A 115,343-nucleotide genomic window follows, 5' to 3' on the forward strand; every position below is an offset into this window, starting at 1 on the left:
AGCGCACTTTGACGGCTTTACCGATACGATACTTGCCGTCCTTGATCTGGCGAATCCCGAGCGTCCAGAAATCGTCAGCCGCTGCTGGCTGCCTGGAATGAATCGCGCAGAAGGCGAGACGCCGACGTGGAGCGCGGGGCAACGATTCGCTTGCCACCACGCCATCGTGCATGGAAATCTGGCCTATGGCACCTGGCGCGACGGAGGGTTCACGATTCACGACATCGCCGACCCGGCCAGGCCCCGGTTGCTTTCCTACCGCGAAGGAAAGGGGCACACACATACTGCACTACCCATCCCCGGCCGAGGTCTTGCCTTTGTATGCGACGAAGCCACCACGACCTTTTGTGCAAATGGCCTCGCTCATATCAGGAGCTTCGATGTCTCGAGGCCGGAAAACCCGATCGAGCTCGGACTGTTCCCGGTTCCATCGGAGGAGAATTTCTGCAAGAAAGGCGGCGGCTTCGGACCACATAATTTTCATGAAAACCGCCCCGATAGCTTTCAGAGCGAGACGCTGCTCTTTGCGACTTACCACAACGCTGGCGTCCGGGTGTACGACACCAGTGACGCTACTGCGCCGAAAGAAATCGCGTATTTCGTGCCGCGGCCGCCTGAACGCATTGTCGATATCCGTCCGGGCGCGAGCGCCGTCACTCAGTCCACCGATGTCTACGTCGACAAAAATGGAATCATGTATGTGACGGATCCCAATGCCGGTTTGAACATCCTGCAATACGAGGGTTGACACCCGAATCGCGGTGCGCCGTTTTGAGTGGCGCACCGCAATTCGCCGTCTTTCAGACGCGAGCGACATTCTCGCAGACTACTAACGGCGACAGCCGCGGTTGAGACGACGGGCGATCCAGGAATCTTCAAATCGGGGCGCGAGTTTGTGGCATGCTCGGGTTAGAGGCCCGGCAAAGCGGTTGCGGCAGCAAGCTTGACCCACCAGGAACAAGGCAGCGTGATCTCTACTTGAGAACGCTGCTCGCTCACCGAGCCAGAAGCGTTCAACCTGCTCGATCAGGCGCGGAGTCTGCGCTATTCCCCCGATGTTCCCCATCGGCTGCTTGCCGCTACTATTGAACCTGCACGGCAGCAACAGTCCGCAATAAGCACACGAAGCTGGAACAACGACCGCACTGACACGATTTACATTGCAGTCGTTGATTCGCTACACAACGGGCGCGCAGATGCTATCAGGCTGCGGCGTCTATCACCGATTTCGGTATCGACACGCCAAAATATTTGGTCCAGATAGCATTCAACGTTCCATCCTTAAGGTTCTTTCCAATCCAGTTGTTGAGCCAGACTTTGAGCTCAGGGTTGCCTTTGCGCATGGCAATGGCGAGCCGATCGTCGCTCAACTCGAACTTGTACTCGTAATTCATCGCCGGACTGGATTGCTTGATGGTTAACGCATCCGCGAGTGCCGCAGCAGCGAGTGACTGCTGGCCGGACAGCACAGCGGTGCGCGTCGTGGCCTCGTCCAAATAACGAACGATCTGAACGTCCGGGACGTTATTGTTCTTGACCTGTGCCGTCAAGTTGAGGTCAGCTGTGGAACCACGCTCAACGGCGACCGTTTTGCCCTTGAGGTCCTGGATACTCTTGAGGTTTTCTTTCGCTGGCGCGACCAGCAGCGTCGGTTGGTTCGCGTACGGGCGGGTAAGGTCAATGATTTTTTCGCGATCCGGGGTCACGGCAACGGAAGCGATCACGATATCGACCTTGTTTGTCAGCAGGAACGAAATTCGATTCGGGCCTGTCAACGACACTATATTTAATTTCACGCCGAGATCATGGGCGATCAATGTCGCGATTTCGAAATCTGTTCCGATCCTCTGCGATTCCTTGTTCAACATGCCATAGGGCGGGTGGGTGAAGTCGACACCTACGGTGATGCTTCCCCGGTCTTTGATGTCCTTGAGGGCGTCCGCCTTTGCCGAATTCAGGTTCAATGCCAGCGACATTGTGAGGGCCAAGCCCAGAACTGCTTTATGAAGCTTCATTTCTAATCCTCGATGGATGACAGTGAACCGACATTAATTAAAATAGAGGATCAAGCTATAAGTCGAGCAATGGATCAAGCGGCCGCGGTGCCGGCCTCCACCGGTCACACGTCTTGCAGCGATCACAGACCGCTGCCAATGAACTGCCTCAGTTCAGGCGTTTGAGGATGACTCAGTATGTCTGCGCTGCCTGCTTCGCAGACCACGCCGTTGCTCATAAAAATCAATTGCCTGGCGACCGATCTGGCGAAAGCCATTTCGTGCGTGACGAGAACCATGGTCATGCCGTCAGCGGCCAGTTTTTCAATCACGCGCAACACTTCGGCAGTCAACTCGGGATCAAGGGCCGAGGTCACTTCATCGAACAGCATCACCTTGGGCTCCATCGCCAGCGAGCGCGCGATCGCGACCCGCTGCTGCTGGCCGCCAGAAAGCTGTTGCGGATAAGCGTTAGCTTTGTCCGAGAGCCCGACTTGATCCAGCACGCGGGCAGCCAATTCGTCCGCATCGTTCTTCGACATGCGTTTGGCTTTGCGCGGCGCCAGAGTGATGTTTTGCAAGACCGTGAGATGTGGGAACAGGTTGTAACTCTGAAACACAATCCCGACATCCCGACGCAAACCGCGCAGGTCCATCGTCGGCTCATGCAGCGAGCGGCCGCACACGTATAACTCGCCCTGATTGACTTTCTCGAGGCCATTGATACAGCGTAGCGCGGTGCTCTTGCCCGACCCGGACCGGCCGATCAAGGCCACCACATCGCCTCTTCCCACTTCAAACGATACGCCCTTCAGCACTTCCGTTGCGCCGTATTGCTTGCGAACGCCTTCAAACCTCACCATTGATTCCACCGCAGCATCCCTCCGATTTGGGGCCGAACTCAAACTTTTCTCATCGCGCGCTCGAGTCTCAGGCTAAGTCTTGATAGCGGATAGCACATCAGGAAATAAATGGCTGCCGCCAGAGTGAAGATCACAAATGGCTCGAACGTCGTGTTATTCACCACTCGCGCGGAATAAGTCAGTTCGGCCATGCCGATGACGACGGCATATGACGTATTCTTGATGAGGCCGACCACGAAGCCGACGGTAGGCGGGATCGCAATTGTCACTGCCTGTGGCAAGATCACGTAGACCATGCGCTGAACATAGGTCAATGCCAGCGACTCCGCCGCTTCTGATTGCGTCAACGCCACCGAATTAATCGAGCCCTTCCACATTTCGCCAAGATAGGCCGATGCGTTGATGACCAGCGCCGACGAAGCAGCGAGAACCGTCGAGACATCCACGCCAAAAATGCTGATACCGAAATAGACCATGAACATGGTCACCGGAAGCGGAATGCCCTGATTGAACTGCACATAGATGCCTGAGATCGACCTGACCCACCGACGTTTGGAAACCCGTGCCAGCGCGATGGGCAGGCCAACGATAAAGCCACCGACCGTCCCAATCACCGACAAGAGGATTGACCAGCCGGTACCTTCGAGGATGTAGCCGATCTGGCTCGCCGATAAATGAAAGAACATAAGTCCTCAACGCTGATGGTTCATGGCGCGGAGCCGCGGAAACAAGATCGAGGCGCCAGCGAGCAGGAATAGGCGTAGCGCCGAAACGAGAACCAGGTAAATGACAGCAACGACCAGGTAAGCTTCGAAGCCGCGGTAGGTGAAGGACTGAATGACATCGGCGACACCAGTCAACTCATCCGCCGAGATCTGCGACATGATCGAGGTCGCGAGCATCATCAGGATGAACTGGCTAACCAAGGCCGGATAAACCCGCTCCACAGCTTGCGGAAGCTCGACGTACCAGATCGTCTGCCGCTTTGTTAAAGCCAGGCAGGACGCCGCCTCCAATTGACCTGTCGGGATAGCTTCGAATCCGGCGCGCATTATCTCGGCGGCATAGGCGCTAACATTGATCGCGAGCGCAATCACAGCGGCGGCCAACGCCGGAATCGGTAAGTGAAGCGCTGAAAGGCCGAAGAACAACCAGAACACCTGGATCACCAACGGTGTGTTGCGGATTACTTCGATATATGCCCCGACAGACCGGACCAGCCACGGGCGACCGTAGATGCGCCCCAGCGCACATAACGTTCCAACAACAAAGCCCGGGATGATCGAGAGCATCGTCATGCGCAGCGTGAGCCACATTCCGCGCAGCAAATCGGGCCAATACTGCGAAAGGAAACTGAAGTCGAAGTTGTAGGTCATAAAAACACCGAAGCGAGGCCACTTCCCACGCCAGGCGCGTTCGGATTAGTGCGCGTCATTGGCGGTTTCCATTTCGAAAAGCACACTATCAAGGTATACAAAAAAATAGTTATACAGAGTTCGTGGCCGCTGCCGAGGATTTCACTTCACTGCGCGACTTCGTAGGGATTGCTGATTCCGCATGCGTCGAACCAGGTATGGCCAGGCTTGTGGCTAGAACTGCCTGCGGACTTATCCCAAGCACCCGTCGGTCTTGCCACACGGCTTGTGACAAAGTATTGTTAGCCGAAATTCGCCGGTCTAATATGTTTGAGAGCTAACTTCGATTTGCGGGATGTATCAATGATAGAACTGCGTCAGTTGCGGCAATTTGTGGCAGTTGCCGAGGAAATGCACTTCCGGCGAGCGGCGCAGCGCCTGCACATGACGCAACCTCCGTTGACGCAAGCGATGCGTAATCTCGAGGAGCAGCTAGGCGCCTCACTATTCGATCGAACCACGAGGCGTGTTGCGCTGACCTCTGCAGGACAAGCGTTGCTTGATCACGCACGCCGCCTTTTGCAGATGTCCGACCAATTACCCACGATAGTTGAAGCCGCCGCGCAGGGCATTTCTGGGCGGCTTCGGCTAGCCTTTGCTTCAACGGTTGCTTATGGGCGAGTTCCAGGCTGGATCAGCAAGTTCCGGCATATCAATAGCGACGTTAAGTTGGAGCTGCGCGAAGCGACAATTGACGTACAGATGGCGGCGCTGGAAGCGGAGGAGTTTGACGCTGGTTTCATACTGCATGCTGTCGGGGCAGTTCCGATGGGCTTTTCAGCTTTATCTTTACTCATAGAGCCTTTTTTTGTCGCGCTGCCCGTCAGTCACCCTGCCGCAACCAAGAAGACGGTGACGTTCACGGACGTCGCATCCGACTCTATAGTCACTTTCCCCAGAAACGCGGGGCCGTCCTTATTCGATGCGCTGCTGTCTTACTACCACACGAACGGCAGTTCGCCACATATAGCGCAGGAGGCGATCGAGATGCAGACAATCGTTAGTCTCGTAGCCGCTGGAATGGGCATAGCCTGGGTTCCTTACGTTTTCGCCCGCTTCGCGAGGCCCGGGATCGTGTATAGGCAAGTAGACGGTATGGCCGATCTGATTGAAACCAGTTTGATATGGAAAGATCGTGCTTCGCCATTATTGGAACGTTTCGTGGCGCATATTGCGGGCTCCCCTAACTTCGTCCATCCGAGCTTCGATCCCGTTGACTAGGGATACAGCAGGCTGTGGCCATTCAGCCCTTCAGGTTGCTACCTCAGTCCTCAGTCGTCGCGGAAAAGTTAACGGGGGCGCGAGATTTCGCTCATTCGCATTACAGGCGCAAGCGTAGGCGGGTAACGCATCTGCTTGCCCCGCCCGGTGTTAGCTGTATCAGCTCTCCACTGGCTCCCGCATCATCTGACGGGGTTCAAATAGAGAGCGTTTCAGCCGCTTGTTTATTGCATATTGAACTTCTTCAGAATATCGCCGAGCCCCAGCAAATCGACCGTGGATTCACCGCGCTCGATCGCCGCACGAATGGTGGTTTCTTTTTCTTCACGAAGCCGGCTAGCTGCAATCACTTCGTCCACGCGCGTTTCTTCCACCAGCACCAGACCGTCACGGTCGCCAATGATGACGGCGCCGGGATGCACTATCACACCGCCTACCGTAATCGGCACATTGACCTGCCCGGGCTGGTTTTTAAGGGTGCCTTTGATCGATAAGCCCATACAAAACACGGGGAATCCCATTTCGATAATCGCGTTGGCATCTCGCACGGAGCCACTGATCACCAGCCCGGCGATACCGCGCTTGATGGCGGCCAGCGTCAGGATGTCGCCCCATGGGCCGGCTTCCAGGAAGCCCTTGGCGTCGACCACCAGCACATCGCCGGGTCTCGCCTTGGTGAGCGCATAGTGCAACGCAAGGTTGTCGCTGGGGCGGCAATCAACGGTCAGCGCCCGGCCGCCGAGGCGCAGGGTCGGGTCGATGGCACGCAGCGTGCCTTCAAACGCGCCACATTGCCCCTGTGCTTCATGGATAGTCGCGGTACCCAGCGACTTAAGTATTTCGATCTGTTCCTGGGTGACGGTCATGGTGTCCTTGGCGCTTCATTGCGCGGCAGCGGTTCGTTGATGGTGGTCAAAATCAGAAAAGTCAGAATCGAGCCGATTGCCATAAAGGCGAACACATAGCTCCAGCCATAAGAGTCCAGCAGCATGCCGGTGGCCAGCGGCGCACAGGCGCCACCGAGCTGGCCACCCATGTTGACGACGGCGCCTGCCACGGGCAAGGTCTTTTTGGTGGTCACGCCCATCGGGTAAGCCATGTAGGCGGAAAAACCGATGCTCAGCAGCACGCCGGTGATAAACAGCAGCATGCCGAAGCCCAACGGATCGGCCGGCGAGTTGATCAGCGCATACATCATGCCGGCCGTGGCGAGTGCGGAGAGCATCATGCCGGGCTTGCGGCGCTTGTGCAGCCAACGGTCCGACATATAACCCCCGGCGATATTGCCGATCACGGCGCCCACCCAAGGCGCGGCTGCGACCATGCCCATGTTCATCACGGAGAATTTCTTCACGGTCAGCAAATAGGTGGGAATCCACGCCAGCAGCACATTAGAGATGCCGAGCTGAAAGCAGTAGGCGAGTGCCGCGCCCAAAATATTCCACGACTTGAAGACTTGCTTGTTGGTGCTCAACAAAGCCAGATGACGAGCCCGAATCAGGGCGTCGATTTTTGCCATCGACTTCGGCGCCCGTTCCTGCACGGCGGTGCCCGTTGCGGCGCTGCTGGTTTCGGTGATATGGCGCAGCTCGGCTGGCGAACAATGGCGGCTTTCGGAGGGATGATTGGTGACCAATAGATACCAGACCACCGAAAGAATCAGGCCCGGCACGGCGAACACATAGAAAATATCGCGCCATCCCCAGTAGGTGAGGATCACCGCACACAGCGGCGGCACGATCACAGGCCCGAATTTCACGGATGACAGAAAAATACCGGCAGCCGTGCCTTTTTCCTGCGGCGGGAACCAGTTATTGATAGTGGCCGAGATGCCGATCGGCAGCGGCCCTTCCGCGAGCCCAAGACCGAAGCGATACAGCTTTAAGGCCATGATCGATGAGGTGGTGCCGATCAGGCCCGTGAACACGGAGGTCAACACCATGGAAACGGAAAATATCCTGCGCACGCCGAATCGGCTGACGGCGAAGCCGGACGGGATTTGTGCCAGCGCATAGCCAAACAGAAACAGGCTGAGCAAGGCGCCTGCCTCGGTATTGCTCATGGCGAATTCTTTGCGGATAAACGGCAGCGCCACCCCGATATTGGCGCGATCGGCTGCCGCGATCGCATAGATCACGAATACCAGCGCGATGACCACCCATCGGAAATGGCTGCGGCGCGTGTTCAGCGCACCCGGCACTGCCGTGACAATCTCGACTTCTCTCTTCATGCGGTGTCTCCTTTATTCCCGGCGCATGCGTCGCGCCGCGACGTGATCGTCAGACCGCTTTGCGAGGCAATGCAATGCCCGCCTGCGGCACATCGGCGACCAGCACCGTTCCCGTCAGCGATTCTGTGATGAACAACTGGCGGCGCCCCGGACCACCGAACGCGACGTTCGTGACCGTCGTCCCCGTACAGGATTTGATGCGCGCAATCCACTCGCCGTTTGGCGCAAATACCAGCACATGAGCCAACGATGCATGCGCGACATACAGGTTGCCCGCTTCGTCCATCGCAAGACCATCGGGGCCACTGGTGCCGAACATCGTGCAGAAGCGCCCCACTTTTGCGGTGCCGCCATCGGGCAGCAATGGAACGCGCCAGATAGCGTTGTCGCGAGTCATCGCGACGAACAGCACGCGTTCGGCCGCATCGAGCACCAGGCCGTTCGGACTGACGCCGTTATCCAGCAGGCAGTCGAGCTTGCCCGCCGCAGAAAGACGGAACACCCGGCCGCGCGGGTCATGCAAGCCCGTCTGTCCCTGGTCGGTAAAGTAGACGTCGCCGTTCGACGCAATCGCCAGATCGTTGACGCCCTTGAACGATTCGCCGTTGCGGCTTGTCAGGAACGCAGACACGCGACCGTTGTGCGGATCGAGTTGCATCAGGCCGTTGCGGTAGTCGGCAATAAGGATGCGCCCATCCGGATGAAACTTCAGCCCGTTGGGCTCGCCGTCGTACTGCGCGACCAGCATCCATTCGCCATCGGCGTCGATCCGGAAAATGCGGCCGTACGGAATGTCCACGATATAGAGGCGCCCCTCTGCATCGAAAGCCGGTCCCTCGAGAAAGCTGTCCACCGGCAGGCCGGCCTTGTTCGCGACGGCCCATGCCGGGACCTCACCGGTGTTGCGAAACGCCGCCGGCATGCTCGAAAACACACGCGTTTCGATCAACGCCGGCGGCTCGTTCAGATAGAACATCTGCGCTCCTAAGCTGAAACCTGTTCGAGACTCAAGCCTCGCGAGCGGGGACCGAAGAAGCCGATTGTCAATACCACGACGAACATCGAGCCGGCGATCAACGCAAATACCCCCGCCACCCCCGTATGACGCAACGAAAAGCCAATCAGGAAACCCGACAGCATGGCACTCACGCGGCTTGCCGAATACACGAGTCCGATCGCACGCGCCCGCATCCGCGTCGGGAACAACTCGGCCTGATACGTGCGGTACGAGAACGTCATGCAGTTGCCCGCCAGCGTCATCAACAGCCCCATCGCGACGAGGATCGCAGGATCACGCTGCTGCGCGAAGATCACGCCAAGTATCGCGAGGGTTGCCGCCGAGCCTGCAATCAGCCACTTGCGTTCGAGCCTGTCGGCGAACAGCATCGCCACCAGCGGTCCGAGCGGACTTGCAATGGCGATGATGAACGAATACAGCAGGCTATGTGTAAATGCGACGCCTTTCTCGGCGAGCAGCGTCGGCACCCAGCTTGCAAATCCGTAATAGCCGATCGACTGGAAGAAGTTGAACACCAGTAGCATCACAGTGCGGTTGCGATAGCGTTGCGACCATGGGCCGTCTTCACTGGCGCTCGGCGTCGCAACGCGTGCAGCCGCCACGTTCGCTGTGTCGGATAAGGATGATGGCGGCGGCAACGCCCTGCCCGTCGCCTGTTCGATCCGGCGTTCGAGCCGTGCGATGATCGTCTCGGCTTCCGCTGCACGGCCTTGCTGTATCAGCCAGCGTGGACTTTCTGGCAAGCCAAGCCGGATCAGCCATACGAATACCGCGCCCGAGCAGCCGATCCACACCACCCAGCGCCAGCCATCGTGACCAAATGGCGCAATCGGGACCAACTGCCATGACAGAAACGCGATCGTCGGAATGGAGGTGTATTGAATCGCCTGTACGAAAGCGAAGGCGCGGCCACGAATACTGGCGGGCACGAATTCGGACACGTAGGCGTCGATGGTGACCAGCTCCGCGCCCACGCCAATCCCCGCCATCATGCGCCAGAACACGATCCAGACTGGATCGTGTTGCACTGACATCATCACCGCGGCGAACGTGTAGCACAGCAGCGCGCCGACGAACACCTTGCGGCGGCCGAACCGGTCCGCGATGAACGCTACGCCGATCGTGCCGATGAAAAGCCCGAGAAACAGTGCCGCGACAAACGCACCGAGCCCACCCAGATCGAATAGCGATGCCGTGGTTTTGGTGAAAATGCCTGCCTTTACGAGACCAGGGCCAATATAGGCCGTGAGAAACATGTCGTAGATTTCAAACCACCCTCCGAGCGCAAGCGCGCCGATCAGCAGCCAGACGGGACGGCTTGCGGGCAGCCGGTCGAGCCGCGCTGACATATGCCGCACAAGCTCCTCCGGTGTAAACGTCACGCGCGCCGCCGACGAAATAGGCAGCGTGGACGGTGTGCCGCCGTTGCCACCCGGCACGGCGACATTCGAATAGTCATGCATGGCCTGTCTCCTGTTTTTCTGTCCTTCTCCAGTCCGCTTGGGCCGAGGCGGCGGGCTCAACACGTACCGCGCGCGCTCGGCGGCGAGGCTTAAACCGGGCAGCCTTTCTTACGCAGCAGTGCGTTGAAGCGCTCCGGATCGGCGCTGCCCGCGCGGTTCGCCGCGCGAATGCCCTCTTCTTTGGCGGCATGAGCAAGCACCAGCGGCAGCAGCGCGTCGAGCTGATCAACGGGCACTGCAATCACACCGTCAGCGTCGCCCAGCATCAGATCACCCGCGTTCACGGCCATGCCTGCACACGCAATCGGCACGTTCACTTCACCCGGCCCCTCCTTGCTCGGTCCGCGAAACGTATGGCCGCGAGCGTACACAGGAATCACGCCTTCGGCCCATTCAGCCAGATCGCGGACGGCGCCGTCGATGACGAAACCGCCGATCTTCTTCGCCAGCGCTGACGTGCGCATCAGTCCGCCAATCAGCGCCTGAGTCAGATCGCCACCGCCGTCGACGACGATGACATCGCCCGGTTGCGCCAGTTCGATCGCCTTATGAATCATCATGTTGTCACCGGGACGCACGCGCACCGTGATCGCCGGCCCGCACATCGTCAGCGACAGCGAGTTATGGTACGCAAGCAGCCCGGTTGCGCCGATGCTGCGGCCCATGCAATCACCCGCGTGAGCGACCGGCACCTTTCGAAAAGCCTCGACCTGCGCCGCGCTCGGCACGGCCGTACGACGACCGACGAAAAATCCTGCGGGCCAGCCGGCCCGATCCTGAACATCGCTCATGCGATCACCTTTTTGTCAGAGAGAAGAACGTGGGGATTGACGCAGCTCTGAGAATCGACCGCGTCGCCACGCAGATAACGAAGGCAGGTTGCAACAGCAGAGGTCGCTACGGCGTCGAGCGCATCGGGTGTCGAGCCGCCGACATGCGGCGTCAGCACGACATTGGGAAGCGCGAGGAGCGGATCTTCCCCGCCGAGCGGTTCATGCGCGAAGGTGTCGAGTCCGGCCGCCGCCAGCTTGCCGCTTTGCAACGCCGCCACCAGTGCAGCCTCGTCGATCAGTTCGCCACGTGCAGTGTTGATCACGATGGCGCGATCCGGCAGCGCGGCGATGGCGTGCGCATCGATCATCCCGCGCGTATGCGCATTCACCGGGCAGTGGAGGCTCAACACATCAGCGCGGGCGTACAGGTCCTGCGGCGAGCGCTCGACCGTCACGTACGATTCGACGCCACCGGCGCGCAATGCGGGATCGAACACATGCACGCGCATACCGAGCGCATGGGCAATCTTCGCGACGTTCCGGCCGATCTGGCCGTAACCGACGAGGCTCAATACGCGGCCGTGCAATTGAATGCCGTCACCCGTGCGCGTCCAACGGCCCGCGCGCAACTCACTGTCGTAAAAGTTGACTTTGCGAGCCGCACTGAGCATCAGCGCAATGGTCAGTTCCGCGACCGACAACGTGTTCGTGCCAGGCGTCGTGAAGACGGGAATGCCGGCACGCGTCGCAGCGTCGACATCGATATTGGTCACGCCTACGCCATGCTTGCAAATCACCTTCAGAGTCGGACAACCCTCGATGGCCGAGGCGGAAAGATCGACAGTGCGCGAGATCACGGCGTCGATCGGCTGCGTGGTCAAGATGCGCTCGACCTCGGCTGCATCCTGCGCATTGCCGATATAGGTGACCTCGCATTGCGCATCGGACAGCGCCCGTTGGCCGGCAGCCGCGAGCCGCGGTGCCGTGACGAGAATCCGGTAAGACATCGACGTCTCCTTGAATGGTTGCACGCATTGTTAAGACCCAGACTCATAATGTCAATTTGCAAATTTTCATCTTTTCATTCCTGCGAGTTATTGATTTGCGTAGAATGCTTTCTGGCTCTGGAAATCAAGCAATGGTGATGAACCTGCAGATGCGCGACCTTCTGTACTTCGCCAAGGTCGCCGAATTGGGACATCTCGGACGCGCTTCGCAGGCGTTGCATATCACGCAGCCGGCGTTATCAAAGTGCATTGACCGTCTGGAAGAAACCTACGGCGCCGATCTGTTCGAGCGCCGCGGCCGTGGTATCCGGCTAACGGATGCGGGGCAGTTGCTGTACGAGCGCTCGCTCCTGATAGAGCGCACGCTCGACGAGACGCACCGGCAGATCTCGTCGCTCGGCAAGGGGCTAGCGGGACTCGTCCGGGTGGGCGCGGCGGCTACGGTCGCCGAATTCGTCATGCCGACGGTCTGTCGCCTGTTGCAGCAGGAAGCACCGGCGGTCGTGATCGAATTGCAGATCGGCATGAACGACGTGCTGCACGAGTCATTGCGCAAGCGTCTGCTCGACGTCGTGGTTGGGCCGCTCAGCACACACGACGAGGAACTGGTTGCGATCCCGATCAGCACGGATCAGGTCGTGGTTGCCGTGAGCGCGACACATCCCCTTGCAGGCAAGCATGCGTCGCTGGAAGACATGTGCGGTTATGGCTGGGTGTTACCGGCACAATCGGTCGCGACGCGGCAATGGCTCGAGCGGGTGTTCGCCTCGCGTGGCTTGCCACTACCACGCGCCGCCGTTATGACAAGTTCGATCGCCGCGGTGCCGCGTCTCATTGCAGAAACCGGGCTGCTCAGTTTCATCTCGCGACGCAACCTGGACGAGGGCCGCTTCACGCCGAGGCTTGTCGAAGTCTTCAATCCGGACACGACCATGACACGCAACTTTGGCGTGGTACATCGGACCGATCCGTATTTGTCGCCCGCGACGCAGCGTTTCATCCAGATCGTCCAGGCGCAAAGTGAACCGCCGCGTCACGACATTTGAATCGACCACCAATCAGAACACCCCGCCAAACCCCTCGCCGCCCATTCTGTAATTGCGGTTGGTCACATCCGGATTCCGGTTCACCAACGGCCTCGCGTATAGCGGATGACGCAAACTGCGTACTTCATGTTCAAGCGTGAAGCAATGCGTTCCACTCACAGGGTCGACGAGCTCGGCGAAACGATATTGGTGAGACTCCTCGCCATAATTCAACCCCCGATCGGCGAGCCGTTCATAAGGTCCGGAAAAATTGGCCACATAGATCTGAATGTGGTGCCCATCGTATTCCCGGCTTGCCGAGGGCGTTTCCGCGTAGACGAGTTGTTGATGCCTACCGACCGCGACCACGGCTTGCCGCGCCCCGTTGCGCTCACGTACGTCGACAGACGCATCGAAAATCTCGCGATAGAACGCAGCAATCGACGTCGCGCAGTGGACGGGCACATCGAGTTGCACATACACGATACCAAGATCGATGGCCGCCCACGGGTCGCTCGCCGCGCACGCATCGGGATCGAGGCAGTCGTAACGATTCCCCCATGGACAGATCACTTCCACGCGGTCGTCCCGTTCAGTCCATCCGAATCGGGTCTGCTCGAGCAAGGGCCCGACGGCGCGCAACCGCTCGATCAGCGACGCGCGCCTGCCCACGATCAACCCAACATGCCCGCGAAGGCACTGCGCGTCGCCGTGCGGCAAGTGAATCTGCGAACGGCCGACGTTGATCCACATGTTGGTCACACCCGTCATCAGAAAGGGATCGCGCGTCAGACCGAGGGCACTGACATAGAACGCGGTCGCGAGACGCTGGTCCGGGATCGTGAGATTGACGTGCTCGAGCAGCACCAGATTGCCGATGTCTTCACGTGCGTAGTTGGGACGCCTCATCTGTCTGCCCTCGAAGGATTGACGCGGTAGATCGAACATACACCACTCGAGCGGCCCTCACGACATCCTTCCCGCGACGCGCGCCTCCGGCAATTCGATGCGTTTGATATCGCCGAGAATGAAGATGTACGACGCCGCGCCCAGCACGGCCACCGCGCCGATGAACATGAGCCCCCAATAGAACGACCCCGTGAGCGCGACGATTGTGCCGATTACGATCGGCGTGACGATCCCGGCTATGTTGGCCGTGAAGTTGAAGATGCCGCCAGTCAGGCCCATCAGCCGCTTGGGTGCAATGTCGGGAATGATCGACCAGCCCAGACCGCCCATGCCCTGCCCAAAGAACGCGAGCGACAGTACGGCAATCACGGCAGCATCGCTCTTCACATAGATCGCCGCGACAATACTCGACGAAAGCAGCAGGCCCGTGATGATGGGCAGCTTGCGCGCCAGGTTGATGCGCCCCGTGCGCCGCAGCAGAAAATCTGACAGCCATCCCCCGAACAGCACGCCAACCGACGCGCCGAGAAACGGCAGGATCGCAAAGAAGCCGATCTTCAACCACGCCATATGACGCTCAGTCACGAGGTACGTGGGAAACCACGTGAGAAAGAACACCACGGTCGAGTTGCCCGCGAACTGACCGATCGCTGCGCCCCAGATCTCGCGGCGTCCCAGCAGGCTGCGCACGTCGTGCCACGAGAACGGCCGCTGCGCGTCGGCGGCGGTGGCAAGGCCTCCGCCCGCGCCGATATGGTCGCGCTCGGCGTCGTTCATCCTGCGTGACTCATGCGGCTCGTGATAACGCAGCCACCAGACGAGCGCAAACGCGAGCCCTACCGCGCCAACGATCACGAACATCGCACGCCAGCCGAACTCCGCGATGATCCAGAACAGCAGCGGACTGAACACCGCGAGACCGATGTACTGCCCGACCTGATAGACGCTGGTGGCGCGTGCGCGCTCGCGCTGCGGAAACCAGTGTCCGACGACGCGGCTATTCGTCGAGAAACATGGCGACTCGGCAACGCCTAGTCCGAGGCGACAAAACAGCAGCGACACCAGTCCGCCCGACAGCCCGTTAAGCATGATGAAAAGCGACCAACTCGCCACGGCAAGAAAATAAGTCTTGCGCGCGCCGAGGCGATCGAGCAGCAACCCGGCAGGTATCTGCGAGAGCGTATACGTCCACGAAAACGCAGAAAAGACGATGCCCATCACGCCCGCCGACAAACCCAGATCCTTCGTCAGACTTGGCGCCGCGATGCCGAGCACCGTGCGGTCCAGATAGTTGATGACGGTGCCGATCGCAAGCAGCGCGAGAATGGTGAAGCGCGTCCGTGAGCGGCGCGTGGACGCGAGAGACAGGTCTCCGGCAGTCGCTAATGTTGCGTCAGTTTTCATGCTTGTCTCCGATATAGAACGGGCAGACGTCTTGATGCGTCTGTTGTGGCTGCGGCCTCGATCATCAGATCGGCCGGATCTGGCGGATTGGCTACACGTTTTCCCAGTTGCCCGAACGGATGCTGCGCGCGATAGCTTCGAGCGTCGCAATCGTTTCGATCGACTCCTGTTCCGTGCTGCCCGTCCAGTGCTCGGGCCCAAGCGCAACGGCACGCGCAAAGCTCTCTGCTTCGGCTAGAAAGCCGTTGCCGCCAGCGAGCGTGATCGTTTCGCGCACCGTCGTCGCCGGTATGCCGCGACGCACATGAATTTCAGGTGGCCCGGCATCAGGCGGGCTATTGAGGAAGGTCGTCTCGAGAATGCCGTCTGTGCCCGCGATCAGCGCATGCCGATGGTAAGCCGTGTTGAAGCTGCAAGATATCTGGCCCAGCAGACCGCTCGGAAACTCGAGATTGGCGATCACCGTGAGATCGACCTGCGTTTGCGCCCACCGCGCGATCGCGTTCACGCGCGACGGCTTCTCGCCCGCGACCATGCGAACCATGTTCGTCGCGTAGCTGCCTGCATCGAGCAGCGCACCGCCGCCGCGCTCGGGATCGAGCCGGATATTCGACGGGTCGGCGAACTTGACGCCAAAGCACGCGAACACCGTTTGCACGCGGCCGATCGCGCCTTCATCCAGCAAGCGGCGCAGCGCAAGTGTCTGCTCCTGCGCGCGATACGGATACGCTTCCGCGAGGAAACGGCGATTGCGGCGGGCGGCTTCGAACATCGCAAGCGTGTCGGTCTGCGAAATCGCGATCGGCTTTTCGCATAGAACGTGTTTGCCCGCGTTCAGCGCCTTGATGACCCATTCGGCGTGCAAGGTGTTCGGCAGCGGCACATAGATGGCGTCGACATTGGGATCGTCGATCAGCGCTTCATATGAGCCATGCGCGTGCGGCACGCCCAGTTCGTTCGCAAACTGTTGGCCCTTCGCCAGATCGCGGCTCGCAACAGCGACGATATCGACAAACTCCGAAGGGCCGACGCCCGCGATAAACGAGCGCGCTATCTTCGCGGCGCCGAGTACGCCAAAACGCAAAGGTTTCATTTTGTCCATGGTTTTACGGTCAAGAAAATGGTTTATGAAGCGACGGATTCGCTATGCGTGGTGTCTGCCGTGTCTGGAAGCGCATCGAAACCGAAGAGCCGTCGCGGTGTGTCCCATTGAATCTGCCGACGCACTGCGACGTCAGGCACCATCTGTCCGAACAAGGTCAGCAGCGGCCCGTAGTCGAGACGTTCGGGCGCGCGCAGGAACGGCCAGTCGGATCCCCACACGCAGTGCTGCGGACCGAACGTGCGCAACAACGCGTGCGCATAAGGCCATGCGTCCTCGTAAGGATGCGGTACGCGCGAATACTTTTGCCAGCCGGACAACTTCACGGTGGTCCTGCCGGTGTCGGCGAGGCGCAGCAGCGCCTGGAAGCCGGCCTGCCCAACACCCGCGGCAAGGTCCGGCCGGCCGCAGTGATCCACGAGAAGTGTTGCCGGCTGCCGCGCGAGCCACGGCCCGAGACTGGTCATCTGATCGTCCGCAACCTGCAACTGCGCAACCATGTCCAGATCCGCGAGCGCGGCGAACAATGCACCGGCGCTCAACACCAGTTCGATACCTTCCATCGCCGGGTTGAACGCCACGCCGACGACGCCCGCCTGACGCAGCGCGGCCAGTTCGTCGCGGCGGATGTCGTTATCGACTACGGCAATGCCACGAAAGCGGGCTTTGTGCGTCTCCAGCGCGTCGAGCAGGCAGCGGTTGTCGGTGCGGTAGCCGCTCGTCGGCCCAACGAGCAGCGCGTGGCGCACGCCATACGCGTCCATTACGCGGATCAACTGCGCGGGCGTGCCGACTTCCTGTTGCGCGGGCCGATACGCGGTGTCGTCGCGATACGGAAAGCGGATGGGATCGAACGCATGACAATGGCAATCGATCCTGGCTTCGTCGAATACGCTCATGGCGTCTCCGTGCGGTTGGTGGTGGGTTTCAATACGTGGCCCTCCCGCCCGTCAGGTCGAACGTGAAGCCCGTCGTAAAGCTGCATGCCGGGCTCACGATCCAGCTCACCATCTTGCCCACCTCCTCGATCTGCAGAAGGCGGCCCATCGGAATCTTCGCCTTGCTCGCCTCGATGTGCTGCTCCGACATCTCGCGCATCAGTTCCGTTTCCACCATCGCGGGCGCGACGCAGTTGATCAGAACGCTGTCGCGCGCGAGTTCCTTTGCAGCGGACTTCGTGAACGCGATCACGCCCGCTTTCGCCGCCGAATACGCAGAGATGTACTGCACGCCCTCCTTGCCCGCGATCGACGCGACATTGAGGATGCGTCCGCCGCCGCGTGCGCGCATGTGCGGAACCGCGACGCGGCAGCAGTAGAACACGCTGTTCAGATCCACTGCGAGCACGCGCTGCCACATCGCGACGGGATACTCCCAGCTCGCCGCAACCGGGCCATTGATGCCCGCGTTGTTGACGAGAATGTCGACGTGGCCCAGCGCCTCGACGGTCGCCGCGAATGCGCGCTCCACGGCTTCGTACGATGAGACGTCCACGGCCTGCAGATGATCGGCTTCGAAGCCCGCATGCTGTGAGTCGAATTCGCTGACCTCGAGATCCCAGAGCGCGACGCGCGCGCCCGCCGCCTTCAGTTGTCGCGCGATACCAAGGCCGATGCCTCGTGCCGCGCCCGTGACGACCGCGACCTGGCCGTCGAGTGTGTGGTTCATGGCAAAGCTTCCCTTTTGTAATTCAGTGGATTCAATGGGTCGAAGAACGGCCGGCGGGCAGAACGATCCGCCTGATGTCGCCGACGACGAATACGTATGAGAACGCCCCGGGCAGCGTCACGGCCGGGATGAACGCGAGCGCATCGCAGGCGCCGCAATGCCCGCGACGCTGCGGTAGAAGTAAGTGATCGTCGTACCAATCGCGCGCAACGCGAGGTGCCGAAGCGCGCCCGCGTATGCACGGGAGACGATGCGTACGCGGCGGCCTGTGCGTCGAGCGCGCACGGCGGATAGGTCGGGTTCATGCTGTCTCCATGTTTTGTCGGGCGCGGTGAGGCGATCGCCCTGCGTTCATGGAGATACTAGGGAGTAATCGCCCCGTTGTCGTATGCCAAGTTTCAGCTATCCTATAACCTTTGGTTAATCACTCGACGCCGGCTTCGGAGGGATGAATGCGCTTCAAGCTGCGGCAAATGGAAGTGTTTCGCGCGGTGATGTTGACGGGCTCGATCAACGCGGCGGCGAGGATGCTATATGTCTCGCAACCAGCCGTCAGCAAGCTCGTCTCGCATACGGAAACCACGCTTGGCCTGCGTCTGTTCGAACGGTCGAAGGGCCGGCTGATTCCAACGGCTGAGGCCCAAGCGCTGTTTCGTGAGGTCGAGCAGGTCTATCAGTCGGCGTTGCGCGTCGACGAATTCGCACGGGCGCTCGCACTCGGTCCGGCAAGCCTGTTGCGTATCTCCTGCAGCCCTTCGCTGGGACCGACGATCGTCGCGCCCGCGATCGTCGAATTGAAACGCAGCATGCCAAAGCTCAGGATCGACTGGCATACGACGCTGATGTCCGACATGCCGCTAGAGGTGCTAAGCAAGGCGGTCGACATCGCGGTGACGTCGATGCCGATCGAGCACGAACATCTTGAAGTCGTGCCGTTCATGCGAGGCCGCATGGTGTGCGCGCTGCCGGCGGATCATCCCCTTGCGGCGAAGGAGCGCATCGCACTCGCCGATCTCAAGACCGAACCGATGATTCTTTTCAGGCGCGACATTCCGTTTGGCACGGTTATCGTCAGGGCGTGCCAGCAGGCCGATGTTGAACTCACCTCGGTCGTCGACGTAACCCGCGCCGATCAGGCTCTGGCGCTGGTACAAGGCGGACTGGGACTGACTATCGTCGACGAGTTCGCGGCGGGCAGCGTCGATTGCGCCGTGCGCCCGCTCGTCGAGGAACTCGAAATGATTTCGACGTTCGTGTATTCGAAATTCTCACCGCCGCCCAGAGGCGCGATGCTGTTGATGGAGGCCGTCTATCACCGCGCCGAACAATTGGGGCGGCAGGTTGGCAACTTGCGCGCTACCGGCTCCGCGAGTCGAGAATAAGCCCGGCACCGCCGGGCTAGCCGCTCGCGAATTCGCGGGACGATCAACCAGCCGCACTCACTCCGCGCCGCCACCCGCGTAATTCCTTTGCCCGCGCAGACGCTTCACAATCCGGCCAAACGTGAGCCACTGCTGCGCGATCAATCCGTCGCCATACGAACGGCCTGAACCATGCGGCACAGGCAGCTGGTCGCGGATGCCGGTCATCTCGACGGCGGGGTTCCATGAAACGGTGCGGAACATCATGTCCCACCATGGAAACAGCACGCCGAAATTGCAGCCGTAAGCCGTGCCTTCATGGCCGTAGCCCACCGCGTGGTGGCGGCGGTGAAAGATCGGGCTGACGATGATGCGCTCGAGCAGCCAGCCATACGGCAGGCGTGCATTGACGTGCTGGATGCTCTGCAGGGAGTTGCTGACCGCGACCAGCACCACGAACTGGCTCGGCTGCACGCCGACAAACAGCGAGATCGCCGCGAAGAACGCTGCCTGGATGAGGTCGTCGAGAAAGTGGTTGCGGTCGTCGGCCCACAGCGACATCTGCTGCTGGCTGTGATGCACCGCATGCAGTTCCCACCACACGCCGAAACGATGCTGCCAGCGGTGATACCAGTAGCCGGCAAAATCGAGCACGATCAGGTAGATCAGGAACGACACGACTGGCTGATCCGTCACGCCTGGCCAGAGGCTGTCGATATCGATGTTCGGTATGCCGTAGATCGATATCAGGCTCTGCCAGTGAAAGAATAGCGGTTGCAACATGAAAAAGAACGCAACGTTGATGATGCCCAGCTTTGCGATCCATGTGTAGATCACGTCCGCGCGCAGTGCCTTGCGATCCTGCCACTGTTCGATGGGACGCAGCGCTTCAAGCGGTCGTAACGCGAGATAGATAACGACGATTTCCAGCACGCCGATGATCACCCAGTACAGTGCGTCATAGGTGTCTTCGTCGTAACCCATCAAGCCGAAGCGAAAGAAGAACGGCTGCACAACGTCGACATATAACAGCGTCTGCAGCGTGGACACCATATTGTCGAGTTGTGCGGCGATTTCGTGAAACATCAGAAGCCTCGTGTTTTAGCAGTTCTGCCAGAGCTCATGTAACGGCAGGTTTCAGAGAACTTGCCCCGTCTAATCTGGATTAGGCGCCACGACCGGCGCACGGTTGTCGAAAAAGATGCCGTGCGGCGAGCGGCCCACCGCAATAGTCTCGATCAGCTTGTGAGTGGTCAGATCAATGATGCCCACATGCTTCGCGAAGCGGAATCCCACCCATAGATAGCGCTTGTCGGGCGTTAGTTCCATGTCATCGGGTCCGGGCATCAAGCCGGTAATATCGCCGGCATTGGTGAGCGTGGTGTAGTCGATGATGCTGATGGTGCTGTCGACGCGATTGGAGACCACTACATGCTTGCCGTCGACGAGGTTGCGGAAGTTGTGCGCGCCCCGGCCCGTGTGGATCTTCTTGACGATCTGCTGCTTGTGCCAGTCCACCACGGTCACATCGTCTTCGCCAGTCATGCCGACCAGCAGGTAGCGGTCGCCGGGCGTCATCCACAGACCTGCGGGTTCATTGCCCACGTGCATTTTCCAAAGCACTTTCTGGGTCGGCAGATCGATCGCTGCGAGTTCGCCGGAATCTTGCAGTGTGACGAACACAGTGCGGTTGTCGGAGGCGAACGTCATGTGGCTGGGCGTCTTCGCCAGTTCGATATGCTTGACCAGCGTCATATTCGTGCCGTCATAGCGGTAGATGTCGACGCGGTTCATGCGCAGCGCAGCTGTGACGAACCATTTGTGATCCGGAGAGAAGCCTAGTTGATACGGGTCTTCAATGCCCTCCACGGTGCGCTGCAATTTACCGGTGTGCGGGTCGACAAACATGAGGTTGTTCGACACCGAATCAGCAACGATCAGCGAGCGGCCGTCAGGCGTGATCATCAGATGGTGCGGTTCCTTGCCGGTCGGCTGTGTGCCGACAACCTTGTGCGTGGCCGCGTCGATCAGCGTCAGTTGCGCGCCAGCAGAATCGAGCACGATCACGTTATCGGCGGCATTCGCGCAATTCGCTATGGCCAGCATGCCGCATACCGACGCGGCGAGCGCTCCGATCCTTGTAATGGAAACGATAGAAAATGGCATTGGGATCGTATTCACGCGGAAAAATACATTGAGGTGGAATGTAATAAAAATGTCGGACGTTCGTCGGTCGCGGTCGCGACTGTCACCCTTCTAACGTTTGAACCGCTGCTGCCGATGACACGACAGGCGAGGTTCACATGTGCGCTACGCAGCATCTATCGTTTGTCCGAGGACTGTGGTCGCACAATCCATACTTTCAGTTTGGATGGACGCAGCCCGCATGATGACGGGAAATTCTAACCGACCCACGTCCAGGCAATATCTCCCCAATTCTGTCAGTCCGCGCGACCGCGAACACAAAAGGAACCAGTCGCTCGGGGTGGCATGAAACGCTGTACGTTTGGCATGCTTCGATGCATCCACTCGATTGAACGAGAGGCGCCCGCATCGCATACTCACCGCAAGCGAATGCCGTTGGATTGCTATTTACCATTCGGGAATACCGTGCAGTGCCAGAAGAGTCTCTGCGCTGCGTGCACAACGGTAAAGTGGGTCCGCTATTCAGCGTTCGTCGTGAAGAATATCGGTGGATGGCTGCGACGCGCCCAATTTGCTTCAAGATGACAAACATGTCATCTGAAAGACAGGGTCGCGTTAACGACGGTTGGCCAGAATGGAACCAACCCCTCCGGATCGGCGACGAGGGGCGCCACGGCGTGTCGATATTGAATGCCACAGGAAATGGCCATGTTCACCTATTCGATCCGTTATCGCGCCGGCTGCGGACGTTGGTCGGTCGCCTTCGCACAGGCCGCTTCACAGGCCGAAGCTGAAGCGATTGCAACCTGCCGTTATGGCGCTTTCCATTCCGTCAGCCGTGCCGGCCTGGTCCGAGTATAGAAAAAATGTAGTGATCCCCTACGCAGCCGCACAACTATGCGGTGCGAGCCAACCTGATGTGGACGGCAACGCCGGCGTTGAACGGCCAGGCCGTCCAAGCCCGAACCAGAGACAGTTCTACGATGAAGTTAAATAAATTCCTCCTGCTCGCGTGCGCCGCCTTCGCCTCCGTTTCCGGCGCGGCGCTTGCCGACGACAGCACGCTTGCGCCCCGTCAAGTCCCCGCGAAGACCATTCCGGTGCCGACGGAAGTCAGCCCCCAATTGCAAAAGCTCATCGCGGCGCCACTCAACCCCGCATGGAATGTCTTGTGGACGACGGGCGAGCAATGGAGAACGGCTGCCGACGCGCAGGCCGCCAAGGTCATGCAAACGCTCCCGGCCATGCGCGAGCGTCTGGACGTTACTGTGCAGGCATCGACGATCAATGGCGTGAGGGTGCACATCGTGACGCCCAAAAATATTCCGCCCGAACATCGCGACAAGGTGCTGATTCATATCCATGGCGGCTGCTACGAGCTTTACCCTGGCGAGTCGGGTACGGGAGAGGCCATCATCATGGCGGGTCTCGGACACTACAAGGTCATTTCGGTCGACTACCGCATGCCGCCCGAAGCATATTTCCCCGCAGCGCTCGACGACGTCGAGACTGTGTATAAGTCGGTGCTCCAGTCGAACGACCCGAAGAATGTGGGCGTTTTCGGGACCTCGGCCGGCGGCGCGCTCGTGCTCGAGTTGATGCTGCGTGCGAAACAGGAAGGGCTGAAAATGCCGGGTGCGATCGCACCCGGTACGCCGATGTCCGACCTGACGAAGACTGGCGACTCGTTCTACGCGAACGAAAAGGTGGACAACGTCCTGGTGTCGCCCAATGGGTTCTGTCATGCCGCGGCAGTTGTCTACGCGCACGGTCATGATCTGAAGGACCCGCTGCTCTCACCCGTCTACGGAGATATGCATGACTTTCCGCCGGCGATCCTGACCACAGGAACACGCGACTTGCTGCTCAGCAACACGGTCCGTGTACACCAGAAGCTTCAGCAGTCCGGCGTCGAGGCACAACTCGAAGTTTTCGACGGAATGTCGCACGCTCAGTACCAGATGGATGATCGCGTACCTGAGGACAAAGCGGCATTCGCGGAAATCACTCAATTCTTCGATAAGCACCTCGGCCATTGATCCTCACTCGAGAGGAGCGCTTTTGCTCCTCTCGATAGGGATTGCGAGACCGATCCCAACAGGATGCCCGTGAGATGCGGCTAACCTGCACCCACGCGCTTTCCGCGATCCGGACGAACGCCTACGGTTCGGCGCGGCTTCGCCGATCGACGAACTTGTGCAGAGCGAGTGCCCAGCCAATTAACTCCCTGTCCGTCCCCGGCTTCCCGACCAGTTGCACACCGAGCGGCAGACCGTCCTCGCTCAACGCAGTGGGCAAATGGATGCACGGCCAGCCCAGCAGGGACCATGCTTTGTTGAAGGCCGAGGCTCCAGTCGATTCGAGCCCTCTGGGAGCCGGGCCCAAAGCGCTCGACGTCAGGACGACGTCCGCATCGCCGAAGTAATCCGCCCAACGTGAACGCTGCGTGTGTTGCCACGCCTTCATCTCGCGATAAGTCTGCGCCGGCATCGCCAGTCCTTGGTCGATAGCCTCGCGCAACGGCCGGCTCAGTTGCGCTGCGTGCTCCGAGGCCACCGGTAAGAGGCTGCGCGCCAGTTCGTAACGCATGATCACCGAATGCGCTTCGAGAAATCTGGCTGGGTCGGTTAGTTCTGGGAGCAGTTCGACCGTCGACAGATCGCGAAGCGCACGCCTCGCATCTTCGAGAGCAGCCTGGGCAGCGTGTTCCAGCACATGACCGGGATTGCCCGGCAAAAAACCGATCTTTACCGTCCGCATATGTTCAGTCGAGTACAGCGGAGGTGGGGCATCGGAGAGCAGGACTTCCGCGACCCGCGCCACGTCGGCCACATCGGCGCAGTACCAGCCGATCACATCCAGCGACTCGCACATTATTTTCATACCGTCGCGGCCGAGCGCCCCGAAACTCGGTTTGAAGCCGACGACACCGCAAAACGCCGCCGGCCGGATCATCGATCCGCCAGTTTGCGTGCCCAATGCCATTGGCACCATGCCTGCGGCTACGGCGGCAGCTGAGCCGCTCGATGAGCCTCCCGGCGTATGTTGGCGGTTTGCCGGATTGCGCGTGGGTCCCGGCGTCACATAAGCGAATTCGGCCGTCACGGTCTTGCCGACCGGTACCGCTCCGGCTCGCCGTAGCAAGGCGACGCAGGATGCATCGAATTGGGACGGCGAGGTGTTGCAGGCCTCGGAACCGCATCGGGTCGGCATGCCGGCCACGTCGATGATGTCCTTCACGCCGAATGGAACACCCGCCAGCGGACCGGATGCGGTCGGCGCAGACGCGCCAATGAGGTCGCTCGCAGACGCGAGGTGCGACCATGCGTACAACTCCTGTTCCCGCCGTGCAATGACCGAAAGCGCATGGCGCGCTGCATCGAGTGAATCGTCTAGCCCCGTTTGCACTCGCCGGGAGATCTCGACGACGGAATAGGCATCTGTTGCTATTTTCATTGCGGGATCGTCAGTAGTTGGCCGCGCCGCACTTTCTTCAGCTCCGCCCTGCCGCGCTGAAAGGATGTTCCTGCAACCAGTGATTCGCGATATCGATGCGGCGACACATCCACACATCGTCCCGCCGCGCGAGGCTGTCGAGCAAACGTTCGAGTCCCGCGGCACGGCCAGGATGGCCGATCAAACGCATGTGCAGCCCGATAGACATCATCTTCGGCGCTTGAGCGCCTTCGCGGCACAGCATCTCGACCGCGTCGTTGACGAACGTGTAAAAGTCGTCCCCGGTTGCCATCGCGCCGCGCGCGAATTTGACGTCGTTATTTGTCAGGCTATACGGAATCACCAGATGCGGCTGCTGTTGCACCGTCGTCCAGTACGGGAGCTCGTCGTTATACGCGTCAGAATCGTAGATGAATCCGCCATGCTCAACCAGCAACTTGCGGGTATGAACGGTCGGCGCATAACGGCAATACCACCCTGCTGGTGGCCGTCCCGTGGAGCGGGTAATAGATTCGAAGGCACGCCTGATCTCCTCCGCTTCCTGCTCTTCAGTGAGATGTTGCGCCCTCACCCAGCGCCGACCGTGACTGCACACGTCAATGTCGCCATCGCGGATGACCTGCGCGAATTCCGGATTGCGCTCCAGCGCCTGCGCGCAGGCGAACGCTGTGGCGGGCAAACCGCGCTCCTCGAGCAGACGCAGCACGCGCCAGATACCCACCCGGCTGCCATACTCGAACATCGACTCGGCAGCGAGATCGCGGCCTTCGAAGCCGCCCGCCCCTCCTTCGCCCAGGCCACTTTCAGAGTGGCCGTCGCCATCAGGGAAGGACGCTTCCGAGCCTTCCTCATAGTTGATGACTATATTGACCGCGAGTCGGGCGTCGTTGGGCCACCGGGGGTTGGGCGGCCGGCGTCCATAGCCGGTGAAGTTCCGTTGCAGGTGATCGTATTTGTCGTCCATTGCGTGCTCCTGCTCTATAGCGCGACCATAACCGGCTCGGCCAGTCTCGTTATGACGGTGTCATCGCTGCGGCCACTGTCTGCCATGATCACAGCGACCTCATTGACGTCGTCGAGCGACGTAAACGCGAAGTGCCAGACCGAGCGTCGATAGCACACGCCCTGGCCGCCGTCACTGGTAAAAGCGGAGAGCGTGGCGAGGTCGGGGAGACCGTCTTCGCCGGGTAGTGCAACCGCGATCAGATAGGGAACCTCGCGCATCGGAATGAAGGTCTGCTGCGAGTGCGGATGGCATTCCATCGTATCGATCGTGATTGACCGAGTGCGGCTCGGCTGCAAGCGGTTAATCCACAAACGCGGCGTAGTGCCGGCGTCGAGTCCGGCAAACGGCATCGAAAAATCGCGCCGCCGCTGTTCAGTCTTGTTCTCGAGAACTTCGCCATACGCCTCGAACGCGTTCGCGCTCAATGGCTTTACATCGATGTACGGTGCTGCGCCTGCCGTCGTCATATCAAACTGCCTTCCCTAAAGCACGTCGCGATGTAGTGAACATCGGTGTGCGACTAAAGAGTACCGTTAGCACGGTTCCCAAGACTAAAAAGCCCGCAAAAATCCACGCCGGCAGAGCGAACCCACCGCTGACCTGACGGCTCCATCCCAACAGGCTGGGCGCGATCACACCAGACAGGTTAGCCAATGAATTAATGAAACCAATTGCCACGGCTGCCGCTGTACCGGTCATCAATTCGGAAGGCAGTGTCCATAGCAGCGCGTTTGAAGAATAGACGCCCATCGCCGCCAGGCACAGAGCGATCATGGCGGCCCAGTGCACGGGCAACAGGAACGCGAGAGCAATGAAACCGAGCGCACCGAACAGCGTCGCCGTGCCCAGATGCGCGACGCGTTCGCGATGGGTATCGGAATGGCGCGCCCATGACACCATTGCAATCACGCCAGCAAGATACGGTACCGCGCTCAGGAAACCGACTGCCGTATTGCTATAGCCAAAACTCTTGATGATCTGCGGCAAAAAGAACGCGATGCCGGTCGTACCGAATACGATGCAAAACAGCGTGCCGGCCAGCAGCAAGACAGCGCGGTTCGCGAACGCCGCCGACAACGGATAGCGCGCCTCCGATTCGAGTGCGCGACGCTCGCTCTCGAGCATGCGTTCCAACCTGTCCTTGTCGTCGGTGCTCAGCCACTTCACGTCCGCGGGATGATCGGCCAGCCACCATAGACAACCGATGCCGAGTACTACCGCCGGGATGGCTTCCAGTAGAAACATCCATTGCCAGCCGCGCAGGCCAGACACGCCGTTCATGCCGTCGAGGATCAGCCCGGAAATCGGACCACCGATCAGGCCCGACAGCGGGATTGCAACAATGAAAATGCCTGTGACTCGTCCCCGGTAACTCGCGGTGAACCATCGGCTCAGATAAACCACAATGCCCGGAAAGAAGCCTGCTTCTGCCATGCCAAGCAGGAAGCGCAGTACATAGAAGCTCTTCTCGCCCGATACGAACATCATGGCGCCGGAGACCAGGCCCCAGGTCACCAGGATGCGTGCGATCCATCTTCTTGGGCCGACCTTCGAGAGGATGAAGTTGCTTGGCACCTCGAACAGAAAATAGCTGACGAAAAACGCACTCGCCCCGATTCCGTAAGCAACGCTCGACAGCCCGACGTCCGCGTTCATCTGCAGCGACGCGAAGGCGATATTGACCCGGTCGACGAACGCGACGAAATAAAGCAGCATCAGGAAAGGCAGGATTCTCCATGCCACCTTTGTCATGACCGCTTGTTCGACACCGGAAACCTTGGCGCTTGCGACTGTATTCATCGGGGTGTCTCGTTCTGAGGGGTTGAGCCGTCACGGCGCGCATCCGGTCTTCGGTATGCGATAACTGGCATTATCAAAAGCGGTCTTACAATAATCAACTATTGAAAATTATTCACACCGTATAAGAAAAGGTTATTGTGAACACGAGACTGTTGGGTATCTTCAGAACCGTCATGACGTCGCAGACCACGGTCGGTGCTAGCCGCGTGCTCGGAATCTCGCAGCCGGCCGTGAGCACTGCGCTCGGCCAACTTGAATCGGAACTTGGATTCCCGCTCTTCAATCGCGTGGGGAACCGGCTGGTCCCGCGCGAGGAGGCGAAGCTGCTGTTCAGCGCGTCAGAAGCCATGTTCATGTATTCCGAGGCTCTCGACCAGACCGTCGAGGACATCAAGGAGAACCGCCTCGGACATGTGCGCGTAAGCGCCACGCCGCAGCTCGGTCACTCGATACTTCCGCAGGCAATTCAGCGTTTTATGATCGGCAAACCCGACGTAAAGGTGTTTTGCGACGTCGTCGATTCATTCAAGGTAATTGAAAGCGTCGAAGCGCTGGCGGCCGATTTCGGCCTGGCGATGGCGCTCGAGCCCGAGCTCGACCAGTCGCTGAAGATGGTGAAGATCGCCTCGATCGAGATGGTTTGCGTCGTGCCCGATGGACATCCGCTTGCGCGGCGCAAGCGTGTCGTGCCGGCCGATCTTGCGCCGTATCCGCTGATCGGTCTGTCGAGTCTCGCTCGCGTCAGCACGCTGATTGCCGCGGCATTCCGCGACGCCGGCGTGCCGTACCGCGTGGCTGTCGAGACACGCTATTCGGAGACCGCGTGCAGGCTGGTAGGCGCCGGCGCCGGTGTCGCGGTGGTCGACGCACTGTCGGCCGTCGCCCATACCGGTCAGCAGATTGTCGCGCTGCCGTTTCGGCCGAAGCACACGATCGACGCCTGGGCGATTTCCTCGAAAGACCGCCCTCTGACGCGACTCGCGGAAGCGTTGCTGGTTGAAACACATGATGCGATGAAGGCTCTTCGGCCATGGAGCCGTTAAATCTGAGATCCCAACCCGATAGTGCTTTTCCTTTCCACGCTGTCCTCCCGAGTGGCTCACGACTGGGATATGGGGAAAACCCGCGTTATAGAACTTCTCTTTATATGAGAAAGTTTACGAAACCTTCCATGGCGAATGCAACATGGTGTCTGGCCTTATATGCGTTCGCCGCGTTCATCCACCTCTTTCCCACGAAAGCCACCCGATGCATCACAGCTCGACCCAAGTCGCCTTTGAAACGCCCTCGCTGGCGTGCGACACCCATTTCCACGTATTCGGTACACCTGATCGCTACCCCTACCCGGCCGAGCAGTTGCGCTATACCCCACCGGTGGCACAGATCGATGACTATCTCGAGATGGCAGCGGCCTTGGGGATCCAGCGCATGGTGTTGGTCCAGCCCAGTGCGTACGGCCGCGACAACACCTGCATGCTGGACGCCATGCAAAGCCTGGACCCAGCGATACGGCGCGGTATCGTCGACATCGACGAAAACGCCGACGACAGTGAATTTGCGCGTCTGAATGCGCTTGGCGTGCGCGGCGTGCGCATCAATGTCAATCCGATCAAACCGTCAGCACCCGGTTTCTCCGAGACGATGCGCCGCCGCATTGCGCGGCTCGACGCCCGTTGCAGCGAACTTGGCTGGTCGCTCGATTTCCTGTTGCCCGGCTGGCTGACCGCTGAATTGCTGCCGGACATGAAAGGTCTGCGCAGCAATTTCAGCGTTGCCCACCTGGGCATGAACCTCGCGCGCGACGGCATCACCACCCCCGGCTTCACTGGGCTGGTCGATCTGCTCAAACATGGCGAAGGACGCTGCTGGGTCAAGCTGACTGGCACCTATCGCATTTCGACACAACCGGGTTTCGACGATGTCGCGCCGCTAGTCGAGACGTTGTCGCAGGCGGCTCCCGATCGACTGATCTGGGGCTCGGATTATCCGCACTTGTCGTTCGCTGAAAACGATACGGTGGTTCTGTTCAACCTGCTTGCGCGCTGGCTGCCGGATCCGGCGCTCCGTCAAAAGGTGCTGGTCGACAACCCTGCCACGTTGTACGGCTTCTGAATTCTTTCATTCCTGAGAGGCCGCTATGCAATCGAACCTTGCGCCCCAAACTCAACCTGCGTCGAACGGTTGCACAAGCGCGTCGTCATCGGTAATCAGCGCGCTGGAAGTCGAAACGATGCGCAAGGTATCGAAACGGCTGGTGCCGTTTTTGCTGATTGCCTATCTGGTCTCAGTCATCGACCGTACCAATATCGGCTTCGCCGCTATGCAGATGAGCCATGACGTCGGCCTGAGCCAAAGCATGTTCGGGCTCGCCGGCGGCATTTTCTTCGTGTCATATTTTATCTGCGAGGTGCCAAGCAACCTGGCGCTCGAGCGCTTCGGCGCGCGTCGCTGGCTGTCGCGCATCATGGTGTCGTGGGGACTGGTGGCGGGGGCGAGCGCGCTAGTCATCGGGCCGAAAACTTTTTTTACGGCGCGCTTTATTCTCGGCGTCGCCGAAGCCGGCTTTTTGCCGGGGGCAATCTATTACCTGACGAACTGGTTCCCGAGCGCCTACCGCAGCCGCGTCATGGCCTGGTTCGTCCTGTCCGTCCCGGCCGCGGGATTGCTTGGCTCGCCCATTTCAGGCGCCTTGCTCAACATGGGCGGGGTGATGGGTCTGCGCGGCTGGCAATGGCTATTCGTGATCGAAGCGATCCCGGCGATCCTGCTCGGCATCTTCGCACTCTATTGGCTGACCGATAGCCCCGCACAAGCGCGCTGGCTGAGCGCCGAGCAGCGCGACTGGCTGATCGCTCGACTCGCCGGTGACGAGAACCGGCGGCACGCACCACCCAAAGTCTCGCTGTGGAAAGTGCTGTCCGACTGGCGGGTACTCATGCTGACGCTCGTGTGCGGCAGCACCGTCACCGTCAGTACCGTGCTGGGCTTCTGGCAGCCGCTGATTATCCGCTCCTTTGACGTCAGCTATTTCAATGCCGGTCTGTTGACCGCGTTGCCGTATGGTGCCGCCGCGCTGGCGATGATTCTCTGGGGGCGCATGTCCGACCGTCATGGCGAGCGCATCTGGTTCAACGTCATACCGATGACGTTAGCCGTGATCGGCATGGTCGGTACGCTGTATTTCACGAGCCTCATCGCGACCGTGATTCTGTTCGTGCTGGTCATGGTCGGCACCTATGCGTGCAAGGGACCGTTCTGGGCGCTGGCGACCGAATCGGTACCGGCCACCGTCGCCGCCGCCGGCATTGCGCAAATCAATGCGCTGGGAAGCCTGCCGGGCTTCTTTGCCTCCTCCCTGATCGGCGCGATCCGCCAATCGACCGGTAGTTACCCACTGGCGATCCTGCCTATCGCGGTGTTCTGTGCGATGGGAGTCGTGGCCGTGGCGATGATCGGGCGGCTGCAGTCGAAAGCGCGTTGGTTCTAGCAAGGAAGACGCGCCATAACTGTCGTGACGGCAACCATGCCCGACGTCGCACAGCCACTCGCAAATTTCATCCCGAACAGATTTGCGGAACCGGAAACACCTATCCTGAGAGCGTACCTATGAGTCTTGATCGACCACTACGTGTGGGCCTGATGGTGCCGGCCAACAACAGCACCATGGAAGGCGAACTGCTGGCATGGTTGCCGCCAGGCTCAACCTGCCAGACCCTGCGAATTGCGCGCGGCGCCGCCATGCTGGATGCCGATACGCTGCCCGCCTACCGGGCGGCTGCGCTCGATCTGGCCAGATTGTTTCACCGCGACGCGCTCGATGTGATTGTGTATGGCTGTACCGCGGCGGGTTTTATCGCCGGTCCCGCAGCCGATACGGCGATTGGCTCGGCGATCGCGGAATGCACCGGCTTGCCCACCATTACGACGGCGCAGGCGATGGTCCGCACGCTGAGCCGGCATGCCGTAAAGCGCGTCGCGTTGGTCACGCCGTACCTCGACGCGGTCAACGATCGGCTCACGGCATTTCTCGGGGCATACGATATCCAGGTCGCCTCACTGTCCAGTTTCAAAGCCAAAAACGTCGATGAACTGGCCGCGATCGGTTCGGCCCAGGTGGCCGAACGCACTCGCATCGCCCTACAGACCGATTGCGATGCCGTGTTTGTCGCGTGCTCGCAGTTGCCGACGCTCGAGGTCGTGCGAGCGCTGTCCGCCAGTGCCGCCAAGCCCCTCTTTTCGTCGATCCAGGTTAGCGCACTGCTCGCGCGCGAGATCCAATGAGCACTTCTTCTGCCGGACAGGCGATGTCCGAAGCCGCGACATTGGAAGCGCAAACCATGCGCCGCGTGCAATGGAGGCTGATGCCTTTCCTGATTGTTTCTTATCTGGCATCGGTGATAGACCGGGGCAACATCGGTTTCGCCAGCCTGCAGATGAATGCCGACATCGGGCTATCGCATACCCTGTTCGGACTTGCGGGCGGCATCTTCTTTATCTCCTACTTCTTCTGCGAAATTCCGAGCAACGTGGCACTGGAGCGTTTCGGTGCGCGGCGCTGGATTGCCCGGGTGATGATCAGTTGGGGCATCGTGGCGGGTGCGATGGCATTTGTCGCCGGCCCCAGATCGTTTATGGTGTTGCGCTTTTTGCTCGGCGCCGCGGAAGCAGGCTTCTTTCCCGGCGTCATTCTTTACCTGACCTACTGGTTTCCGACGCGCTACCGGGCACGTATGATCGGCATCTTCATGGTTTCAATTCCGGTGGCGAATGCGCTCGGCTCACCGCTTGCCGGCATGTTGCTGCAGGCGGATGGCATTGCCGGCCTGCACGGCTGGCAGTGGCTGTTTCTGGCTGAGGCCGTACCGACTGTCGCACTCGGTGTGGCCGCACTATTCTGGCTGACGGATCAGCCCAGCCTCGCCAAATGGCTGCCGCCCCAAGGACGCGCATGGCTGTCCCACACGCTCGAGCAGGAGGCCCGCGCGCGTAGTCTGCTGCTGACGCATAAACCCAGCCTGTGGACCACGCTCGGTGACCGCCGCGTGTTGCTGCTGACATTGATTTCCGCCGCCACCACTACCGCGAGTACCGCGCTGGCAATCTGGCAACCGCTGATCATCAACTCGCTCGGGCTCGACTATTTGCAGACCGGGCTGGTCAGCGCGATTCCCTACGTCGCAGCCTCCCTCGCGATGATCGTCTGGGCACGCAGTTCGGATCGACGTGGAGAACGCATCTGGCATAACGCAGTTCCGATGATCATGGTGGTCGTGGGTTTCGTCGGCATGCTGCTGGTACATGCCCTGTGGCCGGTGGTCACGCTGCTGACAGTGGTCATGGTCGGCACGTATGCATGCAAGGGACCATTCTGGTCGATGGCGACCGAATGGTTGCCGCCGCCGGTGGCGGCTGTCGGTATTGCACAAATCAGCGCACTGGCCAACCTGAGCGGCTTTTTTGCATCATGGTCGATCGGCGCGATCCGTGACGTCACCGGGAGTTTTGTACTGGCTCTCACGCCACTCCTGGGCTTGTGCGTAGTCGGCACACTGTCCATGATCTGGCTTGGCATATCCGGAAGCGCCCGGCGTCTCAAACGTTGAGTGCCGCGAGTCGGTCATAATGGAGTCCTCTCGACACCCTTCACCGACCCTTCCTTGCAATCGCTATGAGTGGCCTGGTTCGCCTGCTTTCCATATTGGACATTTTCACGCCCACCACGCCCGTGTGGCCCTCAGATGCTTTGATTGAGCATATGGAATGTGCCCCGTCGACCGGCTATCGGTATATCAAGGCGATGCACGAGGCGGGTTTTCTGACCCGGGTGGCCAATGGCTCTTATGCACTCGGCCCGCGCATCCTCGCGCTGGATCGTACTCATCGAGTTGCCGACCCGATTTATACCACCGGCACGCCGGTGATCCGGCGCCTCGCACATAAGACCGGCTGCAGTGCCCTGTTGTGCGAATTGTTCGGTGATTCGGTGGTATGCGTTCAACGCCAGTTGAACAACGAAAACCTGGAAAACCTGTTTGACCGAGGTCAGAGTCGGCCGCTGTTTGCCGGGGCGTCCGCCAAGGCTATTCTGGCGTGGCTGCCGAATCATCAACTAAAAAGCCTATTCCTCAAGCACCGCGAAGCGATCGGGCACGCAGCCCTGGGCCGCGACTGGGAGAGCTTTCGCAATACGCTGCGGGAGATTCGCGCAATGGGTTACGCACACACCGTCAGCGAATTTCACGTTGGGATTGCTTTGATCGGCGCACCGCTTTTCAACCGGCAGCGCGAAGTGGTGGGTAGCCTGGTTCTGGCCGCCTCGACTCGTGGTCTGGATAAGCGCGCGTTCGCAGCCCTGGCGCCTGAAGTCGTAGTGGCCAGCCAGGCCGTCACCCAGGCGCTCGCGGAGCCGCATATCAGTGATGTCCTGGCGGCGCGTGCGTTAGGCTGATTCAAGGCGTCTTGTGGCGTTGATAATCATGTCGCGGACGTGGACATTGCGGCGAGAGGCGCGGCGGTAAAGTCAGGGGGGAACAAGCCACACCGTTTCGGCTAAGGAACTGATGATGTCCGGGTGACCGAAAACCTCGAGTTATTCGAGGTGCCCGACTGACATATTCGGAAGGCTGAACAAAACGAGTACCCGCTGCGCGAATCGGTCCATCTCTGTACGAACTCGCACGGAAGACAACACATTTTTCCGTCAAGGTTCATACGCTGAGCATGAGCTCGTATTTCGCTGTCGAAACCAGGCCAGGGGGACCGCAATGACCGCATTGAGTGACGGGTTACCGCCCGACGGATTCGCATCGGTGAGCGCAGAGAGCGCGCAGGCACTGGCCGAATCAATGGACGATTCCGGCGTAGGGATCCTGCACTATACCGTGCCGGATGCGATTCTCGCGCAGCTGCGCAGTTTCGTCGCCGATCAGATCGAGCGGCAAGGTGGCCAGTATTTCGCCTTTGAAGGTAAGGCATGGGTCGCCAATACCTGCCTCAATCCGCTATTCGAGGACGCGGGCTTGCACGCGCTATTGCGATGTCTTTACGAACGGAAGATGCGCACCTTGCCGCCCAGCGACCGGATTTTGCCGGTCCTGCGCGTGCTGACCGGCACGCACGGACTGCGTCACGCGCTTAACTTTCACTACGACTCGTACGTCGTAACCGTACTGTTACCGATTCTGATCCCCAATGGCCCGGATGAACCCCCGGGTCATCTGGTCATGTTCCCGAATATGCGCAATGCGAGGCGCTTTGCGGTCGTCAACATCCTCGAAAAACTGCTGGTAGAGAAACTGCTGAAACGGATGTGGCGATCGCCGCGCGTACAGCAATGGTTTTCGGCGAAAATCGTGCCGCTCACGCCGGGCAACCTCTATTTCTTCTGGGGCATGCGCTCGCTCCATGCGAATCAGGCTTGTCTGCCGTCCAGCGTACGCAGTACCGTACTGCTCCATTTCGGCGATCCGCACGACGGCAATGTGTTCAAAGGTTTCTCCCACCGATTGCACGCAATGAGACTGCGGCGCATGGCGCGAGACTAGGCTTTCGCAAGAAGGCAGGGAGCCTTGGACACGGTCCGGCTTTATTACGGTGATACGTCGCCTGATCGAGAGAATGTTACGGAGTCTCACAATCCTCAGTCGAAAGCGAGGGTTTGCCGGGCACGTAAGTGTTGTGCAGCATTCCATGCTGCACGTCTGTAGGGTCGCAGCGAGCGCGGCAAGTTCTGCTCGCAACGACAGACACAAGCATCTTCTTCTGGCGCTCGTTGCCGAAGAGCCGGCGGTCGTTCTTTCGCAGTACGCATTCAGCGACACAACGGATCCGCACCACATTGGTTCAATTTTGCACCATAATGTATGGGAGATTGATTCGTAGTGCGCACCGCATTAACTGGAATTTTTTCTGCCTCTGGTCCGATGCAGGGCCGCGAAGCGATGGCTCGCAGGCTCGATTGGAACGATTCTCGCTTATGGAACTGGCACCCGCGACAGCGGGCGGAGTTGGCCGCAGCGGCCAACTCCGGGGGCCGTACCCGTTGCGGACAAAATGTTCAAGGCTTGCGAGGAAAAAGATATGCGTCCGGGAAGATCCCCCAAAAAACCCACACGGGGCTTTATTGTTCCGATCGGCGGGGCTGAGAATCGGGTCCAGAACCCCGTCATACTGCGCCGCTTCGTCAAACTGTGCGGCGGCCCGAGCGCGCATATTGCGGTCATTCCCACGGCATCGTCGCTGGACAATACGGGCGATGCATATGGATCGGTGTTCGGTGATCTTGGTGCCGGACAGATCAGCATCCTGCCATTCAAAAGCCGCGCGGACTGCGAGTCGCAGCAATACCTTGAGGTGCTCGATCGCGCCGATGGCGTCTTCATGACGGGCGGCGATCAGGTGCGCCTCGCCGAGATGCTGAGCGGCACGTCGGCTGCGCAAAAGCTCTGTAGCCGTAATTTGCATGGCATGCACATCGCCGGCACATCTGCCGGAGCTTCGGCAATGTCGAGCGCGATGATCGCCGGCGGCAGGAGCGGCGCCACGCCTCGTGCCGGCATGGTCGACCTCGCAGCGGGCTTAGGGCTTGTCAGCCGCTTTGTAATCGACCAGCATTTCAGCCAGCGTGACCGGCTCGGGCGCCTGCTCACCGCGGTCGCGTCGATCCCCTTCGGAGCCGGCATTGGGCTCGACGAAGATACGGCTGCGTTCATCGGTCCGGACGACACGCTCGAAGTGGTCGGTACGGGGAGCGTCACCATCATCGAAGGGTCGAGCCTGCACAACTTCGCCGCCGATTCGACCCGCCATGGCAAACCCGTAGGATTGACCGGAGTACGCCTTCATATCCTGACTGACGGCAACCTGTACGACTTGGGAAGCCATACGCTGCTGCGCTCAGGGCTCACCGCAAAGAGCCACGACACGGGCTGCCTGAACGCCACCGCGTTGACGTGATTGTTGGAATTATCCGCTGACCGATTCCGTTGACAGCGCGATCGGTTCGTTGCCAAACGCTGGCGCCCTTCTGCGCCTGCCCGGAGTGTCACCGCGCTTCCATCTATAGGACCGTGACGGTGTGAGACTGCCGGTTCTGAGTTAAGAGGTGAAGGTTTGAATCGTTCAAGAGCGCTCGCGGCCGGGACAAGAGGTTTTATCGTCGCCGTAGGCGGTGACGGCAAAGCGGCCCGCAAGGCCCCTATCCTGCGCCGTTTCACTGAGCTTTGCGGGGGCTCCCGCGCGCACATCGCCATTGTTTCGGCGGCCTCTGATGAAGAGGATTTCGGCGACCGTTATGAACGCGTATTCCGTGATCTCGGCGTTCATCGCGTCAGTGCATTCAACTTCGAGAGTCGAGCGGATTGCGAAATGGCAAGCGACGACTCGCTCGGCAGCGTCGACGGGGTTTTCCTGATCGGAAGCGATCCGGCCCGCCTCTCCGAGACGCTCAGCGCAACGCCCTTCGCTCAGCAAATAATCCGCCGGAATGCAAAGGGTATGCCCGTTGCCGGCGTCTCGGCCGGCGCAGCGTTTCTGCCAAGGCAAATGATCGCAGCCGGCAAAGGTGGCACGACGCCCCGCGCGGATCTAGTCGAATTGGCACCGGGCTTATGCCTGATCGACAAGTTGGTTATCGATCAACATTTTCGCCACCAGGACCGGCTCGGGCGCATGCTGATGGCATTGACCTACAATCCGGATGCCATCGGCATCGGGCTCGATGAAGACACCGCTGCATTCATCGGTCCGGATCAGAAGCTGCAAGTCGTGGGGACGGGAGGCATCACCGTTGTCGATACCTCGCAACTCCAGCACTCCGCGATTCATCCCGATCGCCGCCATGCGCCGGTGAGCATGATCGGCCTGCACCTCGACATTCTGGTTGATGGCAACGTCTACGACATGTCTGCGCATCTGGCCAGCATCGGGCATTAGTGTGACGGATCGAATGACGGCCTGAGCGCTTTGAGGATTCTGATGTGAATCTCCGGAATAAATAGTTCCGAATACCGCAAGTCCTGATCGATGTTGTCCCACGAGCCCGGCTTGCATATCTTGCACATCTTTTCCGTCCTGCTGTTTTCTATATAGACCCACGACAGCGCACCAAAGAATCGGTCGTGTTTTTCCGGAACTCCATCCGACGAACTCTCCATCGGAACCCATCCGACCTCCGGCACATAGAATTCCACCCACGCGTGATCGTTATCGGGTGTGCATACCGAGCCGACCGGCACATACCTCAGCTTGTACTCTGGCACCTTGAAGTCGCCGACTGGCCGGCAAGCGACGCCGCAAAGCCTCAGCAGCCCGATCATCAACTCCATGTACTTGCCGCATGTTCCCTCGCCGAGCCGCAACGTCTCGACGGGGCTCGAATATCTGCTGTTGTAGCGATAGCCGAGCCGGCTATAAACATATTCGCGTACGGCTTTAGCAATTCTGACCACATCGCCACGCCCTTGCGTGGGAATGCATGCAAGCAGACGCTCCGCAATATCTTTCAATTCCTGCCTGCCCATGTCATAGCGGGACTCTTCTTTCAGAAAGCGCCGCCTGATATCGGCAGGATAGTCGTCCTTACTCGCGCCGTTCAGCTTGTACCGGATACTGTAAGCCTCGATGATCGCGTGGTAGCCAAAAATGCGACATTCCTTGTCCAGCCTTATTCCGGTCAGATCAAACTCGACAATTGCGTTACCTTCCTCGTCCTCCGTGACGACCGCGGGAATATCGCCGATCGTCTCGATCGATTTGACTTTTTGCCTCGGCGTGTCGATGGGTATCGACAGTCTGATGCACAGCTTGACGCCTTCCAGCTCGTCGATGACATCGCCAATAGGCTTGAGCATTTCGGCATAGGTGAACTCGATTTCATAGCCGCCCGACAGGCAAAAATTGTTTCCCCGGCCGAGATCCGCGAGCTGATAGTCGAGCCGCTCGATGAATCCATCGCGGGCGTTTCTGAGCTTGATATTGGCGCTCCCGTTTGACGTCAGCTCCGAGCCCGCGTCGTCGAACACGTCCCAATTGCACTGGTTGTAATACACATAAACGCCCGGCTCTTTGGCATCGGACGTCTTGACAGCGGCTATGCCCACTGCGCCGTCATGCGGTACCGTAACCGACGCGACAGGTGTTCCGTCAAGATCAACGATATGGACGGTACGGCTGACGCCGCGAAGTATCAGGAGCCGATCGCCGTGCAGCGTCATGTCGTTGATGCCGTTTCCAATGCGAACCGTCTGTATCACCTCGCTGTTCTCGACAACAAGGAGGCTGCCCGTCACGTCGGCGACGTAGTATCGGCCGTCCTGCCAGCACAACCCGACGATGCTCTGCGCAGCATCGATCGTGATCGGATCCGTTGCGGCATGTACCGAGCCGTTTTCTATGCTAACTGTATGGATCAGATTGGAACGGCAATAGTGGATCGTACCGTCGGGCCGCATGCATAGTGCCGCCGCTCCCTCGAACTCATTGAAATGCTTGAAATTGAGCAGGCACTGAAAGAGGCCCGTGCGGACATCGATCCTGCCCAGCCCGCCGAGCTCCGGGTCCACAACAAAGATCGCGTCCTCCTCATTGCTATCGATCGAGCTGATGTTTTTTTCAAAAAGCGGTCTTATCGCGGTGACCATCAGTCCTCCTGTCGGTTCGATAGGCGAAGTACAGCGCCGGTGCTTGCGGTGCGTCTGACCGTTACGTCTCCTTGCGCGCCAATGCTTGTTGAATCCGATCGGCGTAATCGGAAAGATGCCTCAAATTGGTATCCAGGGAATCGCGCGAGGATCCGTTCGCCGTATCCAGCCGTATCAGTTCGAGCGCGACTTCGACAGCTATCTTCCGTTTCGATGCGGCGTCGAGCGTGGCTTCGTTGTCGTTGTAGAGGAGCAATTTATCGTCCATTTTCATTTGTCCGGTTCGGTTGAACTGCATTGAATATGATCGCGGTACTCGTTCAGTCCTCAAGTTCTCTCGCGAGCCGCACGCCCCGGGCATCGCGAACAATTTCCATATCCCGGGTCCACTCAAACCCGCCCAGATCGGCAGGCCGTATCCTCATTTGAATCGGCTTCCTGGTGGTTGCCTGCGCGCGTGGCATCTCCGGCTTGAATTGCCCGATCTGTTCCCATGCCCCCGCGTAATCTTCGCTGAGCAACAGAAGCAAATCGCCCGGACGTGCCATCTCGAGCGCTAACTGATTGGCCGTTTGCTCCTCCGCGACGACCTTGATTTGCTGCTGAGGGACACCCGCCGTGCGCAGTGCTTCGCACAACATGTCCGGCACCTCCAGGTGATCGCGCCCGCGCGAGTCGCTGTCCCGATGGCAGATGTATTGGTCGAAGTGCCCGGCTGCAATGCGCCCGATCGCCTGAATGTCCTCGTCGCGGCGATCGCCCGGAACCGTCAGCGAAACGATCTTCCGCTGATCCGCGCCGAGCCGCTCCACCAGGGCGCACATGGTCTGCACGGCTGCCGGGTTATGCGCATAGTCCAAAATGACCCTGAACGGATGATCGTCGCAGATATTCATGCGCCCCGGGGTGCGGGAAAACGAATTATCAAACGTGCGCAGGCCGAGCTGGATGCTCTCGACGTCGATTCCGAGGCCGCGGGCAAGCGCCGCGGCGAACATCGCGTTCTGCACATTGTGCAGCGCGAGTCCTTGCACCGTGGCGGGAATCAGATATGTCCACAACAATGGAACGCGACGGCCGCCATCCCACAGCACGATCAGGTGACCGCCTACTTGTTCCTCCAGCACGAGCGCCGCGCCGCCCGCGCGAATATGCTCGCCGACCAACGGGTGCGCAGCGTGCATCGTGACGTAGCACAGCCGGCTCGCCTCGGTATGATCCGCCATCTTCATGCACAACGGATCGTCGGCGTTGAGTACGGCCATATCCCTAGCTACTTCGATGATGATGCGCTTGACCTCTGCCATCTGCTCCACGGTTTCGATGCCGCTCAGCCCGAGATGATCGGCGCTCACGTTGAGGCACGCCGCCACATTGCATTCGGGGTATCCTAGCCCGCGGCGCAGCAGGCCGCCGCGGGCCGTTTCAAGCACGGCGGCATCGACGGCGCAATCCGCGAGGATCATTCGGGCGGATGACACACCGGTCATATCGCCCGCGCGCGTCATCCGTCCGTCGATGTACACACCGTCCGTGGTACCGAGGCCGACGGTGTAGCCCGCGAGCTTCATGATCTGGGCCAGCATGCGCGAAGTGGTCGTCTTGCCGTTGGTGCCAGTGATGCTCGCAATGGGGATCGTCTTCGGGGTCCCTGACGGGTACAGCATGTCGACGATGGCGCCGGCCACGTCCCGCGCCGCACCCTCGCTCGGCGCGAGATGCATCCGCAGACCCGGCGACGCGTTGACCTCGCACATGGCCCCGCCGACCTCGCGATACGAGGCGGCAATATCTGTGGTAATGAAATCGACGCCGGCGACATCGAGGCCGATGGCCTTGACAGCGCGCACAGCCATCTCGCGGTTGTCCGGGTGCACCTGATCGGTGACGTCGATGGACGTGCCGCCGGTGGAAAGGTTGGCAGTCGCGCACAAGTAGACGGACTCACCCGCAACTGGCACGGTCTTGACATCATATCCGGCGGCACCCAGTACGCTTTGCGCCGTGTCACCGAGTTCGATGCGAGTGAGCACGTTTTCGTGGCCTGCCCCGCGACGCGAATCTCGATTGGCCTCTTCCACTAACTGCTCGACCGTATGCAAACCGTCGCCGACGACATGCGCCGGCACGCGCCTGGCCACTGCGACCAATTGATCGTTGACCACCAGCATCCGGTAGTCGGACCCGGGGATATAGCTTTCGACGAGTACGGCATGGCTGTACTTCCGCGCCCTCTTGTATGCGAGTTCCACCTGCTCCGGCGTCGTGAGCTTGATCGATACGCCCTTTCCATGATTGCAGTCGAGGGGTTTCACGACAACCGGATAGCCGAGCTGTTCGGCGCTCACCACCGCATCGCAGGCACGATAGACCTTGCGCTGATGAGGCACCGGCAAGCCGGCGTCCCGCAGCGTCCGGTTCGTCTCTTCCTTGTCAGAGGCGATGTCGACTGCGAGCTGACGCGTCTCGCTGGTGAGCGTGGCTTTGATCCGCTTCTGAAAGCGCCCATAGCCAAGTCGTATCAGGCTGTCCGCGTTCATCCGCGTACACGGAATCGCCCTGTCTGCCGCAGCTTTCATCAATGCTGCGGTGCTCGGCCCTACCACGTGATTGCGCGCATTACGGAGAAAATCGTCGAGCTTCTGTTCGAAGTCGAACTGCGTCCCGGTATCCGTTTGCGATTTCAACTCGGCAGGCAAGAGATGCTCGATCAGCGCTAATGCCAGATCTCCGGCCTGCCGGCCGATGGCCTCGTCATGGTATTCATAGATGACATCGTAGTGGCCATGTGGACCCGCAGATCGCGTCCTGCCATAGCTGACGCCCGAACCGGCCATCTTCTGCAGTTCAATGGCTGCATGCTCCATGACATGGCCGAGCCACGTGCCATCGCCTTCGGTCATGCGCCGCACGAGTCCGCCGGGGGACTGATACGAGCAGCCATGCTGTGCGAGACCCGGCAGATAACCGAGCAAACTGTCTATGAATCGCTGGCCGAGCCGCCCGGTCGGCCATTCCTCCAGCACGCCCAGATCGACGGTATATCGGATGATCGGAAAATGCGCGTAAATGTTGGGGCCTTCATACGCGACTATCGACTGGACTTCCATTTGATGATCTCCTGGCGGAGTGCATCACGTTAGTCAGAAGTAGCAAAAAGCGCAGTTGCCCAGAAGACGCATGGCGTTCTTCAATCAACTGGAGATACCTTGGAGCCATCGACCCTTCCGTCAGACGGTCTATTAAAAAATAGAGGCATTTACAGATAAAGCAACCTGCGCCGTCAATTTTCTGGTCTGTCGCTACAAGCCGTCGCGACTGGCGTCGGCGGCCTGGATGCGTTTGTGTCGAATCGCTTATTCCGCTCGACACCGGGCGAGCTTCAGCGACTCGTCGAGCAGGATCATCGGGCGATCAAGCGACGCACGCGGTCCGTGCTGGGATTTAAAACGTTTCGCGGCGCCCGGATCCTGCTGGACGGCATTGAAGTGATGCACATGATCGCCAAAGGACAGATGAAGTGCGCTCGCGGAATCCATCCGCCTGCCGCCGATCAATTCTACGAAGTCGCAACTTAAGCAGTACTTTGCATATAGATCGTCTTTCGTCCGCGATTCCTATTGCGACACAACCGTTTTGATTGTGTTCATACGTCAGCTGCATTGTTGTTGGCGGTGCTGAAAAGACTCGTCGACGTGCAATGGGGGTTGGAACTGGTCACCGCACGGTTCGCCGCTGTCGCGAGTTGGCGACCTGCGTCAGTTCACCCCCCAGGTTCAGGCTATTGGCGAACTGTTGAACACGAGCGCATCTCTCTTAGCGTTCAATGCGAACGCCCGTGGCCTCCCCCGCCGCCCCAATAATGGCCGCCGCCCATGCCACGCCCGGGATATCCGTGCCCACCCCATCCGCCCTGACCGCCCCAACCGCCTCGATATCCATGCCCCCAATAGCCGGGGTGGCCCCAGTAGCCGTGTCGGCCGCCGCCATAACAGCAGCCGCCCCAATAGCCGAAGCTCAGTGACACCGATGGTCCCCACCACCCGGGCCAGCCGTAGTACGGATACGCAACGGGATAATACGCAGGCACGACGAAGACGGGCACGGCCGGTGCGATATAGGTGTTCGTCGACGGAGTCGCATCTGACGTGGCCGCACCGGTTGTGGCTGCGTCGGGCACCGAGAAAGGATATTGCTGCGGCGCGGCCGCCCCCGGCGCTTCGCCGTACGGAACGTAGCCGTAGGGCACGTAGTAGCAACCGGACAAAGCTGCGGACAAGACCACCAACGCAGCGGCGCCGCCCGCGCGCGACGTTGTATCCAGCGTTTTCATCACATACTCCAAGTCTGATGCGACGCAACATCGGCGCGCCTCTCATACACTTAGGATACTTTAGCAAACAGGATGCCTGAGCGTCTCGGAGTTCAAGGACATTACGCATCAGGTTGCAGCCGCTGGGAATGGTCGCGAAAGGCCGGCCATTCGTCAGTTGCCGTCTGGATGGGGCTCACACACTGGGCAACCAATGCCTGTTCCTCGATTCGTCAGTGGGTCGCTCTGGCTCATAGGTAATTTCGATGGGTTGCCTGTGGTTCTGCTGGAAGGTACCGTGGCGATTACGGCGCTGTCCGGCAATGTGGCGTACCCACGCCACTGTCATGCGATGTGCTGCGACCGCGTCCGGCTTTGCGAGGTACCTAGATGACTGCTGGTCCGACCAACGGAATGAGAACTGAAACCGCAGGAGCCGACGGTTCCGTCGTCTACGTCGTCGATGACGACAAGGGAATCCGGCAGGCTCTCGACATGCTCTTGCGCTCTGTGGGCTTGCGCGTCGAAACTTTCGAGTCACCGGACGAATTTCTCCGGTTTCCCCACTCCGCGGGACCGAGCTGCCTCATCCTGGACGTGCGGCTCCGCGGAAAAAGTGGCATGGCGTTTCATCAGGAAATCGTCAATAGCGGCGTGCGCATTCCCGTCGTATTCATGACCGGTCATGGAGACATCGAGATGGGGGTGAAGGCAATGAAGGCCGGCGCACTGGACTTCATTGCCAAGCCGTTCAAGGACCAGGACATGCTCGACGCAGTTGCCCTGGCCCTGACGCGGGATAGTGAGCGGCTCGTGGCAGAGGCCGCCTTGGCCGGCCTGCGCGCCTCGTATCAATCCCTTTCACCCCGCGAGAAAGAGGTGATGGCCTTTGTGCTGTCCGGCCTGCTGAACAAGCAGATTGCCTCTGAGATGAACCTGAGCGAAATCACGGTCAAGGTTCACCGTGGACAGGTGATGCGCAAGATGAATGCGCGCTCGATGCCGGACCTTGTCCGCAAGGCCGAATCGCTTGGTATCCAGCCCCGTCTGCCCCACGGCGGCCATCATTGAGTGCCGTCGTGCGTTAGCACTTCTGCACAGCGTCGATGATTCGCTAGGGATTTCCGAGAGCGATCGAGAGCCAGTGAGTCATTGCAGTGGCCTGATAAGGCTTCTGCAGCAACACAAGTGCGCCGTTACTCGCCGCTTTTGCCTGCAATGCGGGCGTCGGATATGCACTGATAAAAATGGTGGCCGGGGCATGTCCCTGGGCACGAAGGCGCTCATGCATCTCGATACCCGACATCCCGGACATGCGGATGTCGGAAATCAGGCAGGAGGTATGGGCGGCCTGCCCGGATGCAAGAAATTCTTCTGCCGACTCATACATGCGCGCGTGCCAGCCAAGCGACCGGATGAGGCTGCTTAACGCAATACGGACGGCTGAATCATCGTCGACAATCGAAACGACTGGCGTAATTTGCAAAATGGGGCCCTCGCTTATTCTCTCTCGGGATGACGTGTGGTCGGTGCCGCCCGCCTCTTCTGATTATCAGATTACTTCACAACAGCGTTTAGGGACATCGTACGAATGTATATGTAAACCGAACCCTGTGCGCGTCGGTCCGCGCGCGTCACTTTCGCACCGCCTCCTCCTTCATGGCTGGCGGGAGGCTGAACGAGAACGTCGCACCCCCTTCAGGGTTATTGGAGGCCCAGATTTGCCCACGGTGAGCTTCGACAATAGAACTGGAAATAGCAAGCCCCATTCCCATGCCGGAACTGCGTGTCGTAAAGAACGGTTCAAAGAGTTGCGGAAGATTGGCTTCCTGGATGCCTGCCCCCGAGTCCTTTACCGCCACGACAACATTGCCGTCAGGGTCAAGACGGGACTGGACGATAAGTTCGCGCCTGCCGTTGACGCTCGCCATCGACTGCAGACCGTTGATGATCAAATTGACGAGCACCTGCTGGAGCTGCACACGGTCGCCCAGTATCAGCGGTAGGTCCCTGGCGAGACGACGTGTCAGCGAGCCACTCTGGCGCTCAATATCCCGCCTGATAACGGCAATCGCCTCCTCGACCACACCGTTGATTGCAATCGGTGCCCGGTCCAGCGGCGCACCTTTCATGAGCGCCCTCACGCGTTGCACGATTTCTGCGGCTCGATTTCCCTGGTCCGTCATCTGGCTCACGCAGCTCTCGATTTCCTCCAGGTTCGGAGGCTGGCGCTGCAGCCAGCGCAGACATGCTTCACCGTTCGTTACGATGGCGGAAAGGGGCTGTCCCACTTCGTGGGCAATCGACGCGCTCAGCTCACCAAGCGCGGTTATCCGGCTTACGCGTTCAAGTTCGCTTTGCGCATGCCGTAACCGCTCCTCTGTTTGCTTCGCCCCCGTCACGTCCATCACGGCCCCGATGAACGCTCTGTTATCCGGCTGACCGTTCGCTGACCTCCCAACGACGTGGAGGTGCTTGATGCGTCCATCTGGAAAAAGCAGACGATGCTCGATGTTAAAGTCGACGGTGAAACCGCGTGCCTTTGCAATCTTCTCGTCGAACAGGGGCCTATCGTCTGGATGCACCCGCTGCCTGACCAGTTCAATGGTGGGCACGAGCGCCAGGTCGTATTCGAAGATACAAAAAGTCTCGTCGGACCAGAAGAGGTCGCCGCTCGGGACAGTCCAGCCAAAACTGCCGGTCCTGCTCAGCTTCTGCGCTTCGGCGAAGTACTGCGCCTGACTCTTTCGAAGCAGATCCTCGGCGCGCCTGCGCTGCGTGATGTCGTTGTTGGTCTCAAGCGTGGCCAACGGCTTTCCCGCGCCGTCGCGCTGCAGAGCCCAGCGGCTCGTCACGATTATTTTGGTGCCATCCCGCCGTGTATGAATTAACTCGCCCTCCCACTGGCCGTCGCGAAGAAAAATCTTCTGGAGCTCATCTCGAGGCAGCGGGAACACCGAATTCAGAAACTCGTCAATGGACTTCCCAATCGCCTCTTCCTTCTTCCATCCGTAGAGCGTCTCTGCCGCCTGATTCCAGTATGTAATCACGTTGTTCTTATCGCGCACAATGATAATGTCGTGTGTCAGCTCCAGCAGCTGTGCCTGCGCGCGCTGCATCTTCTCAACGCGGCCAATCCGCCTGACAAGGGTGGTGATTGCGATTGACGTGATGAGAAAGGCGAAAAGGGAGAAGGAATCCTGGGGTTTGCTGATGTGGAAGCTTTCGATGGGTTCCGTGAAAAAATAGCTAAGCAGCAAGGCGCCGACAACCGAGAAAATGACCGATGAGATGAAGCTGTCCAGCAGGGACAGGAGAACAACGACAACCAGAAGGAAGAAGCCAGCGGTGCTCTCTTCCTGGCCCAGAAAGACACAGGTCGCAGTAACGGCTCCGAGTGCGGCACAGCCTCCCGTCCATAGCGTCGCCAGGTACCGCAAGCTTCTGCTTTCATGTGAAGAAACTGTCGCCCGCACAGAACGTCTCCCTTTCGCGCAACTGCACCAGCCGCTTGCATCGTCTTCAGATAATAGCCGACGCTTTCGACTTCTCCGGCTGTTCGGTTCTCTCGTTAAACTGCAAGCTTAAACCGTCCGCACTCCCATTCGCACCAGAACCCTCGTAAGAATGTTCCACGACCTTCTGCTTTCATGCAATGTGCCTGTAAAGGAGAATGCCAATGTCAGCGCCCATGCGGCAAATCCATTACGCACTGGGTCTCCCAACGATCACGGGACACAGTTCCGCGCGGGAGCTAGTCGAACTCGGTGTGCCCGGAGAGAGCAGTTGCACAGCACCGAGGCTCTTGATTACATAACTTGGCATGGCGAAATACATTCGTGAAACCGGGCAGCGCTTTGCGTGTGAGGTATTGGTCTTATGGAAGGCTTCGAACTATCGGCGTACAGTTTACAGCGTGACGCGCGTGAGGGCCGCACCTGGACCACAATAAGGGGTACAGGCGCGGTTGGGTTTTCTGGTGCGCGCGAGGCCATCTTGCAGCAGGAGGAGATAGGAGCGTGGACGAGTCGAACACATCGATGAACTGGTTTCCCAGTCCCGATCGGGACGCCAGTATTATGTCCGTGTGGGATCGTATGCTTCAGGGCGACACGTCACGCTCGCGTCTCCTGCGAGGCGTGGTCGATCGCTCGTGGCATCGCTGCCTGGACGGCCAGGTCAGCCCGGGCCTCGATTGCGCTCCGCCGCCGCTGGAAGAGGACCGCCTATTCGATTTGCGCACCAAAAACGAACGGCTGCTCAGTGCCAGCCTGCCGACGATCCTGCAGACGCGCGAATTCCTGTTGCAATCCGGCACCGTGTTGTTGTTGACCGATGCCGACGGCATGATCCTCGAATTGGCCGGCGATCAGAGCACCTGGGAACCCGCCGGCGAAATCCGGCTGATTCCCGGCTGCGGCTGGACCGAACTCAATTGCGGTACAAATGCGATCGGCACCGCGCTGGCGCTGAGGCAGCCGGTCCAGATCCATGGTGCCGAGCATTTCTGCGAAGGCATCAAGCGCTGGACCTGCTCTGCCACGGTGATTCGCGATCCGCTGGACGGCTCCGTGCTCGGCGTGATCGATCACTCCGGCCCGGCGCAAAGCTACAACCAGCAAAATCTGGCATTGATCGTTTCACTGGCCGCACGAATCGAGGGCCGGCTCGGCAAGGTGGCAATGGAACGCCGTCTGCGGCTGCTGGAACGTTGCATGGGCTATGCCGGGCGGGCACATGGGATCATCGTGACCGACGAGCGCGGGCGGCTCGTGCAGGCCAACTCCCGGGCCCAGGCGGCCCTTGCCCGACTGGGTGTATCGACCGGCATTCATCATGTGTTCCCGCGACCCGAACTCGCGATGATTGCGCGGGGCGTCATGCCGCCGGTGATGCCCGACTGGCTGCGGCAGGTACAGATCGAGGCCATCAATGAAGGAGCCGACACACTGGGCTTCCTGCTGGTGATTTCGGCTGCCGGCAGGCGTCCTGTCCATCCATCCTTGCAATATCCATGACGTACGGTGACCTCATTAAAATCAGGGGGCCGGTGTCATGAATTCTGTAGGCGGGATGAGATGAAGAGGCGTCTCGGCCGACCCGTGGCCTCTCGCGTAGCGTCAACCGGTTTCATCACGGGATTCAGAATCACTTGTTTTAATTGGACCCGTTCTCGCCAATCGCAGGCAGGCTGAACTGGAAGACGGCACCACGCCCAGCATTGCTGGATGCCCACACCCGCCCTCCGTGGGCTTCGATGATCGAACGGCAGATCGACAATCCCATGCCCATTCCGTCGGGCTTTGTGGTGAAGAAAGCGTCGAACAGCCGATCTGCGTTCTCCGGATCAATGCCCGTTCCGAAATCCCGTACAGCGACGACCACATGGCCCCCGTTGTCGCGACGTGACTCAATCAGTAGTTCACGTGGCGCGTCGCCGATGTCGGCCATCGCCTGGATACCGTTCATGACGAAATTGATGATCACTTGCTGAAGCTGGACCCGATCGCCGAGCAGCGGAGGCAATTCGGGGGCGAGCTCGAGGCGCAAGGAAACGCGATGATTTACAACCTCGCGCTGAACCAGGGACACAACGTCGTTGACCACATCGTTGAGTTCCAGCCGCGTCTTCTGCGGGTTAGCCCTCCTGGTGAGCGAGCGGATACCCTGGACGATTTCGCCCGCGCGCCTGCCTTCGGCGATCATATGCTCCACGCACGCCCGCACCTCCTCCGGCTGCGGCGTCCGGTGGCCGAGCCACCGCAGGCAGGCCTCGCCGCTGGTCACGATCGCAGTGAGCGGCTGGCCTACTTCGTGGGCAACGGATGCACTCAGCTCCTCAACGGTTTTCGCCCGGGTGGCATGAGTGAGTTGCGCCTGTAAGGCCTGCAACTGCTCCTCCGCCCGCTTGCGTTCAGTCAGGTCGAGCACAAAGGCGAGGCCTTGTTCCTGCGAGCCTTCCAGTATCGCAGAGCCCACCATCACCGGGACACGGCGGCCATCCTTGCGGATATATTCCTTCTCGAAAGGTTGGCAAGTACCGGTTCTCCGAAGCTCTTCGACGTGCCGCGCATCTGCGGCGCGATATTCCGGTGGCGTCATGCCTGTCCAATTGATGTTGCCGGACAGCAGATCTTGCCGGGTATAGCCGACGATCTGCAGAAATGCGTCGTTCGCCTCGCTGGCATTCCCGACAAGGTCTCCAAAGAAGATCCCGATGATATTGGAGTCGACGAGACGGCGGATGCGTGCTTCCCGCTCACGAAGTGCAGCGTAGAGCATCGCGTTCTCCAGCGAGATTGCCGCCTGCGAGGCCAGCAGTTCCAGCACGGTCACACGTTCGGGCGTGAACGCGTGCGTGGCCAGATTGTTCTCCACGTACAACAGGCCGATCAACTCGGAGCGCCGCATGAGCGGCAGGCACAACACCGACTTCGGCTGCCGGCGGCTCAAGTAATCGTCTGCCGAAAATGGATTCGATTGCCTCGCATCATCCAGCAGCACCCGCTCCTGGCAGCGCCGGACGTAATTGACGATGGAGCTCGGCAACGCCGCTTCGGGCGCTGCTGATCCCGGCGGTGCCGATGCGGACGGGGTCTGGTTCAGGAGCCGCCGCACGTGAATTGTCTGCTGCTCCACGCTCGCTTCGGCCGCCAGGACCAGGCTCTCGTTGCGTACGAGCAGCAGCTGGCCGGTCTGCGCACCGGCATTTTCCAGCAGGATGTGCATCAGCGTGTCGATCAGGTCCTCCAGCACGATCTGGCAAGAAATTGCCTGCGACGCCTTGGCCACCGACAGCAGATCCAACTGCCCCACATTGCTGGGCGACGTGACGGACGGTGACGCCGGCTGTTCATGCCGTGGCGGCGTGCGCTCGTCGAGTTGCCGGACCTCGCCGCCGGTGCCCCACAGCATGAAGCTACTATGCACTTCGTCGAGGTGGGTGCGCGCGGCGGTCGTGGACTCTCGGGCACGATCAAATCCTGCAGCAAGGTCGTGCGCGAAGCCTTCTTTTGCCCGGAAGGCGATGAAGCCGTGCTTCTCGACCAGGTCGGATGCGAGCTGGATGAAACGATCGCCCTCGCTATAACTGTGGAAGACCGGGCCAAGGATCGTACCGAGCCAGTTATACGCTTGCGCGATAGGGCCGCTCGTCCCTTGGCGCAAGCTGACGTTGACCATGCAGCATAGCAGCAAGCAAAACACATTCAGGTCGGTAAAGTAGGCGGCCTCCAAAGGAATCGAAAGCACCTCCATGGCGGTCCGCATTTCCGGATCGGTCATCAGCGGCAAGTCAATCAAAGCCTCGATCGGGCGTCCCTCCAGGCTGCGTCGGACCGTTCCGTATTCGGCCTGGACCTGTTCCCAGGTCGGGTGTGCCGGGATGTCGATGCCAAACAGCATGGCGCAGGCGCGCGCACTGTCCACGGCCTGTGAGTTTTCCGACTTCATCACATGGAGCAGGACTTTCAGGTGGTAGACGGCCGCCCGGTCGAATTTCGACGCCCTGCGCTGCAGTAGCTCTGCAATCAGTCGCTCGGCCTGCTCGAAATCGCCGGTCAGAAACTCACACTCCGCACTCGCGAGCCGCAGGCTGAACATGAGTTCGTATCGGTTGCCCCAGTCCTTTTCATCGAGCAGCGCGATGCCGGCTGCAAGATATACGCACGCCGACGCGTAGGCCGCCGACGCCTTGGCCTTGCGCCCGGCACGCAGGTCGAGCGTCGCCACCTGCGCCTTCTCATCCCGGTCATCCAGCAGCGTGGCGCCCCGATTGAACTGGTTCGCGACATCGAACAGATGCTCGGTGAGCTCGTCCGCTGTCAAGCTCGCCAGCAGTACCCGGCCGATTCGCAGGTGGACTACAGCGTGCTGGGATGCGGGAATCAGTGAATAAGCCGCCTGCTGGATCCGGTCGTGCAGGAACTTGCCGCTGCCGTGGGTGCGCAAGAGCAAACGCTCGCGCACCGCCGCCGCGAGGCACTGCCCAGTCTCGGTCGCTGATTTCCGGCTGACTAGCGCGAGATGGCGCAACTCGAACGTGTTGCCGAGGCAGGCGGCCAGTTGCAGTGCTTCCTGTGCTGGGGCAGACAACTGACGCAACTTGCCGATCACCAAGTCGACCACGTTGTCGGCGAAGTCTTTCGCCTTGATCTGATCGAGGTCCCACTGCCAGGCCCAGTGTCGCATGTCATGCCGCAACAAGCCCTCCTTGTTCAACGAGTCCAGGAACTGGATAAAGAAGAACGGGTTGCCCTCGGTACGCTCATAGACCAGCCGCGTGAGCGGTTCGCAGACGACGGGTGACGCATGGAGCGTGTCGGCCACCAGCTGGTTCAGCTGCACGACTGACAGCGGCGCGAGTTTGAGGTCCGTCACCGGTGCGCCGCTGTGGCGGATCGTCTCGAGAGTAGTCACGAGCGGATGCGATGCGTCCACTTCGTTATCGCGGTAGGCGCCGATCAGCAGCAGATAACGCGTGTCCGGGTGCGTGATCAGGTCCTCGATGAACGTCAGGCTGGCCGCATCGGTCCACTGCAAATCGTCCAGGAAGACGACCAGCGGGTGTGCCTCGCTCGCGAACACCGTGACGAATTGCCGGAGCACCATGCGGAACCGGTTTTGCGCCTCACTCGGCGGCAGCGCCGCAACAGGCGGCTGGGGTCCGATGATGATCTCGACCTGCGGCAGCACATCGACAATAAGCTGGCCATTCACGCCGACCGCGGCCTGAATCCGTTGCCGCCAGCCGGCAATGTGCGTCTCGCTTTCGGCCAGCAGTTGCCGCACCAACTCGCGAAACGCTTGCGTGAGGGTGGCATACGGAATATCGCGCTGGTACTGATCGAACTTGCCCGAAATGAAATAGCCGTGCTTCGCGACAATCGGCTTGCGCAACGCGTCGACCAGCGCCGACTTGCCGATGCCCGCGTAGCCGGAAACGGTCGCCAGCGCCGTTTGGCCGCTTGCCACCATGCGCTCGAAGACGCCGAGCAGCCGCTCGACCTCCGGGCCGCGCCCGTACAGTCTGTGCGGGACCTGGAAGCGCTCCGGGATATCCTCCGTACCGAGCGGGAACGCTTCGATCCGGCCCGAGGCCTGCCATTGCGCGAGACACCGGTCGAGATCGGCGCGGAGTCCGTACGCGCTCTGGTAGCGGTCTTCCGGTAGCTTGGCCAACAGCTTCATCACGATATCCGACACCGCTTGCGGCACCTCCGGCACGATCTCATGAGGCGGCGCCGGCATGCGGGCGATATGGCAATGCGTCCATTCGAGCGGATCGTTCGCCTCGAACGGCAACTGGCCGCTCAGCATGCGATAGAGCAATACGCCCATCGAGTAGAAAGCCGTCCGGTAATCCACCTGGCGATTCATGCGGCCGGTTTGTTCGGGGGACACGTACGCCCAATCGCCTACGGGTACGACGACGCCCTCCGGCGAGACGGTGTTCGTTTCGTGGGCCGTGGTGAGAGTGAAATCCACCAGCAGGACCTGCCCAGTCACTGGCGCTACCAGAATATTCGCGGGCCGGATATCCCGATGGATGACCTTCGCGCGGTCGATGCCCGCCAACGCATCGGCCAGATGGCGGCCAATACGCAGGCAAAGCGCTACGTCCATGCGCGGCTCACGATCCAAAACGGCTTCGAGCGACTCGCCGGCGAAGTCTTCCAGGACCAGCGCCAGGCCGCCGCCCTCTTTGACTAGCGCGAGCGGTTTCGCAACGCCCGCGACATTCAGGGATTGAAGCAGCAGGTATTCGCGCTTCAAACGCGCGGATTGGGCTGCTTCGGCGGGTTCCGGCGAGCGCTTCAATAGCACCGGCATCCCATCCGTTGTGCGGCGGGCACGGTAGAGATCCGCGCCCGCTGTCGCGCAGATCCGCTCAAGGGTCTGACAGATCGCGATAGTCATTGCCTCCCCAGTTTTTCCCTCGGTGACCTGGCCTGATATCTACATCTTGCATTTCGACTGTTAAGTGGGGCGTAGGCCCGCATACATGTCGGCCAAAGTGATCACTTCGCGAACCGCAACGATTGACGACTAGTCTACTCGGTCGCGAATCGGACGCCAGTCTTGTCGCCGTCGCTGGTTGCTCAGCGTACATATCGAGTACGGACCGTCACGAGGGATGAACCGCTCGCTTTGGCCGACGACGCGCCGAGCGCCCTATCGATGGTTGAAACACCGTGCCGCACGAGGCGTCGACCGCGCATAAGACAATCCTATGAATCTCATAAGAACATGGTGATTGTGTCGCACGTTTTGACTTTGTAGTCTGACGTTCGAATTACAGGAGCGCTGTCCAGCGGCTCGGTAATAGCTCGTGCCGGGGGTGTGCACGCGGCGCTAACGAGCGCACCGCAAGCGCCGCATTCCCATCGTCATTTGCGCAGCGGACAGCCTTGCTGTCCGTTCCCTTTTCCAACGCTCCACACAACGACCAGGTAACGAATGGATACCGTTTCATACACCGCGAGTTCGGACGTCAAGCGGACAAGTCTTGCCCTGCGAGTGCTCGCCGCAGGCGCTGCCGGGCAATTCGTGGAGTTCTACGATTTCGCCGTCTATGGGTTTTCGGTGGTCATCATCGCGCACCTGTTCTTTCCACAGAGCGACCCGGTGGCTAGCATCTCGTCGGCGTTCGCGGCGTATGGCGTGGCGTTCATTGCGCGGCCTCTCGGCGGCGTCATATTCGGCACGCTCGGTGACCGGATCGGCCGCAAAGCAGTTCTGTTCATCACGTTGTTGTCGATCGGAGCGGCAACGGCACTGATCGGACTACTGCCGACCCACTCGCAGATCGGCATCTGGGCACCGGTGCTGCTGCTCGTGTGCCGTCTGGTGCAGGGCTTTTCGGCGGGCGCCGAAGCGGTGGGCGCGCCGTCGTTCGTTCTCGAGCACGCGCCGGTCCATCGACGGGCGGTGTGGATCGGCATCACCATCGGTATGTCCGCTGTACCCGTGGTCGTCGCGGGCGTGTTCATCCTGCTGCTGACTCATTTGATGTCGACGGACAGCTACAATTCCTGGGGCTGGAGGATTCCCTTCCTGGTCGCGGCGCCGCTCTCCTTCATCGGCCTTTACATCCGCAACAAGACGGAGGAAAGCCACACGTTCGAAAGAGCGGCCGCCGAATCGAAGACGAAGCACGTCGCGCCACTGAGCGCAAGCTTTCGCCATAATCGCCAACGCATGATGCAGGTGTTTTTCGTCGTCGCGCTGAACGGGCTGGCGTATTACGTGCTGGTCGGCTATCTCGTGACTTACATGCAGACGGTCACCAGGATATCCTTCCAGGACGCACTGCTTTCGAACGCGATCGGTCTGCTCGTCGTGGCGATATTCCTGCCGTTATTCGGTTTTGTGTCCGACAAGGTGGGCCGCAAGCCAATGCTTCTGACTGGCGCAGTGTTGATCGCGCTGACCAGCATTCCACTATTCAAGTTGCTGGACACCGGTAACGGGCTCGCGGGGGCGATCGGCGCCCAGGTCGTCCTGGCAGGCTGCCTGACTGTATATGGCGCCGGCGCTTACACCTTCTTTGTCGAAATCTTTCCCACTTCGGTGCGTTTCACGGGCGCGGCCATTGCCTACAACCTGGCCTATGCGGTGTTCGGCGGTACGGCGCCGTTCGTTGGTACTTACCTCGTGCGCGTGACGGGCAACGCAGCGGCACCCGGCTACTACCTCGCTGCACTGGCTGTCGTGGTTTTCCTCGTCGTACTAACCGTTCCGGAAACGCGCGGCCGTGATTTGAACCAGCATTGAGCTTGCATCCCGTCCGCAGATCGGCACCGGACCTTCGCTCCGACATGACGGAGCGCCGTCCGGTCTGCGCGACTGGTACCGGCGCCGTATGGTCCTCGGTATCGCGGATACAGGGTGCACTCAATCGCCAGCGCGGACCTCGGGAACATGATGGATTTTTATGACCACCCACCACACGGCTTCCAATTTGCAGCACAACCTGCGAACCGTCGCCGCACAGTTCCCTTCAGTGGCGGAATTTTGCCGAAACGTCGGCCTGAATCGCCAGCAGTTCAATAAATATCTGGCGGGTACACACGTTCCGTCGCGCAGGACCATAGACAGGATTGCACAACATATCGGCATAACGAACGATGATCTCTCTCTCGCCAATCCGGCCTTCAAGGTCAGGCTGAATGACCGGCGCGAAGCTGGCGGCGAAGACGCCGCAACGCCGAATAATCTCGATCAGCTAAGGATGCTGGCGAGGGAATCCGTGGTGGCGTTAAAACCGTTCCTTGGCACGTATTACCGCTATCATCCGTCGTCGATCTCACCGGGGAAGATCGTGCGAGCCGTGACGATCCTCTATGCATCGGGCGGCTGCGTCAATTGCCTGACGGTAGAGCGCTTTCCCGCCGTCCCCGGTTCCGAAGGCGGCTACTCGTTCTTCTATACGGGCGTCTGCTATCTTCTCGGCGACCGCATCTTCATCATGGACTATGAGCGGCGGCAGAAGAATGAGATGACGAACACGATTCTGATGCCGCAATACCGTACCCCGCTGCGCTATCTGTTCGGGTTGCTTTCGGGCATTGTCGCGTCCACTTATCGCGAGCCTTACTCCACGCGCGTTGTATTCGAGCGGCGCTCTGACGACCAAACGGTGCGCAAGAGCAAGCTGCGTCTCGCCACGCTCCTCGCGTCCGACCATGCGGATTTCCCGCCGGCTATCAAACGCTACTTCCTCGAAGCCGGCGAGCACCGCTCAGGCGATGAATAGGCGTTAGTCACGCCAGGATGGATCTTCGCGGTCAAGTTGACGCTTGAGCGCATCGAAATGGCTGGCGGAATAGACCGGCGCCTGTTCGGCGAAATCGGCCGCGGCGCTTCGCGCCACTGCGTCGGAAATTTCAGCAAGCGGGCGCCCCGTCGACGCCGCGAGAATCTGCACCTGCGCCGCACGCTCCAGGTAGTAGAGGTCGTCGAACGCCTGCGCGATAGTCGGGCCGACGACCATCGGACCGTGGCTATTCAGCAGCACCACGGTCTTGTCACCGAGCGCCCGCGCAATCCGGTCGCCCTCTGTCGTGCCGAGCGCAAGGCCGTTGTAGCCGCCGGCGGCTTCGTCATCGTATGCAATACGCCCGAAAAACCGCGTGGCGTTCTGATGGCACATCGCGAGCCTGCCCCCCGCCAATGACGTGATGGCCGTCGCGTACGGCATATGCGTGTGTAGCACGCACGCTGCCCGCGGATTGCTGCGATGAACGCTAGAGTGGATGAAGAAGGCGGAGTCCTCCACTGTCCCGCTGCCTTCGACAATGTTCCCTTCGCTATCGAGCATCAGCAAGTCGCTCGCGCGCACCTCGGAGAAGTGCAGGCCGAACGGATTGATCAGATAACAATCGGCCGCACCGGGGACCACGGCGCTGAAGTGATTGCACGTGCCTTCGTGGAAGCCCATCTTGGCGGCAATGCGCAACGCCGCGGCCAGGTCGCGCCTGACGTCGAGCACAGCCTCTTGTGTCGTTTGAATCGGCATACTTTCCTTTGAACCGTTAGTCATTCTTGAAGGACGGGCGTGCGCCGCCCCCGCATCTCAACCTTGCTGTGTGGCCATGGCGCGAAACCGCGCATGGTCGGACGCCGGCAACAAACCGCCGCCAGTTGACCAGATAACATGAGTGATATTGGCACGCCGGTCCAAAAGACCGTGCTTCGTCAGGTAGGAACGCCCCGCTTCACTTTCAAGCAGCCACCCAGGCCCGGCAATGCCCGCTGCGGCGGACGGCTCGATCTCGATACCCTCAGCTTTCCAGACGCCGTTAAGGTTCACATACAACGCGTCGTCCGATACCGTGAAAACGCCCGACAACAGCGAGTGCATGATCGGGCTGACGAGCGGCGACGCGAGCGGCACGGCTAGTCCGTCCGCGTCCGTCTTGTTGTCGAGTCCGGCATCGTAGACCGACATCGGACTCGACTCGCCGCTCGCCAATTGAACCAGCATGCAGGGCGACGCCACGGGTTCGGCGAAGAAGCAGTGGACGTGCTCGCCCAGCAGTCGCTTCAGGCCGAGCGTGATGCCGCCCGGCGCGCCGCCGACGCCGCACGGCAAATAGACGAACACGGGATGGTCGGCGGACGGTGGCCGCTTGTGCTCGTGCAACTGCTCGACGAGTCGTTGCGCCGCCGCGGCGTAGCCATAGAACAGCAGCGTGGAGCTCTCGTCATCGACAAAATAGCTGAGCGGATCGGCATCGGACTCCGCGCGGCCAGCCGCGACAGCCGCGGCATAGTCGCCGCCGTGTTCGACCACTCGTGCGCCGCGTTCACGCAGGATGCTTTTCTTCCAGTCCTTCGCATCGACGGACATATGAACGACCGCCGCGAAGCCCAGTGCGGCCGCCATGATACCGATACTCAAGCCGAGGTTGCCGGTGCTGCCGACGGCGATCGTATGCCTGGAATAGAGCGCCCGGGCCTGCGGCTTAGCCAGCTCGATGAGGTCGCCACCGGGGAGCGCGAGGCCATGCTGGATGGCCAGCGCTTCGGCATGTGCGAGCACCTCGTGAAAGCCGCCGCGCGCCTTGATGGAGCCAGCGATAGGCAGTTGATGATCGGCTTTCAGAAACCATACGCCATCGCGCGTTGGGTCTGCGCCCAGAGCGCGCTGCAGCGCCGCGGCGGGCAGCAGTTCCGATTCGATCGTACCGCCGCACGCGGACATCTGCGGGAACAGCGCGCATAACAGGCGCCGGCCCCGGGCAAAGCGGTCGGCCGCTGCCAGGATACCTTCGTAGCCGGCTGCCGAGGGCGGCAGCGCGGTGCCGTATGAAGGGTTGAGCCACAGCAACGGCTGCCTGCTTCTCAGCTGGCTGGCGAGCCCGTCAGGCAGGCTCGGAGAATAGTCGTTCATACGTGACGCTCGATAGGGGTTGCGTGCGATACCGGCCGCGCAGGGTTGCACCGTCAACAGGACAGGACTTCAGTCGATGCCACGGCATGTCGATCGTTATTGTCACGACTCGAGCCGGTAAATACAACTTCGCAAACGCCGGTGGAAGTGACGCAATGTGACGCAACGTCTCGCGGCACGTGCGTCGTTCGCCGGCATCATGCAAGCCCTTGCCAGCAAGACTCATGGCCCCGGCTCCGGGTCCCGCGCGCCGCCCATCGAGCCCGTCTGGATTGCGTCACTGTGCGTCGGATGGCTCACCGGTTGCGAACTTGCGAGCCGATTAATGCCGACCCATAATCGGTTGATCCAATCGCACGGAGCATGAACGTGGTCGCATCGAACACATCAACAGTCAAGCGCGTTGCCATCGCAAGTTTCGAATTCGAAGGCAACGATTTTTCACCCAAGGTCTGCGGGCAGGAACAGTTTGGCTTCCATGCAGTCGGTGACGCAATCTGGCCGTTGATAGAGGGCTGTCCGCTGGCCGTGACCGGCGGCGTCGACGCGTTGCGGGCGCACGGCGACATCGAATTCGTGCCTGTTCTGGTTTCGCACGGCGGACAGGGTGGAGCGGTCGAGCCTGAGTTCTATCGAAACACCGTCGCCGCAATCGTCGACCGCCTGCGCTCCCTCGGGCCTTTCGACGGCATCTATCTGGCGCTGCACGGCGCGATGGTCAGCGCGGGGGTACCGGACGCAGAAGGTGCGCTGCTCACCCAGATCCGGACGGTCGTGGGCCCGCAGTGTGTGATCGCGGCGAGTCTCGACCTTCATGCGCATGTTACGCGGACCATGGTTGAGGCAGCGAATATTATCGTTGGCTATGCGAACTATCCTCACGACGATGCGTATGAAACCGGGCAGCGCGCTGGCGCATTGCTCGGCGATGCGCTGCGTGGCACGCTTGTGCCGGTCATGCGCATGAGCCGCCTGAACATGATTTCGCCGGTGCCGGGAAGTTCGACGCGCGTGGCCGATGCGCCTCTCGCCAGGCTCCGCTCGTTCGCGCGAAGCCTGGAACGCGACGGCGTTGTGTCGACCAGCTACTTTGTGGTTCAGCCGTGGCTCGACGACGATGAAGCCGGCAACGTAGGCGTGGCGATCGCTCACCGCGACGCGGCGCTGGCGGCGGATGCCGCCGTCAAGATCACCGACATGATGTGGTCGCTACGCGATGAGTTCGAATTGCCGTTGTTAACGGCGGAGGCTGCGATCGCCCGCGTGTTGAGCGCTGCAGTCAAGCCCGCGATCCTCGCCGATACGGCGGACTGCGTCGGCGCGGGTTCGTCGGGCGACTCGTCGTACGTACTAGCCGCGCTGCTGCGTCACGCTCCTGCGCACGCATGCGCCGTCTCGCTGGTGGACCCCGTCGTCGTATCGCAGGCAACAACCCTGGGCGTGGGCGCGAAGGCCCGGTTCGCAGTGGGTTTCCATCTCGACCCGCGCTACGGATCGCCGCTTGAAATTGACGCCGAGGTGATCAGCCTGCACGACGGCAAGTTCATCTACGACGCGGGCCCGGTCAGCGGCGCGCAGGGACGCATGGGGTCGACGGCCGTGCTCGGCGTTGGAAAGACGCGGATTCTGGTCGCGAGCAACGGTACGTACGAATACGGCGACGACCAGTTCCGGGCGGTGGGGATTGACCTCGATGAGTACGACATCCTGGTCCTGAAGAACGGCATGAACTTTCGCAACGTGCTGCGGGAAGGCGGCGTGTGGGCGTTGGTCGACAGCGTCGGCGCGTCATCGGCGAATCTGGCGGCGCTGCCCTGGAAGAACCGGCCGCACGCGTTCTGGCCGCGCGATCGCGAAGACGTCGCGCCCTACTCGCCGAACCGGCTGGGTAAATTCTCCTGAGGTTCGCCGCGCGTCTCGAACGGTGCGGCTTCTTCGCACTGTTTGGCGCGTGCGGATTTGAACACGCGCGAACGTCATCTCCCCGAGCTACCGACCACCTGTTCATCCGCGTCCGGATCAGCGCGCCACCTCGCCTGGCCGCACTAAAAGAAGAACGAATCCGTGTTGGCGCTGGTCGGCAGTATCGTCGTCGTGCCGAGGGCGGAGCGTTGATGCTGCATCAGCGATTCGTGCGCGAGCTGCGCGAGTTCGCGTGTTGCCGGCGAAAGGATCTGGCGGCGGCGCTTGATCAGCGCGAGCACTTCATAGAGCGGCTCCGCGAACTCCACGTAGTGCAGTCCATCGGGAAAGCCTGGGCTCGCGATCGCGGCGCGGCACACAATGGTGTCGCCAATGCCTCCCGCAACGAGCGACAACGCCGTCGACAGATATTCCACTTCGATGATGGGTTCCAGGCGTAGCCCCGCCAATTGCGCGCGCGCAGCGATCTGCCGCCGCGCAGGGTCAGCGGTCGGATAGTGGGCGTCGTAAAGAACGAGCGGCGTGCTGCAGAAGTCCTGGATGGTCCGCGGCCTGCTTGCACGCTGCTGATCGGCCGTGACGTAAAGGATGTCGTCGCGCGCGAGCGGAACGACGTCCAGATTTTCGTCATTGATAGGTAGTGTCACCAGCCCCGCTTCGAGATTGCCCGCCGCCACATCAGCCGCGGTTTCCGCGCTGTTCTGCCCGATCAGCCGCACCCGCACGTCGGGGTACTGGCGATGAAAGCGCGTCGCGAGGTCCGTGCCCAGATAGTAATCGGCATTACGCAGCAATCCGAACGTTGCAGTACCGCCGCCGAGTGACATCATCGAGCGCACCGCCTGCAGGCCCTGCGCCGCCGACGCCGCGCACTGCTCCGCGAAGGGCAGCAACTGCTCGCCGGCTGCGGTCAATAACAGCTTCTTGCTTTTTCGATGAAATAGCTTGGTATTGAATTCCGCCTCGAGCCGCGCCGTCAGTTCCGATATGGCCGGCTGCGTGATGCCCAGTTGCGCGGCGGCCGCACTGAAGGTGCCGAGACGCGCCGCCATGACAAATGCCTCAAGTTGGACCAGCGTCACAAGGTAACCCTATGCATTTCATAACAATGTGTGGATTGTCTCATAGTTTTTTCGCCCCTAACCTCCGTGCTGACCCGTTGCCAGCACCGCGCACAGCGTCCGGCCGGCTGCCGACGGCAACCCGATCCAACCATGGAGAAGCCCATTTTGGCCTATCACCTGAAACGTGCCGCAGCGACGGCCGAGAGCGTTCCCGGTTCGCCTCCCGAGGTGCGCCACGTTGTCGAAGAAGTCATTCGCGACGTGCGCGCACGCGGCGATGCCGCCCTGCGGCACTACGCCGAAAAATTCGATCGCTGGGCGCCTTCTTCATTTCGTTTGACAGCCCAGCAGATCGACGACGCTATCGCGCGTTTGCCGGCTCAGACCATCGCTGACATCCGCCAGGCCCAGGCCAACGTGCAACGTTTCGCCGAGCTCCAGCGCGCTTCAATCCACGACTTCGAAAGCGAAGTGCAGCCCGGCGTCTTTCTTGGGCAGAGGAACATTCCGGTGGGCTCGGTGGGCGCCTACATTCCGGGCGGTCGATACCCCTTGCTGGCATCGGCGCATATGATCATTACGACGGCCAAGGTCGCCGGCGTTCAACGCGTCATCGCCTGCACGCCACCCAATCAGGGGGAAATTCCCGACGCTTCCGTTGCAGCCATTCACTTCGCCGGCGCCGATGAAATCTACCTGCTAGGCGGTGTACAGGCCGTAGCGGCGATGGCGATCGGAACCGGTGAAATGGACCGCGTCGACATGCTGGCGGGCCCTGGCAACGCGTATGTCGCAGAGGCCAAGCGGCAACTCTTTGGCGAAGTCGGTATCGATCTGTTCGCGGGCCCGACCGAAGTGCTGATTCTCGCGGACGAATCGGCGGACCCGTTCGTCGTGGCGGCCGACATCCTGAGCCAGGCCGAGCACGGGCCCGATTCGCCGGCAATACTTGTCACAACGTCGGCAAAACTCGGTGCGGATGTGCAGACCGAGATCGCGCGCCAATTGTCGAACCTCGTCACTCGTCCGGTAGCGGAAGCCGCGTGGCGCGATTTCGGCGAGATCATCGTAGCCGATACGCTTGACGAGGCATTCGCCATTTCGGACCACTACGCAAGCGAGCACGTGCAGGTGTTGACCCGCGAGCCGAGGCTGGCCCTACAGGCGCTGACGAACTACGGCGCGCTCTTTCTCGGCGAAAACACCTGTGTGTCGTTCGGCGACAAGGTCATCGGCACGAATCACGTGCTGCCTACCCGCGGTGCGGCACGCTACACCGGCGGTTTGTGGGTCGGCAAGTTCCTGAAGACAGTCACATACCAGGAGATCACCAGCGTCGCCGCCAGCGGCGAAATCGGCGCATTGTGCGCCCGTGCTTCGAGGGCCGAGAGTTTCGAAGGGCATGCGCGTTCGGCGGACGTGCGTGAGGCTCGCGCACGCGGAATGCGGCCTGGCTGGGCGGGGGCTTGAGCCTTTTGACCGGCCGCACATTTATCCCGTCGCCTGATTGCTGATTGTAGGAGCGCGTCGGCTTTCTCCGGGCCGGCCGCTTCATGAATGCGACCCGTTGTGCACCCCGTCCGTTCCGATGTTGCTTCGAGCACCTTGAACGCAACGTAAAAAAACCACGCTGGACAACAACCTCTATTTCCCAACAATAGTTGTACTACATATGAAAAAAACGATTGCATCGTTCGCTTTGGTCATTCCGGCCGCCGCATTCGCGCAAAGCAACGTCACTATGTACGGCATCCTGGACGAGGGCCTAACCTACTCGACTAACCAGGGCGGCGAGAAGAATATCCAGATGTCGAGCGGCAACCTCCAGGGCACGCGCTGGGGACTCAAGGGACAGGAAGATCTGGGCGGTGGTCTTGCCGCGGTTTTTAATCTGGAAAGCGGATTCGACCTCGGAAAGGGCACGCTCGGACAAGGCGCCCGGCTGTTCGGACGCAAAGCATTCGTGGGCATCAGTTCTTCCGAATACGGCACTGTGACGCTCGGCCGACAATATGAATCGACCGTCGATTTCATATCGCCATTCGTCGCCAACGAGATCTGGGGCGGCGGACTCATGATTCACGCGAACGACATGGACCTCACCGACGGCACTGTGCAACTCAGCAACAGCATCAAGTACCGCAGCATCGATTACCGCGGCTTCAGTTTCGGCGGCCTGTACCAGTTCGGCGGCATTGCCGGACAGTTCGCGAGTAACAGCGCCTGGAGCGCAGGCACCACGTATGCGCATGGGCCTGTGGCATTCGCCGCTACTTACCTGCACATCAATTCGCCCGCGACCGCGGAGTTTCAGCCCCTCGCCAACTCGCCTACTTACACCAATGTGATCTACGGCAACTATCTGGCCGCCGCGCAAAGCCAGGATGTTCTGGCTGTCGGGTCATCCTTCAAGTTCGGCCACGCGCAGGCGCTGCTGAGCTATACGAACACGGTGTATCACGGTGGTTCGGGCGGTCATGATGTCCGCTTCGGCAACTACGAAGCGAGCCTCGGCTATTATTTCCGGCCGACAGTCTTCGGTGCGTTGAGCTACAACTTCACCGACGGGATCAATCACCAGAACGACCAGACGCCTCGCTATCATCAGGTCAGCCTGATGGGCGATTATTTTCTTTCGACGAGGACCGATCTCTACGCGGAACTGGCCGTACAGCTCGCTACTTCCGACGCACAGTACGCTCAGATCGGCGGACTCACCGCGTCGTCGAACGACCGGGCGCTCGCTGCGCGCATCGGCATCCGGCACAAGTTCTGACACACGGCGGGGGCAATAACGCGAGCCATCCAGCGTGCTCGGGGAGGAATGCTCGGCGATACCTTTGGCCGACGACGCGACCTGGACAATTGGAGCGCGAAGGTCCGTTGTCTGGGCGAAGCCGGCGTTTGAGTGTCTGTCTTCTGGCACTGGCGAACGGCGGGAGATGGCCGGCAAAATAGTGCCACCCAAGCGTCTCGGCATCCTCAAGCTTCCGTCCCGGACTCTGTAGCAAGTTCCAAGTGCCCCCCATACAGGGGGTGTTTCGCCTCCGCCAGATCTCTACCATGAGATACAACCGTGCGGGTCACGCCGCTATCTGTCGGTGTGGCATCTGCAATCGCAACCACCTCATCACCAGCAACGACCTGCACGGCGCCAACGCGGCTATCGCCGCAAGCAACAGGAACCGTTTGACCAGAAGTTCTGGCGGGAACGGCCACGTAGCATACGCCGCAACCTGCCTACATCCGCCCAGAAAGCAGGTCGCTTGAGGAGAGAAACGGTGACGGGATTGCGTCGGCAGATTTCGCTGTTCGGTGGCACGGCGTTGGCGGTCGGCATGGTCGTCGGGTCCGGCGTCTTCGGGCTGCCAGGCCTTGCGCTACAGCTCAGTTCGCCCCAAACCGCAGCGTTCGGATGGTTGGCCTGCGCGATCGCCTGCCTTCCGCTGCTGTGGGTATTTGCGATTCTCGGTACCCGCTACGCCTCTGCTGCCGGCATTTCGCGTTACGCCGAAGCCGCGCTCGGCAGACGCGCCGAACTCGCCGTCACGGCCGTTCTTTGCGGCACCTTCCCGCTCACAGTACCGGCCCAATCGATGATCGGTGCAAGCTATGCACTCGTTGCGTTCGGGCTCGATCAAAGTGCGCTTGTCCCAGCCTCCGCATCGATCCTGCTAGTCGCTGTCGCGTTCAATCTATCCGGAATTCGCACCACTGCGCTCGTCAATACCGTTTCACTGGCATTGATCGTCGTTGCCGTGCTCGTGCTATGCACGATTCGCCAGTCCAATCTCTACACCGGCGTGCTGCTGTGGACTCGTCCGGACTGGAGGGGTATCACGCTATCGCAAGTATGGAAAGTGAGCGCTTTGCTCTTCTGGGCATTTGTAGGCTGGGAGAACGTCTCGTTCAGTCTCGAAGAGTTCCGGGAGCCGCAACGAACGATCAAGCAAGTCTACCTGTTCAGTTTTCTCGTGGTAGTCGTGCTGTATTTCCTGCTGGCAGGGACTATCAATGGTGCGTCGAGTGGAGACTCGTCTGTGAACGTAACGGAAGGCATCGCCCGACTCGTGCCGTTGCGCTGGCAGTCGCTCTTTTCTCTCGTGATGTTCTTGGTTATCCAGGCGACAGCCAATGCATGGGTCTTCGCGGCCAGTCGTCTTTTCTATGCCGCTGGTAGAAACCGTCTGCTGCCCGAAGTCTTTGCGCGTCTTGACCGGCAAGGCACTCCGCGCAACGCGCTATTTTTGCTGGCGGGATGTTTTGCGGCCGTCCTGGCGGCGGCGACGCTATTTCACATCAGTGTCCCGGATCTGGTGCTCGTTGCCAATCAGAACTTCCTGGTGCTCTATCTGGTATGCATTTACGCTTGCTGGAAAATCGAACGCGGCGCGCAGCGATGGCTTCTGACACCGCTCGCACTGTTGTCCTGCGGCTTTCTGCTCGCGGGATTCAGCTACAAGATCCTCTATCCGATTGCCCTGCTGGCCTTGGGGATGATGTGCCGGCGCTCGCGTGACAAGCCCCCCCTCGCCAGTCTGGCGGGGACCAATCTGCCACCCCCTCTCTAGCGTCTATCGACACATTCGACAACTTGCATGCTACTTCGCAGGACCAGTGCAACAAGCTCAGCCTGCCTGTGAGTGGAGGTCTTGGTCAGTATCTGTTTCAAGTATCCCCGCGCTGTGCCCATACCGATCGCAAGCTTCAACGCCGCCTCCGCAAGGTCGCAGCCACGCGCGAGCAACGCGGCAAGTTGCGCCTCACGACGCGTTAGCTGAAATGTCTCAACCAGTACACCCAGGTCGAGGTTCAACGGCCGGTCGGGTTCCATCACGAACAGAGCGCCACGTGCATTCTTTGATTCGCAGGAATCACCCCACTCGCGCGATTTCTCCTGCGTACAGAATGGCATGACGCTGACGACAAGCGGCAGGCGCGGCGGCTTGCGCGACAGATAACAGCGAACGGCAGCAGCGTGTCGTATGGCACTCTCGCAGGCATTGCGTTCCACGTCATGAAAGGCAACAGACCTCGCCATCGCCTTGTGCAACGCCAGCGTTTCCGCGTGCTTCGTCGCCATGACAGTTTTTTTGTGCATCAGCAAGCCGTCGCCGCCCGACGCAAGCGCCTCGGCACACCTGTTCACGAATACGGGGCACAGCGCAGTGTCGAAAAGAATTACGCCCACGTTCACGCAGGCAAGTACATCAAGTGTGGACTGGATCTGCACGTTGGTGACGGCGAGGCGGTTACGGACTTCCAGCGAGTTCATCAGGTGTGGCACGATAAGATTCATTGCATCGACATCTTCGCTGCTGAAATCTGCTGCACCAAGCTCACGGCCCGCCGAGAAGTAAACCTGCCGGAGTGGTGTGCGCACGAGTGGTGCGACGACTCCATAGAAACCGCCGGCCGGGCGAACCGCCTCGTTATAGATATATGACCGTCTGAAATCCGCATCCGAGATCGCTGACGATTGGCGCCGTGACGTGCCGACCGGAATTGCATTGATCCAGTCCGGAACGCGTGACTCGAACTCCCACTGTAGTCGCGATACGCAACCGGGTTCGATGCCGATGGACACTACGATGCCTGGGGCGCCGCCCGTCATCTCGTTCAACAACGACTTATGTGCACCGATGACGCTCGCGACCGAACAGAGCGCCGCCTGCCACTCGTCTGGGGCGAGCGCCGCCTGATAGACGTGGCGAACCGCAGCATGAATGTCATCGACGCGTCCCATTTTTACCTCTGCGCTGGACCGCTACCCTCCCAAATGGGAGTAACAGTTGCACCTTTAATCTGACAGTATAGTAAGGACGAAAGGAAGAGCACGTTTCTGCAATTCCCGGAGACAGACATGTCATCCAAACACGCTGCCCTGGCGGGCCACGTTCGGCGGCTATGTTCGCTTGGTGCCGAGCCGCACATCGTTATTCCGCATGTCGTTGAAACAGTTCGGACACTCGTGGGTGCGGATTGGGGCATGTTCTTTTATGCCGATGAGCATTACGCGCTTAGCGAAATGTACAGTCAGAACGAAGCCATATACGCGATCATGCCGCTGTATATGTCCGAAGTGCATAACACAGAGACGCAGGCGGATGCAGTGGGTGTCGACTTCACGACTGCGATGCGGCGAGGGCGCGGATATGAGAACACGGCACGCAATGATGCCGCATTACTCAAGAGCACGATGTATAACGAACTCTACCGGCCTATGTACATTCGGCATAGCCTCGAAATGACCGCGTTCGACGGCAAACGCGGCTGGGGCAGTATGACTCTCAAGCGCATGCCCAACAACCGGCCGTTTTCGGAGCGTGACCTCGCAGACATTCGCCCTTTGTCGAGGCATATAGCGCATGCGCTCGCTTGCCCCAAAGCGCGATATCTCAACCACACCGAGAACGGCCGGTCGTCCGTCATCGTGATCGACGAAACTGGAAAGATCGTATTGGAGAACGGCGTCGGCGTGCGGATGCTCGCGTTGGCAAGCGGCGAACCGGTCACCTACGTGCGGCACGCGCGACTCCCCGACTGGCTGACGCCCCTGGTCGCGAACTTCAACGGAATCTGGCGCGGCGGTGCGGCCGCTCCGCCTACGCATGAACGGTGCAACGCTGCCGGTCGATTCACATTCAAAGCGTATCGCTTCGACCATGCGGATGCGATGACCGATCACACGTTGATTGCTATCTACGCCGAGCATTTTGCCCCGCTCGCATTGGAAATCGAAACGCGAGGGTTTCAGCTTGGTTTGAGCGAACGGCAGCGGCAGCTCTGTACCTATCTGTTGTTCGAACGCCCGCATGGCGATATTGCTCAATTGATGGGTATCCGCGAAAGCACGGTAATCGATCACGTGCGCAAGATATACGAGAAACTCGATGTCCATAGCGTCGCGCAGCTAAAGGCCGCTTTTCGTGGCATCGATGGCGGTACGGACAGGTGGTATATGTGAGCCGGGAATACCGGACGCCTGGCAACTTGCCGAACTACTGACGCTTCACGCTACACCAACGTCGACGGCCTTCAATTCCAGAGGCAAAGGCTGAGTGAATTGCTGTCGTGGCCGTCGGTCAGGATGCGACAGCGGTCGTCAAGTTGCGTTACGACTTCGCTGACGCCCAATGCCGTGACCCGCACCGCCAGTTCCCGTGCGAGAGGCAGGTCGTCCAGCCGGCTGGTAGGTTGTGCCGATGTGATGCGTGGTTTCACCGTCCGCCAGAAAGTGATGGTGTGCAGGAGACGAACATCTGAACTGCACGGTACTGAAGATGTCGCTGCGCGCGGCGTGTTCGTTGGGCATCTCCAGCAACGCAACCCAGTAGATCTGCTCGAAGCTCGCGCACAGCATGAGTTGAGCAACGAACGGTTCAGCTTGCCAACAACGTGGCGAACGCGAGCGGGAATGTCCGTTGGTCGCCGCACGCGATTGGCGTACTTGCTTCGTTCTTGCACGGCCGCGATCGGCAGAAGTCGACCCTCAACCGCCGTTGGAGCCGGTACCAAGTCAATGACGGCTTCTGAGGTTCAACGGCCATCCGTAAGTCCACGGCGGCCGGCACCTTCTGGCCTTTGCCGACATTCGGGCATTGTCGTTGGTGAGGCGGCTACACGTTGCTTTCCTGACATTCGCACATCGATAGCCGCGAATGTCAGGTTTCATCTCACTTCGCGCGACAGCACAACGCTTCATCGCGCGCACCGGCCGTTCCAACCCTGGATCAGGATCCGCCGGTGAAGATCGGGCCCTGCCCGCCCGGCGCAAACGCTGGGAACATCTCGGCGTGCGGCGCGCTCGCTCCGGCAGGCGGCCGGGGTGCCGGCGGCGGCGCCGGTTCCCGCAATGTGACCGCACTATCCGCGGTAATCGGCACACTCGGCTTGGCGAGCAGTTCGGTCTTTCTCATCGAACCCGCCGACGTGCCAAAGTAATAGCCGATGATGCTGATCCACGCCGTGCCGAGTGCGCCGATCACCACGTTGACCAGATCGCGGTTTTCGTGAGGTAATTCCTTCAACGCCATCAGCAGCAGGATGCCGAAGAAGCCACAGGTCACCACCATCGCGAGGGCCTTGGGCACCCAATCCTTGTTAGCAATCCCCATCGCGCGCGCATCGGCCCGATCGCCTGCCTGGATGCGCGCCATGTCGGTCTCATACGCGAGACGGGCCTGCGCCGCGGCCACCACCAGCTGTTGCAACTGCACCGCGTTGGCGCCCTCGGCCTGTCTGAGCTTGTCGAGTGCCGTCGGGTCGTTCAGCGCGGTCTCGATCGCCTGCGGATCGTTGGGCGTGCCCAGCGTATGCGAAATGATGGCGGCGGCGGCCGTCACACCCAACCCGATCGGACCGCCTATCAGGCCGGCAAGCAAAGGGGCCGTGCTGCCGATGCTTGACGCTACTTTTGACCAGTCCATCATGCTGCTCCCAGAAGAAGGTTGGTTGCCATACGGTCCGTCCATCCGCGGCTGAAGGTCGGCCACGTATGCAGGTTTCGCAGATACCGGAGCCGGTACGCCACGAATCGCAGGACAAATCTCATCGGGTCCGCGCTCTTGACGGCGGCCAGCGTGTCCGGGCCGAACTTGCCGTCTTCCTGAGCGCCGGACGCTTTCTGCATCCACAACACCACGAGACCGCCGTTATAGTTCGCATCGAATATCTGGAAGGCGACCCGCGGATCGAGTTCATCCAGATGCAGCGGGTCCCAGTATTTTTCCTTGGCGATCTGCTTTGCGGTTTCGAGCGGTAGGTCCTTCATCGCGCCGGCATAACCGAAGTTCCGCGCCACGCGTGCCGTCACGCCCCACATCGTTTCGCCGCCGGGGTCCGCGGGATTGAAGGAATATCCTCCTTCGCTTCCGATCAGAGCCCTGAACGCATCGTCGAAGCTGTTCATTTACTGTCTCCTTACCTGCTACGTGATACTGCTAAACAAGATGCCTTTGCGCTAAGCCGTCAGCATCGCGGTCCATCCGATCGGGCTTTGTGCTGCTTCAGGCTGACGTCTTCCGGGCGGATTCAAATGTGGGCGGCTCGTCGCATCCGGAGCCGGCGTATCGGAATGCGTGACCTCCTGATACTCATTGCTGAGCCGCGCAATATGGTCTTCGTGCGGCGAGAGCACATCCTTGTCGAGTTTCGATGCCTGCGCATACCGGTGCGCCGCTTCGGTCATCTCGCCATTTAGCTCGAGCGCACGGCCCCACCCCGCATACGACGGCGCGAGATCCGGGCGAAGCGATACGGCCTGAGAGAACTTTGCAATCGCATCGTTGTAGCGCCCGACCGCGATAAGCGCCTCACCCCAGTCGTGCAGCGTGTAGACCGAGTCCGGCTGCATACGATCGGCTTCCCTGAAAGCCTTCAGCGCTTCCGGATAACGATGCGCATGCAACATCACGTCGCCCAGCAGACGCAGGTTCTCGGCGGTCCTCGATGATTCTTTGGCGCCCGCCTTGAGTTGCTCCAGCGCGTCGTCGATTCGGTGCTGCTGCTCGAGCGCAATCCCGAGGCTAGCCCGCAGAATCGCCGAGCCCTCGTAGCGGCGCAGCGCCTCGCGGCTCTGCGCTTCCGCCTCTTTCGCGAGGCCCTGGCTCACCAGCAACCACGCCTTACCTGCCTCCGCCCATTCGCTCTGTTTCGAAGCGGGCAGCGCAAGCACTTCATCGTAGATGCCGACGATCTCACTGTAGTTGCATTGCGCAAGCGAGCATTTCGTTTTCTGCACTTCGGTGAACAGATGGCTGGCCAGTATGTTCGGCTCGGCAAGCCGCATCGCCTGCGTAGCGATATCGCGCACGAACCTGTCCATGTCGCGTCCCGCGAACGGCACCTCGTCCTGGCGCGAGCGGAACACACCGCCTTCGATCTGCACGTGCGCCACGTAGGAATCCGCGGCATCGCCAAGCTTCGTGATGCCGATATGAACGACCACATCCTTCCGGTCGACGACCTCTTTCAGAAAGCGCACGGTCGTCGCATAGGACAGGTCCTGACCGGGAATCTGGATGTCGGGCTGAGCTTCGCTCACGGTCAGCGCGTCGTGGGGAATGGAACCAGCGTCGCGCCCGATCACCCGCATCGCAGACATGATCTTTTCGGCGAGGAAACTGGATGTGTAGCCGCGTTCGGCCAGAGACGGCGGGGTGTCCACGGGCGGCACCAGCAGTTGTTGCCTGAGCACGCCCTGCACGACGAGACAGCAGAACGCGACAGTCAGGCTTCCCAGCACCCACGGAAGCACGTAAGGCAAATACTCTTTGGGTGCACCGAAAATCAACCTTACGGCACGCAGCCAGGAGAAGGCGCGCAAGCCGTTGCTGGTTCCGCGACTGGCTTGTTGCTGAGCACTGGACATGACACACCTCGCACGGCCCGATGTTGGTCAATAGACGACTCTTGACGGCGTCATCAACGCATCGACCGTGCCATGTAACCCTGCGCCTTTGCCGACGGCTGTGCGGACATTCATGCCAGCACGGAACTCAGAAAAGTGTTGCTCGGTAGCCGACGCTTTTCGACAGTAAGTTCGGTCGCGGAAGACATCGCACCGGATGGAGGCGCGCCACGTGTGCTGCTATATTGGCTGCGGCTCGACAGCGCGGCATCCGCCAGGAAGATGAAATGAAGATGATCGGACTGATCGGGGGCATGAGCTGGGAATCGTCGGCCGAGTATTGCCGCCTGATCAACGTGGACATGAAGTCGCGGCTGGGCGGCCACCATAACGCGCCAGCGTGATGGTCACGGTCAGCTTCGAGGGATCAAGAGGCTGCAGCATGCGCAACGCTGGGAGGGGCTCGGCGACAAATGACGCGGGCGGCGCTGCAGGTGCAGACCGCGGGGGCGGATTTCGTACTGCTCTGCACGAATGCCATGCATCGCGTGGCGCCGGCGCTGGAAGCCGCGCTCGACGTTCCATTCCTTCATATCGTCGACCCCACCGCGCAACAAGCCTTCACGATGGAGCAGGATCTTGCCCCGGCCGCATGCAGGAGCGGCACGGCATCGAAGCGCTGGTGCCACAGGCGCAGGAGCGCGTGCTGTTGCACCAGGTGATCTACGACGAGCTTTGCAACGGCATCGTGCGCGAGGCATCACGCGATGCCTACCGGCTCATCATCGACTAGATGCGGACGCAGGGTGTGGGCGGCGTGATTCTCGGCTGCACGGAGATCGCCCTCCTGCTTTCGCAGGAAGATGTGCCGCTGCAGGTCTTCGACACCACCGCGCTGCACGAGCAGGCGGCGGTTACGCGGGCACTGGAATAGATGCGAGCATCATCCGTCCACAGTAAAACTGTCTCATACAGGAGTGGACCGGCCGGTCAAGCGTCCATGTGAGCACTCGGGCGACCGGCCGGAAATGGGCCGAATTGGGTCTCATGTGTTAAGGCATAAATCGACTCCCGAGGTAGGGTCGTGATTGGGATTCGGTCGTCGCGCTGCCGGCAACACGAGGTCGGTTGCCGCGCGGCAGTTTGCCCACAGGCGATTTCGGGCACACTACGGGCATCTTCGCTCAGCCTCACATGCCATGCCCCATTCGTTTAAGCCCACTGTCGAACAGCACGCTGTCGTAGATGCCGTTCTTGGCGGGGGCGACCTGAAGATCAAGGCGTATGCGGGCGCGGGAAAGACTTCGACGCTGCGGCTGATTGCTGATCACCTCCCGGGTAAGCGCGGCAGCTATCTCGCCTTCAACAAGGAAATCGCCGAGCACGCTCGCCGCGGCTTTCCGTCCAATGTCAACGCTCGCACAGTGCATTCGCTCGCGTATGCATCCGTAGCTCCCGCCCTGACCGCGCGCCTGAACATCCCGGGCGAGCCACCGCACGAATTGGCTGCCCGCTATGGGCTCGGACCGATACAGGTGCCGACCATCACCGGCAAAACCGTCGAAGTCACGCCGTTTGAAATTGGTCGGATAGTTGCCGACGGGCTGGGCAGGTTCTGCCGCTCGGCGCAGTTGCGGCCGGAGGCTTCCCACATCCCTGTCGACGAAAAGGTACATGAAAAGGCGGCCGACTGGCTGCGCGAATCGTTACTTCCCTGCGTGGTGCGTCTGTGGAATGAAAGCACTGATCCACGCGGGCGCAGCGCCATTGCGCCGGACGTCTATCTAAAAGTCTGGGCGCAGACAGAACCGCGTATCGATGCGGACTTCATCCTGTTTGACGAGGCGCAGGACAGCGATGGCGTCATGCTCTCGGTGCTTGGCCGCCAGCGCCACGCGCAGATCATTTACGTCGGTGATCCCTACCAGCAAATCTACGAGTGGCGTGGCGCTGTCAATGCAATGGCGCAGATCGACGCGCACGAGCGGGCACTAACCGAATCCTTCCGCTTCGGACCCATGGTCGCTGCGCTCGCCAGCCGTATTCTAGGACTGCTTGACGAGCGTACGCCCATTCGCGGCCAGGACACAATCGGTTCGATTCTGGTGGACGACCCTGCTGTCTCTCCACCCGTCGATGCCATTTTGTGTCGGAAGAACGTGACGGCCATCTGGCAACTGGCCGCGGGCGTCGAAGCCGGTTATAAGCCAGCGATCCGGATGAATCCCGCCGAGATTGTGGCATTTGCAGATGGTGCCGATCAGTTGCAGGCGGGAAAACGAGCGTTCCGGCCAGCGGCGTTCTCCCTGTTCGAAACGTGGAAGGACGCTCAGGCGTTTGCACAGAGCACGGTCGGGCGCGACCTGCATCCGATCGTCCGAATTGTCGACGAGTTTGGCACCGACTATCTGCGTGCACTGGCGCGGCGAATCGCGCCCGAGGCGTCCGCTGACTACGTAATCTCTACCGTTCACCGCGCGAAGGGGCTGGAATGGAAACGGGTGAAAGTAGCCAATGATTTTCGCTTCAAGACCATCGACGGACGCCTGATGCTGGAGCAAGACGAGATGCGCCTGCTGTACGTGGCAGTCACGCGTGCACGTCATGTTCTGGACATCTCTGAGCTACGCGAAGAGCTTATACGGCTGTTCAGGTCGCGGCGGTGACAGGCTGACGACTGTTCGCGCCGCACCAATGCGACTCTCAAGGCCGAGCTAGACGGTCACCGAACACTCAATGCCGGCTCAGGCCAGCTTGCGGTCTGCCCGTTGGTAGGGCTTGCCTGCCTGAAAGCGGTCGAGCCGTTCGCTCGCTTCGGCGATAAATCCCGTCAGGATCATCGTCTGGGTTATTGGGTTAGAGTCTGCGCATCACGCAAAGTTTTCGAAGAACCTCTGCATCCGACAGATCGGCCCTAGCTGGTTCATGTCTCTCACGAGAATAGGACCTGGTGCAGGGGCTTCCTTTACCGAACAATGACTTGAAAATTTATCTTCTCCCGCAAAATGAAAAACTATGGAACAACATAAAGTGTCACGCCCCGGTCATTGCAACGTTCCACGTTACAAGCGCGGGACCCTTGTTGTTACACATCCATCGTTCGACTCCAGCAACGATGCCTTCTTATCGCCCCGCAAAGCGGTGAACGCTGATAGAGGGGGCCCCAAACGCTCAAGAAGAGGTAGTAGACGCGAACCGTCGATACACCGGACCTCATATGAACATTTCGGTCGGCGATCGCATTCAAGCTCAATGTGCTTCCAGCATTGGCTATGAAAAAGTTGATTTTCTGGAAGACGGATCATCGTGTCTGCGTCATACGCGGGAGATGTCCGCCAACGGTCTTTGAGGCGGTTTCGGGAAATGCCTACGTATTTTTGACCATCTGTGTATCTGCGTGGCGATGGAGAAGTCGCCAGCCGCCCCGCTCACGACGAAACACCATAGTGACCCTGTAGTCTCTTGTCGACTCAGAGGACTGCCCGGGAACCTGGTAGCGGATATGCTCATTCTGGACAACGTACCCCAAGTCACCAGACGATCGGGCCGCAAGTCGTTCGAGTGTGCTTGTACCTTTAGAAAAATGTGAACCTACCCAGTCGAGGCGCGGACCAATTGCTGCCCAACCCTGTTCGGTCTCTCCTCCAAACCCTCCGGACAAGGTTACATCGTCTCCATGTGACCAAATCGCTTTAGTGGTGTCCGCGTTCCCATTCTCAAGGTCGTGTTGGGCTGAGTCGAACCTCGAGAGCGCTTCTAAAAACCCCTTATCAGCAGTCGCCTCTTGTGCATGCATTGCGGTAGCTCCAACCAGAAGAAAGCCAGGTGTAGTTGCTGGAAAAACCAAATATTGCGATTCATCGAAATCCTCTAATCGACCGATCCATGCGAGTACCTTGCTGCGGTCTGGCGAATGACGTGCATCTTTGAGTGCCGTCATAGACCCGCCCACCAGGGAACTGAAACCATGTACTGGCAAGAGCACCGAAATTCTGGACTGAGTGGAATTCAGGTTATTGCGCCTCACCGAGTTCGCCTGTCGGTACGCCCTCGTGCACGATTGCACGGCTTATCAGTCGCAGGAGGCTTCGCACTTTGAGCCTATGTGTCGACGTATCGTAAGTCTACGCCCAGCCACTCCGGATATTGGACGATTTTCATGACCTCCAGGTCGCGGCAAAATGTGCCGGCCAACCGCCAGCAGCGCACCTGATCCGCTTTTGCCGTTCGACGCAGCATCATATGAACGGCTGCTTCCGGAAGAGGCGCGACGTTCGAACGTCGTCGTGAGAGTGTGGACCAACGTCCGTAGCTGGCCGACTTCTGCCTGTTGTCGGGCGGACATGTTTCGCGGGCGCTGTCAACTTGCCGATAAATTGACAGAACGGCGGCAGGTGCGGCGAATGTTCAGAAACCAGTTGACGGATTTTGAGTAACTTCGGTGAGTTCGCGCCACGCGGCGAAGCGGGTCGCGAGTTGTTTGCGGTGGAGTGAAGCGGGCAACAGATGCCGCTTCAGTGCGAAATGTTGCCGAATCAATTCGAAGCACGAGAGAAATGCCCGTGTGCGTTTCGGGAAGCGAAAATACCATCGCACTGCGCAACTGATGACGCTAGCCGGGAAGCGGTGACCGTGATAGAGCGATTTCGATTTGTTCATCGTCCAATCTCACCCGACCGACCCCGGCAACCTGACAATGCCCTTTCGTGTCATTCTCCACTGCCTTAAAAAACCACCGTTATAAAGAACATTGCGTCACGCCATAGGCTCTCCGTGCGGCGACATGCCCAAGATCGTGTCGAGGGCTATCGGGCGGTGTCGTAGAAAGCCCTGCGCATAGTCGATTCCGATTTCGCGCAATAGCGTTTCCACGGCTTCGGTCTCCACAAATTCGGCTACGGTTCTCTTACCGGTAATCGTCGCAACTTCGCGGATGCACCGTACTGTGGCCTGATCAACCCGATCGTGCGTCAGATCTTGAATGAATTGCCCGTCGATCTTCAGGTAATCGACGGGCAAGCTCTTGAGGTAGCCGAACGACGATACGCCGCTACCGAAATCGTCCAGCGCGAAGCGCACACCGAATGCATGCATCGATTCGAAGAACAATTTCGCGTCGCTCAAGTTCGTGATAGCTGTGGTTTCGGTGATCTCGAAGCACAGCTTGTGATGATCGAATGCGATGGTCTTGATCAACTCCGTGACGTAGTGATGGAAGTCGCGGTCGCCGATCGACTGACCCGACAGGTTGATCGCCAGTGTATCGACATGCGACAGCACCGTCCGGTGCTTGGCCATCCATTCGAACACCGTGCGCACGACCGAGCGATCGATGCGCGAGACCATATGAAAACGCTCCGCGGCGGGCAGGAACGCACCCGGCGAGATCAGCCGGCCGTCGTCGTCGATCAGCCGCAGCAGGATCTCGCCGAATAAGCCTTCGCGTTCATGGCCCAATGACTTGATCTGTTGCCAGAGCAGGATGAACTGCCCATTGTCCAGCGCCTGTTCTAGCCGTCGCACCCATTGCATATCCTCGTGATGAGACTCGATCACTTCGTCGGCCCCAAAATAAGCATGTACACGGTTGCGCCCAGCCTGTTTTGCGGCAAAGCAGGCGCTGTCGGCCGCTCGCAAGATACACGCCGTGGTTGGCCAGCGCGTGTCCACCGGCACCAGCCCGATGCTGGCCCCGATATGGAGACGCTGGTTGCCGTGTTGAAACCGAAATGCGTCGATTCCTTCGCAGATCTTCTGCGCGACGCTTTGAGCCGCTTCGATGGAGCAATGCTTGATAATCAGGCCAAACTCATCACCGCCCAAGCGAGCGAAGGTATCGCTCTTGCGGACCAGCTTACTGATCAGGCCGACCACCTGCTTGAGCAACTGATCGCCGGCAGCATGCCCGCCTGCATCATTGACCAGTTTGAATTGGTCGAGATCGATGTACATCAACGCATATTCCGTCTCCCCTTGATGAGCCGAGGTCAGTGCCAGTTGCAATCGGCGCTCGAACTCGTCCCGATTGAACAGCCCCGTTAGCGTGTCGTGGGTGGCCCGGTACGTCATCTCCTGGATTAGTTGACGCTGTTGCGACACGTCACGAAATACCAGCACCACGCCCAGGGTCTGGCCGGCCGCATCCTTGATCGGTGCGGCCGAATCCTCAATGCGATACTCCCGGCCATCGCGGCTCATCAGCACCGTGTGGTCTGCCATATCGACAACGCGGTCCTCAGACAAGCACTCCTCTACCGGACTCTTCGCCCGCAACCGAGTCGTCTCATCGACGATCTCAAATACCACTTCAGACGGCATTCCACGAGCTGCCACATTACTCCATCCCGTGAGTTTTTCAGCGACGGGGTTAAGGTACTCGACGCGACCTTGCGCATCCGTGGTGATCACACCCTCACTAATTGAATGGAGTGTCACCCGCAAGCGCTCATGCTGCGCAGCCAGTTCCGATTGCACGCGCTTGCGTTCGGTCACGTCCTCGATGACCGTCAGCGAGAGTAAGGTGTCGCATTGAATGACGGACGACAGCAAGACGTCCATGACGGTGCCGTCTTTACGCACCATCTGGTATTCGATGTCTTTACGCTGGCCGGTTCGAAAAAACTCTGGGATGCCCGTCTCAGTGCAATAGGCGCGCGATTCAGGCGTCATAAAGTCACCCACAAAACGGCCAATCACCTCGTCACGCGCATAGCCTAGAGTCGTTAGCCAGACATCACTGACATGTACCAGGCGCCCTTGTGGATCGATCGAATGCAGCATCGCCGGTGTGGCTTCGTACAGCATCTGGTAGCGTTGCGCGCTTGTATCCCGTGTTTGTTGCGCCAAGGTTCCCAGTTGCCCGTCAAATGGGGCGATATTTCTGTCCATCATCTACTATGCTCGGATGTTTGTTCGATGGAAATTCGTCCGTGCCGGTCTATCGTGGCACGTCATTTTTGTTTTTTTAAAGCAGGGTGGTCATCGCGGATTACACCAATTGAGTGCCAGGATGTTGGTCTGGCACGCGATGCCTTCGATCACGGTGATGATCTCGCCCACCCTGGCGGAACTGTCAGAGATCCCGTGCATCGTGTCGACCACCCGTCCGACCACCTCTCCGCCCCGCCGCATACGCGCCGACGCATTCCTGCACGGCAGCGGCCATCAGGCCTTGCTGAACCTCGATGAAATCGTTTAGCGCCTTGAAGAACGCTGTTCGACGCGGCGTCAAGCTCAGCATGGTTGCACGTGCCCATTGCTGTCATGCGCGGCCAATTGCGCTTTGATAGGCAGGAGAGCCGCTGAATAGACCTCTCGTACCTGCATCAGGTGACCGAAGGCAGCCCGCTCAGAAAGACGATCCATTTCAACTTCCAACGTCTCGCTCAATCGCGGCTCTCCGGCGCTGAAGCGATACGCATCCAGCCGCAAAAAAAACCGACCGGTTAGGGTCGGCTAAAGATTCTGACTGTCCGGGGGCATGCCAGAACCTGAGAGAAAATTGGGCATCCGATCCTCATCGGCCGCTTTTGGCACTGAGACAAAGGGGCGGACGCAGTCCCCTGGGTTGACCGGCGAGTTCCCGGACCTGGGCCGCACCAGGCGGATGAAACTATCCGCTATCCTTGGGTGGCTGATTCCTGATCCAGTGCGGCGAGAATGGCATTGGTCAGCCCAAGCAGCGTCGAGTGATATTCGGCGGGCAAGGAGATATCGTCCATCTGCGTCAGGGCATCTTCAATGCCCTGACGGAATGACCGGATGACCGCGGCACGCTGCGACGTCGTGAGGTGCGGCAGGGTGGCATCTAGAAACGCGCCCAGCACGATGGACCGTGCGCCAAGCATGCTTACTGTCTTCGTGTTAGTGGTCGAGAGTGCGGCCATCTTTCTCAGCACCTCGTCAGCATTGTTCAATTTTCCGCCCGCTCAGAAGGCCTGCCAGTCCACGGCATCACCAGCGTGCGTCACGGCTGTGGTGCTCCGGTCTGCACTAACGACTGGCCTGGTCAATGACTCACGAGAGGTCATGCGAACTGTCGGTGCCGACGGACGCGGTTCACTCCGCTGGGCAACCGCTCGTGACGCCGAGGCCCCCGTTTCGCCGATTTTGAAGAACGCCACCGTTTCACGCAGGCTTTGGGCCTGTCCGGCCATCGACTGCGCCGCCGCCGAGGCCTCTTCGACCAGCGCGGCATTCTGCTGGGTCACCTGGTCCATCTGGCTGACCGCCTGATTCACCTGTTCGATGCCGGTGCTCTGCTCCTGCGACGCCGACGAGATTTCGCCCACGATATCGGTCACGCGCTTCACCGACTCGACGATCTCGTTGATCGTGCTGCCTGCTTCCTCGACGAGCTTCGAGCCGACGTCCACCCGATCCAGCGAGCTGCCGATCAGATCCTTGATTTCCTTCGCCGCAGTGGCGCTGCGCTGGGCGAGTGTGCGGACCTCACCGGCCACGACAGCAAAGCCCCGACCCTGTTCGCCCGCGCGGGCTGCCTCGACCGCCGCGTTGAGCGCGAGGATGTTGGTCTGGAAGGCGATGCCCTCGATCACCGTGATGATCTCCGACATCCTGGCTGAACTGCTGGCGATCTCATGCATCGTCTCAACGACACGCCCGACCACCTCGCCACCGCGCTGCGCGATGCCCGAGGCCGTGCCGGCCAGCGTGGCGGCCTGCCTTGCGTTGTCCGTGTTATGACGGACCGTGGCGGTCAGCTCTTCCATGCTGGAGGCAGTTTCCTCGAGAGAGGCCGCCTGCTCTTCGGTGCGGCTCGACAGATCCAGATTGCCCTGGGCGATCTGCGCACTCGCGGTCGCCACGCCTTCGGCGTTCTCGCGCACCTCTGACACGACCCCCAGCAGGCCGTCGCGCATGGCCTTCAGCGATGCCATCAGGCTGCTCGTGTCGCCGGGACGCAGGTCGATCCTGACGCCCAGATCGCCGGTGGCAACGCTTTTGGCCAGTTCGGCGGCGGTCGCTGGTTCGGCCCCCAACTGCCGCGTCACACTGCGCGTGAGCCAGACCCCGATCGCGATGCCGCCCAGAACAGAAAAGACCACCAGGGCGATCATCAGGGTGCGGCTTTCCTGATAGAGCATCCGGTTCGAGTCGGCACGGTCTTTCGCGCCTTTCTGCTTCAGATTCACCACTACGTCCATCAGGTCGTCGACCTTGTTGCTCCTCGAGCGGAAATCGCCGAACAGGTAGTCGGTCAGGTCACTGCGATCCTGTAGCGAAGCAGCGCGGGCCCGGGCCTGCATCTCCCTGACGGCCTGCGCGTAATCCTGCCAGCTCTGGTCGATCTCGGCGAAGGCAGCCCTGCCTTTCTCGTTCACTAACGTCTGTTTGGCTTTGTCGAGGTTCTCGCGCGTCAGTGCCAGGTTTTTTTCGCTGTCGGCGAGGAATGCGGCCCGCTGCTCGGCGCTGGTGGCCAGAATGGCGTCGCGCAGAGAGCGGCTGACATACAGGAGGTCGATGTTCGCCTCCTGGGTAAGGTCGAGCCCGACCAGATTGAGACGGTAGATATCGTCGCCGTTGTCGTTAATCTGATCCATATCGTGGATGCCGATCCCGCTGACGATGGCGCCAATAGCACACACCAGCATAAAAGCACTGATCAGTCTGGTACCCAGTTTCATGTTGCTGAATTTCATCGTGTTATTTTTTAAACTTGACGTGGGATTACCGTGTCCAATTGATCGATGAAAGTACGTGACGATCGCAGCGATGGGTTGCGCGAGTTCTTTCGCAATCGGCACCTCCGGTTCGTCGAGGGTCGCCATAGAGACCCCCGGTACCAATTCGGATACGAGCGTTGGAGTATTTCCGGCATTCGCCTAGCTTCGTTGATCTCCATTAGAGTCCGAACAAACTCTCGCCCTCCCGACCGGAGACAAAAGACATCAGGCGGACGTCTCGCTCGATTTCGTCCACTCGGTGCGACGTCTTGCTGTCGCAATTCAGGAAAACATTGAATGACGTCCCTCTTGGCGGTATCCCCGCGACAATAGGTTGGATGATCGGGTGGCTACAAACGGCGAGTCTTATCTACTTTCGCGAATTCATAGCCCCCGAATGTGGCTTTGCTGCAGCCATGAACGCCGTTCAATTTGGGAATTGAAGCCGAGAGGACTAAAAGCAAATCGTTTTGCACTGGCTTCCGGGTCTCAAACGTTAGCTACAACGAAGCACCGGAAAAGTCGTTAGTCTCCTACTATACGAAGTCGAAAAATATCGGTCGATCCCGAATTTTATGTAGGGTTTTCCCTACACCTATGACAGCTAGAAAGTAGTGTTTTCTAGTTTTAAGTGTTCTCGAGAAATTGACTTGAAATCTGGTGCCATACCCGTTTAGAAGCTCGACGCGTTCGGTGTCGATGGTTTCCTTCGTCCAGGTGACGGAGTTCGCCCGCTATGCAGAGCTTTACCAGGGCGATCAGATTCAGGAGGCAGCATGCATGGCGCACGCACGCCGAAAGGTGCACGATCTGCACGCTGTGCGGCCATCGGCGATCACCAGCGAAGCACTCGAACGCATCGGCGCCCTCTACCGTATTGAAGAACAGATTCGTGGCAAGCCGCCTGACGAACGACAGCGCATACACCAGGCGCAGGCCGTACCGCTGCTTGAGGACATGAAGCGCTGGTTCGAGACGACGCTTCTCACGCTTTCCGCGAAATCGGACACCAGCAAAGCGATCCAGTACTCGTTGAATCGCTGGCCTGCGCTGGTCTATTGCTGCAGCGATGGGCAGGCTGAGATCGACAACCTGATCGCCGAGCGCGCGTTGCGCGGTGTGGCTGTTGGTCGCCGCAATTTGTTATTTGTCGGCGCAGACTCAGGCGGCGAACGTGCCGCTGCTATGCACAGTTTGGTCGGATCTGCCCGCCTGAACGGCATTGATCCCGAAGCCTACCTGCATTACGTCATCGAGCGCATTGCCGATCACCCGGCAAACCGGATCGACGAACTGCTGCCCTGGAATGTCGCCCCACTGCTGCCCGCCGCCTCACACATCGATCCTGTTCGCTAGCAGCTGATCCGGGCAAGCGTCAACGACTCGGCTCTTGCCACATGGAGTGCCGTGGCGACCATCGCCTCAGACAACGCCCGCGGACGACCACCCGTTATGGCCGCCCATCAGGCCGCGCACCCCGCTGTCCCGCCATGCGCGCGCCTAGTTGTAGACCGTTTGCCCGCTCACATCGAGCTGCAAGACGATGGCCTTGGGCTTGATCCTGCTCCCGAGCATCAGCAGACCCGCTGCCCGCGTGTGCGTGTGCGTGTGCCGATGCCGGTGATTGATCGAAAGCTGCCGCGACGTTATTTCCTCCGCTTCGCTCAGTTCTACCACACACTTCATCCGCTACCCCGGCATCAAGCAGGCGCCAGGTTAGCGAAATGCAAACAGATTTACCAGAAACACTTAACGCGGTTATTCCTGCGTTGTAGTCAACACCAATTTGAGAGAAACGATCAGAGCTGAAAACTTACTCGGTAAGTTGATGAGACATGGCATATCGCACCAATTGAACCGTGCTTTGACAATCTATTTTTTGCATCAATCGCGCTTTATGCGTGCTGACCGTTTTGTTGCTAATCGAAAGTTCTTCAGCGATTTCATTGACGCTGCGCCCCCTTACGAGCAGATTGAATATTTCAAATTCTCGAGTGGAAAGAAGTTCGTGCGGGGGTCTTTGCGCCAAATCGCCCCCGTCAAATAGCAACTGTTCTGCCAATCGTGGATCGATGAAGCGACCGCCCGACGCAACCTTGACAACCGCGCCAATCAATGTCAACGGATCGCTGTCCTTGGTAAGATAGCCGGACGCTCCGGCGTTTAAGGCATATCGTACAATCTGCGGTTCGTTATGCATGCTCAACACCAGAATATAGGGGCACCCTCTTTGCAAACGAATGCGGTTAATCAGGTTCGCACCACTGATCCCGGACATCGACATGTCAAGCAATATCAGGTCTACCTGCATACGCCGCAGAGTTTCGAATACCTCGTCACCATTAGAGGCTTCTGCCACCACAGAAATGCCTTTTTCCAACGAGAACAGCTGCTTCAGCCCTTCACGCATAATGGCATGATCATCGGCCACCAATATTTTTATCATTCGTGTCACCGATCAGTTATGGCGGGGATGCGAACTTGAACGCTAGTTCCCTCTCCTGGTGCCGTAGTTATCTCGACTTGGCCGCCAAGCATTAGGACGCGCTCGCGGATGCCGACCAGCCCGAAGGACAGCGCTTTTTTTATAGATGGATCAAAGCCGCTACCGTTGTCACGTACTTCCAGTGCGAGTTCACCTTTATCGGATTTAAAACTGATATCCACTCGATCCGCATTTGCATGCTTCGCCACGTTCCGCAACGCCTCCTGCGCTACCCGGAAAATCGCGATGGTAGTTTTTTCGGGCAAGGATATATTTTTTGGGCTGCGATGCAATTTGCACGTAATGTTTGTCTGCGTCGTGAATTCGCTAACAAGACATTCAAGCGCCGACAGTATACCCAGGTCTAGTTCTGCCGGTCGCAACGTGGACACCACATTGCGTACCGTTTTGATTGTCGAATCCACAATTTCTACCATGTCTCGCACTTTCGTTTTCAAAGCGGGAATCCGCCTGCCGAACTCATGATCGAGTAAGGAGACCCGCATGCGCACCGCGAGTAGATGTTGTGCGAATTCGTCGTGCAATTCCCTCGCCAAATGTTTGCGCTCCTCTTCCCGCACCGACTCCATGCGCACGGCTAGCTGCCTCAGTTGATACCGCGATTCCTCAAGCCGTTGTTCGCTCTCCTTCAGCGAGGTGACGTCCCTGCCTATGCTCAGCACACCGACGATTGTTCCGCTCGAGTTTCTTTCCGCGACCATTTGAATGGCGAAATGACCATTTGAGCCATTTTGGCTTTTCCATACTCCGAACACTTGATTTGGAATTCCCGTTTTCAAAACTTGTTGCAGTATGTTTTTAAAATCCTCAACCGGAACATCGCCTCGCCAATTTGCCTCCAGGGAATTGCCCAGCGCCTTGTCTGCGGGAATGCCAGACTGCCGAACATAGGCCGGATTAACATAAATACGCCTGCAATTTAGGTCGAATCGGACGACCCCGTCCGGCAAGTTCTCCGCCAAAGTGCGGAATTCTTGTTCACTCTTACGCAACTGCTCTTCGACTTTTCGACGCGCCGTGATGTCTACAGTGGTACCGACATATTCTCTAGAATCGGACAATTGCTGCCCCACAGGACAGCCAACGCCCCGAACATATCTGATGCTGCCGTCTGGCAAAACGATTCGATACTCGCATTCGAACCGACTCCACTCCTGAATTGCCTGCTGCACGGTGCGCTGTACTTCATCTCGATCGTCCGGGTGAATTCTTTTCGCAATGGACTCGAAGCTTGGGACGTGCGCCTGCGGCTCATAGCCGAAAATACGATAATGTTCTTCGGACCAGGAGAGTTTCTCCGAAGAAAGATTCCAGCGCCAGCTGCCGGTATGGCTGATCTTCTGGCCTTCAGTGAGACAAGCTTCGCTGCTAATTAATTTCTCGTGGACCCGCTTGCGCTCGGCATTTTCAACTTCCAAGGCCAAATTGGCTTCCCTTAATTCCTGGAGGGCACCAACCAATTCGTCATGTGTGCGTTTCAGGGTCTTAGCGGTGCTATTTCGCATCGCACCGAGTCCGCTGATAAAAAGGGACGTTAAAAGGAACGTGATAAGGCGTACCGTGCCTACGGCACCCACGAAAAATGTGTGCTGCGGGGACACAAAGAAGTAATCAAACGTTAATAGGGAGATCGCAATAGCCAATATGCAGGGTCCTGCCCCCCCGAACCATGTGCTAAATGCTATGGCGCAGAGAAACAATGAAATTGGCGTCCCCACAAAATGTAGCTCCATCCAATGATTCAGGAGTGCCGCTGAGACAACGGAAAGAATCGCGACTCCGCTCTTCGTGGCCGCAGAAAAATCGCGCCAACTGGCCACATTAATTTGCGTCATTTTTTTATTTTGCTGATGTCGGCCGGCATGGCGAAAGCTCGCGGATCTTCGGAGAGCAGGTGCAGGCGTTCTTGCCAGATCAACCGGCTGGCGAGCTTTCCCGGAGGAGTGTCCGAATGGCGGCAATAGGGCAGGCCAGGCCGACTCCCCAGCCATTTCGCCACCTGTTCCACTGGCATCGGCTGGGCGATCGCATGGCCCTGGGCTACGTCGGCACCCAGAATCAACACAGCTTCGAGCATTCCGGCATCTTCGATCCCTTCCACGGCCACTGTTTTGCCTAACGAGTGACCAAGCCGGATCAGCTGGCAGATAAAACGCAATGCGTCTGAGGCATCATGGCCGTCAAGGTTCGAGATATTCCGGTCAATCTTGACAAGATCGAACGGCACTTCCGGCAAACGGTTCAGGCTGCTGTGCCCCGAACCGAGATCAGCGTCGGCCAGCCTGATCCCGAGCGTCTTGAATCTTGTCAGCTCCCGCAATACGTCTACACCAGGCGGAAACGCATCGGTCTCCAGAATTTCCAGGGTCAGCCCGTCTGGAGCACAGCCGCACTCTCTCACCGCCTGCTGCGTCGCTTCGAAATAGCGATTGTGGCTCAGCGCACTGGGCGGCAAATTGACGGAGACGTTCAGGTTAATGCCGTCACGCAGCCAGCGATTTCTTTGCGAAAGCGCCTGCATTAACCCACGGGCATGTAACTCCACAAAATCGTCAGATGACAGGGCCGGAAAAAACTCCCCGGGCGTTCGCAGCCGATCGCTATCGCGTAGCCGGGCTAGCGCCTCGACCTTGATAATCTGCCCCGTTTTGAGATCCATCAGCGGTTGATAGTGCATTTGCAGGGCATCGGATCTGAGCAGTAGCGACCAATGCTGCCGTAACGCATATGGCACAGCATTGGTGCTGCCCTCCAGGCGCTCGATACGCGCGATCGCGAACCCCAAGATGGTTTGCAACAGCACGATGAAATCGATCCGGTCTGTTGCCGTAAAACCGCCAGGAAAAGCGCTGTACAAGAGGAGAACAGCCTTGGGGGGGCTGTTCCGGCCGGCGCAGCGGAATGGCCACGCCTGAGCGAAAGCCGGCTTGCAGCGCGAAGTCTTCCCAGGGAGGCCGCCACTCACCACCAGCGCCGCGACCATACAGCTCAGCAGTAACCAGAAGGCCTGCGAGTAAACGGCGTTGTTCACATTGCGCAAGTCGTTGCAGAGCTTGACGTTGTACGCGATCTGACTGTCTAGTCCTGCCCTTAATTTCACGCCCGCATCGCTAAAGGCACCGCCGGTCGTCAGCATGGCCTTCGCGCCATCCAGGTCGCCTGCCCGGATTTTTGCTTCGAAACTCTGCAACGCAGCCCGGTAGGCAGCAAGATTCCCCTGTCGGCTGCGAGCATCTGGCGGTCGGTGTCGTCCGAGATGTCGTCGCGTGCGGATGTCGCAATATGTTGATCAACGACGCCACTGAGGGCGTCGATCGCTTGCTGGGCTGCGACCCGGCCAGCGCCATTGGTGCTCAAGAGGTACCGACGGTCCGGCCGGGCGTAGCCGCCAATATTGTACTTGGCGTCTTCAAGCTCCTTGACGCCGGGAATGATGTTGCTCTGGACATACTCAAAGCGCTGTTGCGCCTCATAGAACCGCCACAGGCCGATACTGCCGATGAACATCAGGGCCGCCAGGACAATGGACCGCGTGAGGAGCAGGCGTCTCGAGAGGGTCATGCTGGGGATCCTGAGGAAATTAGAGGGGTCGCGCTAATTTATCGGCAGGAATTTTCAGTAGTTTAGGGTTATATCCTAGGGGTATACGCGCGCCCGACGCATCAGCGTGCCAGAAAAGGGGCACGACACATTGCGACCCGGCGCAGATCTATGACCTGGGCGAGCCTACCAGGAAGACGTACCCCCTAACCGGCGATCAGCGTATGAGCACGGGTACGGCTCACTCTCTCGACATAAAAACCTGATCTCACACAGCGTGTGTGTAACAACTTGGTCGTGCCGCGCGAGTCCACGACCGACCCCTGGCCGGTGGCCGTCAAGCAACGCGTTACGCCACGTCAGGCCGTGTGCTACGGCCGAAGAGCCGTAATCGTAACTGGCACAGACGATAGCCCATCCAGAGCGCTCCTTGCTGCCGCGGGGAGCCGCGCGTGGCGGTTAGAAGAACAGCCGGCGCTGCGCGATACTCGGCGATGCCGACTTGTAGGCGTCGCCGTTGCGGTGCTCATGATGCGCCCAGACGATACCCGCCACCCAGTCGACGAACTGCAGGGAAAAGCTGTCCTTACTTTCCCAAGGCGTGGTCTGCAGCATGATCTCGGCGCCGCGGCCCGCGAGTTCGGTGCAGAGATACTCCTGCAGTGAATGCTTGAGTTCGATCTTCAGGGAACGGGCGTGCGGAATAAAGCATACCGAATCGTATTCGCTCATGACCTCAAGTAGCAGGAGCTTCGCCATGAAGTTGTACAGGCCGTTGGGCGAGCGCCGGAAAGCGCTGTTCGCCTTTTCCTTGCGAACAGTAATCGTAACGAAACGGATGTCGGGATGCTTCGCTCGGATCTTCGCGAGTTCGCCGGCGAAAGCCACGCGCTCACCCGACGAGAGCTGTACGGATTTAAGTTCATTGCGCGCCGTGCGGCCCCGATGCTTGTAACAGGGACACCGTACAGCGAATACTTCGCTGGAGCGCAGTTCATCAACTTTCTTCTCGGGCCCGCTACGGTCGCCCTAGCCGTGCCTCTTGCGCTCAACGCCGAGCACATTCGACGAAGCTTGCGTGGGCTTGGCTGCCGCTTCTCGTTTCCCCCTTGCCGACAGTCACGCGCTGAATTTGAAGGATTCGGTCAACGGCAAGCGCATCGGCATCATCAGCGGTGGAAATATCGACCTTGAGCGGTTATGCTCGCTGGTCGCTGCGTCAGCTTTAACTCGCTTTCCTGGGGGGGGCGAAATTGACTCAGGGCAGCGCATTTATGTGACGCAGACCTGGTCATATGTCGAGGGAATCGAACAACATGCCAACCATGTATGAGAAGCTGGTCGCCCTGCTAGAGCGCGAGGGCGCCAGGTATCGTGTCATCGAACATCCTGCGGAGGGACGGTCTGACGCGGTTGCCGCCATTCGCGGAACGTCGCCGGGGCAAGGTGCAAAGGCGATGCTATGCAAGAGCAAAGATGATGGGCAGGCCTTGATTCTCGCTATTCTTCCCGGGGACAGGAAGCTGGACTTCAAGAAAGTGGCGGCAGCTGCCGGGTTCAAGAAGGCCACACTGGCCTCAGCCGAAGAAGCGCAGCATGAAACGGGGTGCGTTATTGGTGCAATCCCTCCGTTTTCGTTCTCTGCGAATATAAAGTTGATTGTTGACCCGGATTTGATTGGCAGCTTTGACGAAATCGCGTTCAACGCCGCTCGGCTCGACAAGTCCATAGTCCTCAGTTCGGCCGATTACGTGCGAATTGCACTCCCGCTCCTTCAGCCGCTATGCGTTTAGGCAAAGTATCCGCAATCTCATTCGACCTTGATGACACCCTGTGGCCATTTAGGCCTTCCGTCGAGCGTGCCGAAGCGACTCTTCATTCATGGCTGATTGAGCACGCGCCAAATACTGCGAGTGTACTGCCTGCATGGCATACGCTCGGTCGGTTGCGAGACGAGTACGAGCGTTCGCGCCCGGACCTCGTCAACGACTACCGAGCTTTGAGAATCGGCTCAATCAGACTCGCGTTGGAGTTGGCGAAGGAAGATGTAACTCTCACTGACAGCGCATACGATGCCTTCTATTCAGCCCGACAGCAGGTCGAGTTTTATGAAGACGCTTTGCCAGCGCTGGCATGGTTGAGTGCCAGGTTTCCACTCGTCGCAGTGACTAACGGCAACGCAGACCTCCGGCTGACTGGCGGTGCTGAGTTCTTTCGTGAAACGTTAAGTGCTCGTGCTCTGGGGATTGCCAAACCTGAACCCGAAATATTCCATGCGGCTGCCCGGGCAGCGGACGTGCATCCAACAGATTTGCTTCACGTGGGGGATGACTTTCACCTGGACATTCTCGGGGCATTGGGTGCCGGGTTGCAGGCGGCATGGCTGGTTCGCCAGAATCATCTCGAGACGAGATTTCTGGAGCATTGTGCCCGCTCCCCGCACCTCACAATTCGCGACTTGTCGGTGCTCTGTCGCGCCCTCGGCGGACCGGCCGAATTATCAGCTGGTCAATTCCGTATTACGTAGACGCCTTCGTGGCCCACGACTTTGGTCCCAGCTTCAGGCTATCGCCTGCGGCGCGACGTCGCCCAATAGCTCCGTCCGACGCAGGGTGCGGAAGCCGCTCGCTGATGCACAATGTCTCGCCGATTCATCCTGACTTTACCCCGCCGAGTGCACCACTCATAAGTTAGCTGGCTGGCCGGTTTGTGGTTGACTCAATTGCCGGAACTGGTCCGGCGCCAGTTGCCCCAAGGCGCTGTGCGGGTTGCTGCGGACGCTGCCGGCGGCGTGCGTCACTTTCGCACCGCCTCCTTCATGGGCTGGCGGCAAGCTGAACGAGAACGTCGCACCACCTCCAGGGTTATTAGAGGCCCGGATTTGCCCACGGTGGGCTTCAACAATAGAACTGGAAACAGCAAGCTCCATTCCCATGTTGAATCGCGTGTCGTAAAGAACGGTTAAAGAGTCGCGGAAGTCCTCAACCGTGACGGAGACATGCCTGAAGGTCAAGGCGGGACTGGACCTATCTGCTGTTCGACACCGCTAGCTAATCTCACAACCGCAGTTATACGCACGTATAACCAGTTAACGCCAACGCGGCATCTGCATATCCCGCCGTAGAGTAGATTTGCCCTTCGGCAAAACCTACTCTTCTCTCATCGAGGCAGCGCTCGCCGTTATGACAGCGCAAAGCTCGCTGTGCGGCCCGACGCACCATCGCCTTCCGCGATACCCGTCCGACCCGTTCGCTTTCTTAACGTCTTCAAGGAATCATCGTGTCAGTTGTTCTGCATAACTGGATATATATCGGCAGCAACGCCTATGCGGAGTACACGTTCGTGCCGTGGCTTGGCAGGAACATCTATCGCCGTACCGTCGACCTCTCCGCAATATGCATCCAGTAGCCGCAGGTCAGGGATTATCCGACCTCTAGTCGCGTACTGTGAATCCCTGTTGTGCAGGTTGTTGGCGTTTAAACGGCTCCTGGCACGGACTCATTGCGCGGGAGCACGCTACCGAAAGACTTTTGGGAGCCCACAATGGCCGCAAAGCGCAAGTCTGCATTGAGGAGCATCGGTCCATCTGGAATACCGACTCCGCTCGACGACCTCAAAACACAGCTCGCGTCCATTTCGACCGCACTAACGGAAGAACTTGCGGCACTGTTGGCAACCGTTCTCGACGACGGGAGGAAAGAGACGTTCGACCGTCCGTCGCAGGCGCTAAGCGACGCGGTCCCCGAGTTTCTGCAGCGAGCGTTCGAACAGGAATTGCTCGCAAGCGGAAAGTCAGCGTCGAAATGCCGAGCATCGTTTGTCGCGGTATTGCGCGCGACCCACAAGCAAACACGCGCAACCAGTGAAAAGGAAACGCAGATTGTGCTGTCGGCAGTGTCAGCTACCGCGAGGACGCCCCCGTCTAACGAACTGCTTTCACTGCGGGCGGGCAGCGGAATAGCTGTTGCCGGCAGACAGACGAGATGAACAGCCACTGCTTGGGGGGCGGGTCATGGTGATGGTGTTACTGGTCGACGACGACATAAACCTGCTTCAAGCGCTTGAGACGTTGGTGTGCGGGGAAGGTTACGAGGTTATGACTGCATCGAACGGGGATGAGGCACTGCGCGCAGCGCGCCGAAGGCGCCCAGACATCGTTGTTTCAGATTTCATGATGCCGGTCATGGACGGTCCCGCCCTTATCGGCGCGCTCGCAGCCGAGCCTGAGCTCGCAACTATTCCAGTTGTTCTGAACTCAGCGGTGGCGACACCGCCGCCACACCTTCGGGTGTCGGCATTTCTCAGAAAGCCAGTCGCGGCCTCGCGCCTGCTGGAACTGCTTCAGCTGCACAGTTCGCAGGTCACAGTAGGGTCGTCGCCATGACCGGCCACGTCGATACGCCGGCAATGGAAAGACACAACTCACTCGTGAAGCATCGCCTGGGAGCTGAGTGTCTCAGGGTGCGCCTCGCCATCTGGCCACAGAAGGTCCAAAAGGAAACTAGATGCCAGGATGTTTGTGCGACTGCGAAGTCTCGCCCCGGTTCTCGATGACGTGCTCGACACAGGCCAGGTCGAGCACGCAGACCAGGCCGCGAGTCTCGCGTCACTTGCCCACTTATGCTCCCAGCTGTTCGACGCGTACCATTGCCAACACCCCGGCCAGATTGCGCAGATAGCGCAAGCGCGACACGAAGCCATTGAGTCGCTGTAGCGCGCAACCTCTGGATTGGCGGCAGGTTCAGGTATGGACAGAGGTCGCGCTAGACGATTTCTGGACCGGTTACTCCAACCTTGCGTACATTAGCGGTTTCCCATCAGCACGCTAAAGATTGACAAGTCCTTCGTCGGCGATCGAAGAAGACGAAGAGACCCGGGCACTCACCCAAGCTGTCGTGTCGTTCGGCAAAGCGTCCGCGTCTGGATGTCCTCGCTCGTCGCTGAGTCGGCGATTCGACAACTGACCTTTCGCGAGACAGACAGCGTGAAATCAAAATCTTCAGTATGCTGCCGGATGCGCGTCTGGCAATCGTGGTCCTCGCAGGACCTGAGGGTGCGTACAGATAACTTCCAAAGCATTAAGAGACAATGAACGCTACAATCCTGAATCCCAGTATCGACCGGGACAAGTTGGAATCCCTCGCTTACTCCAAAGTCACCTGGCGCCTTCTGCCCTTTCTGTTTCTCTGCTACGTCGCCGCTTACCTTGACCGCGTCAACGTCGGCTTTGCAAAACTGCAGATGCTCAGCGACTTGAAGTTCAGCGACACGGTCTATGGTCTCGGTGCCGGCATTTTCTTTATCGGCTACTTCTTCTTCGAAGTTCCCAGCAATGTGCTAATGCATCGCTTCGGCGCCCGGGTCTGGATTAGTCGAATCATGATTACATGGGCGGTTATTTCGTCCGCCACGCTTTACGCGTCAACGCCAACCTCGTTCTATATATTGCGCTTTTTGCTTGGCATTGCCGAAGCCGGCTTCTTCCCCGGTATCGTTCTCTATCTGACCTACTGGTATCCGGCCGAGCGCCGCAGTCGTGTCAATGCGCTTTTCATGATGGGCATCCCCGTTGCAGGGGTCATCGGCGGCCCGCTGTCGGGCTGGATTATGCAGGCATTCAATGGCGTGCATGGCCTCGCAAACTGGCAGTGGCTCTTCCTGCTGGAAGCCATCCCCTCCATCGTTCTTGGCGTCTTCACGCTCATCTATCTGCCGAACGGGATTCGCGCCGCAAAGTGGCTCACGGAACCAGAGAAGAAGCTTCTTGAGGAGAAGATTGCGCAGGACGGTGTTGGAAAGCTGCACGCCACGGTAGGAAGTGTCCTCGGCAACGGCCGCGTGTGGTTCATGGCCGCCATCTACTTCTGCTGCATGATGGGTCTCTATGGCGTGGGCTTCTATTTGCCGACGCTCATCAAGGCCGCAGGCGTCAAGGATGCGCTGGACATCGGCATGCTGACGGCCATTCCGTATGGCTGTGCCATAGTCGCGATGCTGCTGATTGCGCGAAGCGCCGACCGTCTGCGCGAGCGCCGCTGGCACTTCGCGGCAGCCGGACTCATGGCAAGCGTCGGGCTGCTGGTCGCCACCATCTTTGGCTCCAACGTCGGACTCGCTATGGTGGCGCTCTCCCTGGGTACAGCAGGAGTACTCGCAACGATGCCGGTCTTCTGGGCGTGGCCGAGCGCCATGCTGGGCGGCGGTGCAGCAGCAGCCGGCATCGGGCTGATAAACTCGGTGGGCAACCTCGCGGGTTTTGTCAGTCCCACTATCGTGGGCTGGATGAAGGACGCGACAAACAGCACCAACGCCGGCATATACGTCATCGCCGCAGCGCTTTTTGCCGGCGCGTGTCTTGCGCTTTTCCAACCGCGTGAGCGGGTAAACAGCTAGTCACTCCAGGCTTGCGCCAATGAGGCCACGACACCCCGACAGGCGTCGTGGCCTAATTCACATCGAGCGCGCCTTAGGGCAGGAAGAAGGCGACGCCGAGAAAAGCGAAGCGGCGCGGGGCGGAGCCATTACGCAGAACAACAAGCTCGTTGAAGCTTCCGGCGTGCAGGGCTATTTCGATAGTGAGGAAGAGGCGCAGCAGGCTGGGTTCGCTTGGGCGCGAGCGTGGGTGGACAGCCACTTTTAGGCACTACGCGCGTGGTTTGCTCAGATACCTAGAAGCGGCGCAGACAAAGACTGCCAAGAAGGCTATGCGCATCAATATCGGCCGCGGTGGGGCCACGCTTCTCCATGAGTTCATGGATGGTCTTAAGACCGCCGCTGAATTCAAAGGTCCATTTTTCGTTAATGGTAGAGCCAGCAGACATTGCTGTCAGCTGCGGATGCGCAAGGACGACTCCAGCTACCTACCCACCTTAACATCGCAAAGCAAAACGCCGGCAAGCGGGCGCGTCCTCTGAGCATGGACAAAGCAGCCCCAACCTCGGAACGCGAGTTGATCCGGCATTTTGAATTCAGCCGATTCCGTGGCGCACCTTGTTGCCAGCAGCTCAAAGAACATTCCCGGAACGCTTCGTTGCGAATGGTTTAAGGCTGACGTCCCCCCGTCGAAATGATTTGACTTCCCTGTGTCGCCCCGTACAATGATCCGTGTTGCAGCGCAGCATTTTATCTTTGGTCGACTCGGCGTATCCGTTTTCAATCATCGTCCCTTGCCGCCTTACCTACGGAGCATTGATGAGCACTCTTACCCCCCAGCAGTTGATTGCCGCGCAGCAGGCCAACGTGGACGCATTTTTTGGCATCACGAACAAGGCATTCGCCGGCTTTGAAAAACTGATCGCGTTGAATTTGCAGGCCACTAAAGCGGCTCTTGCTGAAAGTCAGGAAATCGTGTCCAAAGTCATTTCGGCCGGCAACCCGGGCGCGCTGCTCGCACTGCAAGCAAGCCTTTCCCAGCCTGCTGCGGAAAAGGTGGTCGCGTACGGCCGCAGCGTTCATGAAATCGTGTCAGAGGTGCAAAGCGAAATTTCAGCCGCGGCTGCATTGCAGGGCCAGCAACTCCAGCAAGATGCTCAGGGATTCGTCGAAAACCTGAAAAAGAACGCGCCTGCAGGAAGCGAAACAGCTATAGCTGCCTGGAAGTCGGTTTTCTCTGCAGCGAACGCTACCTACGAATCGGCCAACAAGGCTGCAAAGCAGTTCGTCGCTACGGTGTCTACCGCTCAGTAAGACTGCTGTTCTCCCTTTGCGCTGTGGGTCTGTAAATGCGAACTTCGGTTCGCATTTGTCTTTCCGGCGTGGGATGTACTGAGAAGCGAGAAATCTTGACCGCCACTCGTGATGTTTGGGGCGCTGCCGCTCGGCTTTGTTCGGACAGGTATGAGTTCCCATGCTGCGGACGCAACTATAGATTTTTGACGGAAACGGGCCTCCCAAATGAATTCCACAGGTTAATGATGTTGGCGATGATCACGCCTTCGCTCTCCTGCGACGCGATCTTCTGCGTCAGACAGGGTGGCACCAATGCATCGCTTGATGCGCGAGATCTGCGCTTCGACCAGCGCGCGTACGCCATATCCATATTTCTTGTGGAACGCATAGATGCCTTTCTCGTCGATGTATTTGACGATCTGATCATGCCAGCGGGTCTGGTCGTTGCCGTGCACGACGGCGTGGGCCGGCGGTGGAATGACAGGCGTCACGCCCGGGCGCGAGCGCTTCGGTACGCTCGATGCTGTAGTACGCGCCGTCCGTGATCACCCGGTCGACTGGCTGATCCGCGGGCAGGACCGCGTCCATACCTTCGCTGTCCGATACTTCTGTGGTGGTCTTGCTGATCGCGTGAATGTTCATCTCCCCGTCGATCGACAGATGCATCTTGCGCCACGTCGTTTGCCTCGCCTTCCTGCAGTACTTCTGTTCGTACCACTCACTCGCACGCCCGAAGCTCAACCCCGTGCTGTCGACGATCACGCTCACTGCTTCGCCACGTGCGAGCCGTCTGGCCAGTTGCTCGCAGCGCTGCGTGACACTCACCTTGAGCACCGCGAACCGGTCGCACAGCTGGCCGTAACTGGGCACCGGAATGTCCAGTCCCCGGGTCGCCCAGCAATCCTCCATGTAGCCGGTGATCTGCCGCATGCCCCAGCCGAACAGCCGGTAGAACGTATAGATCAGCTCGATGTACGCGGTGGTGTAGGTCGGCTCGCGCCCCGACACGCCGGGCATACGGACTTTCGCGTAATAAACTGCGCCCACTGAGCGCCCCTTTCGTCACGTGCCTTCGACGAGGACGGCGCGATAGCGCGCGCCCTTGAACCGGTGCTGCGCGACATCCTGATACGCCGGGCTGTCGTACCACGCGCGCGCGGCCTCCGTCGACGGAAACTCCACGATTACGACGCCCTCTGGCGCGTCGCCCTCAAGGATCTGCTGAGGTCCGTAGGCAGCGAGAATCTTGACGGGATGACCTTTAAAGGTCTCGCCCACCTTGCTTTGGTAGATGTCGAGCTCCCCCTGATCCTGTGTGCTTTCCTTTGTGAAGACAATGTAAGTCGCCATGGCGTACGCTCCTGCGGTGGTGTGAAGATGCGCACGATGATGCCATGGAACCGCATTGGACCTCGATACGCAGCGTCGGCGCAGGTGTCGACCCGTCGCTTGGGCGAGAGAACCACCCGACCCTCGCAAACAGACATTCGCGAGCGATCATAGCGGGCGTTTCCCTAGCGATCTCCCTCTCCTGCCATGCCGTCTTAAAGGCAGTCGGCGCATGAATCTTTTCGACCATGCGCCGGATACTCTTCTTCGACGGGCGCAAACCCATAAGGGCCTGGCCAGTTGTCGCTGAGTACATTCGCCCAAACGTAAAACCCAGGAAGTCAAATTCGCCTTCCGGCTCCGAACATGTCTTTTCCTCGTTGACCGTCAGCTCCAGAAGCGAGCCCAACTGCGGTGGTGCATCAACAGCGGCCATGTCAGCGGTGGGTGCAACCGCGTGGCCAGCGGCTCGTGGCCGAGCGGACCCAACAGAAGCAGAATGAAGTTTATTCAGACATATTGTTGTCTTTGAATGAAATGTTTTCATTACGCTGACACATTCAGTTTTTATTCTCTGTGCCGGTACCGCTACTGCCCAGGCTTTATCCCGTGTTCGGACTAGATCAGATCACCACGCAGATTGGTCAACTGTCTTTTTAATCAGCTTTACTAATTGTCCACCAGCCATGAGATCCCCCCAATGACCCAATTCCTGTTGTATGGCCGTGCTGTAGCGGCCTGCATCGTTCTGAGCCTATCGCTAGCCGCCTGCGGCGGGTCTTCGACAAACCCGTCGGGCGCCGCCAACGCCGCTTCCGGCGCTCAGCCGTCGTCCGCACCGCCCAGCGTCAAGCTGAGTTGCGCGCCCTGATGCCGCGAAGTGCCGCCCCGCGCTCAATCCCTACATAGTCAAGACCATGAAAAAACTCGATCGACGCAGTTTCCTCACCGGTGCCGCCAAGTCGGCAGGCGCCGCCCTTGCGCTGGGCATGCTGCCGCCCAGTATCGCCCGCGCGCTTGCCGTTCCAGCTGCGGTAGACACCGGCACCATCAAGGACATCAAGCACATCGTCATCCTGATGCTGGAAAACCGTGGCTTCGATCATTACTTCGGCACCCTGAAGGGCGTACGCGGCTATGGTGACCGCTTGCCGATTCCACTCGAGAGCGGCAAGGACGTGTGGTACCAGCAGGACGCAAACGGCAACGAAATTCCGCCGTATCACATGGATATGACCAAGGTTAAGGCGCTGCAATCGCCCAGCACGCCGCACAGCTTCTCCGACATGCAGGCCGCCTGGAATCAGGGCAAGTCAGGCCATTGGCCCGTTTACAAGACGCAGTACACGATGGGCTATCTTGCCCGCAGCGACATCCCGTTCCATTTCGCGCTGGCCGAAGCGTTCACGATCTGTGACAACTATTACTGCTCGACCACCAGCGGCACGGACCCGAACCGCGTGGTTTTCTTCTCGGGCTCGGGCTTCGACCCGAAGCTGGCGAAGATGGGCATCAACAGCGACGACCGGACCTCGGAACCCAACAACGATCGTTGCTGGATCACAGGCACCATGCCGACGCCGGGCTATACGTATCCGGACAACGCACTCACGTGGCTTTCCCTGCCGTCAGTGCTCGAGAATGCCGGCGTGAGCTGGAAAATCTACCAGGACACCAACGACAACTGGACCGGCGCTATGCACGGCGGCCTGGCTTTCCAGGACTTCCGCACCGCCAAGCCCGGCGATCCGCTATACGTGAAGGGCCTGACGGACTACTCGATTGCGGACCTGAAAAACGATGTGATGAACAACACGTTGCCCGAAGTGTCGTGGATCTTGTGCACGGCAGCCAACTCGGAGCACTCCGGCAACAGCAATCCAGCGATCGGTGCGAACTTCACGGCCGAAGTGCTCGACGCAGTCACCGCCAATCCAGATGTCTGGGCGCAGACCGCATTCTTCCTGACCTATGACGAGAACGACGGCCTGTTCGACCATGTGGCGCCGCCAGCGCCACCGTCGTACAACCTGGACGGCACCCTGGCAGGCAAGGCCACGTTCCCGCTGGACGGTGAGTACTTCTCCGATCCGACGAGAAAGTACCTGAACGCCAAGGACACCATCAGCGGCAACGTGCGGCCGTGGGGTCTCAGCGCGCGCGTGCCGATGTACGTCATCTCGCCGTGGAGCAAGGGTGGATGGGTTGACTCGCAGGTTTTCGATCACACGTCGATGAGCCTGTTTTTAGAGAAGCGCTTCGACCTCACTGTCGACGCGGTCAGTCCGTGGCACCGTGCGGTCTGCGGCGACCTGACCTCGTGTTTTGACTTTGTTTCGCCGAACGATCCGGTCTTTCCCAAACTGCCGGATACGACCAACTACCAGACCGTGCTTGCCGCCCAGGCCTCACTGCCCATCGCAGCGCCGCCGGCCACGCCGCAGCCGCTGTTCCAGGAGCCGGGCACGCGCTTTTCGCGCGCACTGCCCTATGAACTGCATACCAGCGCACGCATCGAAGGTCCCGGTCTCGTGAAGCTGATGTTCAGCAATACAGGTACGCAAGGCGCAGTGTTCCATGTGTACGACAAGAAACACCTGGACCGCATCCCGCGCCGATACACGGTAGAAGCCGGCAAGACGCTCGAGGACTACTGGGACGACACGCTGAAGACCGACCAGGGCAACTACGAGCTCTGGGTCTACGGCCCGAACGGCTTCCTGCGTACCTTCGCGGGCAACGCAGTGGCCGCCAGTACCGCGACCTTCATGCCCGAAGTGCAGGTCTGCTACGACACGAACGCCGGCCAGGTCTACGTGAAGTTGCACAACACCGGTAGCGCGCCCGGCACGGTGACGGTGCAGTCCAACGCCTACCGCACCGATGGCCCCTGGCAGATGAATGTTGCTGCCAATGATGTCGGCATGCTGCACTGGGATCTCTCGGGCAGCGGCAACTGGTACGACTTCACCGTGACGGGCGACAATTTCATGCGCCGCTTCTCGGGGCGTATCGAAACGGGCAAGCCGACTGTCAGCGATCCGGCGATGGCGCTTCACTTGAGCTGAACTGGCTCCGGCCGGCGGAGGCGGACTTCGGCCTCCGCCGGCCGGAGGGATCGTGGACGTCGCAAACATCATTCGAGTGGTCGTTATCAACGCGGCCGGTAATCGAAAATTTGCGTCGCCTTTTGATACTCACCACTCTCATCACGCCCGGAAGTCACGCTATCCTTGCCGCTTCCTTGTCGGGCCCGGTTGCGTATCGCGCATTGGGCGACCCTAGCCGCGCCTCGCGCGGCGTGCCAGCGGCTCGACGGATTCTTTCACAGGAGCTTTGATGAAACCCGCAAAGAAAGGCGTGGCGAGTGCCAAGGCCGCGGCCGGGACGCCGGCCCAGCCGATTTCGGTGTCGGCGATCCTGTCGCGCATCGAGCAGCTTTATCCGACCTTCGGCGCCACCAGCCAGCGCATCGCCGACTTCATCCGTCAGCACGCGCAGGAAGTGGTGCACATGTCGGTCAGCGAGGTCGCCGAGCGTGTGGGCGCGAGCGAAGGCAGCGTAGTGGGCCTGTGCAAGGCGATCGGCGCCACCGGCTTTCAGCAGCTCAAGATCGTGCTGGCGCAGGAAATCGTGCGCCCGGTGCAATTGATCCATGAAGATCTCGAGCCCAGCGACAACGCGGCGGCGGTCATTTCAAAGATCTTCAGCTCGAACGTGCAGGCCTTGCACGAAACCCAGGCCACGCTCAACGTGGGCGAGCTCGAGCGGGCGGTCGAGGTGATCCGCAACGCGCGCCGCATTGAAATCTACGGCGTGGGAAGCTCGGCGTCGATCGCCGAAGATGCGCACTACCGCATGCTGCGTATCGGGTTGGACGTACGCGCGGTGATCGACCCGCACATCCAGGTCATCAGCGCGTCGCTTTGCGACCCCACCGTGGCGACGCTCACCATCTCGCACTCGGGCAGCACGCACGAAACGGTGACGACAACGCGCCTCGCCAAGGAAGCCGGCGCGCGCACCATCTGCATCACGAACTTCGGGCGTTCGCCAATTCAGGCCTTTGCCGATATCGTGCTGTTCACCATGGCGCGCGAGACCAGATTTCGCACGGAAGCCATGACGAGCCGTCTCGCACAACTGGCGATCATCGACGTGCTGATTGCGTGCCTCGCGCTCTCGGACTACGAGAGATCGGCGGAAACCATCCGCCGTACGTTCGACGTGCTGTCGCTCAAGCGATATTGACGGCCACGGGCAGCGCCGGCGCGATGCAGTTCCAGGCCTCACGGTCTGCCTAGTCGTCCCGATTCAAAGTCAGCACCGCGTCGAGACCGCTGTCCGCGCGGTTTCTCAGAGTGAGGGTTCCGCCATGCGCGGCAGCAATGCTCCGCGCAATGGTCAGCCCCAAACCTGTACCCTGGTTTTTCCCGTCTTTTGACGCATCGATCCTGAAGTACGCTTCGAACACCCGTTCAAGCAGGATCTCGTCGGGAATACCAGGACCGCTGTCGCTCACGACGATTTGCACAGCGTGCTCCAGATCCGTCACCCGGATCTTGACCCGACCGCCGTAGTAAATCCCGTTATCCACCAGATTCTGCAAACAACGCTTGAGATTGCGCGGATACCCACTCAATGGATGCACCGCGCGCCCCTCGACATCCACCACATGTCCCGCCTCACGCGCATCCTCAGCCAGCCCTTCGATCATCGAATCGATATCGATCTCATGACGCTGCTCGGTGATCTCAACGCCTTGGACCGCGTCCAGCGTCGCGCGCACCATTGCTTCCATGTCTTCGAGATCGCCACGCATAGATTCCCGCCATGTCGGATCCGGCAGCATTTCGGCGCGCAGCCGCAAACGCGTCAGCGGCGAGCGCAGATCATGTGAAACGGCCGTTAGAAAGCGCGTGCGGGCGCTGATACCATCGATCAACTGGCTCTGCATGGCATTGAACGATTGCGCCGCGGTGCGCACTTCCCGTGGGCCACTAACCGGCAGCGGGGGCCGATAGATATTGCGGCCAAGCGCGTCCGCGGCCTTCGCGAGCTGCCGCAACGGACGCACCGCAAAGCGCACCGCCACCAGAGCCAACAGCAACACGGCCGCCAGGCGAAGCAGATAGATCCGCGTGAGATAGTCGAGCACGAGCGCGTGCGGCTCGATCTGCATACCCGCCTGCCCCTCGTTGGCTTGCACGTCGAGCCACTCACCCTGCGGAAGTTTCATCTGCACATGAAAATCGCCCGTTGGCATACGCGAGTTGAACAGGCTGAGGATGCCCGCGTGCTGGCCCGCATCGCCACGCAGCTCGGCGTCGATCAGGCGCACTTCGATCGGCTCGCCAAGACGGCGGCGCATCACACCGGAGATCAGATGGCCGACGGCTTGCCTCGCGACCGATCCAGCGGGCGCCGGGGCCGGCGCATCGATCCACTGCAGCCGGTAGCGCGCATCGCCTAGCTGCGTGGCAATTTCACGGCGCGAAGCGTCATCGGGCGCATGCTGAAGCAGCCGCACGGTATCGGCAAGACGGCTCGCAAAGAGACGCGCGGGAATTTCAAGGGTGCGGTTGTCGTGGGTCTCGAACCAGATGGTGCTCGTCAAAAGTTGCCCGGCAAACATGCCGACCACCAGAATCAGGACAAGCCGCCCATACAGCGTGTCGGGCCATAGGCGCAGTTTCATCGCTGGTCGCGCCTCACGCTTCGTAGACGACGTCGGCAACCAGCATGTAGCCCTCGTTGCGCACCGTGCGAATCAGCTTCGCGCCACGCGCCTCGTCTTTCAGATAGTGCCGCAGACGGCTCACGCAGACGTCGATCGAGCGGTCGAGCGGCGTGCGCTCCTTGCCGAATACCTGGTCGAGCAGGAACTCGCGCGACAGCGGCCGGTTCGGGTGATCCAGCAGCGCGCGCAGCGCGCGATAGTCGGAGCCGCCGAGCGAGACGATCACGCCGTCCGGCGACAGCATCTGCTTCATGCGCGTATCGAGCCGCCAGCCGGCAAAGCTCACGAACGCGAGCGAATCGGCCTGACGCGCACCGGGTACGCTGCGGGTGCGCCTCAGCACTACCTTGATCTTCGCGATGAGTTCGCGTGGGTCGAAAGGCTTCGGCAGATAGTCGTCCGCGCCCATTTCGAGGCCGAGGATCCGGTCGAGCAGACCGCCGCGCGCGCTCAGGATGATGATCGGCAAGCTGTGCTCGCGCCGCAGTTCGCGCGTGATGTCTAGACCATCCTCCCCGTTCAGCATCAGGTCGAGCACCAGCAGATCCACTCGCGACTTATTGATGATCTGCTTCATCTGTGCGCCGTTTTCAGCGGCGCTCGCCGCATAGCCCATGTCGTGCAGATAGTCGCGCAGCAACTGGCGGATGTTGGGATCGTCGTCGACGACGAGTATGTGGTCCATCGTGAAAGCCTTTTTTCCCGGCACCGGCTGCGTTGAGCCGGTGTTTGCGTGGCCCGTGCAGAGCTGCGCCCGTCTCAACACATTTCATTACAAAACGGCCGTGTTTCAACACATTGCCATTACATCGCCCCGCTAAAGTAAGGCCCGCAAATGGCAATCATTCTCATTTCGAACTATATCATGTCGATTCTCCGGTTTTCTCTGGCGCGCCGGCCCTTGACGCTTGCGGCTGGCGCATTTGCGGCCTGCGTCGCGCTCACCTTTGGCGCGGTCGTCACGAGCACGGGCGCGTGCGCTGCTACGCAGGCGCCGGCCAGCCAGGCACCGCAGACGGTCACCGATCTCGCAGGCCGCACCATCGCGATTCCCGCCGAGCCGCACCGTATCCTGCTGGGTGAAAGCCGGCTGCTCACGGCGGTGGCCCTGCTTGAAGGTCAGCATCCGCTGGCACGCATCGTTGGCTGGCAAGGCGATCTGCCGACCATGGACCCGCAAACCTACGACGCCTACGCGAAGAAATTTCCGGAGATCAAACAGATCCCGCTAATCGGCAAGGCCACTGAAGACAGCATCAGCGCCGAAAAGGCCCTGAGCCTGAAGCCCGATCTGGCGATTTTCAGCTTGGGCGGCCATGGTCCGGGCCAATACAACGCTCTCGTGAAGCAACTGGAATCGACCGGTACCACGGTCGTTTTCGTCGACTTCCGTCTGCATCCGATGCAAAACACGTTGCCGAGTATCAAGCTGTTGGGCACTGTGCTGCATCGTGAGAAGGAAGCCGACGCCTATATCCGCTTCTACCAGCAGCACCTGGCGCATGTGCAGAGCGTCGTGAGCCAGATTCCGCAGAACCAGCGGCCGAAGGTCTTCATCGACCTGCTGGCGGGCGCATGGGACGCAGGCTGCTGTCACACGGCGGGCAACGGCAACTTCGGCGAGTTCATCACGACAGCGGGTGGGCGCAATATCGCAGCGGGCCTCGTTCCCGGTGTGCTCGGCGACATCAGCATGGAGCAGATCATTGCGTCGCGCCCGGACGTGTATATCGCGACCGGCAGCCGTACAAAACCGGGACTCGCTGCGCTGCGTGTCGGTGCGCTGACGAGTGAGCAGGATGCACAAGCGAGTTTGGCTGCCCTTGTCGCGCGGCCTGGCTTTGACACAATCAAGGCGATCCACGACGGCCACGTGCACGGCATCTCGCACAACTATTACGATTCGCCGTACAACATCGTGGCCATCGAAGCCTTCGCGAAGTGGTTCTATCCGCAGCAGTTCAAGGACCTCAAGGTGCACGCGACACAGGACGAGCTGTATCGCCGCTTCCTCGCCGTGCCACCGGATGGCGCCTACTGGGTCGACGCACCACTCGCAGCGCACTGAGCTTCCTCACGATGTCCACACTTCAGAATCACGCAAATCTGCACGCCGGCAGCGTGTTCCGCTACCGGCGCCTCACGCAGCGGCGCGTCGCCGCGCTTGTCGCCGTGACGGCGCTGATCGCGGCCTCGCTACTGTTCGACTTGCGCACGGGGCCGTCGGGGCTGCCGTTCGACACGCTGCTGCGCACGGTGTTCGATCGCGCCTCGGCCGATCCGGCGACAAGTGTCATCGTCTGGCAGATCCGCCTGCCGTACGCAGTCATGGCGTTGCTGGTGGGCGCATCGCTTGGCCTGTCCGGGGCCGAGATGCAGACCGTGCTCAACAATCCGCTCGCCAGCCCTTATACGCTCGGGGTGTCGGCGGCGGCGGCGTTCGGGGCGTCGCTGGCAATCGTGCTGGATGTCGCGATTCCCGGCGTTTCGCAGACCTGGATCGTGTCGGCCAACGCCTTTGTATTCGCGCTGCTGTCGGCGCTGCTGCTCGACGCCGTCGCGCGCTGGCGCGGCATGAGCACGGCTGGCGTCGTACTCATGGGCATCGCGCTGGTATTCGCCTTCCACGCGCTGGTTGCGCTGATGCAGTTCATCGCTTCCGCCGATGCGCTGCAAGGGCTCGTCTTCTGGACCCTCGGCTCGCTCGCCCGCTCCGACTGGCCGAAGATCGGCGTCCTCGGGCTCGCCCTCGCGCTGGCGCTGCCCATGTCGATGCGCAACGCCTGGCGGCTCACCGCGCTGCGGCTAGGCGAAGATCGCGCCGCCAGTTTCGGCATCGACGTACGGCGGCTGCGGCTGGGTACGCTGCTGCGCGTGTCGGTGCTGTCGGCGCTGGCGGTTTCGTTTGTCGGGACGATCGGGTTCATCGGGCTGATCGCGCCGCATATCGCGCGCTCGGTGTTCGGCGAAGATCACCGCTTCTATCTGCCCGGCAGCATGTTGTTTGGCGCGCTGATGCTGTCGCTCGCGTCCATTGCCTCGAAGCTGATCATTCCCGGTGTGCTGATACCGGTTGGTATCGTCACGGCGCTGGTCGGCATTCCGCTCTTTCTCGGCATTGTCGTGCGCTCGCAGGGAGAACTGGGATGAGCGGGCTCGGTATTCACGCATTGAGTGTTGGGTATGGCCGCAGACAGGTGCTCGCTGCGCTCGAGGCCGGCCCGTTGCCGCGCGGCAAGATTACGGCACTGCTGGGGCCGAACGGCAGCGGCAAGTCCACCTTGCTGCGCGCGCTCGCTGGGCTCACGCGCGCGAGCGCCGGGACGCTTTCACTCGACGGCGAACTGCTTGCGTTGTCGGCGGCCAGTGCCCGCTCGCATAGCGTCGTGTATCTGCCTCAGGCGCTCCCCGCGGGCGTGCGGCTGCAGGTGCTCGAATCCGTGCTGGTCGCATGCCGCGCCACGCGGCGGCAGTCGTTCCAGCTCCCACGCGCCGCAGGGCACGACGATGTCACGTATGCGCATGCCGTGCTGCAAAGGCTTGGCATCGACGACCTCGCCACGCGTTCACTCGACGAGTTGTCGGGAGGCCAGCGCCAGCTCGTCGGTATCGCCCAGGCACTGGTGCGCGACCCGCAGGTGCTGCTGCTCGACGAACCACTTTCGGCGCTCGATCTCAACCATCAGTTTCACGTCATGCGCGTGCTGCACGACGTCACGCGCGAACGCGACATCGTGACCATCGTGGTGCTGCATGACATCAACGCCGCGATGCGTGCATGCGAGCGCGCGATGTTGCTGCACGAAGGACGCATCGTGCGCTTCGGACAACCCGCCGACGTCGTCACGCCTGCGAATCTCGCGAAAGTCTTTGGGGTGGAAGCGCGGATCGAGCAGTGCTCGCGCGGACACCATCAAGTGCTGATCGACGGTCTCGCCGGTCACACGCACATCGCCAGCGACACCGCCAGCCCCGCCGCCAGTAGTTAGCACGCGGCCCAGCCAGCCCAGCTTCAGACCGCTATTCCAGCCGCCGACCGGCGCCCGCTCGTCGGGCGTCGTGTCGTCGCGTCGGCTCGCTACCGCCTCAAACTATCTACAGACCCAGGAGCAGAATGAAGAAAACACTCATCATTACCGCTGTCGTAGCGGGTTACGCGTGCGCGGCGCAGGCCCAAAGCAGCGTGACGCTGTACGGCGTGATCGACGCCGGCCTGTCCTACACGAACAATCAGAAGGGCCATAGCGTCATGCAGGCCGGCAGCGGCAGCGTGACCGGCAGCCATTGGGGTGTCGCGGGCCGCGAGGATCTCGGCGGCGGGACCACGGCGGTGTTCCAGCTTGAGAGCGGGTTCAGCGTCACGAACGGGACGTTGCGCCAGGGTGGCCGCGAATTCGGTTACCAGGCCCTCGCAGGGCTCTCGAACGACCGCTTCGGAACGGTGAGCTTCGGGCGGCAATATGATTCGGTGGTCGACTATCTTGCCCCGCTCAGCTTCACCGGACACCACCCCGGCGGCAACAATCTGTCCGCGCATCCCTACGACAACGACAACCTCAACAATTCTTTCCGCGTGAACAACTCGGTGAAGTTCGCGAGCATTCCGTATGCGGGGCTGCGATTCGGCGCGCTCTACGGCTTCTCGAACGAGGCCGGTGGCTTTGATGACAACCGTCTCTACAGCTTTGGCACGTCATACGACGCTGGGCCGTTGAATCTCGCCGCGGGCTATTTCCAGACCAACAACGACGGCCGCAGCAACGCCAACGGCGCGTTGACGCTGACCGACCGGAATTTTGTCGCGGGAAGTCAGCGCACCTATGGCGCGGGGGCGAGCTACAAGGTGGGGGCCGCGAAATTGGGCTTTGTGTGGACGCGCACGCAACTGGATGCACTCGATACGATCAACGGCGCGAACAGCCTCGGTCTCGTGGAGAACGGGCAAGGCGCGAACTTCAGCAACTTCGAACTGAACGCCAGCTATGCCTTGACGCCGGCCTTGAGCCTGAACGGTGAGTACACGTACACGAACAGCGCACTCTCGACGGCGAGCGGTTCGCATCATCCGAAATGGCATGAGGTCTCGGTTCAGACGGACTACTTTCTCTCGAAGCGGAGCGATGTGTATCTGCAGGCGAGCTACCAGCACATCAACAGCGATGGCTCGGGGCTCACTGCCGACATTGCCGGCCAAAGCCCCTCGTCGACCAATCAGCAGGTGGTCGTTGCCGCGGGGTTGAGGCACAGGTTTTGACACCGATAACAGGGGGAAGCGCCGTTGTGCGCGTTACCTTTGAGCCCCTTTTGCGGCGGGCCGCGCCGGGATGTGAGGTTCTGTGTGCGGAGAGACATCCGTCTGACGGCCGCGCGCCGGCGGGCCGCGGTTGGTGGTGGGCGCTGGGGGCGTCAGACGGTTAGTTGCGATTTATAGGCTGCCGCCTGACGACTTCTGGCTGCTCTCCTTTCCGAATGATCAAAAATCGTTCCTCGCAGATCGCCGCCCGAGATTCCGCAGTCTGGCTGCGAGGCAAATCATAAAAACTATCGAATCACCTCTTTTGATAGATTTTATTGGTTATAATGCCTTCTCCAAACACAAACGGCGCGCCGCATTGCGGCTTAACGGCCATGCAAGTTAAGGCTGCGCCAGCAGACGGGGAACTTCGTGAACACGGGTAAGACGACATTGAGCATTCGGGCGCGGTTGATCGTAGGTTTCGGCGTGGTACTCATCGCGCTCGTCGCGCTGACGATAATCGCGATCAGCCGGGTCGAGATGGTCCGGACGCGGCTCGATGACATCATTGACGTGAACGGCGTGAAGGAACGCTACGCGATCAATTTTCGTGGCAGCGTCCACGACCGCTCGATCGCAGTGCGCGACGTGACGCTGGTTTCCACGGCGGAGCTGCCTTCGGTCATCGATCACATTCATACGCTGGCGGACCAGTACGACCAGGCGGCTGCACCGCTTGCGAAGATCTATGCCGAGCGCACGGACATCACCGCACAGGAACGAGCAATCTATGCACGGGTCACTGCCGCGCAGCGGCAAAGCACACCGCTGATCCAGCAGCTGATCAGCTTGCAACAAGCGGGCGACGTCGCGGGCGCGCGCAAAATTTTGCTGGATGATGCGCGTCCCGCGCTCGTCGAATGGCTGGCGGGGATCAACGCGCTGATCGACTTTCAGGAACAGCTCAACCAGCAGGAAGCAGCCGAGGCGCGTAAGATCAGCACCGATTTTCGCTTGCTGATGATCGTACTGACGATTGTTGCGTGCGGAGTGGGCATCGCTATCGTTTATGCGCTCGTGCGTAACATCATGCAGGCCCTCGGGGCCGAGCCGGGCGAAGTGGTGGAACTGGCGGAGTCGATCCGTGCGGGCAACCTCGCGCGCCAAATCGAATTGCGGCCGGGCGATACGTCGAGCGTGATGGCCGCGATGGCGCGCATGCAGCAAAGACTGGCCGAAATCGTCACGCAAGTGCGCGACGCCGCGCAGGGTATGGCGGCTGCCACGGAGCAAATCGCGCTGGGCAACGCCGACTTGAGCACCCGCACCGAGCGGCAGGCCCTGGAACTCGAACACGCGAGCGGCGCGCTCGAAAAGTTCGACTCCAGCGTCGCGGCCAATACGCAAAGCGCAGGCAATGCCGACGAACTCGCCAAACACGCTTCGGCCACCTCGGCCCAGGGCGGCGCCGCGGTCGGCCAGGTCGTCCACACGATGCACGCGATCAGCGAATCGTCGAATCGCATCGAGGACATCATCTCTGTCATCAATTCGATCGCATTCCAAACTAACTTGCTGTCATTGAATGCCGCGGTGGAAGCTGCACGAGCCGGCACCCAGGGCCGCGGCTTCGCGGTAGTCGCAAGCGAAGTGCGCATGCTCGCACAGCGCTGTGCCACTGCCGCGAAGGAAATCAAGGAACTGATCGCCACGAGCAGCGCGCGGATTGGCGAAGGAGAGAACCAGGTCGATGCGGCCGGCACGACCATCTCCAACGTCGTGGAAGCATCGCGTCGCGTCACGCACATCATGGAAACCATTCATCAGGCTTGCCTTGCGCAGGCGCAACAGATCGGCGAAGTGCGCGACGTGATCGGCAGTCTGGAGCAGAACACGCAACAAAATGTGACGCTCGTGCAGCAGTCCGCTGCCGCGGCGCAGACGCTGAAGGAACAGGCGCAGGGTTTGCTGGACGCGGCGCAGGTATTCACGCTGCCAGGTCAGAACCCTTAAAAGAGCCGGTCGTCATATTCAGGCTCTGGCGCCAAGGCGAGCAACCGGTTGCACAGTGTCCAACTTGCGTTGATCTGTCCAGGACGCACACCGTTGCGTCCAGGTTGCATCAGCGTTTACTGCGTATCCTTGAGCTAACAATCGCCTCAACAGCGTTCATCAAATCTCGGAGATAAGATCATGACTGAAGCAAGCACCAAAAGAATCGCGCTCGTTACCGGCGCAGGCAGCGGTATCGGCCGAGCCACTGCGATGGCGCTTCTCGCGGACGGCTTCTGCGTAGTGCTTGCTGGCCGCCGTGCCGAGCCGCTCGCTGAGCTCGCCGAGACAGCAAAGGCCGCGGGCCAGGAAGCCCTTGCCGTGGTGACCGACGTTCGCGACGCAGCAAGTGTCGATGCCCTTTTCGACACCATCGAGCGCACCTACGGCAGGCTCGACGTTCTGTTCAACAATGCTGGAGTCAATGCGCCGGCTGTGCCGATGGATGAGCTGCCCGTTGAGACCTGGACAAATCTCATCAATACCAACGTGACCGGTGTTTTCCTCTGCGCTCGCGGTGCTTTCGGATTGATGAGAAAGCAATCACCGCAAGGGGGCCGGATTATCAACAACGGGTCGATCTCGGCACATGCGCCACGCCCCTTCACTTCGCCCTACACGGCTAGCAAGCACGCAGTGCTAGGTCTCACGAAGAGTATCGCGCTCGATGGCCGCGAGTTCAACATCGTCTGCAGTCAGATCGACATTGGCAATGCGCTAACGGAACTGTCCGAGCGCATGACGCGCGGCGTACGCCAGGCAAATGGCACGATGGCGCCGGAACCGATGTTTGATGTGAAGCACGTTGCAGAAGCGGTACGTTACATCGCCAACCTACCCCTGAGCACCAACGTTCTGAACATGACGGTTATGGCTAGCAATATGCCATTTGTGGGGCGTGGCTAGGCCGTCACCATTCGGGACATCGCGCAGGCGCTGAACGTCAGCGCATACCGCCGTCTCCCACGCGCTCGCGGATAGCCCGAAAATCAGCGAAGAGACCAAGGCGCGCGTTCGCAATGCGGTCGAGCACCTCGGCTAAGTGCCGCCAGTGTCCGCGCGCATGATGATGCGCGGCATCATCTCCCCACGGCCACGCCGCGCGCGGAGACGTTGGCCCTGCTCGAGAAAGTCGAAACGGTCCGGTTGGTACGGGTCGCTTCGCGGCTTTCGCGGGCTCTTCTGCCTCAACGCTGCAGCGCGGAAGCCCGCGTGCCCAGCATCAGCCGGATATCCCACCAGCACCGCAGCCGTTGTCACGGCATCACCAGGCTGCTTGCCGGCTCACGCTGCATAACTGTGTACGAAAAGATCAGCGACTGCTTTAACGAGCGTCCTTCGTTCGGCTCGCGCCAGCTTGGTCCGTTCACCAATCAACATCCGTCGCTCAAGATCGCCGATTAACATTTCGACGAAGAACATCGCTGTGAGCCCGGCATCCGTCTTGCGGAGCCGGCCCGCTTTTTGGTGGGCCAGTATGAAGTCGGCGCAAAGCGCGTAGGTCCGTTCTGGACCAGCGTTCATCCATGCCCGCGCAATGTTAGGAAACGAGGGCGCCTCAGAGACGATTAGCCGATGCAATGCCAACGCGTCTGACCGAAGAACGATATCCAGAACAGTTTCGGCGAGCGCGTGCACCCCATCGCCCAAAGGCAGCTTCGCGAAATCATTGTCAACGAGCGGAACAAGCAGTGCCTCAAGCAGCCTGTCCACCGCAGCGAGAAACAGGCCTTCCTTGCCACCGAACCACGAATACACATTGGTCTTCGATTGGCCCGCGGTAGCAACGAGTTCGTCGATGCTAACAGCGGCAAACCCTCGAGCGAGAAAGCGTTCTGCTGCAATGTCCAGAAGATGCTCACGCTTTGCTTCGGAACTGGGTCGCCTCATCATGGTCCCCGGTCACGCCGCGGCCGATCAGGCTGGACGCAGCAATAAAATCGCGCCTGAGAGCGCGGGAGTTAGGATTCGGCCAAGAGGGGCCGTCCAACGTGCTGCGCCTCGCACCGTACGCGCTAGCCGATGGTTGACGTAGGATCTCTACCTAGCAAAGAGCCAAGTCAGTCGAAGTTTCTGGAAGCGCGCCGGGTCACCTGAGTCGATCACAAATCCCGTCATTGATTGATACGATGATACCATACGGTATGGTACGTACTCAGGAGCGCTGACATCCTCTCGCATACAGGCCACTTACGCACAGGACTACTTGCAGGACATCGCCTTTGAGCACGAGCATCAGGGAGAACTATTCTGCATATCGAGATCCGGCGAGGAACGCCATGAGCACATTATCGACGATCGCAGACGCGGGGTATGGGGTAGCACTCCCCGCTGTGGAGACTACGGCGCCCCGTCTGGCGAAAATAGTAACTACTGAACGCACGCACACGAAACGGTTTGTCGGTGACCGAACGGGCGCTACCGCTACTCCGTCATTCCCGCAAGCGATCGTGCGCGTGATCGAACGGCTAAGCAGTAGTAAAGCGGTCGTGTACTGGTCCGACGTCAGCATGTGCCACTATGGATACCAGGATTGGCGCGAGGCGGTCGCGACAACCGGTGGTGTCTGTGCGCTGTCCGGCCGGCTGATTCGTCGTGGGGACTCCGTGTATCGCCCGTCGCAGCGCAAACCAAAACCGAAAAACGCAGCGGCAATGATTCTCTCGTCGGCAATGCCGGACTATGAAGAGATAGAAGTCGACCTCCCCGGCTAACGCCTCAAGGCCCGGCCTCTCCCCGATTCTCATCCACATACTGCGGCGGCGCAGCGTCGCTCTTCAGCATGGACTGACGGCGTTGGGCATAGGCATCGCGTACGAACGTGTATTTATCCAGCGCCACCTGCGACAGAATGTCCGTCGCGCCCAGGAGGGTCGCCCGTGTACTGACAAAATCCAGACCGAACAGCGGCGCACTCGCCTCTGCAGATAGATAGGTTGTCGGGGTCAGGAAGTACGCGAATGCCCAGTTGGTCGCGTCCCGGAACGAACTCGGCCCGAACAGCGGCAACACGAGATACGGACCCGCAGGCACGCCATAATGCCCAAGCGTCAGTCCAAAGTCCTGATGGTGTTTCGGCAGTCCGGCCGGCGACGCCCAGTCGATCAGGCCACCGATACCGAAGGTCGAGTTGAACGCGAAGCGCACCAGGTCTTCGGTGGCATCGGTGACCTCCAATTGCAGCAGGTCGTTGGCGAAGTTGCCGATATCGCCGATATTCGAAAAAAAATTGCTTATCGCCACACGAACCGGACTCGGCGTCACCTTCGTGTATCCCACAGCGGCTGGACGCGCGACGTATTTGTCCAGCTCTTCGTTGAACGAGAAGATCGCCCGATTCATCGGCTCAAGAGGATCGCCGGGTGTGTGACCAAGCCCGGTCGCGCATCCGCCCAGGCCGATGACTGCTATCAGTGCAGCGCTGGTAGTCAGGTTGCGGACGGTCGATTCCATTTCCATTTTGCAATTCCTTTCATGTCGCCCGTCAGGCAGGAGCCGACTCGTCTTGATGTAACGCGGTTCCTTGACGTGGCCTCTGCCCTGGCGCCACTGACGGCTGATCCGCTGCAACGGCCTATCGAGCACACCGCGCTGAACTTGATATCTGTTTCAGAGGTATTGGGGCCAGGTTCTTGCGAGCAGGCGTGTATCAAGTGCGTGCTCGTTCGATGTCAAACGGTCCCGCAATTTAATATCCGTACCGTACTGTATGGTATCATTAAGACAACGATCTCCGCGATCCGAGGGCGTCGACTACGAAATAGCTTGCACAGCGCATCGCCGTAATCGTCACGAAATTTAACGATCAGCTGGACACGGCCGTACCTCGTTGACCTTGAAAAGTGAAACTATGAAATTCAGCAACATGAAACTGGGTACCAGACTGATCAGTGCTTTTATGCTGGTGTGTGCTATTGGCGCCATCGTCAGCGGGATCGGCATCCACGATATGGATCAGATTAACGACAACGGCGACGATATCTACCGTCTCAATCTGGTCGGGCTCGACCTTACCCAGGAGGCGAACATCGACCTCCTGTATGTCAGCCGCTCTCTGCGCGACGCCATTCTGGCCACCAGCGCCGAGCAGCGGGCCGCATTCCTCGCCGACAGCGAAAAAAACCTGGCACTGACGCGCGAGAACCTCGATAAAGCCAAACAGACGTTAGTGAACGAGAAAGGCAGGGCTGCCTTCGCCGAGATCGACCAGAGCTGGCAGGATTACGCGCAGGCCGTCAGGGAGATGCAGGCCCGGGCCCGTGCTGCTTCGCTACAGGATCGCAGTGACCTGACCGACTACCTGTTCGGCGATTTCCGCTCGAGGACCAACAAGGTCGACGACCTGATGGACGTAGTGGTGAATCTGAAGCAGAAAGGCGCGAAAGATCGTGCCGACTCGAACCGGATGCTCTATCAGGAAAGCCGCACGCTGATGATCGCCCTGGTGGTCCTCTCTGTGTTGAGTGGTATCGGAATCGGGATCTGGCTCACGCGCAGTGTGACGCGGCAGTTGGGAGCCGAGCCGGCGATCGCCGCCGAACTGGCCAGAAGCGTTGCCACCGGCGATCTGGGCGTCAGGATCGACCTGCGTCCCGGCGACACGAGCAGCCTGATGGCATCGCTGAAGGCCATGCGCGACGGCCTGCTGGGGGTCGTGTCAGAGGTGCGCGAGAACGCCGAAGGCGTGGCGACCGCGAGTGCGCAGATCGCCCAGGGCAATCTGGATCTGTCGAGCCGCACCGAAGAGCAGGCGGCCTCTCTCGAGGAAACTGCCTCCAGCATGGAAGAGCTGACCGCCACGGTCCGTCATAACACGGACAACGCAAGGCAGGCCGCCACGCTGGCCGGCACGGCCTCGGGCATCGCGCAGCGCGGTGGCGAGGTGGTCGGGCGTGTCGTTGAGACGATGCATGAGATCGCCAGCAGTTCAGCCAGGATGTCGGAGATCATCACGGTGATCGAGGGCATCGCCTTCCAGACCAACATCCTCGCGCTCAACGCGGCGGTCGAGGCAGCCCGCGCGGGCGAACAGGGTCGGGGCTTTGCTGTCGTGGCCGGTGAGGTCCGCACACTCGCCCAGCGCAGCGCCACTGCGGCGAAGGAAATCAAGGATCTGATCGGCAGCTCGCTGGATCGGGTGGACGTCGGCTCGAAGCTCGTCGAGGAAGCAGGCAGCACGATCAACGAGATCGTCGAGTCGGTGAAGCGCGTGACCGATATCGTGGGCGAAATCTCGTCGGCGTCGCAGGAGCAGAGCACCGGCATCGAACAGGTGAATCAGGCGGTCAGCCAGATGGACCAGGTGACCCAGCAGAATGCCGCGCTGGTCGAAGAGGCCTCGGCGGCGGCGCAGTCGATGGCCGGACAGGCCCAAAGCCTGCGTGAAACGGTGGCGTTCTTCAAAATCGGCGAAACGGGGGCCTCGGCGTCACGAGCGGTTGCCCAGCGGAGTGAACCGCGTCCGTCGGCACCGACAGTTCGCATGACCTCTCGTGAGTCATTGACCAGGCCAGTCGTTAGTGCAGACCGGAGCACCACAGC

95 protein-coding genes and 9 pseudogenes (2 of these 104 running past the window's edge) are annotated in these 115,343 nt (G+C 60.0%); 49 read left to right on the forward strand and 55 right to left on the reverse strand.

The features are described from left to right. On the forward strand, positions 1 to 748 hold the 3' portion of the coding sequence (locus P0D84_RS46440) for an LVIVD repeat-containing protein (RefSeq protein WP_408350582.1). The gene continues 476 nt to the left of window position 1, outside the view; the window shows 748 of its 1,224 coding nt (coding positions 477–1,224); its start codon lies beyond the left edge, outside the window; its stop codon occupies positions 746 to 748. Between the two features lie 454 nt (positions 749 to 1,202). On the opposite strand, the gene P0D84_RS46445 is transcribed toward P0D84_RS46440, so the two are convergent. The 4 genes from P0D84_RS46445 to P0D84_RS46460 form a co-directional block, all read right to left on the reverse strand. Continuing rightward, a complete protein-coding gene (locus tag P0D84_RS46445) occupies positions 1,203 to 2,015 on the reverse strand; it encodes a transporter substrate-binding domain-containing protein (RefSeq protein ID WP_408350585.1) in 813 nt (270 codons plus the stop codon). Positions 2,016 to 2,137: 122 nt separating this feature from the next. After that, positions 2,138 to 2,866 (reverse strand): amino acid ABC transporter ATP-binding protein, encoded by a 729-nt coding sequence (locus P0D84_RS46450; RefSeq protein WP_408350588.1) that lies wholly within the window; start codon positions 2,864 to 2,866, stop codon positions 2,138 to 2,140. Between the two features lie 29 nt (positions 2,867 to 2,895). Further along, the gene (locus P0D84_RS46455) at positions 2,896 to 3,543 is read right to left on the reverse strand and encodes an amino acid ABC transporter permease (protein ID WP_408350591.1); all 648 of its coding nucleotides are present in this window, start codon (positions 3,541 to 3,543) and stop codon (positions 2,896 to 2,898) included. Between the two features lie 6 nt (positions 3,544 to 3,549). Next, a complete protein-coding gene (locus tag P0D84_RS46460; RefSeq protein ID WP_408350594.1) occupies positions 3,550 to 4,233 on the reverse strand; it encodes an amino acid ABC transporter permease in 684 nt (227 codons plus the stop codon). A gap of 342 nt (positions 4,234 to 4,575) precedes the next feature. On the opposite strand from P0D84_RS46460, the gene P0D84_RS46465 reads away from it, so the two are divergent. Continuing rightward, a complete protein-coding gene (locus P0D84_RS46465) occupies positions 4,576 to 5,493 on the forward strand; it encodes a LysR family transcriptional regulator (protein WP_408350597.1) in 918 nt (305 codons plus the stop codon). A 224-nt stretch (positions 5,494 to 5,717) separates the two neighbouring features. Here P0D84_RS46465 and P0D84_RS46470 read toward each other — a convergent pair whose 3' ends face one another. The 6 genes from P0D84_RS46470 to P0D84_RS46495 form a co-directional block, all read right to left on the reverse strand. Then, positions 5,718 to 6,359, reverse strand: coding sequence for a 4-carboxy-4-hydroxy-2-oxoadipate aldolase/oxaloacetate decarboxylase (locus P0D84_RS46470; RefSeq protein WP_408350601.1), 642 nt, complete (start codon positions 6,357 to 6,359; stop codon positions 5,718 to 5,720). Continuing rightward, positions 6,356 to 7,693, reverse strand: coding sequence for an MFS transporter (locus P0D84_RS46475; RefSeq protein ID WP_408350604.1), 1,338 nt, complete (start codon positions 7,691 to 7,693; stop codon positions 6,356 to 6,358). The genes P0D84_RS46470 and P0D84_RS46475 overlap by 4 nt, the downstream gene beginning before the upstream one ends. Before the next feature lie 79 nt (positions 7,694 to 7,772). After that, positions 7,773 to 8,699 carry an SMP-30/gluconolactonase/LRE family protein gene (locus tag P0D84_RS46480; protein WP_408350607.1) on the reverse strand — a complete coding sequence of 309 codons (927 nt, stop codon included), beginning with the start codon at positions 8,697 to 8,699 and terminating at the stop codon, positions 7,773 to 7,775. Between the two features lie 8 nt (positions 8,700 to 8,707). Further along, positions 8,708 to 10,204, reverse strand: coding sequence for an MFS transporter (locus tag P0D84_RS46485; protein WP_408350610.1), 1,497 nt, complete (start codon positions 10,202 to 10,204; stop codon positions 8,708 to 8,710). 89 nt (positions 10,205 to 10,293) lie between these two features. Further along, positions 10,294 to 10,995, reverse strand: coding sequence for an RraA family protein (locus P0D84_RS46490; protein ID WP_408350613.1), 702 nt, complete (start codon positions 10,993 to 10,995; stop codon positions 10,294 to 10,296). Next, complete coding sequence (locus tag P0D84_RS46495; RefSeq protein ID WP_408350616.1) at positions 10,992 to 11,984, reverse strand: hydroxyacid dehydrogenase; 993 nt, start codon at positions 11,982 to 11,984, stop codon at positions 10,992 to 10,994. The genes P0D84_RS46490 and P0D84_RS46495 overlap by 4 nt, the downstream gene beginning before the upstream one ends. A 131-nt stretch (positions 11,985 to 12,115) precedes the next feature. On the opposite strand from P0D84_RS46495, the gene P0D84_RS46500 reads away from it, so the two are divergent. Beyond that, positions 12,116 to 13,030 (forward strand): LysR family transcriptional regulator, encoded by a 915-nt coding sequence (locus P0D84_RS46500; protein WP_408350619.1) that lies wholly within the window; start codon positions 12,116 to 12,118, stop codon positions 13,028 to 13,030. A gap of 12 nt (positions 13,031 to 13,042) precedes the next feature. Here P0D84_RS46500 and P0D84_RS46505 read toward each other — a convergent pair whose 3' ends face one another. The 5 genes from P0D84_RS46505 to P0D84_RS46525 all read right to left on the reverse strand — a co-directional run bounded on the left by P0D84_RS46505 (position 13,043) and on the right by P0D84_RS46525 (position 18,092). Further along, the gene (locus P0D84_RS46505) at positions 13,043 to 13,957 is read right to left on the reverse strand and encodes a VOC family protein (RefSeq protein ID WP_408350622.1); all 915 of its coding nucleotides are present in this window, start codon (positions 13,955 to 13,957) and stop codon (positions 13,043 to 13,045) included. A gap of 18 nt (positions 13,958 to 13,975) precedes the next feature. Further along, entirely contained in the window at positions 13,976 to 15,322 is a 1,347-nt protein-coding gene (locus tag P0D84_RS46510) for an MFS transporter (protein ID WP_408350625.1), read from the reverse strand. A 91-nt stretch (positions 15,323 to 15,413) separates the two neighbouring features. Continuing rightward, the gene (locus P0D84_RS46515; protein ID WP_408350628.1) at positions 15,414 to 16,424 is read right to left on the reverse strand and encodes a Gfo/Idh/MocA family protein; all 1,011 of its coding nucleotides are present in this window, start codon (positions 16,422 to 16,424) and stop codon (positions 15,414 to 15,416) included. Positions 16,425 to 16,447: 23 nt separating this feature from the next. Then, positions 16,448 to 17,323 carry an amidohydrolase family protein gene (locus tag P0D84_RS46520; protein WP_408350631.1) on the reverse strand — a complete coding sequence of 292 codons (876 nt, stop codon included), beginning with the start codon at positions 17,321 to 17,323 and terminating at the stop codon, positions 16,448 to 16,450. Between the two features lie 28 nt (positions 17,324 to 17,351). Continuing rightward, positions 17,352 to 18,092, reverse strand: a complete 741-nt coding sequence (locus tag P0D84_RS46525; protein ID WP_408350634.1) for an SDR family NAD(P)-dependent oxidoreductase — start codon at positions 18,090 to 18,092, stop codon at positions 17,352 to 17,354. Positions 18,093 to 18,544: 452 nt separating this feature from the next. Between P0D84_RS46525 and P0D84_RS46530 the strand changes: the two genes are divergently transcribed. Further along, positions 18,545 to 19,474, forward strand: a complete 930-nt coding sequence (locus tag P0D84_RS46530; RefSeq protein WP_408350637.1) for a LysR family transcriptional regulator — start codon at positions 18,545 to 18,547, stop codon at positions 19,472 to 19,474. 57 nt (positions 19,475 to 19,531) lie between these two features. Here the strand turns inward: P0D84_RS46530 and P0D84_RS46535 are convergent, their stop codons facing one another. Both P0D84_RS46535 and P0D84_RS46540 read right to left on the reverse strand, forming a co-directional pair. Then, positions 19,532 to 20,539: a sterol desaturase family protein gene (locus P0D84_RS46535; protein ID WP_408350640.1), complete on the reverse strand. Its 1,008-nt coding sequence runs from the start codon at positions 20,537 to 20,539 to the stop codon at positions 19,532 to 19,534. 69 nt (positions 20,540 to 20,608) lie between these two features. Continuing rightward, positions 20,609 to 21,559 carry a YVTN family beta-propeller repeat protein gene (locus tag P0D84_RS46540; protein ID WP_408350643.1) on the reverse strand — a complete coding sequence of 317 codons (951 nt, stop codon included), beginning with the start codon at positions 21,557 to 21,559 and terminating at the stop codon, positions 20,609 to 20,611. Positions 21,560 to 22,306: 747 nt separating this feature from the next. Here P0D84_RS46540 and P0D84_RS46545 point away from each other — a divergent pair. Together P0D84_RS46545 and P0D84_RS46550 are read left to right on the forward strand one after the other, a co-directional pair. Continuing rightward, positions 22,307 to 22,459, forward strand: coding sequence for a hypothetical protein (locus tag P0D84_RS46545; protein ID WP_408350646.1), 153 nt, complete (start codon positions 22,307 to 22,309; stop codon positions 22,457 to 22,459). A 122-nt stretch (positions 22,460 to 22,581) separates the two neighbouring features. Then, on the forward strand, positions 22,582 to 23,637 hold the full coding sequence (locus tag P0D84_RS46550; protein ID WP_408350649.1) for an alpha/beta hydrolase: 1,056 nt from the start codon (positions 22,582 to 22,584) through the stop codon (positions 23,635 to 23,637). A gap of 121 nt (positions 23,638 to 23,758) precedes the next feature. Here P0D84_RS46550 and P0D84_RS46555 read toward each other — a convergent pair whose 3' ends face one another. From P0D84_RS46555 to P0D84_RS46570, 4 genes are read right to left on the reverse strand one after another with little or no spacing between them, the layout of a single operon-like run. After that, positions 23,759 to 25,054 carry an amidase gene (locus P0D84_RS46555; protein WP_408350652.1) on the reverse strand — a complete coding sequence of 432 codons (1,296 nt, stop codon included), beginning with the start codon at positions 25,052 to 25,054 and terminating at the stop codon, positions 23,759 to 23,761. Positions 25,055 to 25,091: 37 nt separating this feature from the next. Continuing rightward, the gene (locus P0D84_RS46560) at positions 25,092 to 26,018 is read right to left on the reverse strand and encodes a polysaccharide deacetylase family protein (protein ID WP_408350655.1); all 927 of its coding nucleotides are present in this window, start codon (positions 26,016 to 26,018) and stop codon (positions 25,092 to 25,094) included. A 14-nt stretch (positions 26,019 to 26,032) separates the two neighbouring features. Further along, positions 26,033 to 26,527, reverse strand: coding sequence for an ureidoglycolate lyase (locus tag P0D84_RS46565; RefSeq protein ID WP_408350658.1), 495 nt, complete (start codon positions 26,525 to 26,527; stop codon positions 26,033 to 26,035). 1 nt (position 26,528) lies between these two features. Then, a complete protein-coding gene (locus tag P0D84_RS46570; protein WP_408350661.1) occupies positions 26,529 to 27,860 on the reverse strand; it encodes an MFS transporter in 1,332 nt (443 codons plus the stop codon). A 137-nt stretch (positions 27,861 to 27,997) separates the two neighbouring features. Between P0D84_RS46570 and P0D84_RS46575 the strand changes: the two genes are divergently transcribed. The 9 genes from P0D84_RS46575 to P0D84_RS46615 all read left to right on the forward strand — a co-directional run bounded on the left by P0D84_RS46575 (position 27,998) and on the right by P0D84_RS46615 (position 37,793). Further along, the gene (locus tag P0D84_RS46575) at positions 27,998 to 28,903 is read left to right on the forward strand and encodes a LysR family transcriptional regulator (protein ID WP_408350664.1); all 906 of its coding nucleotides are present in this window, start codon (positions 27,998 to 28,000) and stop codon (positions 28,901 to 28,903) included. Between the two features lie 205 nt (positions 28,904 to 29,108). After that, entirely contained in the window at positions 29,109 to 29,972 is an 864-nt protein-coding gene (locus tag P0D84_RS46580) for an amidohydrolase family protein (RefSeq protein WP_408350667.1), read from the forward strand. Positions 29,973 to 29,997: 25 nt separating this feature from the next. Continuing rightward, positions 29,998 to 31,347, forward strand: coding sequence for an MFS transporter (locus P0D84_RS46585; RefSeq protein ID WP_408350670.1), 1,350 nt, complete (start codon positions 29,998 to 30,000; stop codon positions 31,345 to 31,347). 119 nt (positions 31,348 to 31,466) lie between these two features. Next, positions 31,467 to 32,141, forward strand: coding sequence for a maleate cis-trans isomerase family protein (locus P0D84_RS46590; RefSeq protein WP_408350673.1), 675 nt, complete (start codon positions 31,467 to 31,469; stop codon positions 32,139 to 32,141). Continuing rightward, the gene (locus P0D84_RS46595) at positions 32,138 to 33,463 is read left to right on the forward strand and encodes an MFS transporter (RefSeq protein ID WP_408350676.1); all 1,326 of its coding nucleotides are present in this window, start codon (positions 32,138 to 32,140) and stop codon (positions 33,461 to 33,463) included. The genes P0D84_RS46590 and P0D84_RS46595 overlap by 4 nt, the downstream gene beginning before the upstream one ends. A gap of 65 nt (positions 33,464 to 33,528) precedes the next feature. After that, positions 33,529 to 34,308, forward strand: coding sequence for an IclR family transcriptional regulator (locus tag P0D84_RS46600; RefSeq protein ID WP_408350679.1), 780 nt, complete (start codon positions 33,529 to 33,531; stop codon positions 34,306 to 34,308). Between the two features lie 316 nt (positions 34,309 to 34,624). Continuing rightward, entirely contained in the window at positions 34,625 to 35,404 is a 780-nt protein-coding gene (locus P0D84_RS46605; RefSeq protein WP_408350682.1) for a hypothetical protein, read from the forward strand. A 535-nt stretch (positions 35,405 to 35,939) separates the two neighbouring features. Beyond that, the gene (locus P0D84_RS46610) at positions 35,940 to 36,815 is read left to right on the forward strand and encodes a cyanophycinase (protein ID WP_408349553.1); all 876 of its coding nucleotides are present in this window, start codon (positions 35,940 to 35,942) and stop codon (positions 36,813 to 36,815) included. 156 nt (positions 36,816 to 36,971) lie between these two features. Then, a complete protein-coding gene (locus P0D84_RS46615) occupies positions 36,972 to 37,793 on the forward strand; it encodes a cyanophycinase (protein ID WP_408350686.1) in 822 nt (273 codons plus the stop codon). Here the strand turns inward: P0D84_RS46615 and P0D84_RS46620 are convergent. The 3 genes from P0D84_RS46620 to cphA all read right to left on the reverse strand — a co-directional run bounded on the left by P0D84_RS46620 (position 37,790) and on the right by cphA (position 42,609). Next, positions 37,790 to 39,499, reverse strand: a complete 1,710-nt coding sequence (locus P0D84_RS46620) for a transglutaminase-like domain-containing protein (RefSeq protein WP_408350689.1) — start codon at positions 39,497 to 39,499, stop codon at positions 37,790 to 37,792. The genes P0D84_RS46615 and P0D84_RS46620 overlap by 4 nt on opposite strands. 61 nt (positions 39,500 to 39,560) lie before the next feature. After that, positions 39,561 to 39,767: a hypothetical protein gene (locus P0D84_RS46625; RefSeq protein WP_408349561.1), complete on the reverse strand. Its 207-nt coding sequence runs from the start codon at positions 39,765 to 39,767 to the stop codon at positions 39,561 to 39,563. Positions 39,768 to 39,819: 52 nt separating this feature from the next. Beyond that, positions 39,820 to 42,609, reverse strand: coding sequence for a cyanophycin synthetase (gene cphA, locus P0D84_RS46630; RefSeq protein WP_408350692.1), 2,790 nt, complete (start codon positions 42,607 to 42,609; stop codon positions 39,820 to 39,822). A gap of 270 nt (positions 42,610 to 42,879) precedes the next feature. Between cphA and P0D84_RS46635 the strand changes: the two are divergent. Further along, a pseudogene (locus tag P0D84_RS46635) lies at positions 42,880 to 43,077 on the forward strand (DDE-type integrase/transposase/recombinase); the annotation flags it as partial. Between the two features lie 245 nt (positions 43,078 to 43,322). Here P0D84_RS46635 and P0D84_RS46640 read toward each other — a convergent pair. Beyond that, positions 43,323 to 43,832: a hypothetical protein gene (locus tag P0D84_RS46640; RefSeq protein WP_408350695.1), complete on the reverse strand. Its 510-nt coding sequence runs from the start codon at positions 43,830 to 43,832 to the stop codon at positions 43,323 to 43,325. A 393-nt stretch (positions 43,833 to 44,225) separates the two neighbouring features. On the opposite strand from P0D84_RS46640, the gene P0D84_RS46645 reads away from it, so the two are divergent. Beyond that, entirely contained in the window at positions 44,226 to 44,882 is a 657-nt protein-coding gene (locus P0D84_RS46645; RefSeq protein WP_408350698.1) for a response regulator transcription factor, read from the forward strand. 43 nt (positions 44,883 to 44,925) lie between these two features. Here the strand turns inward: P0D84_RS46645 and P0D84_RS46650 are convergent, their stop codons facing one another. After that, positions 44,926 to 45,297: a response regulator transcription factor gene (locus P0D84_RS46650; RefSeq protein ID WP_408350701.1), complete on the reverse strand. Its 372-nt coding sequence runs from the start codon at positions 45,295 to 45,297 to the stop codon at positions 44,926 to 44,928. Positions 45,298 to 45,445: 148 nt separating this feature from the next. Beyond that, positions 45,446 to 47,251, reverse strand: a complete 1,806-nt coding sequence (locus tag P0D84_RS46655) for an ATP-binding protein (RefSeq protein ID WP_408350704.1) — start codon at positions 47,249 to 47,251, stop codon at positions 45,446 to 45,448. 579 nt (positions 47,252 to 47,830) lie between these two features. Here P0D84_RS46655 and P0D84_RS46660 point away from each other — a divergent pair. After that, the gene (locus P0D84_RS46660) at positions 47,831 to 48,829 is read left to right on the forward strand and encodes a sigma-54-dependent Fis family transcriptional regulator (protein ID WP_408350707.1); all 999 of its coding nucleotides are present in this window, start codon (positions 47,831 to 47,833) and stop codon (positions 48,827 to 48,829) included. Between the two features lie 139 nt (positions 48,830 to 48,968). Here the strand turns inward: P0D84_RS46660 and P0D84_RS46665 are convergent, their stop codons facing one another. Continuing rightward, complete coding sequence (locus tag P0D84_RS46665; protein ID WP_408350710.1) at positions 48,969 to 53,729, reverse strand: trifunctional serine/threonine-protein kinase/ATP-binding protein/sensor histidine kinase; 4,761 nt, start codon at positions 53,727 to 53,729, stop codon at positions 48,969 to 48,971. A 540-nt stretch (positions 53,730 to 54,269) separates the two neighbouring features. Here P0D84_RS46665 and P0D84_RS46670 point away from each other — a divergent pair. After that, positions 54,270 to 55,586, forward strand: a complete 1,317-nt coding sequence (locus tag P0D84_RS46670; RefSeq protein ID WP_408350713.1) for an MFS transporter — start codon at positions 54,270 to 54,272, stop codon at positions 55,584 to 55,586. A 160-nt stretch (positions 55,587 to 55,746) separates the two neighbouring features. Further along, positions 55,747 to 56,568, forward strand: coding sequence for a helix-turn-helix domain-containing protein (locus P0D84_RS46675; RefSeq protein ID WP_408350716.1), 822 nt, complete (start codon positions 55,747 to 55,749; stop codon positions 56,566 to 56,568). A gap of 3 nt (positions 56,569 to 56,571) precedes the next feature. Here P0D84_RS46675 and P0D84_RS46680 read toward each other — a convergent pair whose 3' ends face one another. Next, positions 56,572 to 57,330 (reverse strand): aldolase, encoded by a 759-nt coding sequence (locus P0D84_RS46680; RefSeq protein WP_408350719.1) that lies wholly within the window; start codon positions 57,328 to 57,330, stop codon positions 56,572 to 56,574. A gap of 57 nt (positions 57,331 to 57,387) precedes the next feature. Beyond that, positions 57,388 to 58,707, reverse strand: coding sequence for a D-serine ammonia-lyase (dsdA, locus tag P0D84_RS46685; RefSeq protein ID WP_408350722.1), 1,320 nt, complete (start codon positions 58,705 to 58,707; stop codon positions 57,388 to 57,390). A gap of 369 nt (positions 58,708 to 59,076) precedes the next feature. Here dsdA and P0D84_RS46690 point away from each other — a divergent pair, with 369 nt between their 5' ends. Then, complete coding sequence (locus P0D84_RS46690) at positions 59,077 to 60,609, forward strand: M81 family metallopeptidase (protein ID WP_408350725.1); 1,533 nt, start codon at positions 59,077 to 59,079, stop codon at positions 60,607 to 60,609. Positions 60,610 to 60,752: 143 nt separating this feature from the next. Here the strand turns inward: P0D84_RS46690 and P0D84_RS46695 are convergent, their stop codons facing one another. After that, positions 60,753 to 61,712: a LysR family transcriptional regulator gene (locus P0D84_RS46695; protein WP_408350728.1), complete on the reverse strand. Its 960-nt coding sequence runs from the start codon at positions 61,710 to 61,712 to the stop codon at positions 60,753 to 60,755. Between the two features lie 147 nt (positions 61,713 to 61,859). Here P0D84_RS46695 and hisD point away from each other — a divergent pair, with 147 nt between their 5' ends. The 3 genes from hisD to P0D84_RS46710 all read left to right on the forward strand — a co-directional run bounded on the left by hisD (position 61,860) and on the right by P0D84_RS46710 (position 66,265). Further along, positions 61,860 to 63,164 (forward strand): histidinol dehydrogenase, encoded by a 1,305-nt coding sequence (gene hisD / locus P0D84_RS46700; RefSeq protein ID WP_459252243.1) that lies wholly within the window; start codon positions 61,860 to 61,862, stop codon positions 63,162 to 63,164. 202 nt (positions 63,165 to 63,366) lie between these two features. Further along, positions 63,367 to 64,470: a porin gene (locus P0D84_RS46705; RefSeq protein WP_408350734.1), complete on the forward strand. Its 1,104-nt coding sequence runs from the start codon at positions 63,367 to 63,369 to the stop codon at positions 64,468 to 64,470. Positions 64,471 to 64,975: 505 nt separating this feature from the next. Beyond that, on the forward strand, positions 64,976 to 66,265 hold the full coding sequence (locus tag P0D84_RS46710; protein ID WP_408350737.1) for an APC family permease: 1,290 nt from the start codon (positions 64,976 to 64,978) through the stop codon (positions 66,263 to 66,265). Here P0D84_RS46710 and P0D84_RS46715 read toward each other — a convergent pair. Beyond that, a complete protein-coding gene (locus tag P0D84_RS46715; RefSeq protein ID WP_408350740.1) occupies positions 66,262 to 67,077 on the reverse strand; it encodes a helix-turn-helix transcriptional regulator in 816 nt (271 codons plus the stop codon). The two genes, P0D84_RS46710 and P0D84_RS46715, sit on opposite strands and share 4 nt — an antisense overlap. 480 nt (positions 67,078 to 67,557) lie before the next feature. Between P0D84_RS46715 and P0D84_RS46720 the strand changes: the two genes are divergently transcribed. Continuing rightward, complete coding sequence (locus P0D84_RS46720; RefSeq protein ID WP_408350743.1) at positions 67,558 to 68,661, forward strand: helix-turn-helix transcriptional regulator; 1,104 nt, start codon at positions 67,558 to 67,560, stop codon at positions 68,659 to 68,661. Between the two features lie 766 nt (positions 68,662 to 69,427). Here P0D84_RS46720 and P0D84_RS46725 read toward each other — a convergent pair. The 3 genes from P0D84_RS46725 to P0D84_RS46735 are packed head-to-tail and all read right to left on the reverse strand — an operon-like array spanning position 69,428 to position 72,066. Continuing rightward, positions 69,428 to 70,123 (reverse strand): hypothetical protein, encoded by a 696-nt coding sequence (locus tag P0D84_RS46725; RefSeq protein ID WP_408351934.1) that lies wholly within the window; start codon positions 70,121 to 70,123, stop codon positions 69,428 to 69,430. Beyond that, positions 70,123 to 70,605, reverse strand: a complete 483-nt coding sequence (locus P0D84_RS46730; protein WP_408350746.1) for a glycoside hydrolase family 108 protein — start codon at positions 70,603 to 70,605, stop codon at positions 70,123 to 70,125. The genes P0D84_RS46725 and P0D84_RS46730 overlap by 1 nt, the downstream gene beginning before the upstream one ends. A 51-nt stretch (positions 70,606 to 70,656) precedes the next feature. Continuing rightward, entirely contained in the window at positions 70,657 to 72,066 is a 1,410-nt protein-coding gene (locus P0D84_RS46735; protein ID WP_408350749.1) for a tetratricopeptide repeat protein, read from the reverse strand. Between the two features lie 266 nt (positions 72,067 to 72,332). Between P0D84_RS46735 and P0D84_RS46740 the strand changes: the two are divergent. The 3 genes and pseudogenes from P0D84_RS46740 to P0D84_RS46750 all read left to right on the forward strand — a co-directional run bounded on the left by P0D84_RS46740 (position 72,333) and on the right by P0D84_RS46750 (position 75,394). Beyond that, positions 72,333 to 72,979: pseudogene (locus P0D84_RS46740) on the forward strand (aspartate/glutamate racemase family protein). 265 nt (positions 72,980 to 73,244) lie between these two features. Next, a complete protein-coding gene (locus P0D84_RS46745) occupies positions 73,245 to 74,711 on the forward strand; it encodes a 3'-5' exonuclease (protein ID WP_408350752.1) in 1,467 nt (488 codons plus the stop codon). A gap of 551 nt (positions 74,712 to 75,262) precedes the next feature. Further along, positions 75,263 to 75,394, forward strand: coding sequence for a hypothetical protein (locus P0D84_RS46750; RefSeq protein WP_408350755.1), 132 nt, complete (start codon positions 75,263 to 75,265; stop codon positions 75,392 to 75,394). Positions 75,395 to 75,412: 18 nt separating this feature from the next. Here P0D84_RS46750 and P0D84_RS46755 read toward each other — a convergent pair whose 3' ends face one another. From P0D84_RS46755 to P0D84_RS46780, 7 genes and pseudogenes are all read right to left on the reverse strand, one after another. Then, on the reverse strand, positions 75,413 to 75,985 hold the full coding sequence (locus P0D84_RS46755; protein ID WP_408350758.1) for a nuclear transport factor 2 family protein: 573 nt from the start codon (positions 75,983 to 75,985) through the stop codon (positions 75,413 to 75,415). Between the two features lie 467 nt (positions 75,986 to 76,452). Beyond that, positions 76,453 to 76,629: pseudogene (locus P0D84_RS46760) on the reverse strand (IS6 family transposase); the annotation flags it as partial. Then, positions 76,621 to 76,704, reverse strand: a pseudogene (locus tag P0D84_RS49160) (IS6 family transposase); the annotation flags it as partial. The pseudogenes P0D84_RS49160 and P0D84_RS46760, both read right to left, overlap by 9 nt. A gap of 96 nt (positions 76,705 to 76,800) precedes the next feature. Then, positions 76,801 to 78,936, reverse strand: coding sequence for an EAL domain-containing protein (locus tag P0D84_RS46765; RefSeq protein ID WP_408350761.1), 2,136 nt, complete (start codon positions 78,934 to 78,936; stop codon positions 76,801 to 76,803). A gap of 105 nt (positions 78,937 to 79,041) precedes the next feature. Then, a pseudogene (locus P0D84_RS46770) lies at positions 79,042 to 79,188 on the reverse strand (methyl-accepting chemotaxis protein); the annotation flags it as partial. 476 nt (positions 79,189 to 79,664) lie between these two features. Next, positions 79,665 to 79,961: a hypothetical protein gene (locus tag P0D84_RS46775; RefSeq protein WP_408350764.1), complete on the reverse strand. Its 297-nt coding sequence runs from the start codon at positions 79,959 to 79,961 to the stop codon at positions 79,665 to 79,667. A 12-nt stretch (positions 79,962 to 79,973) separates the two neighbouring features. Beyond that, complete coding sequence (locus tag P0D84_RS46780; protein WP_408351937.1) at positions 79,974 to 81,707, reverse strand: methyl-accepting chemotaxis protein; 1,734 nt, start codon at positions 81,705 to 81,707, stop codon at positions 79,974 to 79,976. Positions 81,708 to 82,442: 735 nt separating this feature from the next. Here P0D84_RS46780 and tnpC point away from each other — a divergent pair. Beyond that, positions 82,443 to 83,087 (forward strand): annotated as a pseudogene (tnpC, locus tag P0D84_RS46785) (IS66 family transposase); the annotation flags it as partial. A gap of 144 nt (positions 83,088 to 83,231) precedes the next feature. Here tnpC and P0D84_RS46790 read toward each other — a convergent pair. From P0D84_RS46790 to P0D84_RS46815, 6 genes are all read right to left on the reverse strand, one after another. Beyond that, positions 83,232 to 83,417, reverse strand: coding sequence for a hypothetical protein (locus tag P0D84_RS46790; RefSeq protein ID WP_408350767.1), 186 nt, complete (start codon positions 83,415 to 83,417; stop codon positions 83,232 to 83,234). 127 nt (positions 83,418 to 83,544) lie between these two features. Next, positions 83,545 to 84,177, reverse strand: a complete 633-nt coding sequence (locus P0D84_RS46795; protein WP_408350770.1) for a response regulator — start codon at positions 84,175 to 84,177, stop codon at positions 83,545 to 83,547. Positions 84,178 to 84,182: 5 nt separating this feature from the next. After that, positions 84,183 to 86,072 (reverse strand): PAS domain S-box protein, encoded by a 1,890-nt coding sequence (locus P0D84_RS46800; protein ID WP_408350773.1) that lies wholly within the window; start codon positions 86,070 to 86,072, stop codon positions 84,183 to 84,185. Further along, positions 86,069 to 87,373 carry an EAL domain-containing protein gene (locus P0D84_RS46805; protein ID WP_408350776.1) on the reverse strand — a complete coding sequence of 435 codons (1,305 nt, stop codon included), beginning with the start codon at positions 87,371 to 87,373 and terminating at the stop codon, positions 86,069 to 86,071. Before P0D84_RS46805 ends, P0D84_RS46800 begins: the two co-directional genes overlap by 4 nt. Next, positions 87,367 to 87,798 carry a hypothetical protein gene (locus tag P0D84_RS46810; protein ID WP_408350779.1) on the reverse strand — a complete coding sequence of 144 codons (432 nt, stop codon included), beginning with the start codon at positions 87,796 to 87,798 and terminating at the stop codon, positions 87,367 to 87,369. The genes P0D84_RS46805 and P0D84_RS46810 overlap by 7 nt, the downstream gene beginning before the upstream one ends. A 438-nt stretch (positions 87,799 to 88,236) precedes the next feature. Further along, positions 88,237 to 88,665: a hypothetical protein gene (locus P0D84_RS46815; RefSeq protein ID WP_408351991.1), complete on the reverse strand. Its 429-nt coding sequence runs from the start codon at positions 88,663 to 88,665 to the stop codon at positions 88,237 to 88,239. A 60-nt stretch (positions 88,666 to 88,725) separates the two neighbouring features. Between P0D84_RS46815 and P0D84_RS46820 the strand changes: the two are divergent. The 4 genes and pseudogenes from P0D84_RS46820 to P0D84_RS46835 form a co-directional block, all read left to right on the forward strand. Next, positions 88,726 to 88,845: pseudogene (locus P0D84_RS46820) on the forward strand (LrgB family protein); the annotation flags it as partial. Between the two features lie 10 nt (positions 88,846 to 88,855). Beyond that, positions 88,856 to 89,110, forward strand: coding sequence for a hypothetical protein (locus P0D84_RS46825; protein ID WP_408351994.1), 255 nt, complete (start codon positions 88,856 to 88,858; stop codon positions 89,108 to 89,110). Next, a complete protein-coding gene (locus tag P0D84_RS46830; RefSeq protein WP_408351940.1) occupies positions 89,103 to 89,570 on the forward strand; it encodes a YbaK/prolyl-tRNA synthetase associated domain-containing protein in 468 nt (155 codons plus the stop codon). The genes P0D84_RS46825 and P0D84_RS46830 overlap by 8 nt, the downstream gene beginning before the upstream one ends. After that, a complete protein-coding gene (locus tag P0D84_RS46835) occupies positions 89,561 to 90,304 on the forward strand; it encodes an HAD family hydrolase (protein WP_408350782.1) in 744 nt (247 codons plus the stop codon). Before P0D84_RS46830 ends, P0D84_RS46835 begins: the two co-directional genes overlap by 10 nt. Positions 90,305 to 90,460: 156 nt before the next feature. Here the strand turns inward: P0D84_RS46835 and P0D84_RS46840 are convergent, their stop codons facing one another. Beyond that, entirely contained in the window at positions 90,461 to 90,790 is a 330-nt protein-coding gene (locus tag P0D84_RS46840) for an ATP-binding protein (RefSeq protein ID WP_408350785.1), read from the reverse strand. A 266-nt stretch (positions 90,791 to 91,056) separates the two neighbouring features. Here P0D84_RS46840 and P0D84_RS46845 point away from each other — a divergent pair, with 266 nt between their 5' ends. The 5 genes from P0D84_RS46845 (at position 91,057) to phaP (ending at position 95,463) form a co-directional block, all read left to right on the forward strand. Continuing rightward, positions 91,057 to 91,185 (forward strand): hypothetical protein, encoded by a 129-nt coding sequence (locus tag P0D84_RS46845; protein ID WP_408345810.1) that lies wholly within the window; start codon positions 91,057 to 91,059, stop codon positions 91,183 to 91,185. A gap of 556 nt (positions 91,186 to 91,741) precedes the next feature. After that, positions 91,742 to 92,161, forward strand: coding sequence for a response regulator (locus P0D84_RS46850; protein ID WP_408350788.1), 420 nt, complete (start codon positions 91,742 to 91,744; stop codon positions 92,159 to 92,161). A 704-nt stretch (positions 92,162 to 92,865) separates the two neighbouring features. Next, positions 92,866 to 94,170, forward strand: a complete 1,305-nt coding sequence (locus P0D84_RS46855; RefSeq protein WP_408350791.1) for an MFS transporter — start codon at positions 92,866 to 92,868, stop codon at positions 94,168 to 94,170. Positions 94,171 to 94,189: 19 nt separating this feature from the next. Next, complete coding sequence (locus P0D84_RS46860) at positions 94,190 to 94,417, forward strand: hypothetical protein (RefSeq protein ID WP_408350794.1); 228 nt, start codon at positions 94,190 to 94,192, stop codon at positions 94,415 to 94,417. A gap of 551 nt (positions 94,418 to 94,968) precedes the next feature. Then, positions 94,969 to 95,463 (forward strand): TIGR01841 family phasin, encoded by a 495-nt coding sequence (gene phaP / locus P0D84_RS46865; RefSeq protein ID WP_408350797.1) that lies wholly within the window; start codon positions 94,969 to 94,971, stop codon positions 95,461 to 95,463. A gap of 405 nt (positions 95,464 to 95,868) precedes the next feature. Here phaP and P0D84_RS46870 read toward each other — a convergent pair whose 3' ends face one another. Together P0D84_RS46870 and P0D84_RS46875 are read right to left on the reverse strand one after the other, a co-directional pair. Then, a complete protein-coding gene (locus tag P0D84_RS46870) occupies positions 95,869 to 96,492 on the reverse strand; it encodes a transposase (RefSeq protein ID WP_408350800.1) in 624 nt (207 codons plus the stop codon). Between the two features lie 15 nt (positions 96,493 to 96,507). Beyond that, positions 96,508 to 96,795 carry a DUF1330 domain-containing protein gene (locus tag P0D84_RS46875; RefSeq protein WP_408350803.1) on the reverse strand — a complete coding sequence of 96 codons (288 nt, stop codon included), beginning with the start codon at positions 96,793 to 96,795 and terminating at the stop codon, positions 96,508 to 96,510. A gap of 896 nt (positions 96,796 to 97,691) precedes the next feature. On the opposite strand from P0D84_RS46875, the gene P0D84_RS46880 reads away from it, so the two are divergent. Both P0D84_RS46880 and P0D84_RS46885 read left to right on the forward strand, forming a co-directional pair. Next, complete coding sequence (locus tag P0D84_RS46880; RefSeq protein ID WP_408350806.1) at positions 97,692 to 99,842, forward strand: phosphocholine-specific phospholipase C; 2,151 nt, start codon at positions 97,692 to 97,694, stop codon at positions 99,840 to 99,842. A gap of 271 nt (positions 99,843 to 100,113) precedes the next feature. Further along, a complete protein-coding gene (locus P0D84_RS46885) occupies positions 100,114 to 101,025 on the forward strand; it encodes a MurR/RpiR family transcriptional regulator (RefSeq protein WP_408350809.1) in 912 nt (303 codons plus the stop codon). A gap of 49 nt (positions 101,026 to 101,074) precedes the next feature. On the opposite strand, the gene P0D84_RS46890 is transcribed toward P0D84_RS46885, so the two are convergent. Both P0D84_RS46890 and P0D84_RS46895 read right to left on the reverse strand, forming a co-directional pair. Next, a complete protein-coding gene (locus tag P0D84_RS46890; protein ID WP_408350812.1) occupies positions 101,075 to 102,472 on the reverse strand; it encodes an ATP-binding protein in 1,398 nt (465 codons plus the stop codon). A 13-nt stretch (positions 102,473 to 102,485) separates the two neighbouring features. Beyond that, entirely contained in the window at positions 102,486 to 103,199 is a 714-nt protein-coding gene (locus P0D84_RS46895; protein ID WP_408350815.1) for a response regulator, read from the reverse strand. Between the two features lie 150 nt (positions 103,200 to 103,349). On the opposite strand from P0D84_RS46895, the gene P0D84_RS46900 reads away from it, so the two are divergent. The 7 genes and pseudogenes from P0D84_RS46900 to P0D84_RS46930 all read left to right on the forward strand — a co-directional run. Beyond that, entirely contained in the window at positions 103,350 to 104,582 is a 1,233-nt protein-coding gene (locus P0D84_RS46900) for an ABC transporter substrate-binding protein (protein WP_408350818.1), read from the forward strand. Positions 104,583 to 104,593: 11 nt separating this feature from the next. Next, on the forward strand, positions 104,594 to 105,664 hold the full coding sequence (locus P0D84_RS46905) for a FecCD family ABC transporter permease (RefSeq protein ID WP_408350821.1): 1,071 nt from the start codon (positions 104,594 to 104,596) through the stop codon (positions 105,662 to 105,664). Beyond that, positions 105,661 to 106,503: an ABC transporter ATP-binding protein gene (locus tag P0D84_RS46910; RefSeq protein ID WP_408350824.1), complete on the forward strand. Its 843-nt coding sequence runs from the start codon at positions 105,661 to 105,663 to the stop codon at positions 106,501 to 106,503. Before P0D84_RS46905 ends, P0D84_RS46910 begins: the two co-directional genes overlap by 4 nt. Positions 106,504 to 106,628: 125 nt before the next feature. Further along, on the forward strand, positions 106,629 to 107,768 hold the full coding sequence (locus P0D84_RS46915) for a porin (RefSeq protein WP_408350827.1): 1,140 nt from the start codon (positions 106,629 to 106,631) through the stop codon (positions 107,766 to 107,768). Between the two features lie 411 nt (positions 107,769 to 108,179). Continuing rightward, positions 108,180 to 109,763: a methyl-accepting chemotaxis protein gene (locus tag P0D84_RS46920; RefSeq protein ID WP_408350830.1), complete on the forward strand. Its 1,584-nt coding sequence runs from the start codon at positions 108,180 to 108,182 to the stop codon at positions 109,761 to 109,763. A gap of 180 nt (positions 109,764 to 109,943) precedes the next feature. Further along, positions 109,944 to 110,708 (forward strand): SDR family oxidoreductase, encoded by a 765-nt coding sequence (locus P0D84_RS46925; protein ID WP_408350833.1) that lies wholly within the window; start codon positions 109,944 to 109,946, stop codon positions 110,706 to 110,708. Between the two features lie 61 nt (positions 110,709 to 110,769). Next, positions 110,770 to 110,844 (forward strand): annotated as a pseudogene (locus P0D84_RS46930) (hypothetical protein); the annotation flags it as partial. Positions 110,845 to 111,086: 242 nt separating this feature from the next. On the opposite strand, the gene P0D84_RS46935 reads toward P0D84_RS46930, so the two are convergent. Further along, a complete protein-coding gene (locus P0D84_RS46935) occupies positions 111,087 to 111,695 on the reverse strand; it encodes a TetR/AcrR family transcriptional regulator (RefSeq protein WP_408350836.1) in 609 nt (202 codons plus the stop codon). 386 nt (positions 111,696 to 112,081) lie between these two features. Between P0D84_RS46935 and P0D84_RS46940 the strand changes: the two genes are divergently transcribed. Then, positions 112,082 to 112,516 (forward strand): DUF3331 domain-containing protein, encoded by a 435-nt coding sequence (locus tag P0D84_RS46940; protein WP_408350839.1) that lies wholly within the window; start codon positions 112,082 to 112,084, stop codon positions 112,514 to 112,516. A gap of 10 nt (positions 112,517 to 112,526) precedes the next feature. On the opposite strand, the pseudogene P0D84_RS46945 reads toward P0D84_RS46940, so the two are convergent. After that, positions 112,527 to 113,255 (reverse strand): annotated as a pseudogene (locus tag P0D84_RS46945) (MlaA family lipoprotein); the annotation flags it as partial. A gap of 397 nt (positions 113,256 to 113,652) precedes the next feature. Between P0D84_RS46945 and P0D84_RS46950 the strand changes: the two are divergent. Beyond that, positions 113,653 to 115,343, forward strand: the 5' portion of a protein-coding gene (locus P0D84_RS46950; RefSeq protein WP_408350842.1) for a methyl-accepting chemotaxis protein. 43 nt of this gene lie beyond the right edge of the window; 1,691 of the gene's 1,734 nt are visible here — the first part of the coding sequence; its start codon is at positions 113,653 to 113,655; its stop codon lies off the right edge, out of view.

This window comes from Paraburkholderia sp. RL17-337-BIB-A (assembly GCF_046025895.1).
Taxonomy (GTDB): domain Bacteria; phylum Pseudomonadota; class Gammaproteobacteria; order Burkholderiales; family Burkholderiaceae; genus Paraburkholderia; species Paraburkholderia fungorum_C.

Coding starts and splice junctions, on each gene's coding strand:
- P0D84_RS46490 (WP_408350613.1), bottom strand. CDS start 10,995: ATGAGCGATGTTCAGGATCGGGCCGGCTGGCCCGCAGGATTTTTCGTC.
- P0D84_RS46570 (WP_408350661.1), bottom strand. CDS start 27,860: ATGAATACAGTCGCAAGCGCCAAGGTTTCCGGTGTCGAACAAGCGGTC.
- P0D84_RS46735 (WP_408350749.1), bottom strand. CDS start 72,066: ATGTCCAGTGCTCAGCAACAAGCCAGTCGCGGAACCAGCAACGGCTTG.
- P0D84_RS46935 (WP_408350836.1), bottom strand. CDS start 111,695: ATGATGAGGCGACCCAGTTCCGAAGCAAAGCGTGAGCATCTTCTGGAC.
- P0D84_RS46755 (WP_408350758.1), bottom strand. CDS start 75,985: ATGACGGCACTCAAAGATGCACGTCATTCGCCAGACCGCAGCAAGGTA.
- P0D84_RS46555 (WP_408350652.1), bottom strand. CDS start 25,054: ATGAAAATAGCAACAGATGCCTATTCCGTCGTCGAGATCTCCCGGCGA.
- phaP (WP_408350797.1), top strand. CDS start 94,969: ATGAGCACTCTTACCCCCCAGCAGTTGATTGCCGCGCAGCAGGCCAAC.
- P0D84_RS46480 (WP_408350607.1), bottom strand. CDS start 8,699: ATGTTCTATCTGAACGAGCCGCCGGCGTTGATCGAAACGCGTGTGTTT.
- P0D84_RS46905 (WP_408350821.1), top strand. CDS start 104,594: ATGTCCACACTTCAGAATCACGCAAATCTGCACGCCGGCAGCGTGTTC.
- P0D84_RS46560 (WP_408350655.1), bottom strand. CDS start 26,018: ATGGACGACAAATACGATCACCTGCAACGGAACTTCACCGGCTATGGA.
- P0D84_RS46835 (WP_408350782.1), top strand. CDS start 89,561: ATGCGTTTAGGCAAAGTATCCGCAATCTCATTCGACCTTGATGACACC.
- P0D84_RS46805 (WP_408350776.1), bottom strand. CDS start 87,373: ATGCTGACGACCGGCGGTGCCTTTAGCGATGCGGGCGTGAAATTAAGG.
- P0D84_RS46675 (WP_408350716.1), top strand. CDS start 55,747: ATGACCACCCACCACACGGCTTCCAATTTGCAGCACAACCTGCGAACC.
- P0D84_RS46565 (WP_408350658.1), bottom strand. CDS start 26,527: ATGACGACGGCAGGCGCAGCACCGTACATCGATGTAAAGCCATTGAGC.
- P0D84_RS46860 (WP_408350794.1), top strand. CDS start 94,190: ATGAGGCCACGACACCCCGACAGGCGTCGTGGCCTAATTCACATCGAG.
- P0D84_RS46940 (WP_408350839.1), top strand. CDS start 112,082: ATGAGCACATTATCGACGATCGCAGACGCGGGGTATGGGGTAGCACTC.
- P0D84_RS46590 (WP_408350673.1), top strand. CDS start 31,467: ATGAGTCTTGATCGACCACTACGTGTGGGCCTGATGGTGCCGGCCAAC.
- P0D84_RS46925 (WP_408350833.1), top strand. CDS start 109,944: ATGACTGAAGCAAGCACCAAAAGAATCGCGCTCGTTACCGGCGCAGGC.
- P0D84_RS46620 (WP_408350689.1), bottom strand. CDS start 39,499: ATGGTCACCGCGATAAGACCGCTTTTTGAAAAAAACATCAGCTCGATC.
- cphA (WP_408350692.1), bottom strand. CDS start 42,609: ATGGAAGTCCAGTCGATAGTCGCGTATGAAGGCCCCAACATTTACGCG.
- P0D84_RS46445 (WP_408350585.1), bottom strand. CDS start 2,015: ATGAAGCTTCATAAAGCAGTTCTGGGCTTGGCCCTCACAATGTCGCTG.
- P0D84_RS46610 (WP_408349553.1), top strand. CDS start 35,940: ATGCGTCCGGGAAGATCCCCCAAAAAACCCACACGGGGCTTTATTGTT.
- P0D84_RS46790 (WP_408350767.1), bottom strand. CDS start 83,417: ATGAAGTGTGTGGTAGAACTGAGCGAAGCGGAGGAAATAACGTCGCGG.
- P0D84_RS46750 (WP_408350755.1), top strand. CDS start 75,263: ATGAACATTTCGGTCGGCGATCGCATTCAAGCTCAATGTGCTTCCAGC.
- P0D84_RS46455 (WP_408350591.1), bottom strand. CDS start 3,543: ATGTTCTTTCATTTATCGGCGAGCCAGATCGGCTACATCCTCGAAGGT.
- P0D84_RS46465 (WP_408350597.1), top strand. CDS start 4,576: ATGATAGAACTGCGTCAGTTGCGGCAATTTGTGGCAGTTGCCGAGGAA.
- P0D84_RS46515 (WP_408350628.1), bottom strand. CDS start 16,424: ATGGACAAAATGAAACCTTTGCGTTTTGGCGTACTCGGCGCCGCGAAG.
- P0D84_RS46680 (WP_408350719.1), bottom strand. CDS start 57,330: ATGCCGATTCAAACGACACAAGAGGCTGTGCTCGACGTCAGGCGCGAC.
- P0D84_RS46605 (WP_408350682.1), top strand. CDS start 34,625: ATGACCGCATTGAGTGACGGGTTACCGCCCGACGGATTCGCATCGGTG.
- P0D84_RS46705 (WP_408350734.1), top strand. CDS start 63,367: ATGAAAAAAACGATTGCATCGTTCGCTTTGGTCATTCCGGCCGCCGCA.
- P0D84_RS46765 (WP_408350761.1), bottom strand. CDS start 78,936: ATGATGGACAGAAATATCGCCCCATTTGACGGGCAACTGGGAACCTTG.
- P0D84_RS46625 (WP_408349561.1), bottom strand. CDS start 39,767: ATGGACGATAAATTGCTCCTCTACAACGACAACGAAGCCACGCTCGAC.
- P0D84_RS46670 (WP_408350713.1), top strand. CDS start 54,270: ATGGATACCGTTTCATACACCGCGAGTTCGGACGTCAAGCGGACAAGT.
- P0D84_RS46460 (WP_408350594.1), bottom strand. CDS start 4,233: ATGACCTACAACTTCGACTTCAGTTTCCTTTCGCAGTATTGGCCCGAT.
- P0D84_RS46720 (WP_408350743.1), top strand. CDS start 67,558: ATGTCATCCAAACACGCTGCCCTGGCGGGCCACGTTCGGCGGCTATGT.
- P0D84_RS46780 (WP_408351937.1), bottom strand. CDS start 81,707: ATGAAATTCAGCAACATGAAACTGGGTACCAGACTGATCAGTGCTTTT.
- P0D84_RS46495 (WP_408350616.1), bottom strand. CDS start 11,984: ATGTCTTACCGGATTCTCGTCACGGCACCGCGGCTCGCGGCTGCCGGC.
- P0D84_RS46540 (WP_408350643.1), bottom strand. CDS start 21,559: ATGCTGGCCATAGCGAATTGCGCGAATGCCGCCGATAACGTGATCGTG.
- P0D84_RS46520 (WP_408350631.1), bottom strand. CDS start 17,323: ATGAGCGTATTCGACGAAGCCAGGATCGATTGCCATTGTCATGCGTTC.
- P0D84_RS46580 (WP_408350667.1), top strand. CDS start 29,109: ATGCATCACAGCTCGACCCAAGTCGCCTTTGAAACGCCCTCGCTGGCG.
- P0D84_RS46830 (WP_408351940.1), top strand. CDS start 89,103: ATGTATGAGAAGCTGGTCGCCCTGCTAGAGCGCGAGGGCGCCAGGTAT.
- P0D84_RS46810 (WP_408350779.1), bottom strand. CDS start 87,798: ATGACCCTCTCGAGACGCCTGCTCCTCACGCGGTCCATTGTCCTGGCG.
- P0D84_RS46505 (WP_408350622.1), bottom strand. CDS start 13,957: ATGTTCGATCTACCGCGTCAATCCTTCGAGGGCAGACAGATGAGGCGT.
- P0D84_RS46645 (WP_408350698.1), top strand. CDS start 44,226: ATGAGAACTGAAACCGCAGGAGCCGACGGTTCCGTCGTCTACGTCGTC.
- P0D84_RS46800 (WP_408350773.1), bottom strand. CDS start 86,072: ATGACGCAAATTAATGTGGCCAGTTGGCGCGATTTTTCTGCGGCCACG.
- P0D84_RS46795 (WP_408350770.1), bottom strand. CDS start 84,177: ATGATAAAAATATTGGTGGCCGATGATCATGCCATTATGCGTGAAGGG.
- P0D84_RS46875 (WP_408350803.1), bottom strand. CDS start 96,795: ATGGCGACTTACATTGTCTTCACAAAGGAAAGCACACAGGATCAGGGG.
- P0D84_RS46585 (WP_408350670.1), top strand. CDS start 29,998: ATGCAATCGAACCTTGCGCCCCAAACTCAACCTGCGTCGAACGGTTGC.
- P0D84_RS46535 (WP_408350640.1), bottom strand. CDS start 20,539: ATGTTTCACGAAATCGCCGCACAACTCGACAATATGGTGTCCACGCTG.
- P0D84_RS46665 (WP_408350710.1), bottom strand. CDS start 53,729: ATGACTATCGCGATCTGTCAGACCCTTGAGCGGATCTGCGCGACAGCG.
- P0D84_RS46550 (WP_408350649.1), top strand. CDS start 22,582: ATGAAGTTAAATAAATTCCTCCTGCTCGCGTGCGCCGCCTTCGCCTCC.
- dsdA (WP_408350722.1), bottom strand. CDS start 58,707: ATGAACGACTATTCTCCGAGCCTGCCTGACGGGCTCGCCAGCCAGCTG.
- P0D84_RS46730 (WP_408350746.1), bottom strand. CDS start 70,605: ATGAACAGCTTCGACGATGCGTTCAGGGCTCTGATCGGAAGCGAAGGA.
- P0D84_RS46855 (WP_408350791.1), top strand. CDS start 92,866: ATGAACGCTACAATCCTGAATCCCAGTATCGACCGGGACAAGTTGGAA.
- P0D84_RS46545 (WP_408350646.1), top strand. CDS start 22,307: ATGTTCACCTATTCGATCCGTTATCGCGCCGGCTGCGGACGTTGGTCG.
- P0D84_RS46525 (WP_408350634.1), bottom strand. CDS start 18,092: ATGAACCACACACTCGACGGCCAGGTCGCGGTCGTCACGGGCGCGGCA.
- P0D84_RS46500 (WP_408350619.1), top strand. CDS start 12,116: ATGGTGATGAACCTGCAGATGCGCGACCTTCTGTACTTCGCCAAGGTC.
- P0D84_RS46470 (WP_408350601.1), bottom strand. CDS start 6,359: ATGACCGTCACCCAGGAACAGATCGAAATACTTAAGTCGCTGGGTACC.
- P0D84_RS46530 (WP_408350637.1), top strand. CDS start 18,545: ATGCGCTTCAAGCTGCGGCAAATGGAAGTGTTTCGCGCGGTGATGTTG.
- P0D84_RS46885 (WP_408350809.1), top strand. CDS start 100,114: ATGAAACCCGCAAAGAAAGGCGTGGCGAGTGCCAAGGCCGCGGCCGGG.
- P0D84_RS46725 (WP_408351934.1), bottom strand. CDS start 70,123: ATGGACTGGTCAAAAGTAGCGTCAAGCATCGGCAGCACGGCCCCTTTG.
- P0D84_RS46895 (WP_408350815.1), bottom strand. CDS start 103,199: ATGGACCACATACTCGTCGTCGACGACGATCCCAACATCCGCCAGTTG.
- P0D84_RS46910 (WP_408350824.1), top strand. CDS start 105,661: ATGAGCGGGCTCGGTATTCACGCATTGAGTGTTGGGTATGGCCGCAGA.
- P0D84_RS46745 (WP_408350752.1), top strand. CDS start 73,245: ATGCCCCATTCGTTTAAGCCCACTGTCGAACAGCACGCTGTCGTAGAT.
- P0D84_RS46915 (WP_408350827.1), top strand. CDS start 106,629: ATGAAGAAAACACTCATCATTACCGCTGTCGTAGCGGGTTACGCGTGC.
- P0D84_RS46510 (WP_408350625.1), bottom strand. CDS start 15,322: ATGAAAACTGACGCAACATTAGCGACTGCCGGAGACCTGTCTCTCGCG.
- P0D84_RS46600 (WP_408350679.1), top strand. CDS start 33,529: ATGAGTGGCCTGGTTCGCCTGCTTTCCATATTGGACATTTTCACGCCC.
- P0D84_RS46640 (WP_408350695.1), bottom strand. CDS start 43,832: ATGAAAACGCTGGATACAACGTCGCGCGCGGGCGGCGCCGCTGCGTTG.
- P0D84_RS46485 (WP_408350610.1), bottom strand. CDS start 10,204: ATGCATGACTATTCGAATGTCGCCGTGCCGGGTGGCAACGGCGGCACA.
- P0D84_RS46595 (WP_408350676.1), top strand. CDS start 32,138: ATGAGCACTTCTTCTGCCGGACAGGCGATGTCCGAAGCCGCGACATTG.
- P0D84_RS46890 (WP_408350812.1), bottom strand. CDS start 102,472: ATGAAACTGCGCCTATGGCCCGACACGCTGTATGGGCGGCTTGTCCTG.
- P0D84_RS46900 (WP_408350818.1), top strand. CDS start 103,350: ATGGCAATCATTCTCATTTCGAACTATATCATGTCGATTCTCCGGTTT.
- P0D84_RS46880 (WP_408350806.1), top strand. CDS start 97,692: ATGAAAAAACTCGATCGACGCAGTTTCCTCACCGGTGCCGCCAAGTCG.